Annotated in this window: 99 protein-coding genes, 1 pseudogene and 1 riboswitch (2 of these 101 only partly in view); of the genes and pseudogenes, 40 read left to right on the top strand and 60 right to left on the bottom strand. The window is 58.0% G+C overall.

Annotation, left to right across the window (positions count from 1 at the left end):
* The 5 genes in view from HMPREF9451_RS02080 to HMPREF9451_RS02060 are tightly spaced (at most 1 nt apart) and all read right to left on the bottom strand, a layout consistent with a single transcriptional unit that may run on beyond the window.
* Nucleotides 1-426: the start of a PSP1 domain-containing protein gene (locus HMPREF9451_RS02080; RefSeq protein ID WP_009138642.1), read on the bottom strand. 954 nt of this gene lie to the left of the window's left edge; only the first 426 of its 1,380 coding nucleotides appear in the window; it begins with the start codon at nt 424-426; its stop codon lies beyond the left edge, outside the window.
* Nucleotides 419-1,549 carry a DNA polymerase III subunit gene (locus HMPREF9451_RS02075; RefSeq protein WP_009138641.1) on the bottom strand — a complete coding sequence of 377 codons (1,131 nt, stop codon included), beginning with the start codon at nt 1,547-1,549 and terminating at the stop codon, nt 419-421. Before HMPREF9451_RS02075 ends, HMPREF9451_RS02080 begins: the two co-directional genes overlap by 8 nt.
* The gene (gene tmk / locus HMPREF9451_RS02070; protein WP_009138640.1) at nt 1,549-2,475 is read right to left on the bottom strand and encodes a dTMP kinase; all 927 of its coding nucleotides are present in this window, start codon (nt 2,473-2,475) and stop codon (nt 1,549-1,551) included. The genes HMPREF9451_RS02075 and tmk overlap by 1 nt, the downstream gene beginning before the upstream one ends.
* On the bottom strand, nt 2,465-2,998 hold the full coding sequence (locus HMPREF9451_RS02065; protein ID WP_009138639.1) for a fumarate hydratase C-terminal domain-containing protein: 534 nt from the start codon (nt 2,996-2,998) through the stop codon (nt 2,465-2,467). Before HMPREF9451_RS02065 ends, tmk begins: the two co-directional genes overlap by 11 nt.
* A gap of 1 nt (nt 2,999) precedes the next feature.
* A complete protein-coding gene (locus HMPREF9451_RS02060; RefSeq protein ID WP_009138638.1) occupies nt 3,000-3,890 on the bottom strand; it encodes a fumarate hydratase in 891 nt (296 codons plus the stop codon).
* 231 nt (nt 3,891-4,121) lie between these two features.
* Here HMPREF9451_RS02060 and HMPREF9451_RS09935 point away from each other — a divergent pair, with 231 nt between their 5' ends.
* Nucleotides 4,122-5,453, top strand: a complete 1,332-nt coding sequence (locus HMPREF9451_RS09935; protein ID WP_009138637.1) for a GNAT family N-acetyltransferase — start codon at nt 4,122-4,124, stop codon at nt 5,451-5,453.
* Nucleotides 5,454-5,533: 80 nt separating this feature from the next.
* Here the strand turns inward: HMPREF9451_RS09935 and HMPREF9451_RS02050 are convergent, their stop codons facing one another.
* The 20 genes from HMPREF9451_RS02050 to HMPREF9451_RS01955 form a co-directional block, all read right to left on the bottom strand.
* Nucleotides 5,534-6,202, bottom strand: a complete 669-nt coding sequence (locus HMPREF9451_RS02050) for an N-acetylmannosamine-6-phosphate 2-epimerase (protein WP_009138636.1) — start codon at nt 6,200-6,202, stop codon at nt 5,534-5,536.
* A 3-nt stretch (nt 6,203-6,205) separates the two neighbouring features.
* Nucleotides 6,206-7,180, bottom strand: coding sequence for an ROK family protein (locus HMPREF9451_RS02045; RefSeq protein WP_051000949.1), 975 nt, complete (start codon nt 7,178-7,180; stop codon nt 6,206-6,208).
* 4 nt (nt 7,181-7,184) lie between these two features.
* Nucleotides 7,185-8,105 (bottom strand): dihydrodipicolinate synthase family protein, encoded by a 921-nt coding sequence (locus tag HMPREF9451_RS02040; RefSeq protein WP_009138634.1) that lies wholly within the window; start codon nt 8,103-8,105, stop codon nt 7,185-7,187.
* Nucleotides 8,106-8,259: 154 nt separating this feature from the next.
* Nucleotides 8,260-9,093, bottom strand: a complete 834-nt coding sequence (locus HMPREF9451_RS02035) for an ABC transporter ATP-binding protein (RefSeq protein WP_009138633.1) — start codon at nt 9,091-9,093, stop codon at nt 8,260-8,262.
* Nucleotides 9,093-11,111 carry a dipeptide/oligopeptide/nickel ABC transporter permease/ATP-binding protein gene (locus tag HMPREF9451_RS02030; RefSeq protein ID WP_009138632.1) on the bottom strand — a complete coding sequence of 673 codons (2,019 nt, stop codon included), beginning with the start codon at nt 11,109-11,111 and terminating at the stop codon, nt 9,093-9,095. The genes HMPREF9451_RS02035 and HMPREF9451_RS02030 overlap by 1 nt, the downstream gene beginning before the upstream one ends.
* 4 nt (nt 11,112-11,115) lie before the next feature.
* Entirely contained in the window at nt 11,116-12,072 is a 957-nt protein-coding gene (locus HMPREF9451_RS02025; protein ID WP_009138631.1) for an ABC transporter permease, read from the bottom strand.
* Between the two features lie 213 nt (nt 12,073-12,285).
* Entirely contained in the window at nt 12,286-13,206 is a 921-nt protein-coding gene (locus HMPREF9451_RS02020; RefSeq protein ID WP_009138630.1) for an SGNH/GDSL hydrolase family protein, read from the bottom strand.
* 199 nt (nt 13,207-13,405) lie between these two features.
* On the bottom strand, nt 13,406-14,995 hold the full coding sequence (locus HMPREF9451_RS02015) for an ABC transporter substrate-binding protein (protein WP_009138629.1): 1,590 nt from the start codon (nt 14,993-14,995) through the stop codon (nt 13,406-13,408).
* 474 nt (nt 14,996-15,469) lie between these two features.
* A complete protein-coding gene (gene rplW / locus HMPREF9451_RS02010) occupies nt 15,470-15,751 on the bottom strand; it encodes a 50S ribosomal protein L23 (protein ID WP_009138628.1) in 282 nt (93 codons plus the stop codon).
* Nucleotides 15,751-16,374 carry a 50S ribosomal protein L4 gene (gene rplD, locus HMPREF9451_RS02005; protein ID WP_009138627.1) on the bottom strand — a complete coding sequence of 208 codons (624 nt, stop codon included), beginning with the start codon at nt 16,372-16,374 and terminating at the stop codon, nt 15,751-15,753. The genes rplW and rplD overlap by 1 nt, the downstream gene beginning before the upstream one ends.
* A gap of 28 nt (nt 16,375-16,402) precedes the next feature.
* Nucleotides 16,403-17,038 carry a 50S ribosomal protein L3 gene (gene rplC / locus HMPREF9451_RS02000; RefSeq protein ID WP_009138626.1) on the bottom strand — a complete coding sequence of 212 codons (636 nt, stop codon included), beginning with the start codon at nt 17,036-17,038 and terminating at the stop codon, nt 16,403-16,405.
* 15 nt (nt 17,039-17,053) lie between these two features.
* Nucleotides 17,054-17,368 carry a 30S ribosomal protein S10 gene (rpsJ, locus tag HMPREF9451_RS01995; protein WP_425303982.1) on the bottom strand — a complete coding sequence of 105 codons (315 nt, stop codon included), beginning with the start codon at nt 17,366-17,368 and terminating at the stop codon, nt 17,054-17,056.
* Between the two features lie 25 nt (nt 17,369-17,393).
* Nucleotides 17,394-19,499, bottom strand: a complete 2,106-nt coding sequence (fusA, locus tag HMPREF9451_RS01990; protein ID WP_009138624.1) for an elongation factor G — start codon at nt 19,497-19,499, stop codon at nt 17,394-17,396.
* A gap of 17 nt (nt 19,500-19,516) precedes the next feature.
* Nucleotides 19,517-19,987, bottom strand: a complete 471-nt coding sequence (gene rpsG, locus HMPREF9451_RS01985; RefSeq protein ID WP_009138623.1) for a 30S ribosomal protein S7 — start codon at nt 19,985-19,987, stop codon at nt 19,517-19,519.
* 82 nt (nt 19,988-20,069) lie between these two features.
* Nucleotides 20,070-20,441, bottom strand: coding sequence for a 30S ribosomal protein S12 (gene rpsL, locus HMPREF9451_RS01980; protein WP_009138622.1), 372 nt, complete (start codon nt 20,439-20,441; stop codon nt 20,070-20,072).
* 500 nt (nt 20,442-20,941) lie between these two features.
* Entirely contained in the window at nt 20,942-21,421 is a 480-nt protein-coding gene (locus HMPREF9451_RS01975; RefSeq protein WP_040625957.1) for a universal stress protein, read from the bottom strand.
* A 334-nt stretch (nt 21,422-21,755) separates the two neighbouring features.
* The gene (locus HMPREF9451_RS01970) at nt 21,756-23,024 is read right to left on the bottom strand and encodes a dicarboxylate/amino acid:cation symporter (RefSeq protein ID WP_083851816.1); all 1,269 of its coding nucleotides are present in this window, start codon (nt 23,022-23,024) and stop codon (nt 21,756-21,758) included.
* A 208-nt stretch (nt 23,025-23,232) separates the two neighbouring features.
* The gene (locus tag HMPREF9451_RS01965) at nt 23,233-24,342 is read right to left on the bottom strand and encodes a C39 family peptidase (protein WP_009138619.1); all 1,110 of its coding nucleotides are present in this window, start codon (nt 24,340-24,342) and stop codon (nt 23,233-23,235) included.
* A gap of 20 nt (nt 24,343-24,362) precedes the next feature.
* Complete coding sequence (gene proC, locus HMPREF9451_RS01960; RefSeq protein WP_009138618.1) at nt 24,363-25,154, bottom strand: pyrroline-5-carboxylate reductase; 792 nt, start codon at nt 25,152-25,154, stop codon at nt 24,363-24,365.
* A 386-nt stretch (nt 25,155-25,540) separates the two neighbouring features.
* Nucleotides 25,541-26,479 (bottom strand): manganese-dependent inorganic pyrophosphatase, encoded by a 939-nt coding sequence (locus tag HMPREF9451_RS01955; protein WP_009138617.1) that lies wholly within the window; start codon nt 26,477-26,479, stop codon nt 25,541-25,543.
* Between the two features lie 132 nt (nt 26,480-26,611).
* Here HMPREF9451_RS01955 and sdaAA point away from each other — a divergent pair, with 132 nt between their 5' ends.
* Entirely contained in the window at nt 26,612-28,261 is a 1,650-nt protein-coding gene (sdaAA, locus tag HMPREF9451_RS01950; protein WP_009138616.1) for an L-serine ammonia-lyase, iron-sulfur-dependent, subunit alpha, read from the top strand.
* A gap of 142 nt (nt 28,262-28,403) precedes the next feature.
* Here sdaAA and HMPREF9451_RS01945 read toward each other — a convergent pair whose 3' ends face one another.
* Nucleotides 28,404-29,927 carry a helix-turn-helix transcriptional regulator gene (locus HMPREF9451_RS01945; protein WP_009138615.1) on the bottom strand — a complete coding sequence of 508 codons (1,524 nt, stop codon included), beginning with the start codon at nt 29,925-29,927 and terminating at the stop codon, nt 28,404-28,406.
* A 242-nt stretch (nt 29,928-30,169) separates the two neighbouring features.
* Here HMPREF9451_RS01945 and HMPREF9451_RS01940 point away from each other — a divergent pair, with 242 nt between their 5' ends.
* The gene (locus tag HMPREF9451_RS01940; protein ID WP_009138614.1) at nt 30,170-31,903 is read left to right on the top strand and encodes an FAD-dependent oxidoreductase; all 1,734 of its coding nucleotides are present in this window, start codon (nt 30,170-30,172) and stop codon (nt 31,901-31,903) included.
* A gap of 133 nt (nt 31,904-32,036) precedes the next feature.
* Here HMPREF9451_RS01940 and HMPREF9451_RS01935 read toward each other — a convergent pair whose 3' ends face one another.
* The gene (locus HMPREF9451_RS01935; protein WP_009138613.1) at nt 32,037-34,493 is read right to left on the bottom strand and encodes an ATP-dependent helicase; all 2,457 of its coding nucleotides are present in this window, start codon (nt 34,491-34,493) and stop codon (nt 32,037-32,039) included.
* A gap of 157 nt (nt 34,494-34,650) precedes the next feature.
* Entirely contained in the window at nt 34,651-35,613 is a 963-nt protein-coding gene (locus HMPREF9451_RS01930; protein WP_009138612.1) for an undecaprenyl-diphosphate phosphatase, read from the bottom strand.
* A 342-nt stretch (nt 35,614-35,955) separates the two neighbouring features.
* Between HMPREF9451_RS01930 and guaA (HMPREF9451_RS01920) the strand changes: the two genes are divergently transcribed.
* The 5 genes from guaA (HMPREF9451_RS01920) (at nt 35,956) to HMPREF9451_RS01890 (ending at nt 42,105) form a co-directional block, all read left to right on the top strand.
* Nucleotides 35,956-37,560 (top strand): glutamine-hydrolyzing GMP synthase, encoded by a 1,605-nt coding sequence (guaA, locus tag HMPREF9451_RS01920; protein ID WP_009138611.1) that lies wholly within the window; start codon nt 35,956-35,958, stop codon nt 37,558-37,560.
* A gap of 980 nt (nt 37,561-38,540) precedes the next feature.
* A complete protein-coding gene (locus tag HMPREF9451_RS01910) occupies nt 38,541-38,999 on the top strand; it encodes a VOC family protein (protein WP_006720109.1) in 459 nt (152 codons plus the stop codon).
* 51 nt (nt 39,000-39,050) lie between these two features.
* A complete protein-coding gene (locus HMPREF9451_RS01905) occupies nt 39,051-39,257 on the top strand; it encodes a hypothetical protein (protein ID WP_009138610.1) in 207 nt (68 codons plus the stop codon).
* Between the two features lie 856 nt (nt 39,258-40,113).
* Nucleotides 40,114-40,887 carry an IS3 family transposase gene (locus HMPREF9451_RS01900; RefSeq protein WP_009138609.1) on the top strand — a complete coding sequence of 258 codons (774 nt, stop codon included), beginning with the start codon at nt 40,114-40,116 and terminating at the stop codon, nt 40,885-40,887.
* Between the two features lie 91 nt (nt 40,888-40,978).
* Nucleotides 40,979-42,105 (top strand): IS3 family transposase gene (locus HMPREF9451_RS01890; RefSeq protein ID WP_392391631.1). Its coding sequence is split into 2 segments (ribosomal slippage): nt 40,979-41,237 and nt 41,237-42,105, totalling 1,128 coding nucleotides; the frame shifts between segments, so codons are not numbered across the junction.
* A gap of 136 nt (nt 42,106-42,241) precedes the next feature.
* Here the strand turns inward: HMPREF9451_RS01890 and HMPREF9451_RS01885 are convergent.
* The 5 genes and pseudogenes from HMPREF9451_RS01885 to HMPREF9451_RS10040 all read right to left on the bottom strand — a co-directional run.
* Nucleotides 42,242-43,021, bottom strand: coding sequence for a LuxR C-terminal-related transcriptional regulator (locus tag HMPREF9451_RS01885; protein WP_009138606.1), 780 nt, complete (start codon nt 43,019-43,021; stop codon nt 42,242-42,244).
* 527 nt (nt 43,022-43,548) lie between these two features.
* Nucleotides 43,549-43,776: an IS3 family transposase gene (locus tag HMPREF9451_RS10175; RefSeq protein WP_009138605.1), complete on the bottom strand. Its 228-nt coding sequence runs from the start codon at nt 43,774-43,776 to the stop codon at nt 43,549-43,551.
* Nucleotides 43,758-44,117, bottom strand: a complete 360-nt coding sequence (locus HMPREF9451_RS01875) for a DUF1016 N-terminal domain-containing protein (RefSeq protein WP_040625948.1) — start codon at nt 44,115-44,117, stop codon at nt 43,758-43,760. Before HMPREF9451_RS01875 ends, HMPREF9451_RS10175 begins: the two co-directional genes overlap by 19 nt.
* 465 nt (nt 44,118-44,582) lie before the next feature.
* Entirely contained in the window at nt 44,583-45,617 is a 1,035-nt protein-coding gene (locus HMPREF9451_RS09785; RefSeq protein ID WP_232204084.1) for an IS3 family transposase, read from the bottom strand.
* A pseudogene (locus HMPREF9451_RS10040) lies at nt 45,506-45,745 on the bottom strand (transposase); the annotation flags it as partial. The gene HMPREF9451_RS09785 and the pseudogene HMPREF9451_RS10040, both read right to left, overlap by 112 nt.
* A 489-nt stretch (nt 45,746-46,234) precedes the next feature.
* Between HMPREF9451_RS10040 and HMPREF9451_RS01850 the strand changes: the two are divergent.
* Together HMPREF9451_RS01850 and HMPREF9451_RS01845 are read left to right on the top strand one after the other, a co-directional pair.
* Entirely contained in the window at nt 46,235-49,444 is a 3,210-nt protein-coding gene (locus tag HMPREF9451_RS01850) for a type I restriction endonuclease subunit R, EcoR124 family (RefSeq protein WP_009138601.1), read from the top strand.
* Nucleotides 49,445-49,562: 118 nt separating this feature from the next.
* Complete coding sequence (locus tag HMPREF9451_RS01845) at nt 49,563-50,486, top strand: site-specific integrase (protein ID WP_009138600.1); 924 nt, start codon at nt 49,563-49,565, stop codon at nt 50,484-50,486.
* On the opposite strand, the gene HMPREF9451_RS01840 is transcribed toward HMPREF9451_RS01845, so the two are convergent.
* The gene (locus tag HMPREF9451_RS01840; RefSeq protein ID WP_198001810.1) at nt 50,483-51,007 is read right to left on the bottom strand and encodes a restriction endonuclease subunit S domain-containing protein; all 525 of its coding nucleotides are present in this window, start codon (nt 51,005-51,007) and stop codon (nt 50,483-50,485) included. The genes HMPREF9451_RS01845 and HMPREF9451_RS01840 overlap by 4 nt on opposite strands.
* On the opposite strand from HMPREF9451_RS01840, the gene HMPREF9451_RS09605 reads away from it, so the two are divergent.
* On the top strand, nt 50,990-52,090 hold the full coding sequence (locus HMPREF9451_RS09605; RefSeq protein ID WP_148508462.1) for a restriction endonuclease subunit S: 1,101 nt from the start codon (nt 50,990-50,992) through the stop codon (nt 52,088-52,090). The genes HMPREF9451_RS01840 and HMPREF9451_RS09605 overlap by 18 nt on opposite strands.
* Before the next feature lie 116 nt (nt 52,091-52,206).
* Here the strand turns inward: HMPREF9451_RS09605 and HMPREF9451_RS09925 are convergent, their stop codons facing one another.
* The 5 genes from HMPREF9451_RS09925 to HMPREF9451_RS01810 form a co-directional block, all read right to left on the bottom strand.
* On the bottom strand, nt 52,207-53,442 hold the full coding sequence (locus tag HMPREF9451_RS09925; protein ID WP_009138597.1) for a restriction endonuclease subunit S: 1,236 nt from the start codon (nt 53,440-53,442) through the stop codon (nt 52,207-52,209).
* Nucleotide 53,443: 1 nt separating this feature from the next.
* Nucleotides 53,444-56,203, bottom strand: a complete 2,760-nt coding sequence (locus HMPREF9451_RS01825; protein WP_009138596.1) for a type I restriction-modification system subunit M — start codon at nt 56,201-56,203, stop codon at nt 53,444-53,446.
* Nucleotides 56,204-57,037, bottom strand: a complete 834-nt coding sequence (locus HMPREF9451_RS01820) for a GIY-YIG nuclease family protein (RefSeq protein WP_009138595.1) — start codon at nt 57,035-57,037, stop codon at nt 56,204-56,206.
* Between the two features lie 616 nt (nt 57,038-57,653).
* Nucleotides 57,654-58,040, bottom strand: coding sequence for a hypothetical protein (locus HMPREF9451_RS01815; protein ID WP_009138594.1), 387 nt, complete (start codon nt 58,038-58,040; stop codon nt 57,654-57,656).
* A gap of 115 nt (nt 58,041-58,155) precedes the next feature.
* The gene (locus HMPREF9451_RS01810; RefSeq protein ID WP_009138593.1) at nt 58,156-58,455 is read right to left on the bottom strand and encodes a hypothetical protein; all 300 of its coding nucleotides are present in this window, start codon (nt 58,453-58,455) and stop codon (nt 58,156-58,158) included.
* Between the two features lie 191 nt (nt 58,456-58,646).
* Here HMPREF9451_RS01810 and HMPREF9451_RS01805 point away from each other — a divergent pair, with 191 nt between their 5' ends.
* Both HMPREF9451_RS01805 and HMPREF9451_RS01800 read left to right on the top strand, forming a co-directional pair.
* On the top strand, nt 58,647-59,039 hold the full coding sequence (locus HMPREF9451_RS01805; RefSeq protein WP_009138592.1) for a DUF4079 family protein: 393 nt from the start codon (nt 58,647-58,649) through the stop codon (nt 59,037-59,039).
* A gap of 179 nt (nt 59,040-59,218) precedes the next feature.
* Nucleotides 59,219-59,425, top strand: coding sequence for a prevent-host-death protein (locus HMPREF9451_RS01800; protein WP_009138591.1), 207 nt, complete (start codon nt 59,219-59,221; stop codon nt 59,423-59,425).
* Nucleotides 59,426-59,844: 419 nt separating this feature from the next.
* Here HMPREF9451_RS01800 and HMPREF9451_RS01795 read toward each other — a convergent pair whose 3' ends face one another.
* Both HMPREF9451_RS01795 and HMPREF9451_RS01790 read right to left on the bottom strand, forming a co-directional pair.
* Nucleotides 59,845-60,204 (bottom strand): hypothetical protein, encoded by a 360-nt coding sequence (locus HMPREF9451_RS01795; protein ID WP_009138589.1) that lies wholly within the window; start codon nt 60,202-60,204, stop codon nt 59,845-59,847.
* Nucleotides 60,180-61,262, bottom strand: a complete 1,083-nt coding sequence (locus HMPREF9451_RS01790) for a hypothetical protein (RefSeq protein ID WP_009138588.1) — start codon at nt 61,260-61,262, stop codon at nt 60,180-60,182. Before HMPREF9451_RS01790 ends, HMPREF9451_RS01795 begins: the two co-directional genes overlap by 25 nt.
* Before the next feature lie 357 nt (nt 61,263-61,619).
* Here HMPREF9451_RS01790 and HMPREF9451_RS01785 point away from each other — a divergent pair, with 357 nt between their 5' ends.
* The gene (locus HMPREF9451_RS01785) at nt 61,620-63,053 is read left to right on the top strand and encodes an FAD-dependent oxidoreductase (protein WP_040625936.1); all 1,434 of its coding nucleotides are present in this window, start codon (nt 61,620-61,622) and stop codon (nt 63,051-63,053) included.
* Between the two features lie 347 nt (nt 63,054-63,400).
* On the opposite strand, the gene HMPREF9451_RS01780 is transcribed toward HMPREF9451_RS01785, so the two are convergent.
* Nucleotides 63,401-64,294, bottom strand: coding sequence for a hypothetical protein (locus HMPREF9451_RS01780; protein ID WP_009138586.1), 894 nt, complete (start codon nt 64,292-64,294; stop codon nt 63,401-63,403).
* Between the two features lie 161 nt (nt 64,295-64,455).
* Here HMPREF9451_RS01780 and HMPREF9451_RS01775 point away from each other — a divergent pair, with 161 nt between their 5' ends.
* The 4 genes from HMPREF9451_RS01775 to HMPREF9451_RS01760 all read left to right on the top strand — a co-directional run bounded on the left by HMPREF9451_RS01775 (nt 64,456) and on the right by HMPREF9451_RS01760 (nt 68,225).
* Entirely contained in the window at nt 64,456-65,217 is a 762-nt protein-coding gene (locus HMPREF9451_RS01775) for a metallophosphoesterase (protein ID WP_009138585.1), read from the top strand.
* Nucleotides 65,218-65,322: 105 nt separating this feature from the next.
* Nucleotides 65,323-66,300, top strand: a complete 978-nt coding sequence (gene bsh, locus HMPREF9451_RS01770; protein WP_009138584.1) for a choloylglycine hydrolase — start codon at nt 65,323-65,325, stop codon at nt 66,298-66,300.
* Nucleotides 66,301-66,576: 276 nt separating this feature from the next.
* Nucleotides 66,577-67,158 (top strand): RNA 2',3'-cyclic phosphodiesterase, encoded by a 582-nt coding sequence (gene thpR, locus HMPREF9451_RS01765; protein ID WP_009138583.1) that lies wholly within the window; start codon nt 66,577-66,579, stop codon nt 67,156-67,158.
* An 11-nt stretch (nt 67,159-67,169) separates the two neighbouring features.
* On the top strand, nt 67,170-68,225 hold the full coding sequence (locus HMPREF9451_RS01760) for an alcohol dehydrogenase (protein WP_009138582.1): 1,056 nt from the start codon (nt 67,170-67,172) through the stop codon (nt 68,223-68,225).
* 152 nt (nt 68,226-68,377) lie between these two features.
* Here the strand turns inward: HMPREF9451_RS01760 and HMPREF9451_RS01755 are convergent, their stop codons facing one another.
* On the bottom strand, nt 68,378-70,174 hold the full coding sequence (locus tag HMPREF9451_RS01755; protein ID WP_009138581.1) for a DUF3825 domain-containing protein: 1,797 nt from the start codon (nt 70,172-70,174) through the stop codon (nt 68,378-68,380).
* 521 nt (nt 70,175-70,695) lie between these two features.
* Between HMPREF9451_RS01755 and HMPREF9451_RS09780 the strand changes: the two genes are divergently transcribed.
* A complete protein-coding gene (locus HMPREF9451_RS09780; RefSeq protein ID WP_148508459.1) occupies nt 70,696-71,052 on the top strand; it encodes a hypothetical protein in 357 nt (118 codons plus the stop codon).
* Between the two features lie 38 nt (nt 71,053-71,090).
* Complete coding sequence (locus HMPREF9451_RS01745) at nt 71,091-71,696, top strand: hypothetical protein (RefSeq protein ID WP_148508457.1); 606 nt, start codon at nt 71,091-71,093, stop codon at nt 71,694-71,696.
* Here HMPREF9451_RS01745 and HMPREF9451_RS01740 read toward each other — a convergent pair.
* From HMPREF9451_RS01740 to HMPREF9451_RS01720, 5 genes are all read right to left on the bottom strand, one after another.
* Nucleotides 71,675-72,370, bottom strand: a complete 696-nt coding sequence (locus HMPREF9451_RS01740; RefSeq protein WP_009138578.1) for a hypothetical protein — start codon at nt 72,368-72,370, stop codon at nt 71,675-71,677. The two genes, HMPREF9451_RS01745 and HMPREF9451_RS01740, sit on opposite strands and share 22 nt — an antisense overlap.
* Entirely contained in the window at nt 72,367-73,164 is a 798-nt protein-coding gene (locus HMPREF9451_RS01735) for a TorD/DmsD family molecular chaperone (RefSeq protein WP_009138577.1), read from the bottom strand. The genes HMPREF9451_RS01740 and HMPREF9451_RS01735 overlap by 4 nt, the downstream gene beginning before the upstream one ends.
* Before the next feature lie 79 nt (nt 73,165-73,243).
* Nucleotides 73,244-73,906, bottom strand: coding sequence for a 4Fe-4S dicluster domain-containing protein (locus HMPREF9451_RS01730; RefSeq protein ID WP_009138576.1), 663 nt, complete (start codon nt 73,904-73,906; stop codon nt 73,244-73,246).
* A gap of 16 nt (nt 73,907-73,922) precedes the next feature.
* The gene (locus tag HMPREF9451_RS01725) at nt 73,923-76,418 is read right to left on the bottom strand and encodes a molybdopterin-containing oxidoreductase family protein (protein ID WP_009138575.1); all 2,496 of its coding nucleotides are present in this window, start codon (nt 76,416-76,418) and stop codon (nt 73,923-73,925) included.
* Nucleotides 76,419-76,430: 12 nt separating this feature from the next.
* Nucleotides 76,431-77,213: a DmsC/YnfH family molybdoenzyme membrane anchor subunit gene (locus HMPREF9451_RS01720; protein ID WP_009138574.1), complete on the bottom strand. Its 783-nt coding sequence runs from the start codon at nt 77,211-77,213 to the stop codon at nt 76,431-76,433.
* Nucleotides 77,214-77,551: 338 nt separating this feature from the next.
* On the opposite strand from HMPREF9451_RS01720, the gene nrfD reads away from it, so the two are divergent.
* The 5 genes from nrfD (at nt 77,552) to HMPREF9451_RS01695 (ending at nt 80,894) form a co-directional block, all read left to right on the top strand.
* Nucleotides 77,552-78,421 carry an NrfD/PsrC family molybdoenzyme membrane anchor subunit gene (gene nrfD, locus HMPREF9451_RS01715; RefSeq protein WP_009138573.1) on the top strand — a complete coding sequence of 290 codons (870 nt, stop codon included), beginning with the start codon at nt 77,552-77,554 and terminating at the stop codon, nt 78,419-78,421.
* A gap of 21 nt (nt 78,422-78,442) precedes the next feature.
* Nucleotides 78,443-78,880 (top strand): GntR family transcriptional regulator, encoded by a 438-nt coding sequence (locus HMPREF9451_RS01710; protein WP_009138572.1) that lies wholly within the window; start codon nt 78,443-78,445, stop codon nt 78,878-78,880.
* Nucleotides 78,867-79,811, top strand: a complete 945-nt coding sequence (locus HMPREF9451_RS01705; RefSeq protein ID WP_009138571.1) for a slipin family protein — start codon at nt 78,867-78,869, stop codon at nt 79,809-79,811. Before HMPREF9451_RS01710 ends, HMPREF9451_RS01705 begins: the two co-directional genes overlap by 14 nt.
* A gap of 261 nt (nt 79,812-80,072) precedes the next feature.
* On the top strand, nt 80,073-80,480 hold the full coding sequence (locus HMPREF9451_RS01700) for a hypothetical protein (protein WP_148508455.1): 408 nt from the start codon (nt 80,073-80,075) through the stop codon (nt 80,478-80,480).
* Nucleotides 80,481-80,597: 117 nt separating this feature from the next.
* Nucleotides 80,598-80,894, top strand: a complete 297-nt coding sequence (locus tag HMPREF9451_RS01695) for a CxxCxxCC domain-containing protein (RefSeq protein WP_009138569.1) — start codon at nt 80,598-80,600, stop codon at nt 80,892-80,894.
* Nucleotides 80,895-80,950: 56 nt separating this feature from the next.
* Here the strand turns inward: HMPREF9451_RS01695 and HMPREF9451_RS10035 are convergent, their stop codons facing one another.
* Nucleotides 80,951-82,570, bottom strand: a complete 1,620-nt coding sequence (locus HMPREF9451_RS10035; protein ID WP_232204083.1) for an ATP-binding cassette domain-containing protein — start codon at nt 82,568-82,570, stop codon at nt 80,951-80,953.
* A 65-nt stretch (nt 82,571-82,635) separates the two neighbouring features.
* Nucleotides 82,636-83,472, bottom strand: coding sequence for a molybdate ABC transporter substrate-binding protein (gene modA, locus HMPREF9451_RS01680; protein WP_009138567.1), 837 nt, complete (start codon nt 83,470-83,472; stop codon nt 82,636-82,638).
* A gap of 317 nt (nt 83,473-83,789) precedes the next feature.
* Between modA and HMPREF9451_RS01675 the strand changes: the two genes are divergently transcribed.
* Both HMPREF9451_RS01675 and HMPREF9451_RS01670 read left to right on the top strand, forming a co-directional pair.
* Nucleotides 83,790-84,314, top strand: a complete 525-nt coding sequence (locus HMPREF9451_RS01675) for a GntR family transcriptional regulator (RefSeq protein ID WP_009138566.1) — start codon at nt 83,790-83,792, stop codon at nt 84,312-84,314.
* On the top strand, nt 84,311-85,438 hold the full coding sequence (locus HMPREF9451_RS01670; protein ID WP_009138565.1) for a DUF1648 domain-containing protein: 1,128 nt from the start codon (nt 84,311-84,313) through the stop codon (nt 85,436-85,438). The genes HMPREF9451_RS01675 and HMPREF9451_RS01670 overlap by 4 nt, the downstream gene beginning before the upstream one ends.
* 320 nt (nt 85,439-85,758) lie before the next feature.
* On the opposite strand, the gene HMPREF9451_RS01665 is transcribed toward HMPREF9451_RS01670, so the two are convergent.
* The 3 genes from HMPREF9451_RS01665 to nifS all read right to left on the bottom strand — a co-directional run bounded on the left by HMPREF9451_RS01665 (nt 85,759) and on the right by nifS (nt 88,285).
* Complete coding sequence (locus HMPREF9451_RS01665; RefSeq protein ID WP_009138564.1) at nt 85,759-86,403, bottom strand: cyclase family protein; 645 nt, start codon at nt 86,401-86,403, stop codon at nt 85,759-85,761.
* Nucleotides 86,404-86,551: 148 nt separating this feature from the next.
* A complete protein-coding gene (gene nifU / locus HMPREF9451_RS01660; RefSeq protein ID WP_009138563.1) occupies nt 86,552-86,998 on the bottom strand; it encodes a Fe-S cluster assembly scaffold protein NifU in 447 nt (148 codons plus the stop codon).
* 54 nt (nt 86,999-87,052) lie between these two features.
* Nucleotides 87,053-88,285, bottom strand: coding sequence for a cysteine desulfurase NifS (gene nifS, locus HMPREF9451_RS01655; protein WP_148508454.1), 1,233 nt, complete (start codon nt 88,283-88,285; stop codon nt 87,053-87,055).
* Nucleotides 88,286-88,516: 231 nt separating this feature from the next.
* Here nifS and HMPREF9451_RS01650 point away from each other — a divergent pair, with 231 nt between their 5' ends.
* Together HMPREF9451_RS01650 and cysK are read left to right on the top strand one after the other, a co-directional pair.
* On the top strand, nt 88,517-88,933 hold the full coding sequence (locus HMPREF9451_RS01650; RefSeq protein ID WP_009138561.1) for an RrF2 family transcriptional regulator: 417 nt from the start codon (nt 88,517-88,519) through the stop codon (nt 88,931-88,933).
* Between the two features lie 153 nt (nt 88,934-89,086).
* On the top strand, nt 89,087-90,004 hold the full coding sequence (cysK, locus tag HMPREF9451_RS01645) for a cysteine synthase A (protein WP_009138560.1): 918 nt from the start codon (nt 89,087-89,089) through the stop codon (nt 90,002-90,004).
* Between the two features lie 76 nt (nt 90,005-90,080).
* Here the strand turns inward: cysK and HMPREF9451_RS01640 are convergent, their stop codons facing one another.
* Both HMPREF9451_RS01640 and modD read right to left on the bottom strand, forming a co-directional pair.
* Entirely contained in the window at nt 90,081-91,016 is a 936-nt protein-coding gene (locus tag HMPREF9451_RS01640) for a DegV family protein (RefSeq protein WP_009138559.1), read from the bottom strand.
* 170 nt (nt 91,017-91,186) lie between these two features.
* Nucleotides 91,187-92,086 (bottom strand): ModD protein, encoded by a 900-nt coding sequence (gene modD, locus HMPREF9451_RS01635; RefSeq protein ID WP_009138558.1) that lies wholly within the window; start codon nt 92,084-92,086, stop codon nt 91,187-91,189.
* Between the two features lie 353 nt (nt 92,087-92,439).
* On the opposite strand from modD, the gene HMPREF9451_RS01625 reads away from it, so the two are divergent.
* Nucleotides 92,440-94,122, top strand: coding sequence for a SulP family inorganic anion transporter (locus HMPREF9451_RS01625; protein WP_009138557.1), 1,683 nt, complete (start codon nt 92,440-92,442; stop codon nt 94,120-94,122).
* Here the strand turns inward: HMPREF9451_RS01625 and HMPREF9451_RS01620 are convergent.
* The gene (locus tag HMPREF9451_RS01620) at nt 94,119-97,658 is read right to left on the bottom strand and encodes an ABC transporter ATP-binding protein/permease (protein WP_009138556.1); all 3,540 of its coding nucleotides are present in this window, start codon (nt 97,656-97,658) and stop codon (nt 94,119-94,121) included. The genes HMPREF9451_RS01625 and HMPREF9451_RS01620 overlap by 4 nt on opposite strands.
* A 124-nt stretch (nt 97,659-97,782) precedes the next feature.
* Here HMPREF9451_RS01620 and HMPREF9451_RS01615 point away from each other — a divergent pair, with 124 nt between their 5' ends.
* The 4 genes from HMPREF9451_RS01615 (at nt 97,783) to HMPREF9451_RS01595 (ending at nt 102,804) form a co-directional block, all read left to right on the top strand.
* The gene (locus HMPREF9451_RS01615; protein ID WP_009138555.1) at nt 97,783-98,166 is read left to right on the top strand and encodes a YbaN family protein; all 384 of its coding nucleotides are present in this window, start codon (nt 97,783-97,785) and stop codon (nt 98,164-98,166) included.
* Nucleotides 98,167-98,264: 98 nt separating this feature from the next.
* Nucleotides 98,265-98,930 (top strand): class I SAM-dependent methyltransferase, encoded by a 666-nt coding sequence (locus HMPREF9451_RS01610; RefSeq protein ID WP_009138554.1) that lies wholly within the window; start codon nt 98,265-98,267, stop codon nt 98,928-98,930.
* Nucleotides 98,931-99,711: 781 nt separating this feature from the next.
* Nucleotides 99,712-99,878, top strand: a riboswitch (Lysine riboswitch).
* An 80-nt stretch (nt 99,879-99,958) separates the two neighbouring features.
* A complete protein-coding gene (locus HMPREF9451_RS01600) occupies nt 99,959-101,497 on the top strand; it encodes a Na+/H+ antiporter NhaC family protein (RefSeq protein ID WP_009138553.1) in 1,539 nt (512 codons plus the stop codon).
* Between the two features lie 131 nt (nt 101,498-101,628).
* Nucleotides 101,629-102,804, top strand: a complete 1,176-nt coding sequence (locus HMPREF9451_RS01595; protein ID WP_009138552.1) for a cation diffusion facilitator family transporter — start codon at nt 101,629-101,631, stop codon at nt 102,802-102,804.
* A 146-nt stretch (nt 102,805-102,950) separates the two neighbouring features.
* Here HMPREF9451_RS01595 and HMPREF9451_RS01590 read toward each other — a convergent pair whose 3' ends face one another.
* Nucleotides 102,951-104,903: a fructose-bisphosphatase class III gene (locus HMPREF9451_RS01590; protein WP_009138551.1), complete on the bottom strand. Its 1,953-nt coding sequence runs from the start codon at nt 104,901-104,903 to the stop codon at nt 102,951-102,953.
* A 135-nt stretch (nt 104,904-105,038) separates the two neighbouring features.
* Between HMPREF9451_RS01590 and HMPREF9451_RS01585 the strand changes: the two genes are divergently transcribed.
* From HMPREF9451_RS01585 to HMPREF9451_RS01570, 4 genes are all read left to right on the top strand, one after another.
* Nucleotides 105,039-107,189: a Tex family protein gene (locus HMPREF9451_RS01585; protein WP_009138550.1), complete on the top strand. Its 2,151-nt coding sequence runs from the start codon at nt 105,039-105,041 to the stop codon at nt 107,187-107,189.
* A 121-nt stretch (nt 107,190-107,310) separates the two neighbouring features.
* Nucleotides 107,311-108,573 (top strand): MFS transporter, encoded by a 1,263-nt coding sequence (locus HMPREF9451_RS01580; RefSeq protein ID WP_009138549.1) that lies wholly within the window; start codon nt 107,311-107,313, stop codon nt 108,571-108,573.
* 74 nt (nt 108,574-108,647) lie between these two features.
* Nucleotides 108,648-109,421: a class I SAM-dependent methyltransferase gene (locus tag HMPREF9451_RS01575; protein ID WP_009138548.1), complete on the top strand. Its 774-nt coding sequence runs from the start codon at nt 108,648-108,650 to the stop codon at nt 109,419-109,421.
* 54 nt (nt 109,422-109,475) lie between these two features.
* Nucleotides 109,476-109,793 carry a hypothetical protein gene (locus HMPREF9451_RS01570; protein WP_232204082.1) on the top strand — a complete coding sequence of 106 codons (318 nt, stop codon included), beginning with the start codon at nt 109,476-109,478 and terminating at the stop codon, nt 109,791-109,793.
* A 273-nt stretch (nt 109,794-110,066) separates the two neighbouring features.
* Here HMPREF9451_RS01570 and HMPREF9451_RS01565 read toward each other — a convergent pair whose 3' ends face one another.
* Nucleotides 110,067-111,332 (bottom strand): RidA family protein, encoded by a 1,266-nt coding sequence (locus HMPREF9451_RS01565; RefSeq protein ID WP_009138546.1) that lies wholly within the window; start codon nt 111,330-111,332, stop codon nt 110,067-110,069.
* A gap of 257 nt (nt 111,333-111,589) precedes the next feature.
* Here HMPREF9451_RS01565 and HMPREF9451_RS01560 point away from each other — a divergent pair, with 257 nt between their 5' ends.
* Together HMPREF9451_RS01560 and guaA (HMPREF9451_RS01555) are read left to right on the top strand one after the other, a co-directional pair.
* On the top strand, nt 111,590-112,066 hold the full coding sequence (locus HMPREF9451_RS01560; protein ID WP_009138545.1) for a C-GCAxxG-C-C family protein: 477 nt from the start codon (nt 111,590-111,592) through the stop codon (nt 112,064-112,066).
* A gap of 191 nt (nt 112,067-112,257) precedes the next feature.
* On the top strand, nt 112,258-113,241 hold the full coding sequence (guaA, locus tag HMPREF9451_RS01555; RefSeq protein WP_009138544.1) for a glutamine-hydrolyzing GMP synthase: 984 nt from the start codon (nt 112,258-112,260) through the stop codon (nt 113,239-113,241).
* A gap of 173 nt (nt 113,242-113,414) precedes the next feature.
* Here guaA (HMPREF9451_RS01555) and HMPREF9451_RS01550 read toward each other — a convergent pair whose 3' ends face one another.
* Together HMPREF9451_RS01550 and HMPREF9451_RS01545 are read right to left on the bottom strand one after the other, a co-directional pair.
* Nucleotides 113,415-115,064 (bottom strand): aminotransferase class I/II-fold pyridoxal phosphate-dependent enzyme, encoded by a 1,650-nt coding sequence (locus tag HMPREF9451_RS01550; protein ID WP_009138543.1) that lies wholly within the window; start codon nt 115,062-115,064, stop codon nt 113,415-113,417.
* Nucleotides 115,065-115,195: 131 nt separating this feature from the next.
* On the bottom strand, nt 115,196-115,343 hold the end of the coding sequence (locus HMPREF9451_RS01545; protein ID WP_009138542.1) for an alpha/beta hydrolase. The gene runs 533 nt beyond the window's last position; the window shows 148 of its 681 coding nt (coding positions 534-681); its start codon lies off the right edge, out of view — the gene reads right to left on this strand; its stop codon occupies nt 115,196-115,198.

Raw genomic sequence — 115,343 nt, 5'->3', positions numbered from 1 at the left:
CACGTGAAAGCGCGCCGCCAGAACGCGAACGAGCTCTCTGAAGTCAACGCGGTCTTCCGCTTCAAAGTAGAAGACGGCCTTGTCCCCATCGAAGAGGAACTCGACCGTCACCGGATGCATGTCGAGCTTCTGTTCGGCAACCATCTGCTTGAACACCGGAAGCGCTTCTTCGGCTTTTGCCTGCATTTCCTTCCAGGCAAGCTGGTCTTCGACGGTGGCCTTGCGCTCCACCGGCTTCAGCGCGCACTTCAGGTTCTCGATGGCCTTCTTGTCGACCTCTTTCAGGTCTTCGTCGGCTATACCGTATTCCAGTCCACGTTCGGTGCGTACGATGAGCGCATCGCCCGCACGAAATTCGACCCCGTTTGGATCAAACCACAAAACCTTGGGATTATAGGTAAGCCTGACCGCAGCAACATTAGGCATACAGTTCCTCTCTTATCTCAAAAAGCATAGCTTCGATGCTCACTTGCGGGGAGACATTATACGAGATGGCCTCGTCGGCCGCTTGCACGCGCATCAAAGCACGGCAAACCCGCGCAAGATCGGTGCGCTCTGCGCAATCGCGAAGCGCGTCGAGACAGTCCACGTTTATCACGAGGCGCTCGGCGCCCGAGCAGATCATCTCCACATCCCTCAGCCACGATTTCGCCACGCTCGTCATCTGACGCAAAAGCTCGAAGCTCGCTTGCGACAAAGCGCGTTTATGGCGCGTTTCGAGCGTTTTCAGAGCCGACTTCTGCAAGAACTCCGACCGCTCATCCAAGACGCGCTCCTGTTCTCGACGAACCTGGTCGAGCGGAGCTTTCGATGCGAGAACGATTTCTGCGGCGTAGCCGAGCACGTCAAGGTCGTCGGCGCGAGCAAGCGATGCAAGCGCCTGCGTCATGGTCAGCCGCAACCGAGCACGCTCCTTGGAACGAAGAAAATCCGCCGCCTTGGTGATAGATCCGCCGCACGCCTCGATGGCAATGGAGGCTTCGGGCAGCGTGCATCCCGTGTTTTGAACGAGAATTCCCGCAGCCTCGCTTGCCGGTATATGGCGAAAAGGAACCACCTGACAGCGCGATACGATGGTGGGAAGCACGCTTTCGCGCGTACGGCCGAGCAGGATAAGCACCACATCCGATGGAGGCTCCTCGAGCGTTTTGAGAAACGCGTTTGCGGCGGCGGTCCCCAAAAGATCGACGCGGTCGATGATGTACACCTTGCGCTTCGCCTGGATGGGGGCCAGCAGCGTATCGGCCATGACGTCGCGTATCTGATCGACCACGTAGCCCTGCGCGCCCTCCGGCGCAAGGTAGTGCACGTCGGGATGGGCTTTACGCACGATGTGACGACACGCCTGAGACGTGCAGCCTTCACAATCCGCGCACGGATCGCCTTCGCAGAGGATAGCGCGCGCAAACGCATAGGCGGCCTGGGTTTTGTTCGATCCCGCAGGCCCGCAAAACAGATACGCATGGCTCACGCGGTCGGACGACACGCACGAACGAAGAAACTCGCGCACCTTCGGCTGGCCGATAATGCCGTCGAACGCATCGGACATCAGCGCACCTCCTTATCGGAAAAAGACGCGCAGCCCCCGCCAAAGATGGCTTTTTCGCCTCGGCCTGCGTACGCGTCGAACCGCTTGAAGAACGTCTCGTCGCGAAGAAAGGCCTCGAACGGAAAGAGGTCGCGCAGCTCGCAGAAGACGGCTCGCGCCGTATCCGATATCGCAGAGGCGGATTCGACCGTGCGGACGCGCTGCGAGTCGTTGCGAGACAACGTGGCAAACGCTGCGCGCACGCGCTCGTGAAAACGCGCACTCTCCGATTCGAGGCGGTCGGCCTGGCCGAACTGGACGGCCCTATCAAGGCCGTCTTCAACGCTTGGCGGCACGAGCAAAATCGTGCGGTCGGGACGGACGCCCTGGCATGCGAAGGCGTTCGCCCGATCGATGAAAAGCGCGTCCATGCCGCGCCCACCGCCTTGGTAGGCCACCGTGGAATCGTAGAAGCGATCGCACAGCACGACAGCGCCTCGATCAAGCGACGGGGCGATCACCTCGTGGACTATCTGGGCACGCGCCGCTTCATAGATAAGAAGCTCGCATTCATCGCACATCGCCTTGTTGGAGGGATCGAGCACGATGGAGCGAAGGCTCTCCCCGATCGAAGTGCCACCCGGCTCGCGCAGCCTGACAACCTCTCGCCCCAGGGACTCGAGCACTTCGGCAAGGATCGATATATGCGTGGTCTTTCCCGCCCCTTCGCCTCCTTCGAAGGTGACGAACACGCCGCGATGCACCGGGTCGGACGCGTCCTCGGCGTATTCCCCGTCTTGCCCCTGCTGCTTTGCCGCATTGCATGAACAGCCTGCGCCATGAGCGGAAATATCATTATATACACCGTATAGTTCATGCATGTCCGAGGCTGCCTCCGTAGGCGAAACGGCCGCTTTTCGGAGGCAGCCCGTGGTCTCAGCAGTCATATATGCAGTCTCCTTGAGTATCGATTCCCACGAATACAGGCAGGTCACAAACCTCTATACGGCGTAAAGCTTCCGTACCGAGATCGTCGTAGGCAACAACATGCCCGGCAATGACGCACTGCGCCAGCAATGCCGCCGCGCCACCCGTTGCCACGAAGTACACCGAGCCGGTCTCTTGACAGGCCCGAGCGACCTCGGCGCTTCTCACGCCTTTCCCGATCGTCGCCACAACGCCGGCACGATGCAGACGCGGCGCCGCGAAATCCATGCGAGAGGCCGTGGTGGGACCGACTGCCCCGAACGGACGACCTGCCGCGGCGGGCGAAGGGCCGGCGTAGAAAATAGTCGCGCCATCGAGCCCGTAAGGAAGAGACCCCTGTTCTTCAAGTTCGGCGACCAGGCGGATATGCCCCGCATCGCGCAGCATGAACATCTCGCCGGAAAGCAGGCACGCATCGCCCGCGCGCAGCGTCTTGAGCTCTTCCCTATCGAGCGGCAAAGACAAATTCCTGGGTGTTGCCATCTCACTTCCCTCCCTGCGCGCGAAATGCCAAAGGCTCGCACGTAAGCTCCACCGTCGCACGCCTCATGGCCGAGCAGCCCATGTTGATGGCAAGAGGCAATGCGGCGATATGGCAGGGAGCAGTTTCGACATGGACATCGAGGGCAAGCGTCTTACCGCCGAGCGCCCCAGGACCCATGCCCGTGGCATTCACCATATCGAGCAGTTCTTCTTCGAACGCTGCAATGCGGTCGTCGCCTGAGCGCTTACCCACAGGACGTAGAAGAGCCGTTTTGGCCAAAGACGCCACTTTGTCGAACGTCGAGCCCACGCCCACACCGATCACAAGCGGCGGACAAGCATTCGCCGCCTTCGCGCGCACGCATTCCATAATCTCGCGCACGACGCCCTCCCGCCCCGAACCGGGCGTAAGCATGACCACGCGCGAAGCATTATCGGAACCGCCGCCTTTCAGCAGAACATGCACGCGAGCGCCAGGGGTGTCCACGAAATGAATGTCGGTGAATGCGGGCGTGTTATCGCCGGTGTTGGCGCGGTCGAACAGCGCATCACGTACCACGCTTTTGCGCAAACGCGCCTCCGTATACGCCCGGGCAACGGCCTCGTCGACGTCGGCGAACACGTCGCCTGGCACCGCCACGTCGGGACCGACCTCGAGGCAGACCCATACCGTGCCTGTGTCCTGGCATATGGGCACGCGATCGCGTCGCGCGATATCGGCGTTTTGAAGCAGATGGTCGAGCACGATGGTGCCACGGGTGTCGCCCTCGGCCGTACGGGCCGCTTCGAGGGCCGCGAGCACGTCATTCGGCAGTTCGCACGCTATCCGGGGAATGGCCTCGTACACTACGCGGGCAACATCTTCTTTGGTGATGATTTCGAAAGTATCCATAGCGCAATAGTATAACCCGCTTGCCGCATGCAAACGCCGCCCCTTGCGAAAACCGAACGGTTTTCGCATCACGAGACCGAGACGAAGCAATCGCAAGCGTCAGATATACTATACAGCCCCTGTACTCGACCGAAAGATGCGACGCCGTGGTCAAACAGGGAAATCCCAGGCAGGCGTTTCCCTTCCGAAAAACCGACGTGTGCCATGGCATATAAGAAAGGCGAAAACCCCATGATAGATACCGAACAGTGGAGCGAAACGCTCCTGGAAAAACTCCAAGCGCACTTCGGCGACCATCTCGTGTTTGCGGGAATGCAGGGAAGCCGCGCACGAGGCGAAGCCCGCAATGAGAGCGATATCGACTTCGTCGCCATATTCGATATGCTTGACGCAAGCATAATCAGACAATATCGCGAAATCGTAGCGACAATGGAGCGAAGCGACCTCGCATGCGGATTCGTCGGCAGCCGAGCAGCCCTGGCCGCATGGCCGCGCCACGAGCTGTTCTGGTTCGTCAGCGACACGAAAGCGTTGCATGGATCGCTTCTCGATATCGTCGAAGCGCCGACGAAAAGCGAGGCATGTCAGGCTGCCGCGATCGGCGCAGCGGGCCTCTATCACGCCGCCTGCCACCTTTGCGCGTTCGACTCGATGCAAAACCCCGATCAGAACCACGATGCGACGAAGGCGCTTTTCAAGAACGCGGTCTTCGCCATGCAGGCCCATTGCTTCGCGCAAGGGTCAAACTACCCGCACTCCCGTGCCGAGCTCGAACACATCCTCGAAAGCCGAGGCTGGAACGAAGAGGCGGACATTTTGCGCATCGGATGCGATGAGGAAGCTCTTCGGACATATTCCGTCGACACGCTCTGCGACATGATTATCTCGTGGTCAGAGCGCATCATGGCGACATACGCGGAAAGCCCCCAGGCGCTCATCGTCCGCGAAGAACGCGAAACCGACCGCGAGCAGGTTGAAAAGCTGATTCGCGAGGCCTTCAACAACCATTACGTTCCCGGATGCTTCGAACACTACCTCGTGCGGCTCATGCGCTCCCACGAGGATTTTCTTCCCGAGCTCGACCTCGTCGCTGAAAAGGACGGCGTGATCGTCGGAAGCATCATGTATACGAAAGCGACGCTGACCGACGAATCGGGAAAAGTGAAAAACATCCTCACCTTTGGACCGATCGCAATACACCCGCATCATCAACGAAAAGGATATGGAAAAGCGCTGATGGAGCGTTCGTTCGAACGAGCGCGTGAACTTGGGTACGACACGATCGTCATCCTGGGAAACCCCGCAAACTACGTCAGCAGCGGGTTCGTCAGCTGCAAGAAACACAACGTGCACATGGAAGACGGGAGCTTCCCCGCGGCACTATTGGTCAAAGAGCTCGTCAAGGGAGCCCTCGAAACGAAAGACTGGACTTACCGATACAGCTCCGTCATGGATATCGATGAAACGGAAGCACGGCGCTTCGACGATACGCTGGATCCTCTCGAAAAAAGATGGCAACCGAGCCAGGAGGAATTCTTCATTCTAGAAAATGCCTCCCTATAAACAGAATCGGCCGCAGGCGCAATTGCCTGCGGCCGATTTATCCGATCCTATAGAACAAAAGCCCTAGAGCCCCATCTGCCCTACGACATAGCGTTGCAGAACCAGCCCGTAATGCTCGTAGGATGAGTGATGGCGGTTCCCACGACCACGGCGAATGCGCCGGCATCGAGCGCCTCACGAGCCTGAGCCGGCGTATGCACGCGGCCTTCGCAAAACACCGGCGTATCGCCGGCGACGGCCACTGCTTCGCGCACGAAATCGAGGTCGGGACCCTCCGTCTTCTCGCGGCCGGGCGCATAACCGGCCATGGTGGTGGAAACGATATCCACGCCCGCGGCAACAGCACGATGCACGTCATCCATGCATGCGCAATCGGCCATGACGAGCGTCTCTCCGCGCACGGCCTCCACCGTGTCTTCGAAGGTCGACCCGTCGGGACGCAAACGACCCGTCGCATCGATGGCTACGATATCGGAACCTGCGGCGATGCAGGCGCGTGCATGACGCACGGACGGCGTGATATAGACGCCTTCGTGACCTTCTTTCCACAGGCCGATCACGGGGATTTCTACCCGACCCTTGATGGCCGCGATATCGGAAAGGCCCTGGCAGCGAATAGCGGCTGCGCCGCCCAATTCGGCCGCACGCGCAATCTGGGCCATGGTCTCGGGATGGCGCATAGGTTCTCCCATGTACGCCTGGCAGCTCACAATGAGCTTGCCGCGAAGTTGTTCGATCAAAGGATGCATCTTCTACCCTTTCAAGGAGTCCAGCAGATTTTCCGCAGCACCGACCAAAGGCGCGTTGGAGCCCAAAGCGGCATCGACGATGGGAAGCTTCGACTGCACTTCGGGAGCATGCGAGGCAAAAGCCTCCTGCAGCGCATTGCGCCAAAGAGGGCCCGCCTTCACGACCGACCCCGAAACAACCGCCATCTCGGGGTCGAGCATGTTCACCCAGCCCGCAAGCGCAATGCCCAAAGACCGGCCTGCGTTCGAAATGACTTCGATGGCGGCTTCTTCACCGTCGTTTGCACGAGAAGAAATGTCCGCGCCGCTCAAGGAGCGCCCCGTCAGGGCACGATAACGGGCCTCGATTCCGCTCCCCGATGCAACCGATTCGAGGTTTCCGTCCCCTGCACGCAACGTATTCGGCGTCGCTCCGATCTCGCCCGCGAAACCGTGACAGCCTCGCACGATTCGCCCGTTGACAATAATGCCGCCGCCAAGCCCTGTGCCCGGAGCCATGACAATACACGTCTGCGCGCCGTGCGCCGCGCCCCAGCGAGCCTCGCCGAGCGCATGGGCCTGAACGTCGCCAAGCACGGCCACGGGGAGCCCGAAAGCGTCACGCAGACGCTGCGCCACCGGCTGCCCGGTCCAGCCGGGCATGATTTCATTGGCGTAGGCGATAGATCCGGTCTTCGCATCGACCCTGCCCGCCGTGCCGACACCGATACCTAAGACCTTCAGGCCCAGACGGGCGGAAGCCTCCGTAGCCGCCGCCGCAACGCCGACAATGCTCTCGAGCACCGCCGCGCCGCCGCGAGACGCCTCGGTGGGCACGGATTTATTCCATACGTCCTGCGGCGCAGCGTCCGCCGATTCATAGCGCATGAGTGCACAGGCTATTTTCGTTCCGCCCACATCAACAGAAACCACCGCGAATGGATAGTCATTCGCGGTGGCACATGAGGCGAAAGATGATGTTTTCGCTCCGAGGTCCATAGGCTTACAGCATGCCCTCGCGCTCAAGAACGCGACGAATAGCCTCGACATCCTCGCCCTCGAGCTTCTGGACAGGCTCGCGCATCTGGTTCGTGTTGAACACGCCCATCTGCCACAGAGCAGTCTTGAACGCGCCGACGCCTGCGCCGAAGCCGACCGTGGCCTTGACGACGCGGGTAACGAACATCAGGCGCGCAAGGTGGTCCTGGATTTCGCGGACCTTATCCCAATCGCCCGCCTGATAGGCACGCCACTGCTCGACATAGCTGTGAGGGTCGATGTTCGCAAGGCCGGGAACGGAGCCGTCCGCACCGCACATGTAGGCGCCGTCGACGACGACCTCGTGGCCGGTGAAAATCTGCAGCGGATGGCCGGCGTCCTCGTTTTCAAGGCAGAGCCAGCGGAAGGAGACGTCATCGCCGGAGGAGTCCTTAACGCCCTGGATGACGCCGTCGGTGCCCAGGCGCACGAGCATCGTGGGATCAAGCTTCGTATGAACGCAGACCGGAAGGTCATATGCGAACAGAGGCAGGTCGGTATGCTCGCGAATGGCACGGAAATGACGCTCGGTCTCCTTCGGGCCGCCAAGCGCGTAGAACGGAGCGGTAGCAACGAGCGCGTCAACACCGTAGCCCGTCGCACGCTTCGCCTGGTCGACGACACGCAGGGTTTCCATGTCGATGATGCCCGCGAGAACAGGAACGCGGCCATGAACCATGGCGACGGCCTCCTGCAGCACGTGATAACGCTGAGCATCGGTCAAAAATGCAACCTCACCACTGGAGCCCAGGAAGAACAGGCCGTCGACGCCCGCATCGATCATGCGGTTGATGGAGCGCTCGAGCGCCTCGAGGTCAAGCGTGCGCTCCTCGGTCAGCGGAATGACAACCGGGGGGATAACACCGTGGAAGTTGATGTCTGTCATGAGTGATTACCTCTACTCTTCGGTTTCCATAAACAGCAAGACTATATGCCCCCCTACCCCTATCGTCAAGAACGCTCGAAAAGGTCGCATAAAAAGGCCCGCTGGAAAGCGGGCCTTGATTCGTTCGAAAGCTTCGAAGCGAGACGATACAGGGCTATTTGCCAAGATCGGGATGGAGCAGCGAGGGAGCCGCACCGAGAAGCAGACGGGTGTAGTCGTCTTTGGGGTTCTCGAAAACCTCGGACGCCTTGCCCTGTTCGACCGCCTGGCCACCGTTCATAACGATGATGCGATCGGAAATATAGCGCACGGTCTGGATGTCGTGGCTGATGAACACCATGGACAGACCGAGCTCCTTCTTCAGGTCGGACAGCAGATTGAGGATCTGCGCACGAACCGAAACGTCAAGGGCGCTGGTGGGCTCATCAGCGATGATCGCGTCGGGCTTCAGGGAAAGAGCGCGGGCGATTGCAACGCGCTGGCGCTGACCGCCGGAAAGCTGCCCGGGAAGCGCGCCCAACACGGAGTTGGGCAGACCGACCATCTCAATCAGCTCCTTCACGCGAGCCTCGCGCTCCTGCTTCGTGCCGACCTTGTGAACGTTCATGGGGTCCATAAGCTGGTCATGAACGGACATGCGCGCGTTAAGCGCCGTCGCAGGGTCCTGGAAGACAACGGAGATGACGCGGCCGATGGTCTTGCGCTGATCGGCGGTGCGCTTGGTCACGTCGATGCCCTTGAAATACACGTGACCGGAGGTCGGTGCCTGCAGGCCGCACATGACGTTCGCCGTCGTGGACTTGCCGCAGCCGGATTCGCCTACGATGCCGATGGTCTCGCCGGGCATGAGCTTCAGCGTGAGCCCGTTGACGGCATGCACCTTGTTCGGATGCAGAATGGAACCGGTACGGGTCTTGAAAACAACGTGGATATCGTCCAGGAAGATGATGGGGGTCTGCTCGCCTGCCGCTGCTTTGGTTTCGGTCATTACTGCTCACCTCCATACGGCTTCAGGCCGAGACGCGCCATCTCTTCGTCAGGCAGCTCGGCGTACCAGTGATTCGAATCGCCGTCCTTCTTGAGAATCGGACGAACGTCCGAAACGGCATCGGGATGGCTGGAACGCGGGGTGAAGCGGTCGCCCTTCGGGAAGTCTGCGGGGCTGGGAACCGATCCCGGAACCTGATGCAAACGTCCGCTGCCCGCTTCGATGGACAGAACGGAACCGAGCAGGCCGCGCGTGTACTCGTGGATGGGATTGGTCAGGATGTCGTGAACCGAACCCTGTTCCACGATCTGGCCGGCGTACATGACGGTGATGGAGTTCGCAACCTCGGCAACCAGAGCCAAGTCGTGGCTGACGAAGACCATGGCGAAGCCGAGCTCGGCCTGCAGCTTGTTCAGCAAGTCGACGACCTGCTTCTGAACGGTCACGTCGAGAGCGGTGGTGGGCTCGTCGGCGATGATGACCTTCGGGTCGCGCGTGAGAGCCATAGCGATCAAAACACGCTGGCGCTGACCGCCGGAAAGCTCATGAGGATAGGAGTCGAGCGTGCGCTTCGGATCGAGGCCTACAAGCTCGAGGAGTTCCTCTGCGGTGCGGGTGCCGCCGCGCTTGGTGAGCTGTTTCATCTGAGCGCGGATGAGCATGGACGGGTTCAGGGAAGACAAAGCGTCCTGATAGATCATGGCGATCTCGCGGCCGCGCAGCGTGTTCTTCTCCTTCTCCGTCATGGAGAGCAGGTTCTTGCCGTCGTAGATGATCTCGCCGGAAACCTCGGCCTTGGGGTCGAGCAGGCCCATGATGGTCAGCGACGTGATGGACTTGCCGCAGCCGGACTCGCCGACCAGGCCCATGGTCTGATGGGGGCGGACCTTGAAGCTCACGTTGTCGACGACGTTGACGTCTCCGTGGCGCGGGAACTTGATGCAGAGGTTCTTGACCTCGAGGATGGGCTCCGCATCGGTGTGCGCCTCGAAGCGGTCGGTGCGCTTGTTCTCGACTTCCTTCAGAGCGGCAAGGCGCTGCGCCAAAGACTCGGCCTGGGCCTCATATGCCAGAACGGGGTTGGCGACGAGCTTGTCAGCCTCGCGGTCGCTGTTGAGGTTGGAATCGCTCGGCTTGATGGCGGCCTTAGGGGCAGCTGCCATGGCGTCGGTCATGCCCTCGGAAAGAATGTTCAGGCACAAAACCGTAATCATGATGGCAAGACCCGGGAACAGCGCCTGCCACCAGCGACCGGACAAAACGCCGCCGCGCGCGTCGGCGAGAATATTGCCCCACGTAGGCGTAGGCTCGGGAATGCCCGCGCTGATGAAGGCGAGGGATGCCTCGAAAACGATGGCGTCAGCGACAAGGACGATGGTGAAGACCATGACGGGCGCGATGCAGTTGCGCACGACATGCTTCATCAAAATCCAGGGAGCGCGGGCGCCGGAAACCACGACGGCACGGACGTAATCCTGGTTGTATTCGCTCACGATGTTCGCACGAACGATGCGGGCGATCTGGGGAATGTACAAAAAGCCGATCGCGAAGATGAGCGACGGGATGTTGGTGCCGAACACGACGACGAAGGTTGCAGCCAGCGCGATGCCGGGAAAGGACATAACGACGTCGAGGACGCGCATGATGACTTCAGAGACCCATTTGCGCGAAACAGCGGCAAGAGCGCCGATAATGGAGCCGCATACCAAAGCGAAGGCGGTCGCGCCCAAGCCGATGACGAGCGAATAGCGTGCGCCGTACATCATGCGGGACAAGACGTCGCGGCCCTTATCGTCGGTGCCGAAGATGAACTCGGCATCGGGAGCCTGACGAGCCGTGAAGATTTCCAACGGATCGTGGGGCGCGATAAAGTTCGCAAGCGCCGCGATGAGCACGATAAGGGTAAGGACAATCAAGGAAATGCGAGCGCCGATGCTCATGGCCTTCCAGCGGCGGAAGTGCACCTTGCCCGGGTTCGATTCCATTTTCTCCGTGAGGTTTTTCCTAAGTTGAGCCATACCGCTACACCGTCCTGATTCGCGGATCGATCAGGATATAGAGCATATCCACGATGATGTTGATGATGATGAACGTAAAGGCCACGCACAGAACTACACCCTGCACCAGCATGGTGTAGTTGGACTGGATGCCGGAGATGATGGCCATGCCCATGCCGGGAAGGTTGAAGATGACCTCGATAACGACGGCGCCGCCGATCAGGTATCCGATACGAAGACCCAAAACGGTAACCGGCGTGATGAGCGCGTTGCGCAAGACGTTGCGCGCGACGACAATGCCCTTCGGAATGCCGGCGCCAAGAGCTGTGCGAACGTAGTCTTTGTCAAGCTCCTCGACCATAGAGGTACGGATAACGCGCGTAAGCTGACCGATAACGGGAACGGCGAGAGCGAACGCGGGCATGGCCATACGAGCCATCCATCCGCCGGGATCGGAGGTGAAAGACGGCAGCGGGCCCGAAGCAGGCAGAAGCTGCAGCATGGAGGAGAACAGCAGGATCAACAAGACGGCCAACCAGAAGGAAGGCGTGGCGATAAACGCAATGGAGAAGATGCGGATGACCTGGTCGGGCCATCGATCTCGATACAGTGCGGAAATCACGCCCAGGATGACCGCAAGCACGACCGCGATAATAAGGCCCATAAACGTCAGCTGAAGCGTGACGGGCAAAGCGGATGCAATACGATCGGCAACCGAAGCGCTGTTCGCGCCATAGGTGCCAAGGTCGCCCTGAACCAGGCCGACCATGAAGTTGCCATACTGGACAAGTACGGGATCGTTCAGACCGTGCTCTTCACGGTACTGCTGTACCTGAGCCTCGGAAGCATTTTCACCCAAGACCGAATATGCCTGGTCGATGGGCGAAAGAGCCATGAGGAAGAATACGAGGATAGTAACGCCGATAATCATGATGGGAAGCGCGATCAAGCGCCGTCCGATCAGACGCAGCAAATTGCTCACCTCGACCCCCTTTCTTTCGTTAGACTTACCGTGCGCCAAGGTAGCTCGGTCCGAGCGGAGGAACGCGGGCCGAGCAACCTTGAAAATACGTAACCGAATTATTTTATACGAAGTTGTTAAAAGTTCAAAAAATTTGATAAAGATGCAAGCGTGAACAGGCTATTTCCACAGGTTCGAGAACGCCCCGTCGACCTAACTCTTTTACCCGGTCTCCTAGAAGCCGCTCCCCTCTTCGTTCTCGCACACGAGATACCATGCGTTTCCTGTGGCCTTGGCATAAGCGCAGTCTATGCAGTCATTTTTCTCGCACCAATTGCGCGAACGCAGGGAGAAGCCTTTGTAAGCATCCTCGAGCAATGCCGCCTCGCGCGAGGCAAATCCGCGCTGGGACGCCATAGAGCCGACAGCCATCGCGGCGAGCTGCTTCATACCCGCCTTCGTAGGATGGGTGCCGTCTATCGCATCGTAATCAAGACCGTATGCGGCGAAATCGACCAGGGCGCATCCGTGCTCCGCGGCAGCCGATCGGATGGCATCGTTATACGACTCGAGCGGCACACCCCGAAGTTTCCATGCAAACGTCGGGACGTTTTTCCCCGCAACGCGCCCAGGACAAAGCGTGCAACACCAGACGTCGGCCTCGGGATAGCGTTCGCGAATACGCGAAAGCATAGAAGAATACGCCTTCGCGAAGCCCTCGATAGCCCCTTTCTCTGCACGTCCGGCAACGCGACGCTCGGACTCTTCCCTGCGTGATTGCGCGGGAACCGCCCGTGCACCAGCGGCAGCCTGGGCTTTTGCTCCTCCCCATCCGTAGTCATTGATTCCCATGAACACCACGATTGTATCGGGGGCAAGACCATTGCCGCCCAACGCCTCGACGCGCTCCTGGCTGTCCCCCGCAGGAAAGCCCGCTCCTTCGACCATGCTCCCGGAAAACGAAGCGTTCGAAAGAAGCCGACCGCCAAGAAGATCGATTATGCGCGCCCACCACGTATCGGATACGCTGCACACGCCCGTAGCCGCCTTGCGCTCCCCTTCGTAAAACACATCGTAGCCTTCGGGGTTGCATCCGGCATACGTGCTTATGGAATCACCCATGATGGAAAAAAGCGGCTTGTTCGACGCCCCCATGGCGGCTCCCTTCTTTGTGAGGCGGCGCTCCTCGTGCAAGCGCCAATCGAGTGTAATCGGACTTCCGCCGACGAAGCGGACAGACGCACACGCTCCTCGCCGACAAAAACCGTTCTTCGCAGAGAAAAGGCCCGCCCCACGAATGGGGCGGGCCTTCGTAAAGCACAAACGTGCAATACCCGACGCGTAAGGCGAGAAACTAGGCCTTGGCGCTTGCGCCGAGGAAGACCAGACCGGTGGTTGCGATGGGCTTGAAGCCTTCGATCATGGTCTCCTGGTAGCCGGTGGCAACCTGGCGGTGGAACAGCGGGTACAGCGGAACCTGCTCGGCAAGGATGTCGAAGCACTGGTTCCAGAGGCTCTGCTGGTCCTCACCAGTAGCCTCGCGAGCCTCCTGCATAAGCTCCTGCAGCTGGGTCCACTCTTCGGTGCCCTTCCAGCAAGAACGGCCCTGAGTCCAGATGTTATCGCCGTACCACCAGCTCATGAGCAGGTCGGGGTCATTGCCGAAGCAGGTCGGGTCGCCCGGGGTGAGCATGACGTCGTATGCGAGGGTTGCACCGTCTTCGGGAGCGGCGTACTCGGACCAGTTGATCTTCTGCTCTGCGTTGGTCATCGTGATGCCGACGGCAGCAAGGTCGTTCTGGATCTGAGCGGCAAGGCCCTTAACCCAGTTGTTGTTGGTGACCATGGTGAACTCGAGGTTCTCCACGCCAGCCTCGGCGAGCAAAGCCTTGGCCTTCTCGGGATCGTAGGTGTAGACCACGGAAGCCTCATGGTAGTTCTCATGAGACTTGGGCAGGAAGCCGGTGACGACATCTGCATGGCCGGCCATCTGATTGGAGATGAGCTTCTCCACGTCGATGGCATAGAAGAACGCCTGACGGACGCGAGCGTCGTCGAACGGAGCCTTCTTCGTGTTGAACATCAAGAACGGCTGGTTGAAGCCAGGGATGTACTCGACGGTTGCGCCGGCTGCGGAAAGCTGCTCGGCGTTGGCATCGGGCACGTTCTCCATAACCTGGACGGAAGCTTCCTGCAGAGCGGTGGTACGAGCGGTGTCGTCGAGCAGGATGTTCCAGGACATGGTGTCGGCGGTAGCCTTCATGGAGCCGTTGTAATTCTCGTTGGGAGCGAACTCGATGGTGCCGCCGTCATCGCCGTTGATGGTGACGTACTTCCACGGGCCAGAACCGATGGGCATGGTCTTGAGGTCGTCCTCGGTAGAGGCGGCCGGGAAGACCTTGACGACGCTCAGGCGGCCCTTGAGCAGAGCCTCGAAGGGATACTTCAGCGTGAAGGTGACGGTGGTGTCATCCTTAGCGGCAACAGACTCGATGAACTCGAGGAATGCGCCATAGGTGGCGTCGGCCATGTTCATCTCGAACGCATTGACAACGTCGGCAGCGGTGACGTCGGTGCCGTCAGAGAACTTGGCGCCCTCGCGCAGGGTCACTTCGTACTCGGTGTCAGAAACCTTGACGGGCTCATCGGCAGCAAGAGCGTTGTAGGTTTTGTAGGTATGCAAGTCGAGGTCATAGAGGCCTTCGAAGACATGCCAGGTCGCAGCGAGCATAAGAGCAGAGCTGTTACCAATGGGGTTGCAGTTGGTGCTGGTGTAAGCGCATGCGCCAGTCAGAGCGCCGCCTTCGACAGCTGCGCCCTCGCCGTCAGCAGGAGCCTCTTCGCTGCCGCCGCCGCAACCGTACATACCGAGACCAAGCGTAGCAGCCGCCACGGCGCTACCCGCCACGAAAGTACGGCGGTCAAGAGCAAACTTGTTTTCCATTGTCCTCCCTTTCGACAATTTCTCTTAAGCTCGACACGTTTCACGCCCGAGCAAAAAGTGCTATGGCAACGAATTCTACCGATCCGCATGAAATGCCATAGCATATGCGCCATTCAACTACGGTGAGCGGCACATATGCCAGCAAAAACGGTACCGATATGAGTGCATGATTCATTTTTTCATGTCGTACTAGAATACCTCGAATCACACGAGCGATTCTCCTCGGTTAAGTTTTTGTAACATTTTCTACCCGTATTTACGGTTAGCGGCGTGTTTTGCAGGATGAACGACCAGGCATTATCGAAAGACATCGTCATCCAGTGCCTTAGATGATGGCGAAACGCACCGCGCTTTGCCAAGAAAACACGCCCCCCTCCTCTGATACGAAGTAAAAGAAAAGCCCTGAGGCTGATTGCCTCAGGGCTTAGAAGGCGGAAGAGCGTACGCTCTTCCGCCATGGCAGCGTGGTGACGCTTAGCCGAAGAGCTCGATGGTGTCGCCCTCTTTGAGGGTGACCATGGCCTTCTTCCAGGAGCGAGTGTGACCAAGCTGGTAGCGCACGCGCTTAGGCTTCGGCTTAACGATGAGGGTGTTCACCTTGACGACCTTGACATCGAAGATTGCCTCAACAGCCTGGGCGATCTCGATCTTGTTGGCGTCTTTGGCCACCTCGAACGTAAAGGTGTTCTTAGCCATCATGTCATAGCTATGCTCGGTGATAACCGGGCGAATGATAACCTCGCGGGGATCCTTCATTATGCGAGCACCTCCTCAAGGCGTTCCAGAGCGGCAGCGGTCAGAACCAGAACCTTGTTGTCAACGAGCTCCATGGTGTTGGCCTCGGAGACAGGAATGATGTTGACGCGCTCGATGTTGCGGAAAGACAGGTAGGTGTTCACGTCGTCGTCCGCCACAACGATGGTGGTACGACGATCGCAACCCAGTGCCTTCAGAGCCGCAGCAGCCTGCTTGGTGGAGGGCTTCTCGAAGTTGAAGCCGTCGACCACGATCAGCTGCTCGTCGGCGAGCTTGGCGGACAGAGCGGAACGCATAGCGAGCTTGACCTCTTTGCGATTCACGCGGAAGGCATAGCTGCGGGGATGCGGACCGAAGACGGTGCCGCCGCCGACCCAATGAGGAGCACGAATCGTACCCTGACGAGCACGGCCGGTGCCCTTCTGGCGCCACGGCTTCTTGCCGCCGCCGCGGACTTCGCCGCGGGTCTTGGTGTCGTGAGTGCCCTGACGCATGGCAGCGCGATAGGCACGAACGACCGTGTGCATCACATGCACGTTCGGCTCGATGCCGAACACAGCGGCGTTCAAGTTGGCCTCATTGACCTTCTTGCCGCTGGCATCTTTGATTTCAATCTTTGCCATTATGGTGATCTCCTATAACAAGTAGGTCTTAAGCCATGCGAACGCGGACGATGCCGTTCTTGCCGCCCGGCACAGAACCCTTGACAAGAATCAGGTTCTGCTCGGCGTCGATGCGCACGACCTCAAGGTTCTTGACGGTCACAGTGTCGCAGCCCATATGGCCCGGCATGCGAACGCCCTTGAAGACGCGAGACGGAGTTGCGCACTGACCGATGGAGCCGGGAGCACGATGGAAGTGTGCACCGTGTCCGCCGGGGCCGCCACCAAAGCCGTGACGCTTGATAACGCCCTGGAAGCCCTTACCTTTGGAGATACCGGTAACGTCGACCTTCTTGACCTCGGCGAATGCCTCGACGGTCTGAAGATCGCCAACCTTGTACTCGCCAGCGTTCTCGATGCGGACCTCACGCAGATAGCGGGTAGGCTCAGTGCCCTGCTTGGCAAAATGGCCAGCCATGGGCTTGTTGATCTTGTAGTCGCCGCTCTTGTACTGCTTTACAGCGCCGAAGCCGAGCTGAACAGCCTCGTAACCGTCGGTAGCAGCGGTCTTAACCTGGCAGACCTTGTTAGGCTCGGCAACGATAACGGTGACAGGAACCACGCGGTCGTTCTCGTCGAAGAGCTGGGTCATGCCGATTTTCTTGCCGTAGATAGCGTTGATCATGTTGTCACACACTCCTTACAGCTTGATCTCGATGTCGACGCCCGCAGGAAGGTCGAGACGCATGAGCGAATCAACCGTGTTGGGGGTCGGCTCCAAGATGTCGATCAGGCGCTTATGCGTACGCATCTCGAACTGCTCACGAGAATCCTTGTTCACGTGGGGTCCGCGCACGACGCAATACAGATTGCGCTCGGTGGGCAGGGGGATAGGTCCGGAAACCTTAGCACCGGTCTTCTGGGCGGTGTCGACGATGAGCTTGGTGGACTGATCCACGATCTCATGATCATAGCCCTTCAGGCGGATGCGAATCTTCTGATTAGCCACTTTCATTTCCTCCATGAATTAAAGCCAAGGCTTAAGCGTTGCCGCCGGCTTTGCTGATGATTTCCTCTTGAACACCCTTGGGTACGGGCTCGTAGGAGTCGAACTGCATGGTGTAGGTAGCACGACCCTGCGTACCGCTGCGCAGATCGGTTGCATAACCGAACATGTTGCCCAGAGGAACCTTGGCGCTGATGGATACGGCGTTGCCACGCTGCTCCTGGCCCTGAATCAGGCCGCGGCGGGACGGGATGTCGCCCATGACGAAGCCGACGTAGTCTTCGGGGGTCTCAACCTCAACGGCCATGACCGGCTCGAGGATAACGGGGCTGGACTTGCGCAGAGCCTCTTTAATCGCCATAGAACCGGCAACCTTGAACGCCGCTTCCGAAGAGTCGACGTCGTGGTAAGAACCATCGACGAGCTCGACGCGGACGTCCTCGACGGGATAGCCAGCCAAAACGCCATGCTCGAGCGCATCCTGGATGCCCTTGTCGATCGAGGGGATGTACTCCTTGGGGATAACACCGCCGACAATCTTGTTCTCGAACTCGTAGCCCTTGCCAGCTTCCTGCGGATACATGTTGATAACCGCATGACCATACTGGCCGCGACCGCCGGACTGGCGGACGAACTTGCCCTCGGCGTTCATGACTTCCTTGCCAGGACGCTCGCGATAGGCAACCTGCGGCTTGCCGACGTTCGCCTCGACCTTGAACTCGCGCAGCAGACGGTCGACGATGATCTCCAGATGGAGCTCGCCCATGCCGGCGATGATGGTCTGGCCGGTCTCGTGGTTGGTGGAGACGCGGAAGGTCGGGTCCTCTTCGGCGAGCTTCTGAAGAGCAAGGCTCATCTTGTCCTGCTCAGCCTTGGTCTTGGGCTCGACAGCGATGTCGATAACCGGATCGGCGAATTCCATGGACTCGAGGATAATCGGTGCGCTCTCGTCGCAGAGGGTGTCACCCGTAGAGGTGTCCTTCAGGCCAACGACGGCAACGATATCGCCAGCGGAGCAGACGTCGATGTCGATACGGTTGTTGGAGTGCATCTGCAGCAGACGACCGATGCGCTCTTTCTTGTCCTTGCAAGCATTGCTGACGTAGGAGCCGGACTCCAAGGTGCCAGAGTACACACGCAGGTAGGTCAGCTTGCCGACGAAGGGGTCGGTCATGATCTTGAAGGCGAGAGCGGCAAACGGAGCCTTGGGATCGCTCGGACGCTCTTCTTCCTCGTTGGTGTTGGGGTTGATGCCCTTGATGGCAGCAACGTCCGTCGGAGCGGGCATGTAGTCGACGACAGCGTCGAGAAGCTCCTGAACACCCTTGTTCTTGTAGGAAGAACCGACGAAGACAGGATGAATCTTGCAGGCGATAGTGCCCTTACGCAGAGCGGCCTTGATCTCGTCGACGGTAACCTCTTCGTCCATGAGGACCTTCTCCATGAGGTCGTCGTCGCAGTCAGCAGCGGCGTCGAGGAGTTCCTGATGGCGCAAAGCGGCCTCTTCGGCAAACTCAGCGGGGATCTCGGGGAGCTGCTCGGGATAGGTCATGCCCTTCTCGTCAGCCTTGAAGTCCCATGCGGTCATGTCGACGAGGTCGATGAGACCCCAGAAGTTGTCCTCAGCGCCCATGGGCATCTGAGCGGCGATCGCGGGAGCACCGAGGCGCTCTTTCATGGTGTCGATTGCATGGAAGAAGTCGGCACCGACGCGGTCGTACTTGTTGATGTAGGCGATACGGGGAACGCCGTAGCGGCTTGCCTGACGCCAAACGGTCTCGGACTGGGGCTGAACGCCTGCGACTGCGTCGAAGACTGCGACAGCACCGTCGAGAACGCGAAGGGAACGCTCGACCTCAGCGGTGAAGTCGACGTGGCCCGGGGTGTCGATGATCTGGAGGCGGTACTCGACATCGTCCTTCTTCCAGAAGCACGTGGTAGCAGCGGAGGTGATGGTTACACCGCGCTCCTGCTCCTGAACCATCCAGTCCATGGTGGCAGCGCCCTCATGAACCTCACCGATCTTATGGGTTTTACCCGTGTAGTAGAGAATACGCTCGGTCGTGGTGGTTTTGCCCGCGTCAATGTGGGCCATAATGCCGATGTTACGCGTATTCTGCAAAGCGTTGGATTTAGCCATGGTAGTAAATCCCTTCCCTACCAGCGATAGTGCGAGAACGCACGGTTGGACTCGGCCATCTTGTAGAGGTCCTCACGCTTCTTGACAGAAGCACCAGTGTTCTCGGCGGCATCCATGATTTCGGCAGCAAGACGCTGAGCCATGGTGTGCTCTTTGCGCTTGCGGGAGAAGTCGACGATCCAACGGATGGCGAGCGTGGTGGCACGACGGGGGTTGACTTCCATCGGGACCTGGTAGGTTGCGCCGCCGACACGCTTCGGCTTGACCTCGAGCGTGGGGCGAACGTTGTCCATGGCCTTCTTGAAGACGGACAGGGCGTCCTGCTCGGTCTTCGCGGCAACGATGTCAAATGCACCGTAGACGATGCCTTCTGCGATGGACTTCTTGCCATCGAGGAGGACTTTGTTGATCAGCTGCGTGACCAAACGGTTGTTGTACACGGCGTCCGGCTGAACTTCACGACGGACTGCTGCTGCACGACGCGGCATAATAATGCTCCTTCATGTTCTGTGCGCGCTTCGGGGCGTTTGCCCATTAGGTTTATCTAGAACCCGCGCGGCTTAATCCTACTTATTTGGGGCGCTTTGCGCCGTAGCGGCTACGAGCCTGCATGCGGTTGTTGACTGCTGCGCAGTCGAGAGCCGCACGGATGATCTTGTAGCGAACACCGGGGAGGTCCTTAACACGACCGCCGCGGATGAGCACCATGGAGTGCTCCTGGAGGTTGTGGCCGATACCCGGGATGTACGCGGTAACTTCCATGCCGTTGACCAAACGGACACGAGCGACCTTACGCAGTGCGGAGTTCGGCTTTTTCGGGGTGGTGGTGTACACGCGGGTGCACACGCCACGCTTCTGGGGGTTGCCCTTGAGCGCCGGGGTCTTCTTCTTATCGACCGTCTTGGCGCGGCCCTTGCGGACCAGCTGGTTAATAGTAGGCAAGTTCTTCTCCTTTAATCTTACCTGACGGATTCACGAGCCTGTTTTGACGAGGTTGGCCCTTTCCTCGGATTTGCGCGCCTCCCCTGCTCATTGCTCAACCCTGGAACAGCGGATTCGCGGTCATCCTGCCTTCGGTCACGCAGCATACGCACACGAAAGCATATGCGTCCTTTCAGACGCAGGTTGGAACTTTAGCATCGCACGCATAGGGTGTCAAACGCCACGCGTCCGGGTGTATCTAGACTTCATATTAATCGAAACACCTGGTCACATGTCACTTGTCTAGCGATTTGCATATATGAGACTGCTATTTTCACGAAAAAACTTGCAAAGATATTCTTCATATGCGGTACGTATGAGCTACCTGCAACAAAAACCCCGCCGGCTTCGCGAAGAGCTCCTCTGACATAGCTGCATCCAGAGAAACCCCGCGAAACCGGCGGGCCGTTTTACATCTAAACCCGTTGAGCGATGCACGCGCAAATCCCGGAAAAGACCCGCTACTTCTCGATCAGGACGGGGCATTCCGCATTGCGCAAAACCGCATAGCTCACAGACCCGAGCATGCCGGCGACGGCGTTCAGACCACGACAGCCCATGATGATGAGATCGACGCCGTTATCCCTCGCGAAATCGAGAATAGCTTTGCTGGGCTTGCCTTGACCGACGGCGATGTCGAACCTGGCATTGTCGATAAGAGGCTCGCCGAACTCTTTGACCAGACTCTTCTTAAGGGACCCGCGCTCATAATCAAGATAATCCTGCTGCATGCCAGCCAACTCCTCGGGAGAAACGCGGCGCACTCCTGAAACCGTCTCGGCCGCAAGGAACTGAGTCGATTCGAACTCAGGAACAGGCGACGCGAAAAACGCCGTGACACGTGCCTCGGGGTTTTCGGCCGCAAACTCAAGCGCCGTGAACATAGCGTGTTTCGCCGATTCGGAATGATCGTACGGAACAAGAATACTACTGTACTTCATAGGAGCCCCTTTCAACAATCCTCCCTTGTACGCCTTCATTCTACCAGGTACCTCGTTCGGTTTACGACCAATGCCGCAACGGCGCTGAATGGCTCCTTTGCGGCATTGGCCGTAAGGGCGAAAAGCAACTACGTCGTCATAGCCAACGTTGATCTGGACGATTTTCGCGCCAATGGATGCAGCACTCCCCCTCTTTGACCGCAGGCTCGAAATCGCACGCGACCACTGCATCGGGAAACAGACAAAAAAGGCTGCGACCATTCGTCGCAGCCTCTTCGTTATTGGCATGACGCTCGTTGTGGCAAAGTCCTCACCGCGCGCAGGGAGCCGTGCCCTATTTGGCGCTCAGCTCCGCAGCTTTCTCGCTCTGGTCGTAGCCGATGCCCAGTTTGGTTTCATCGGAGGCGTTGAACAGCTCTACGCGCTCTTCGCTCTCCTCAATGCCCTTCCTGCGGACATAGCCGCTCATGAACAGGGACAAAGCGCCGTCGCCCGTGACGTTGCAGGCGGTGCCGAAGCTATCCTGCAGCGCGAAGATAGTAAGCACCAGTGCCGTGCCCGTGGCGTCGAAGCCGAGCACGCCCGTGATAAGGCCAAGCGATGCCATGACCGTACCGCCGGGAACACCGGGTGCGCCGATAGCGAACACGCCCAGAAGCAGGCAGAACAAAACCATGGTACCCATGCTGGGAATAGCGCCGTAGAGCATCTGGGAGATAGTCATGACGAAGAACACCTCGGTCAAGACCGAGCCGCACAGATGAATGTTGGCGAACAGCGGAATGCCAAAACTCACCATGTCGCGGCGCAGCGGCGGAACGGCCTTATTGGCGCACTGCAGAGCAACAGCAAGCGTTGCGGCAGAAGACATGGTGCCGATGGCCGTCAAGTACGCCGGGCCGTAGTGCCTGATGACCTTCAGCGGGTTCTTGCCCGCATACGCGCCGGCGATTCCGTACAACACGGCGAGCCAGATATAGTGGCCCACGATAACGATGAGCACGACGACCAAAAACACCGGCAACTGCTTGGTGATGGTTCCCTCGTAAGCCAGCGCGCAAAACGTGGTGGCGATGAAGAACGGCAACAGCGGAATGACGATACGCGTGACAATGGAAAGCACGATACGCTGGAACTCGTCAAGCAGGTGTGCGATGGAGTCCGCCTTCGCCCAGACGCAGGCAAGACCCAGAAGCACGGACAGAACGAGTGCGCTCATGACCGGCATGATCTGGGGAATGTCGAGCTGGAAAACAACCTCGGGAAGCTCTTTGAGACCTTCCACCGACGTGACGATCGAGAGATTGGGGATAATCGCATAGCCGGAAAACATCGAGAAGAACGCAGCGCCGATCGAAGAGATATAGGCAAGCAGCACGGCCACGCCGAGAATGCGCGACACGTTTTTTCCGAGTTTGGTGATCGACGGCGCGATGAACCCGATGATGATCAGGGGCACGCAGAACGTGATGAGCTGTCCGAGCACATACTTGATGGTAATCACGACGTTCATGACCGCCTCGTTCGCAACGAGGCCTACAAGAATGCCGATAACGACGGACACCAGCAAGATGAAGGGCAGGCTGGTAAAAATCTTCTTCATATCAGCGGCTTTCCTTCGATTGAGGCTTGCAATATGGTCGAATACTTTACCATGAGAAAGCGTCGCCGCAAGCCCCGATATCGCGAACGTCGCAGGGGGCAGACCGAAGGAGGGTCCACGCCCCCAAGCGCGCACTCGAGCCTCGCCACGTCAACGGCATGCGCCTCGCAATCGCGAAGGCATCCGGAGCGAAAAACCGAAGGACGCCCTACGACTGCGCCTTGAACGCGTACATGGCGATGGACTGATTCGCCAGCACATCGGCATCCCACGTCACCGACGAATTCGCATTGGAATACGGGTCGTGTATCTTGACGGACCCGTCCGAAGCCTCGCCCGTGGCCACGAAGAAATGACCTGCCGTCGTGAAGTCACCCGGACCCACGTTGACGATGACGACGTAGCCGCTCTCCAAATACGTCAGAAGCGACGCTGAACTGGGTGCGAAGAATTCGCATTGCAGACCGAGGCCTGGCGCCATGTCCGTCAGAAACGATCCGATGGTTCCCTCGTCATCCGCCGCATAGCCATTCTGCGTTGCCAGTTCCGCCATATCCGCCGGCGTCTTGTCGGTCTTGCCCGTCAGCCCCATATACACCATGGAAAGAGACGTGGGACAACACCCCGTGCTCCCAAACGGCCCTGCGCAGTATTCGACATATCCCCAGCGTTCGTCCCACTGGAAAAGCAGCGGAACGCTGCCCTTTGAAACCTGTTCCTCGTACGGTTCTCCAGAAGATGCAGGATACGAATCGAGAAGCGACGCCACGAAATCCACCGCGTCGGGTTCTTGAGCCGCAAGCTGCAGTAGCTTCGTCGCACGCTCTTCACCGAAGGCGTCCACATATTGCTGCCTCTTGTTCACAATGAAAACAATGCGAGGATCGGACGCCTGAGCGGTAAGGGAATCAACGTCTTCCTGCGACAAATCGGCAGGAAGAAGCGAAAGGTCAGCCTGCTCGGGCTCGGCAGCGGGCTCTTCGTTTTGCGTAGGCTGGCCGGTATCCGCCTCGATGGAATCGACCGCGTTCTCACGAGCACACGAATGCTCTATCGCATTGACCCCTGCGAACAACGCCACAAGAAAAAGAATGCCCGCAGCTATGACCAACGGACGGGGAATATGAATCACCCGCACATTGGAAGAAGCCGCGCTTGGGCGGACGTTGCGCGCCGAAGACCGGGACGACCCCGCTTTTCGCGCGCCATCCCCGTTGCCCGAAGACGCGTCGGAACGCGCACGACGGCGTTCAAGCCGCTGGCGTGCCGCCTCTCGGGAATCGTCAATGCTATCGTTTTTGGCACGTTTCGACACCATGGTTGTTTCGCCTTTTCGGCCTAGAGGCTTCGCGCCTTGTCCACCGTCGCGATAAGGGCTTCGGTGACAGACGAGCGGAACCCGCACGCCTCAAGCGTGCGCACGCCTTCGATCGTGGTGCCGCCGGGAGAACAGACAGCGTCTTTCAGTGCGCCCGGATGCTGGCCGCTCTCAAGCACCATCTTGCCGGCACCCACCACGGCTTGCGCCGCGAAACGATACGCCTGCGCGCGCGGCATGCCCTCGAGAACGGCTGCGTCGGCCATAGCCTCGATCATCATATACACATACGCGGGAGAGCAGCCCGCGGCCGCGCTTGCGGCATCCATCAAGTGCTCGGGGATGCGTTCGCTCTTTCCGAAGGAATCGACGATCTCAAGCACGAGATCGGCGTCTTCGGCGGAGCAGCCCTTTCCGATAACGACCGAGGTCATGCCCTCTCCCACCGCGGCGGGCGTGTTGGGCATCAGACGCACGACCTTCGCAAGGCCGGAAGCGTCGGAGAGCCAAGCGAGGGTCTTGCCAGGGGCGATGGAAACAAGCACGGTCTCCGAGGAGAAATGAGGAGCCGCCTCCGCAATCACGGATTCGTACATCTGCGGCTTTACCGCCAGAAAGACGACGGATGCCTTGCAGGCTTCGGCGTTATCGAGCGTCACATCGATGCCGAAGCGTTCATGCGCAGCGTCGATGGTGGCCTGCGTGCGAGCCGACGCGATAATCTCGCCCGGAGCGACGATGCCCTTTGCGAGAATGCCCCCGATAATGGCACGCGCCATGTTTCCGCAACCGAGAAAACCAATCTTATGCATTGCGAATCCCTCTCCCTCGCTCGCCGAAGCCTCTCTTCCCTCGAAGCAAACTCGAGCAACAACCGTTTCAATTGGCCTGTAGCATACTATGGCAAACGACGACGAGCGGACTTTTCGCAAAGCAGCGTAGAAATTCCACCGAGCAAACGGCGGTGCAGCAACCACGTCCGGACGCCCTTTTCGCCCCGAGCGCAGCTGCGGCTTCGACGCGCAACACGACGCAAAAACCAGAACGAAGAAAACCCCGACGCGAGCGCCCCATTTCTGGATATCCAGGAAACGAAGCGACTCGACGATCGGGGTCTTCGAGTTTTCAGCAATACGCGCGCAGCCTCTCTCGAGCTACGCGCATCGCCGGAAGGCCTGCGCGAGCGCAGGACGGCCGCTTAGAGAGCCAAAATGGGAGCAGCAACCTGCTTCTTGCGGGAAAGCACACCCGGCATCCAGACGCTTTTGCCCGTGACATCGATGCCGAAAGCCCTGTTCACGAAATCGGTATCGCCCTCGACGATGAACTGGCTGCCCTCAGCGAGAATATCCGTGGCGAAGAAGAGCACGAACTGATAGCCCTTCTCGGCGACAAGCTCTTTGATCGCTGCGCGGATTTCGTCTTCGCGATTGAGCACAGCCTGCAAATCGACGGTTTCGAACTGGCCGATGTAGACCTTGTTGCCGTTGGAGAGCTCGAACTCCTTGGCGTCGGCGTTGACCATCTTGTGGATGGGCAGCTCCGCCGGATTGGAGCGGCATTTGAAGATTTCCATGCCGTATTCGACCGGATCGACGCCCACGTATTCGGCCGTCTTCGCGATGATCGCGCGGTCGAAATCGGTGGTGGTGGGAGACTTCATGATGACGGTGTCGGTCAGCATGGCGCCCAGAAGCAGAGCGGCGATGTTCTTCGGCAGCTCCACGCCCTGAATCTCGAATTCGCGCGCGACCACGGCAGCGCTGGAACCGACGGGCATGACGTTGACGCGAAGCGGCTGCGCAGTCACAAGACCGCCCAGGCGATGATGATCGACGATTTCGACGATTTCAGCATTCTCGATGCCATCAGCAGACTGCAACGCCTCGTTGTGGTCGACCAAAATGACCTTATCGCCCTCGCCGACAGACTCGATCAGGCGAGGGGCCTCGATGCCATGCTCTTCGAGAGCCTTAGCCGTCTCCGGCGGGAAGCCGCCCAGGCGGCACGCCTCGTATACGGCGTCTTCGCCGTTGGCGCGGGCGAGCTCGTTTTTCAGATAGGCGTAGCCGACCGCTGCCGAAATGGCATCGTTATCGGGGTTTTTATGACCGAACACCAGGATGGGCGCTGTCATGGGCGATTCCTCCTTGATTCCTTTGCATTTGCGCTCGTAATTACAACCAGACAGTGTACCATGGCAGCGACGCGCCCGGATCGAACCGTGCGCGAAGCATGCAAAAACCCGTCTCGCTCGGAAGGATGTGCGATGAAAGTTCTCGGCATTCGCGACATCATCGGCCCCATCATGATCGGCCCGTCAAGCAGCCACACCGCAGGCGCACTGCGCATCGCGCTCATGTGCCGCCGCCTTTTGGCAGGCGAACCACGCAAGGCAACCTTCACGCTCTACGGCAGTTTCGCGCACACCTACCGAGGACACGGCACCGACAAGGCCCTCGTGGCCGGCCTGCTTGGCATGGCCACCGACGATCTGCGCATTCGCGAGTCCTTCGACCTGGCGAAAAAAGCCGGGCTCGAGTTCTCCTTCGTGCCCGCTCCCAACGAGCCGTGCGAGCACCCCAACACGGTGGATATCGAAGTGACCGACGAAACCGGATCGATCACCAGCATGCGCGGCGAGAGCATCGGCGGCGGCGCGGCGGTCATCAGCCGCATCAACGGCATCGACGTGCGCTTGAGCGGCGAATACCACAGCATCGTCGTCAAGCAGCGCGACGCGAAAGGCGTGCTCGCCCACATTGCAACATGCTTGAACGTCTTCGACGTCAACATTGCCACTACAAGCCTTTTCCGAGAGCGCAAGGGTGATATCGCCTTCACCATCATGGAGACCGACGACGAAGTGGACGAGTCCATCGCCCGCGCGATCGCCAAGCATCCCGACATCTACGACGTGCGCATCGTCAAAAGCGACCGCGCCACCGACGCCGTGCCGCCGCAGACGACGCAGGCGAGCGCAAGACCGAAAGGGTTCGGCGCGGACCTTTCCCCCAAGGAAGCGGCCGACCTGTTCGAAAAGCTGGACTTCCCGAACGCCGCGGCCATGCTAGCCTACTGCGAGAAAGAGGGGGTCGCGATCAGCGAGGCCACTTGCCGCCGCGAGCGCTGCATGCTAGCGAGCAACGGCATCGCCGTCGACGACACACGCAATTACCTAGCCAAAGCCCTCGAGACTATGCGGGAATCCGCAACCGGACCGCTTTGCGACCCCGTCCGCTCCATGGGAGGCCTGATCGGCGGCGAGGCAGCGGCGCTTTCCGCAATCGAGGAATCCGGCCCGTGCGGCACGCTGCTCGCCCGTGCGACCACCTACGCTATGGCCGTCCTTGAGACCAACGCCTCCATGGGCCGTATCGTAGCCGCGCCCACCGCAGGATCGTCGGGCGTTTTACCGGCCATGCTTCTTGCTTGCCAGGATGTCCACGAGTTCTCCGACGAGCAAATCGTGGACGCGCTGGCGAATGCTGCAGGCATCGGATATCTCATTACACGCAACGCCACCGTCTCCGGCGCCGAAGGCGGCTGCCAGGCGGAAGTGGGCGCAGCAAGCGCCATGGCCGCTTCGGCCGCATGCGAACTGTTCGGCGGTACGCCGCGCCAGTGCTTCGCCGCAGCCTCGAACGCCATTGCCGGCCTTCTGGGCCTGGTGTGCGACCCCATTGCCGGATTGGTGGAGGCGCCCTGTCAGAAGCGCAACGCCACCGGTGTGGCCAATGCGCTCGTATCCGCCCAGATTGCCTTGGCGGGCATAGACAACCTGGTTGATTTCGACCAGACCGTCGATGCCATGTACAAAGTAGGACGCTCGCTTCCCTTCGAGCTGCGCGAAAGCGCGCTTGGCGGACTTGCGGCCGCGCCTTCCGCATGCGCGTTCTGCCAAGGCTGCGCGCATTAGCGCGAAACGGGATGCCGCCGACAGCTTTCGCCCTCGGCGGCATCCCGTTTTTCTGTAGCATTTCCTAACACGCCCCATGCGACAATGCATCGAATCTCAAGCCAAACAGCGTGGTACACGGCTACTTTAATGCGACCATGCATCATCCCTCGAATAAATCGAGAAGCTCCTGCTTGGAATGAACTCCGAGCTTCTGGTAGATATGCTTCACATGGGTTGCAACGGTATTCTTCGACAAAACCAGTTCCTCACGGATATAGGGCTGCGAGCGACCTTTCGCGAGATATCCAAGAACTTCCGACTCCCTTGCAGAAAGACCTTTTTCGGCAGAAAGTTCGGCAACCCTCTTCTCCCGTGCCCTCTCCTCCGTTAGCAACGCGCCCGGATTCTCGTCCTTTCGCACATCATCTTCCTCGTGCAGCGCAATCCGCATCGAGGCAACGTATCCCGTAGGTGCCAAAGCCATAGCCAGCGAAAGCAGGCACACAAGAGCCAGTGACAAGGCCCACATCTCGCAAACGCCCGACAAAATGAAATCTTCTGCTTTCGCACCTGTGAGATTGCCCAGCAAGATGCCCATCTGAATGAACCCTTGACTCACGCCGACAACGAAAGCCGCCGCGAAAGGCCCGCGTCGCGCCATCCCGAGAAAATGCAGCATCACAACCACCTGTAAAACTGCATCAGCGATGGAAATCACAACGGAAAGCACGGTTTCGGGCAGCACTCCGTCAAACGAAGCAGCGGCGATGCCGATCACCATAAGAGGCGACAGCCATCGAAACAGCACCGTCATATCGATACGCGAAGAGAAAAAGATGAACCAGACAGCCAGACAGAGGCCAGATACGGACCCGACAAGCGTCGATACATCGAAGCCATACGCTTCTTGAAAGGCGCTTTCGGGCGAGCCGAGCGCGGAGAAAAATCCGATTACGAAATACGCGACGCATACAAGAAGGCAGAAACGAAGCAGCTCTCCTGTCGTCTTTTTCCTTCCGACGGCTTTCGACCGACCCGCATGCACAGCGGTCGATCCGTACGAAAACAAGCGAACACCGCATGCTTCCGCCCGTTTTTCGCTTCGGCCGCACTCCCCCGAACTGTCCGACGCATCGCCATACGTCAAAACCAGGCACACCGCAGAAAAAATCGGCAAGGCCGAAACCCCGACAACAGCAACGATTCCCTCAATATAAGGAAACACGAACGAGCAAACCAGCATGACGCCCGACGCAGCGGGAATGGCCACCTCGGCCCGTTCAGCATCGATGCGAAAAAGGGCATCGCCCCATAAGACGATTAACAAAGCACTTCCCACACCGGTGGCTATACCCGACAAGACCCCAACGGCCGCCCAGTCGCCCGCCATCGCCGAAGCGAACGTGCCGCACGCCATAAGCGCCGCAGCGATAAAAGGAAGGTTTTTATGATTCGACAGGTCGCGAAAACGAAAAAAGAACCCGAAGGCAAAAAGGCAAAGCGTCACCGACGCCGCAGACGCCAGCCACGATATATCGGCGTTGATGCCGACCCCGAAGCGATCGGGATAAAGAGCCGACGTTTCGAACGAACAGTAGATCCACGCCCAGACAAACCCAATGCCCAAATGACGAAACTTGATCGAATCCCCGATTTTCAGCACGATGTCAGAAAGACTCGTCATTCACCCTCCTTTGCAACAAATGCAATAATGCCGCATTTCCCCAGGTATTTCGCTCACCTATTTCAGGTTAAAAGCCAAAGACCCCGCTTTTCGGCGATGTTTTCATAATCCGGCCGCACCAGGATAGGGCAAGAGGCGGATAAAGCTCCCCTTGAAAAAACGCATGGTGGCGACCTTGCCCCCCTCCCATCGACAAAGCCGTCGCCATGCAATCCACAAGGACACAGGGAAAGGGATCGGTCATGAGCATTCATCAACCGCAAATCGATCGTCGTTCTTTTTTGACGGGAACGGCAGCCACCGTCGGCATCGCAACCATCGCAGGACTGGCGGGTTGCGCCCCTTCGCAGGCAAAGCCTGAAACGAAAGACGCCGGCGAAACCGGTTCGGAAGCAGGCACCGAAACGCCGTCGTGGCTCGGCGCCGCACCCGAGATATCCGATGCCGACTGCGTCGAAACGCTCGATTTCGAAGTGGTTGTCGTCGGCGCGGGAACATCCGGCTATTTTGCCGCAGCAAGCGCGGCCGAAAGCGGCGCCAAAACGCTCCTTATCGAAAAATCGGGACAAGGAAGCAGCATCAGATCGTCAGCCCTCGGTGCAGTCGGGTCGAAGCTGCAGCAGGAACATGGCGTCGATATCGACGTCATGGACATCGTCACCGACATGGACCACTATGCGCTCGGCCAAATCAATGCGCGACTCGTCAGACTCTGGGCCGAGAAATCTGGCGAAGCTATCGACTGGTATACCGACCTGATGAACGAAAGCGGCATGGAGGTTCAACTTGAGTGGAACATGCCCGAAGGAACCCGTTACAAAGAATGGCCCACTGGCCACGGAACCAACGGCGAATATCCGTCCCGCGAAGGCGACGTCGCCGAAATCATCGACGCCTACATCACGTCCTTCGAAGGATGCGAAGAGCGCTTCAATACGCCCATGATCCGCCTCATCGTCGAAAACGGCCGCGTCGTCGGACTCTATGCGGAAAACAGCGACGGCGACCCCATTCGCGTCAACGCCTCGAAAGGCGTGATCGTCGCGACGGGCGGATACGCCTACAACCAAGACATGTATTCGACCCTTCAGCCCGAACGCCTCTCATGCCTGGGAACGTTCGACGCGTTTCCCAATTGCGTCGGAGACGGCATCAAGGCCCTTATGTGGGAAGGAGCGAAACTCGACCCCGTTCACACCTCCCTCACGTTCAATCGATGCCTGCTAACCGCAGAGCAAGAATCCGGCGACCCCTACTCCGTCGGATCGGATTACGGCTATTACTTCTTCAGCTCGCAGCCCTTCCTTCGCGTCGATGCGAACGGCGAGCGATTCCACAACGAAAGCGCTCCTTACGACTTCGTGATGAACGCCATGACGAAATACCCCGAAGGCCAGCGAACCTGGCATCAGGTATGGGACGCGAACTGGCAGGAAAACGTACAACGTTTCCATACGGTGGGCTGCTCCACCATCTGCTATCGCGAAGGCGCCGACCACGATGCTTTCCCGACCATGATGGACGACTGGATCGGACCCGAAATGGAAAGCTTCGTTGAAGCCGGATATATCGTCAAAGCCGATACGCTTGAAGAGCTTGCCGACAAGCTCGGATTCGAAAACGAGAAAAAGAAGGCTTTCCTCGTAACGTGCGAGCGACAGAACGAGAACTTCGACGCACAAGCCGACCCCGATTTCGGCAAAGAGGCATTCCGTCTTTCCGAGCTACGAACCGCACCGTTTTATGCAACCGTAAAATCGTGCGCACTTACCTTGTGCACCCTCGACGGCATTGTCGTGAATGAAAAATGCCAGCCTTATGGTTCAGACGGCAACGTCATCGAAGGAGTACGCGTCGTAGGAAACGATCAAGGCTGCTTCTACGCAGGCACCTACCCCAACCAGGCCGCGGGCCTCAATGCCGGACGATGTGCAACATTCGGACGCATGGTCGGCAAGGAACTCGCCGAAGCCTAGACGGTTGACAGCAGCGGCTTCCTACAAGACGACGAAAACGACAACACGCCAAACCCCGAATCGGCAAGAAAAAAGCCATTCCGAAGCATGACGCAAAAACGGGAGCCCGCATCGACGCGGGCTCCCGTTTCGTTTACAGGTCTATGCGCACAATGGGCGCATAATCCTTGAGCAGCTTTTTCGTCATGCCGTTTTTGGCGAACTTGATGTACAGCAAATCGCCGTCGACTTTGGTCACGCGGCCGCGACCGAACGTCTTATGGTCAACCACATCCCCCACGGCAAAGGTCATCTTTGCTGCAGCTTTCTTACCGGCATTGGGATTGGCTCGACCGAGCACACGTTCGCCCGAACCGTGGGTCGCCTTGCCAAGCGCACGACCCTCGGACCCGCGCGACGACGTGCGCGATGCATTCGACCCCATGAAATCCGCAAACGAAGAACCGCCCGACGATGCACCCGAACGTCCTGCAGAACGAGGCCTGCTGCCGCCCGCGCTGGACTGGCCGAACACGCGGCCGCCACCGGCCTCGGTACCGCTGCCAGAAATGCCGCGACGGCTTCCGCGCTTCTCCCATCCCGTACCCGAGAAGCCCGAACTTCCCAGACCGATGGTCTTGCGCAGCTCGGCAGGAATCTCCGACACGAAACGCGACATGGGATTCGCCGCGGTCTCGCCGAAAATCTGGCGAGCATAGGCGCACGTCAGGTAGAGTTTCTTGCGAGCGCGCGTGATGGCGACGTAGGCCAGGCGGCGCTCTTCTTCCAAGCCAGATTCGTCATGCGAGGAATTCGAATGCGGGAACAACGTCTCTTCCATGCCCGCCACGAACACGCAATCGAACTCGAGGCCTTTAGAAGAGTGGACCGTCATGAGCGTGACGGCCTGGTCGTCTTCGGCAGAGGCCGCATCAAGGTCGGTACGCAGGCGGACCCACTCGATAAAGTCGGCCAGGGAATCAGGCGAGAGCTGACGCACGGCGGCAAGGGCGTCGTCGCGGGCGATCTCCGGCTCGTCTTCCACCTGATGCGTCTGGACGTATTCGTCAACGACGGACAGGAATTCCTTGATGTTCTCGATACGTCCGCGTGCTTCGTCGGTGCCTTCGTTTTCATAGGCCGCAATCATGCCGCTCTTGTCTATGACCGCCTCGATTACCTTGCGCAAATCGCCACCGTAGCTGCGCGCTTCCTCAATCAGGGAGAGGAAACCGCCAAGCGCATTGCGGGCTCGCATCTGCAGATGCTCGTCGGCCAGGCACAGCTCGGCCGCCAGCATGAAGGGCATATTGGTCATGCGCGCCGCTGAATCGATGTATTCGACGGTGGTGCGACCGATGCCTCGGCGCGGGACGTTGATCACGCGCTTGGCGGCAATGTCGTCTGCCGGATTCACCAGCAACGTCAGATACGCCATGACGTCGCGGATTTCGGCACGGTCGAAGAATCGCGTGCCGCCGACGATGCGGTACGGCACGCCCGCGCGCAGCAGCATGTCTTCGATGGAACGGCTCTGCGCGTTGGTGCGGTAGAAGACGGCGATTTCGTCGTAAGGAATGCCCTCGCTTCGCTGATGCTCGATTTCCGCGGCAATCCAACGGCCTTCGTCGCGCTCGTCGGAAGCCATGTAAACGTTGATTTTGTCACCCTCGCCCGCCGCCGTGAACAGCTTCTTTTTCTTTCGGTGCATGTTGTTGGACACCACAGCGTTCGCGGCGGCAAGGATGTTACCCGAGCTGCGGTAGTTCTGCTCGAGCTTCACCGTATGGGCGCTGGGATAGTCGGATTCGAATTCCAGGATGTTGCGGATGTCGGCGCCGCGCCACGAGTAAATGGACTGGTCGTCGTCGCCCACCACCATGATGTTCTTGTGCTTGGCCGCAAGCAGCTTGGTAATGGCGTACTGCGCGTGGTTGGTGTCCTGATACTCATCCACCATGAGGTAGCGGAAACGGTCCTGATACGCCTCGAGCACATCGGGGTGGTCTTTGAGCAGCAGATACGTATACAGCAACAAATCGTCGAAGTCGAACGCGTTAGCTGCCTTCAGGCGCTCCTGCAGGCGCTTGTACACACGGGCGGCAACCTTCGCCGAAGGGTCGTGCGCCTCCTGCTCGAACACGCCCGGAACGATCAGTTCGTTTTTCGCGGTGGATATGCGATTGCGGATGGCGTTGATCGGCCAACGTTTAGGATCGATGTCGAACTCGGCCATGATGTCTTTGACCAGGCGTTTGCTATCGTCGTCATCGTAGATGGTGAAACCCTTGTCGAAGCCCAGCTTCTCGCAATCGGTGCGCAGCATACGCACGCACATGCTGTGGAAGGTAGAGACCCACATGCCGCGCGCCGCAGGACCCACAAGCTTGCCCAGACGCTCGCGCATCTCGGCCGCAGCCTTGTTGGTGAACGTGATGGCAAGAATCTGCCACGGCTGCACGCCCAAATCTCCCAGCATATGTGCAATACGGTATGTGAGCACGCGCGTCTTGCCCGAGCCGGCGCCCGCCAGAACAAGCAGCGGACCCTCGGTGCATAGCACCGCTTCTCGTTGCGCTTCGTTCAGAGAATCTATATCGACGATACCCATGCGATTCGCTCCTCTTGCATGTTGAAAGATCCCACACATTGCCCCGAGGCCGCCCCAGCAGCCTCATCCGGCCGAACAGCGCCAATGCGCCGCGGCAACGGAAGACAAAAAGGCGCGGCCCGAAAGCCACGCCCGAACACACGTTGCTGCGCGATCGCTACGCAGCGATCAGCAGGAAGTAGCCCAGCACCACAACACCGAGGATGATGCGGTAAACGCCGAAGGCAGTGAAGTCGTGCTTTTTCACATAGCCCACCAGGAACTTGATGGCCAGCACCGAAACCACGAATGCCGTGACCAAGCCGATGCCGAAGATCATCCACTCCATGCCGGTATAGGCGAAGCCATGCTTGATGAACTTCAGGACACTCCAGCCGAGCATGATGGGGATGGCCAGGAAGAAGGCAAACTCGGTGGCGATGGTGCGCGACGTACCCACAAGCATAGAACCGATGATGATGGAGCCGGAACGGGACGTGCCGGGAATGATCGCCAGGCTCTGGAAGATACCGATGATGAAGGCCTTGCCGTAAGAAAGCTCATCGAAGGTGTTGACCTTGGCGATGACGCTCGAGGCGTCATATTCCGCCTCCGCATCCGGATCGACCGACACCATGCGCGCCGGCGCGGGATTTTCGCCGTCGGTGCGTGCGTGCTTGCCGCGAGGCTGGCTGGCTTCTGCGATCAGGCGGCGATTGCGCAGCTCGATCGCAATGAAGATGACGCCGTAGACGATCAGGGCGACAGACACCACAATGGCCGCGATGTCTTCGTTGGTCATGATGTGCTCTTCGATCCAATCATCAAGCAGCAGGCCCACGATAGCAGCGGGAATGGAGCCGACGACGACCTTCGCCCAGATGTTCCACGTAGTACGCTTCTGCTCCGCGTTCTTGCGAGGAGAAAACGGGTTGAGCTTGTGGAAGAACAGCAAGATGACGGCGAGGATGGCGCCGAGCTGAATAACGACCAAAAACGTGCTGTAGAACGCCTCCGACACCTCGAGCTTGACGAATTCGTCCAGAAGCATCATGTGACCCGTCGAGGAGATGGGCAGCCATTCGGTGATGCCCTCGACGACACCGAACAAAAACGCTTTCAGCGCTTCAAATAGAACCATGCGTTTCTTCCTTCGTGATCGCGGTTTGACAGCCTGCAAAACCGGCGCAGACATACGAAAGCGGCCTTACGCCGCCATGATTGTGCCGCACCCACCCCAACTGCACCAAGGAAAACGGCCGAAAAACGACGCTTTCACAAGCAAGGCGCAGACGCGCGGAAGCGGAAAGCACGAATGGCACACGCGTCAAACGGCCTGCGAAGACGCCATGTAAACCTCTTGTTAAGAATGAAACGCAAGGTTTGCCAGAGGTGTGTTTTCGCGCTTTTCTATACGCGGCATTTTAGCATATGCGCTATGCTTGCCCCTATATTTCCAGCTCACGACAAAAGGAACAAATACATGAACGAAGCTACGTTTCCTGAGCAAAAGGTTGTCGTTTTAGATTTCGGCGCACAATACGGGCAGCTCATTGCCCGCCGCGTCCGAGACCTGGGCGTGTTTTCGGCTATCGTCCCCTGCGACGTAACGGCCGACGAACTTTCCGCCATGAACCCTTCCGCAATCATCTTGTCCGGCGGCCCTGCCAGCGTGTACGCCGAAGACGCCCCGAAGATCGACCCGGGCGTGCTTGAGCTTGGCATTCCCGTGCTGGGCTTTTGCTACGGCCAGCAGATCATGGCCGTTACGCTGGGCGGTTCGGTGGGCCATACCGAAAAGGGCGAATACGGCCCGGCCGTGATCGTGCGCCAGGGTGAAAGCGCCCTGTATGGCAACACTCCCGCCGAGCAGACCGTATGGATGAGCCACCGCGATGCGGTGAACCGCGTGCCCGAAGGTTTCGTCATCACCGCCGCTACCGACGTGTGCCCCGTGGCCTCCATGGAATGCGCCGATCGCAAACTGTTTGCCACGCAGTTCCATCCCGAGGTGCGCCACAGCGAGTACGGCAACCAGCTGCTGAGCAACTTCCTGTTCAACATCTGCGGCCTTGAGGCCACCTGGACCATGGACTCGATCATCGAGGACTCCGTGGCGGCAATCCGCGAGCAGGTGGGAAGCGACCGCGTGATCTTGGGCCTTTCCGGCGGCGTGGATTCGTCTGTGGTGGCGGCGCTGTGTGCACGTGCCATTGGCAAGCAGCTGACCTGCGTGTTCGTGAACCATGGGCTTTTGCGCAAGAACGAGCCCGAAGAAGTAGAAGAGGTGTTCACCAAGCAGTTCGACGTGGACTTCGTGCACGTGCATGCCGAGGAACGCTACCTGAAGCTGCTCGAGGGCGTGTGCGACCCCGAGGCCAAGCGCAAAATCATCGGTACGCAGTTCTGGAACGAGTTTTTCGCCGTGGCGAAGGAGCTTGAGCAGGACGGCCGTCCGGTGAAGTTCTTGGCACAGGGCACGATTTATCCCGACATCATCGAAAGCGGCGCGCGCAAGACGGGCGGCAAGGCTTCCACCATCAAGAGCCACCACAACCTGATCCCGTTCCCCGAAGGCGTGCATTTCGATCTGATCGAGCCGCTCGACCACTTCTTCAAAGACGAGGTGCGCGCGCTGGGCACAGCACTGGGCCTGCCCGACCATATTGTGCACCGCCAGCCCTTCCCCGGCCCTGGCCTTGCCATCCGCATCATCGGCGCGGTGGATGCCGAGAAGCTTGAGATTCTGAAGAACGCCGACGCGATCGTGCGCGAAGAGCTGGATGCGTACAACCAGAAGCTGTTCGAAGAGACCGGCGAACGCAACAGCGAGCATGCCTGCTGGCAGTACTTCGCCGTGCTGCCCGACATCAAGAGCGTGGGCGTGATGGGCGACGAACGCACCTACGCGCGCCCCGTGATCCTGCGCGCGGTGGAAAGCAGCGACGCCATGACCGCCGACTGGGCGAAACTGCCCTACGACGTGCTGGCGAAGGTGAGCGGCCGCATCGTGGCCGAGGTTCCCGGCGCCAACCGCGTGTGCTACGACATCACGAGCAAGCCGCCGGCCACGATCGAGTGGGAGTAGGCTGACAGGACTCTGACCTGCATTTTTGAGTGCCGCACTGTGCCGTTGAGTTTCGTTCCGTATGAGAGTCACGGCAAAGCCGCCAGCGACGGCAGTGAGTAAATACGATAATCGAGCCTCCGTTCCCGAGTTGGGACGGAGGCTTTTCTTTGCCGTTTTATGCCCTTTCACCTGCGATTTCGCCATTTACTCCCCCGTGTCTCAAGACGGCAAGGCACGGGGCGGTATTCGGAGGAATGGGAGTAAGGATTTATCCCAAGTGAGTAGACGCGCGGTTTTTGTCCCCGAGTGCGAAAGGGGGCCGTTTCGGGGCCCATGAAACTCAAATCGGGTTGCAGCGATTAGAGCCGCTGCTCACCACTTGCAGTAATTCCGCGAAACGGTCAATGGCGGCGAGCGCGTCCTCCTTGTCGATTTCCTTGGACTCTTAGTTCTTTTCGAGCGTTATGCCGTAGCGCCCCTCGCTTCAAATCCGTTTCCTATGGCGACAGCCGTAGCGATCCGCTTTGTCAGAATTGAAGTCGTGGCGTTGACGCGTCTGAGATGAATGCCATCTTGAATGCAAGCAAGGGGCGCGCCATTCCTCGTTCCGCCAGACCTGGTTGTATCGCTTCCAGGCTTTCACCGGGGCCGCGCCCTTCTTTCAGTCCCTGAAGGGCGCGTAGAATACGATGAGATCGTCGTGCAGGTCCGCATACCACCAGCTGCGGAACCTTCCGTTCTCATGGCTGAATATTTGTTCTTCCATCATACGGCAAGTGAACAGCGGTCCTCTGTCCGGCTCTCCGCTCGATTCGTGCTTGCGCCCAACGAGCCAATCCAGCATGTCAGCCCAAGTGCGCTATGCTGCGGGCATCGATTCCGGCATGGTTGCAACCAGCTGGTAGGGTGCAGCCTCCATCAAAGTAACGCCGACGAGGTTTGACCGTTCATTCTGCCCCTTGATAGAATCGGGCAAATAATCCAGGCAGGAGGAAGAAATGATTGGACAGGTTTATCACGTCGGGTTGACTGTCAGCGACTTGGATCGTTCGGTAGCTTTTTACCGCGACATCTTGGGGCTTCGCTACGAGGGCGAGCTGTTGATGGAAGGCGGAGAGACCGAGGCGATGTTCCAACGGGGAAACTGCAGGGCTCGTGTCGCGTACCTGAACGGGTCGGACCAGCTGAATATGCCGCCCGTGGAGCTGATCCAGTTCGTCGGCGACGAGGTTGCCCACAAAGCAGCCGACCTCTTCACCACCTCCATCTCGGAGCTTTGCTTTTACGCCGACGACGCCGACGCGGTGTATCAAAAGCTGATGGAGCAGGGCGTGGAGTGCCTCTCCTCGCCACAGGAGTTCGATTTTCGCCACGATGGCTTTGGCCGCAGCCGTGCTTTCTATTTCCGCGATCCTGATGGGATCATCCTAGAGATCATGCAGCCACTGGACGATTAATAGGCGAACTGCCTCCCATTTCTCGGTGCCTGGGAAATGGGAGGTTTTCTCATGCTCATCGATCTCAGGGTGAAGCACGATGTCGGGGCGTGGGGACATCCCGTCGTTCTATTCGATTCCGGCATGGGCTGCTGGGTTGTCTCGTGCGCCAACAGCCTCCGAATTCTCATCGCTCGCACGAGGCATGAGCCCTATACCCGGGAGGGCGTTCTCGTGCTGGACCTCGCGAGGTGGCTGCTCGGCGAGCAGGTGTTCTGAGCGTCATGCGGGGATATCGCGCGATAGGACACGCGGGGCCGTTCGCGCCCGCACGGGAAACGCCGTCGCCGTATGGGCGGCCAGTCGCATCCGATAGGCCTTTTGTTAAACAGGCCTATCGGATGCGCACGAAGCGATCGCGCCAACAACGAAGCTCCAACCTGCTCGCCAACTCATGGGCAAGCAACCTGAGACTACTCATTTCTCCTACTGGCAATGAAGGCCCGCGACCTGCAGTTTTGCAAACTGCTTGAAAGCCACCCGCGCTGATTCACTTACGGCTGCAGCTGGCGGCTAGCAGGCAAAAGGGTGCTTGAGTTTCAAAACGGGCGTTCTCGGCGCTATCGAGTCTCCAAAGGCGGCCCGCCACACCCTTTGGGACAAAAACAAAAACTCAAAGCCTTGGGTTGAAAAAAGTTTTTGAAGTTGTCCCGATTTTCGACCCCGAAGCCGATGAAACACGACACGGCGTTACCTGACGGCATTCGATTCGAGACGGCACCGAAAACTGGATGCAACTGGAATGACGGGACGTCAGAACCGATGCCATCGAGTGGGAATAGAAACAGTGCGATAACGTATTAGTTTATGAGGTGCTTCTGAGTTTTCAGAGGCACTTTTTTGGTCTATTTTCCTAGATAACACGCAAGCCACCAGAAATGGGCACCTTACAATATTGAATCTCGCAAGGCGTTTAAGTCCCCGAAACGCACTTTTACCTGGCATCATGATGTCGTTTTGATGTCACCGTCCAGGCGATTTATTCAAGTAGTACAAATACATCCTGTTCAATAACACCAGGTAAGGGGATGCGGACAAATAGTTGGACCGAATCGGTTCGGTTAGGAGTTCGCGAATGCCAAGCTACACGGACGAGCAGAAGCGCAGGGCCGTCGATATGGTCGAGGAGTGCGGCGGATCGGTGACGCGCGCGATGCGCAAGCTGGGCTACCCCACGCGCCAAACGCTGTACCACTGGCTGAACCGGCGCGACGCGTCGCACGAGAGAAGGGCCGGCAGGCCTTGGAGCCATTACGACCCCGCCCTGAAGGCGCAGGCCGTCACCTTCGTTCGGTCCGGCATGGCTGGCAAGGACGTGGCGGAGATGCTCGGCGTGTCGAGCGCCGCGCTGGTCTACAATTGGGCCAGAGCCGCAGAAGACCCGAGCCCCGCGGCGGCGGACAGGAGCCCCATAGAACCCATGAGAGATTCCGAGGATAGGGCGTACGACGGCTTCGAGGGGAGCCTCGAGGAGCGCGTGCGCCAGCTCGAGCTCGAGAACGACATCCTGAGGGCGGCGGCGAAGGTTTTAAAAGCCGAGAGCCCCAGCCCGATGACGAACAGGGAGAAGGCCCTGGTCATAAACGAGCTGCGGGCGACGACGGGAAGAAGTTTGAAAGAGCTCACCGGTTCCTTGAGGATATCGAAGAGTTCCTATGAGTACCAGCGCCGGGCGATGTCGAGGCCTGATAAGTATGCTGGGCTGCGGGCGCGCGTGCGCGAGGTGTTCGAGGGCGCGAACGCCTCGCGCGGCTACCGCTACGTCACGCACGCGCTGCGTGCGGGGGACGACCCGGTCGCGGTGTCCGAGAAGGTGGTGCGCCGCATCATGCGCGAGGAGGGCCTTTGATGTGGCTGATGTGGCTGATGTGGCTGATGTGGCTATACTGTTTTGGACGGTTTCATGAGGGACGGAGGGCCCTTTGCGGAAGGAGGCTCCGATGCGCGACCCGAAGCACCCGAGGAAGTTCACCGAGGAGTTCAAGCGCCAGATCGTGGCGCTCTACGACGGCGGGAAGCCCGCCGCCGAGATCATGCGCGAGTACGATCTCGGCAGGTCGACGTTCCGGCGCTGGGTGAAGCTCGTCCACGAGACCGGCTCCACCCGCGCGGCGGACAACCGCACGCCCGAGGAGTCGAGGCTGCTCGAGCTCGAGCGCGAGAACGCGCGACTGCGGATGGAGGTCGATGTTTTAAAACAAGCGGCGCTGATATTCGCACGAAAGTGACGGTGATAGCGGCCAACGCCCGCCGCTACCCGGTATCGGCGCAGTGCAGGATCCTGGGCGTCCCGCGCTCGACCTACTACCACATGCTCGCGCACCCGCCGCGCCCGAAGGCCCCCGACCCGATCGAGCCGGACGTGGTCGGCGCCTTCGAGGCGTCCCGCGGCGGATACGGGGCGAGGAGGCTGAAGATCGTCCTCGCGAGGTCGGGAGTCGTCGCCTCGAGGCGCAGGATATGCCGCATCATGAGGGAGAACGGCCTGGCGAGCGCGTACTCGGGACGCGCCCCGCGGGGAGGCCGCGGGCCCGCGCAGCCGCCTTCCGCGGGGAATGTGCTGGCGAGGAGGTTCGACGGCCACCCCCCGCGCACCCACCTGGCGGCCGACCTCACCTACGTCCGCGCCGGCGGCTCGTGGTGCTACGTCTGCCTCCTGGTCGACCTGTGCAACCGCGAGATAGTCGGCAGCTCGTGCGGGCGGCGCAAGGACGCGCGCCTGGTCAAGGCGGCGTTCTCGAACGTGGACTTCCCGCTAGACGAAGTCGAGATGTTCCACAGCGACGGAGGGTCGGAGTTCTGCAACGCGGAGATCGACGCGCTGCTCTCGGCCTTCGGCATCGAGAGGTCGGTCTCGCGCCCCGGCAACCCCCACGACAACGCAGTGGTCGAGTCGACGAACAGGGTGCTCAAGCGAGAGCTGGTGCGGGGGCGCCCCTTCGCCTCGGAGGAGCATCTGAGGACCGAGCTGTTCGACTGGGTAAACTGGTACAACAACTGCAGGCTGCACTCGACGCTGGGCTACATGACCCCGGTCGGGTTCAGGGAGGCGGGCCTGAGTCTCTGACCGGATCGCCCAAAAAGATGTTGCCACATCAGCCACATCACCGCCACCCGGAAAGACCAGGCGGGACAAGAAAAAGACGGCCGCGCAATCGCGGCCGTCTCATGTCCCAAGCTTGCTTGATGTCCTGCCAGTCTGGCTAGCCCTCGTCTGCCTCGCCAAGGTACTCGCTGTGCCCGACCTTTGCCGCGAGTACTGCGGCTTGGGTGCGGTTGCTCACGTGGAGCTTGTGGATGATGCTCCCGATGGTCTTCTTCACCGTGGGTTCACTCAAGAAGAGGCGCTTGCTGATCTCTGCGTTTGAGAGGCCCTCTTCCAGCAGTGCGAGGACGCGCTTCTCGCGGTTGCCGAGCATCTTGATGCCCTCTGCGATGGCAGACTCCGCGTTTGTCACGTGGGAGTCTCCGAGCAAGGCGCCCTGGAGGATGGTCCCCAGCGAGCCGGAAAAAGCGATGTCGCCGCAGGCCTGTGCCCAGAGGAGGGACCTGAGGCGCGACGAGCTCATCTCGTCGCGCGAGCCGAATCCGCTCGCGCCGGCCCGCAGGGCATCGAGGACGTGGCCGCTCTCTCCCATCGAGGCCAAGACGAAGATGCGCAGATCGGGGTTGAGATCCAGCATCTTCCTCACAGTTGGAGCGCAGCTGACCCCTTTGAACGTCGCACCTATCATGACTGCCTCTGGCTTATACCTCGCGCACGCGGTATAGGTCTCCTCGAGCGTGTGCGCCTTGCCGACGAGCTTGAACTCGCCCCACTCGCGTATGAGAGCGGCGATACCCTCAATGAAGATGAAATCGTCGTCGGCGATTACCACGCGGAACGGCTCAGAGCGCAACGTCATGTGGACATCGTGCAAAAGCTCAGAGGACGGATCTAAATACTCCGCGCCCTCAGGCAAGCCCTTTTCCTCAGAACCCATAGCATTCCCCCGCAATCTCTGCCGACAAGTGCATCAGAAGCTCTCGCCCTGCGCAAGCAACGCGCGGATCCTCTCCTGGAGAGCTTCCGCACGATGGCGGCTTCTGGAAACAGATAAACAGGTACCAGTACCTGCATTTTACCATCCTGCCGCAAGTGCTGGGGTGAACCTTGCTGCCCGCTCGCCGTATTATATTCTTTCGATACCCTTGCTTCACGGGTGATTCTAGCGCGACTCGCATTATAGGGCTTCTGCCGTGCCGCGAAATACCCGGCTATCTGCCGTATTTGCCGATCTGCAAGAGGCAGGCTGTCAGCTGGCAAGCGACGGAAGAAACATCTGAAAGCTGAGCTTCCACGAACAATTGTATTGACAATCGCTCTTATAAAGCGCATCGTGAATACTCCCATTAAGTCGAATATATGTTCCTAATCACTCACGAATCGCAGCACGGGAAGAGAGGTTCCGCCGAAGGCGAGACCGATGAATCCATAGCCTGATTCTGCCCCGTTTTTCGTTGACAGGTCCTACGTCGCCCGCAGGCGGACCCCTTCCATGTACGCCCGCTCGAACTCGTCGGGGCTCATCCACCCGAGCGCGGAGTGGATGCGGGCCCTGTTATAGAAGCACTCTATGTACTCGAATATCTCGATGGCCGCCTCGTCGCGGGTGGCGAGCGTGCGCGCGTGCGCGCACTCGCTCTTGACGATTGTCAATCCCGATAACGACCCATCCGTTATCTTCTCGACAACCAAGAAGATGCCAATTTATAAAGTTCCTGTCGACCAAAGCCTTTTCCATAGAGCTGTGTCAGACCAGAAGACAGCTTTTTGATTGTTTCCAATCCATACTCCGCGCGGCTCTCCCCCTTAAGCTCCTCCTCCGCGATGCGTTTCCCCAAATACCAATTGCGATACACCAACGCCGCATTCACCGAGCGATGCGCCCAACGCTGAGAACTCTCGATGATGAGGCGCGCATCGCCAACAGTATCGTCGGTTTGACGATACTCAACCACGGCAGACGCAGGCAAAGACTGAATGAAAGAATCGGCCCCTTGCCCCGCATCGAACATCGCATTGCCCTCAGATGCCATCGTCCCACGCCCTTCCCGTCAACTGCCCGGAGCCCCGCCCCGAGAACCTCAGTTGCCCTCTGAGCACTTAACGATACCAACCGAGGCAGCACCCGCTCAATAGTCGCATTAGTCCGATTTCGCCCATTTCGACACCTCATTCGTTGGGCCGCGGAGGACGTAAGTAGACCCTGCAGCACGTCGGACACGCGACAAGCTTCAAAGGCGCCGCATAGCGCCGACGGAGCCATGACGGCGGCCGGCAACGAGCTCGACGCCTCGGACAGCCGTCATCGGCACGCCTGCGACAAGGTGCTCCTCGAACGATTCGGCGGCGATGTTGTGTCCAGAAAGGAGGGAGGGGAGAAGAGCACGAGGGTCAAACGGGCAATCGCCCACCAAAAGGGACTGCGGACAAAAAGTTGGACCGCAGGGTCCGGACAAGGTGGAGTGGGAAGGATAAACTGGACTTTCTTTTAAGGATCCTCAAGCGTATTGTCGCTCGTATTCCACTGGAGACATGTAGTCCAGGGTGGAATGCATGCGCACCCTATTGTAATAGAGCTCTATGTACTTGAAGATGTCCTGCTTGGCCTCGTCCCTCGTCCCATAGCTCCTCTCTTTCACCAATTCCCTTTTCAGCGTCTTGAAGAAGGACTCGGCCACCGCGTTGTCCAGCGGCGTGCCGGGCCTCGACGCCGACTGGACGATGCCATGCGAGTCCAGGCATCGCTGGAAGGAACGGGAGGTGTACTGCGCGCCCTGGTCGTCATGGAAGACGAGGCTGCCGTCATCTGGCGGGCCCTCCCTGCCAACCGCCTGCTCTATCGCGTCGATCGCGACCTTCTCGGTGATGCGCTCGGACATCGACCAGCCCACGACCTTGCGGGAGAAGGCGTCTATCACGGCTGCGAGATAGAGCCACCCTTCCCTTGTGGGAATGTAGGTGATGTCGCCCACCCAAAGCCTGTTGCGCTCGCCCACGGTGAAGGCGCGCTCCACCAGGTTCAACCGAGGGTCTCCCGGCTCGACCTTCTTCTGAATGCGGTGTTTTCGGGCCGCGCCCTTTCCTGCGAGCCCGAGCTTCCGCATGATGCGGAGCACGCGCTTCTCGCTCACGACGATGCCGCTTTTTCGCAGTTCGCGGTTGATGCGCCGGTAGCCGTAACGGCCCTTGTGCCGCTCGAAGGCCTCGACGACGAACCCTTCGAGCGCCTCTCGCTCTATCTGGGCGTTTGATTTCTTCCGGCGGAGATGCTCGTAGAAACCGGATTTCGAGACTTTCATCAGCCCGCATGCCTTCTTGATGGGGCCGATCTCGCCCCTATGCTCTTTGAGGAACTCGAACCTCATGCATGGTCTTGACTCAAGAAGGCCCGGAAATTTTTTAGTATCTCGTTCTCGCGCTCGAGCTCCTCGACCTTCTTCTTGAGCTTCGCGATCTCGTAGTCCTTGTTGATTTTCGGAGAGCCGTTCCCGGGGAACGCGTCGTCCCCCATCTCCTCGTATTCGCAGGCCCATCTTCTCAGCGTCGAGTCCTTTATGCCGAGTTCTCCCGACAGGTCTTTGACCGTCATTTCCCCGGACAGGACCACCTTTGCCGCCGAGACCTTGAACTGCTTGTCGTATCGCTTTCTTCTTTGGGTCATCTTGAACACCTTTCGCTCTTAACCTGGTGTCCAATTCATCATACCCACTCCAACCGCTTTTTATTAACCCCGTCCAAGAATTGGGATGCGGTTCACCTGCGCGGGTCGGGGGCATTTTCTTTTTCGGGCAACCGCTTGGACAACCGACATAGGCACTACGCGAGGGGGCAACGAGCGAACGACCATACGTAAAAGCGAAAATAAGCAACACATATTCAGAGCTCACTTGAACAAAATGAAAACCACCGCCATCAGAAAGACCCAACTCATGCACGGCGAAAGCTGGGGCACGCAAAAGACCGGCTTGTTTCCTCGATCAGTCGACCAAAACGCCTATCCGCCAATCGCGGCCGCCGCCAGGGAATTTCATGCTATCCAGCCATTAACCCCTAACGCACAAAACGCACTGCCCACTCGTTCCCGTAGCATATAATTGCATGTAAAGGTATTCGCGTAATTTCTCAGTATTTAACCACAGACAGGATTGCCATGATTTTCGACAAAGAAGCCCCGTTTGAAGAGGCGGTCATCGCCGTGTTGAAACAGCACGGCTGGGATGATGCGGAAGGGGTGCTTCGCTACCCCACAGAGCAGGACCTCATCGACAACTGGGCGAAAATCCTATTTCAAAACAACGCTGGCATCGACCGCCTGAACGGATGCCCCCTTACGCAAGGCGAAATGGCTCAAATCGTCGAACAAATCGAAACCCTCAAAACCCCCCTTGCCCTCAACGGCTTCATTAATGGCAAAACCGTTGCCATAACCCGAGACAACCCAGACGACAAGCTGCACCTGGGCAAGGAAGTCAGCCTCAAAATCTACAACCGTCAAGAAATCGCCGCAGGTCAGAGCCGCTATCAAATAGCACAGCAACCGGTCTACCCCGCCAAAAACAAGATTCAGAACGATCGCCGGGGGGATTTATGCCTGCTTATCAACGGGATGCCGGTCATACATATCGAACTCAAGCGCAGCGGCATTCCCGTAAGCCAAGCAACAGGACAGATTGAAAAGTACGCCCACGAAGGCGTGTTTACGGGATTATTCCGCTTGGTGCAAATTTTCGTAGGAATGACACCCGACGAGGCGCGCTATTTCGCCAACCCTGGATCAGGGACCTTCAACCCCAACTTCTTCTTCCACTGGGAAGACTTCAATAACGAACCAGTGTGCGCAGGCAACAAACTCGGAGCCGACGAATGGAAACGGTTTACCTCCACATTGCTCTCTATACCCATGGCTCATCAACTCATCGGCTTCTACACCGTAGCAGACAGCTCCGATGGATGCCTTAAGGTCATGCGCAGCTATCAATACTATGCCGCCGCTGCTATATCTGACAAAGTTCGCAGATGCAAATGGGACGACCGCCCCAAAAGCAACACTCCAGGACGTCCAGGCGGCTACGTGTGGCACACCACAGGAAGCGGCAAGACGATGACAAGCTTTAAATCAGCTCAGCTTATCGCCGATTCTCACGACGCCGACAAAGTCGTATTCCTCATGGACCGCATTGAGCTTGGCACTCAATCGCTTTCCGAATATCGCGCCTTCGCTGATGATGCCGACGACGTACAAGGCACCGAAAACACCGCCGTGCTCAAGGCAAAGCTCGCAAGCGACGACCCCAAGAACCGCCTCATCGTCACATCAATTCAGAAGATGAGCAACATCAAAGGAGAAGGAAGCGGAATCTCCCAGGCGGAGCTTGACCGTCTCACCTCGAAAAGAGTCGTATTTATCATCGACGAATGTCATCGCTCAACCTTCGGCGATATGCTTCAGGACATACGCCGAGCATTCCCCAATGCCCTATTTTTTGGATTCACAGGCACGCCCATTCTCGACGAGAATCAAAAGAAAGGCTCCACCACCGCTATGGTGTTCGGCGATTGTCTGCACCGCTACAGCATCGCAGACGGGATACGCGACGGCAATGTGCTCGGCTTCGACCCGTACATGATAACAACCTTCGATGATAGGGACGTGCGAGAGGCCATAGCGCTTGAACAGGCAAAAGCATCATGCATTGCTGAGATTATAGCCGACAAACAAAAAAGGAAAGTTTTTTACTACTACATGGACACTTCGAAGGTGCCAATGGGCCCGATGGTCGACGGTGCCGGCAATCGCATCAAAGGCATCGAGGACTTTCTCACTCGAAACCAATACTGGCCAAACACGCCCCATCATGAAAAAGTCATCGAGGATATCGTACGGTGTTTCCCTGTGCTTTCCCATGGCAACAAATTCCACGCCATCCTCGCCACCAGTTCGATTCCTGAAGCCATCGACTACTATCGCGCCTTCAAACAAACCGCTCCGCAAATGAAGATAACGGCATTGTTCGATCCAAGCATTGACAACGCTGCAGGATCAACGGTAAAAGAGGACGCCCTTGTCGAACTCATAAGCGACTATAACGAAGCATACGACCAGGAATTCACCATTCCTACATGGGGCGCCATGAAGAAAGACATCTCGGCACGCCTTTCGCACAAAAAGCCCTATGCCAACATCGATTCCGACCGCGAAGCGCGCATTGACCTGCTCATCGTAGTAGACCAAATGCTTACCGGCTTCGACTCGAAATGGCTCAATACGCTCTACTTGGACAAAGTTATCGACTACGAAAGCATCATCCAAGCATTCAGCCGCACAAATCGCCTTTTCGGCCCCGACAAGCCGTTCGGTACAATCCGCTACTACCGCCGCCCCCATACGATGAAGGGCTACATCGAAGCAGCAGTTAAACTGTACTCAGGCGACCGACCTCTCGATATGTTCGTTCAAAAACTCCCGGACAACATCGCCCTGATGGACGCACGGCTGCAAGAGATCATCATGGTCTTCGAAGCCGCAGGCGTAAGCGACCTCTCTCGACTTCCCTCCTCCCAGGAAGCCCGTCGAAAGTTCGCCAAGGAATTCGTCGAACTCAACGAATTCCTTGAGGCGGCAAAAGTCCAGGGATTCACCTGGGAACAGGACACCTACGAATTCGAAGCGGAACCCCAAGAAGGCGAAGAACGCGGCGAGAGCATCTACGTGCAACCCATCATAGATGAACACACCTATCTCATCCTTGTGCAGCGTTATAAAGAGCTTTTTTCGGGTAGCAGCAGCGATGGCTCCAACGAAGCCCCTGATGCGCCCTACGAACTCGACGGACACATTACCGAAATAGACACTGGATTAATCGACAGCGACTATATGAACGCAAACTTCGTTAAGTGGCTCAAATGCCTCGAGCACGACGACGAGAACCCGATTGCCGCCGCAGGAGAAGAACTGCATCGTTCGTTCGCCAGCTTGAGCCAGGACGACCAACGTTTCGCCGAACTGTTCCTGCACGATGTCGAACGCGGCGATATTGCTTTGGAAGAAGGTGTCACGCTAAGAGACTACATTACGTCATATGCCCACAGGGCGAAAAACGCTCAGGTCGAAAGGGTCGTCGACGCTCTTGGCGTAGACGGAAAACTGCTCACGACCATGATCGGGCTCAGCCTGACAGAAGCAAACATCAACGAGTTCGGCCGCTTCGACGACCTTAAGGACTCGTTGGATAAAACACGAGCAAAATCCTTCTTCGAAGAGAAGGAAGGAAAGACGCTGCCGCCGTTCAAAGTAAACACGCGAGCTGCCGCCCTACTAAAGCGTTTTGTCTTAGAAGGAGGCTTCGATATCGACTATTGATAAAAAACCAATCAAGGAGGATGGTTGCTTTTGCAAGCCCAATGTGACCGTCTGACTGTTAGAATTTCTGGTTCTCCCTCATCAGCGTGAGCCGCCTCACATAATGAAGGAGAACCAGATGGCAACAATTACCGAGGAATCCCTCTTTTGCGACTACTACTCGCAATGGATCAGCGTCTACAAAGAGGGCGCCATTCGAGAAGTCACGATGGGCAAATACAGGCTCACACAATCGTGGCTTTCCAAGCTTGTCCCAGAACTCAAAATGAAAGACCTCGACAGGACGTCGTACCAACAGCTCATAAATGGCTATGCGGAACACCATGAAAGACAAACGACCATGGATTTCCACCATCAGCTCAAAGGGGCGATCCTCGATGCCGTAGACGAAGGCCTCATACCGCGCGATCCGACACGTAAGGCGATTATCAAGGGAAAGCAACCTCGCGCGAAGAAGATCAAATACCTCAATCAATTCGAACTGCACGCAATGCTAGGCGACCTTGACCTTTCAAGCGAGCCAAGCTGGGATTGGCTCATTCTTATCGTCGCCAAAACAGGGTTACGCTTCTCCGAGGCGTTAGGACTCACCCCCGACGACTTCGATTTCGCCCATCAAACACTGTCCGTCAACAAAACATGGGACTACAAGAACGGAGGCGGATTCGTCCCGACAAAGAACGCCTCATCCGTAAGAAAAGTGCAACTCGACTGGCAGCTCATCATGCAATTATCGGGGCTATTGAAAAACCTGCCCCCGAATGAGCCCATCTTCGCCAAGGGCAAAGTCTACAATTCAACAGCAAATAACGTTTTGGCCCGGCATTGCAAAAACGTCGGTGTACCCATCATATCCGTCCATGGGCTGAGGCACACCCATGCTTCATTGCTCTTGTTCGCTGGCGTCTCCATTGCCAGCGTATCCAGAAGACTCGGACACGCCAGCATGACCACCACCCAGGAAACCTATCTTCATGTTATCCAGGAGCTCGAAAACAAGGATATCGACATAGTCATGAGAGCACTGTCGACCCTTATCTAACCCATATCAGTCAACCACGGCTCACGCTGATGAAGGGTGATGAGGGAGTCGAGGGCTATGAAATATCTGCCAATCTTTGCTTGTTCCGTTATCGAAGCGGGCATCGTTAGTTCTGTTTCGAAAAAATCATCCGGGGCAATATTCAGCAAGCCGTGGTTTCTCGCACCTTCCGCTGCAATCATCTGAACAGACCTGTGCCAGCGGTTAGTCTCATAGTATGCAACTAAAAAATCAGGGTCGGCTTCATCGATTGCAAAGCAAATATACAACGTGGATAAGCAGCCCTTTTCGTATTTTGTTAAACGCTTCACCGCTCCCCAGGGATTGTCGCTTGAGGTGCTTTTGTTGTACGCAAATTCACCCCTCTCAAGAAGGTAATAGCCACTCATATCCCGACTCGCAACCTGATTATTAAAAAAAATACGCTGATCAATTAGCCCATACTGCGCAGAAATAGTCAAAGGCAAGTTCGACTGATTTTTATCATTCTTTCGAGTGACGCGATGGGTAAGATTCCCCAACTTACGCTGTTCCCAAGTGGGCATTTTAGTCTCGCTACTGCATCTTGGGAACAGCGTAAGTTCTCGGAATTGTACGTCGTCAACAATGAGCGTAACGAGGACCGTGCGCTTGGATACGACGCAACGCTCTCTATTGCAACGATGGCCTACAACGGTGGCAATGGTGCTGCAGACAGCTCCTTGGGTACATACAAGGTTGTTCGTATAGGCGACATTGCGTTTGAGGGACATGCAAACAAAGAGCATGCTTATGGGAGATTTGTTCTTAACGACGCAGGTGACGGGCTTGTATCCCCACGATTTTCATGCTTGCGACCAATAGTAGAGCAACGATATAGCTTCTGGAAATACCATATTCCACGTGAATCGACGATGCGCCCAGTACTGATTAACGCCACGAAAAGCGGCACAATGATGAACGAGCTCGTTCCTGCAGATTTGATGCAGGAATCGATTTTGGCTCCAGACATTGCGGAGCAAGAATCGATTGGCTCCTTTTTTAGGCGGCTCGACTCCCTCATCACCCTTCATCAGTGTAAGCGCAGACAATATACGACCAGCAAGGCTTTCATTTGGGAACAGCGTAAGTTGCGTGAGAATTGCACTTTTGCAAAAGGCAGAGGCTATTCTAAGGCCGATATTAGGAAGTCTGGTACTCCGCTAATACTCTACGGACGTTTGTATACTCAGTACCAATCAAGAATCGATATCGTAGATACATATGCAGATACGCAGGATGATTCGGTGCTCTCAAAGGGAGCCGAGGTGATTGTTCCTGCCTCAGGGGAAACCGCCGAAGATATTGCCGTTGCTGCATCAGTGCGCTCATCGGGTATTTTGCTTGGCGGCGATTTAAATGTAATCACCCCAGGCGCTGGAATCGATCCTGATTTTCTAGCGCTCGAAATTACCTACGGAGAAGCCCATAACAAGCTCGCTAAGTGCGCTCAGGGGAAATCGGTCGTTCATATCCATAACGAAGATATCGCCGACGTTGATTTCGTTTGCCCCGAGCTTGCCGAACAACGAGCGATCGCAACGATGATTCATAACATTGATTCCCTCATCACCCTTCATCAGTGACAGCAACAGATGACGCATACGCTGCTAGTCCTCGTTGATTTAGCAAAACAAATCGCCGATTCGAGCATCTCGAATCGGCGATTTGAACGTTAAATGACACGCTTTGAACAGAAATATTAAACAAACATCCTGTCCAGAAGCGATTTCTTGATATTCTTCAGCAATTCCAACTTACGCTGATGAAGGGTGATGAGGGAGTCGAGACAATCGAAAGCAACACCAATCGCAGATTGCTCCGCCAGTGCCGGATAGCTAACCAGGGTATTTTCAAGTGTCGCTTTTGATATGGAAATAACCTTAATCCCCTGCATTAACGGGAAAAGCTGGTTGCGATACGCAGGGCAATTAAGGTAATGCCCCAAATATCCAGAAGCAAAGAAAAATCGAGGATGAGCCGCGATCGTATGTAGTCCGGATATCACGGGTTCGGTTGGAAGTTCCTGCAGTTCAACGCATTTTCCTGCTGTATTATCTTCCGCTGTATCCGCAAAGGCAACATCGCCTTGACGAAGCGCCGAACTGACATACTTTGCAAACACGGCGTCGTCACCGATAAAAGGCAGGCTAGTCGAATTGCCATTCAGGCAATCGCCAAATTTAGTAAGAATGTCACCGTAATGAATGCAGCGAGCAAACCCTCCCTCGACATTCAGTTCGGCACGCGAAAGCGTATTGCTCTTTAAGAAATCAAAGCATTCCCCCAACTCACGCTGTTCCCAAGGGTCAGTGAAGCCCTCGAAGCGAATTTCGGGATAAAGCTCGCCTGGCTTTGGAAACATCTTGTCAAGCATTGATTTTTTTAGCTTTTGAAGCTTCTCGTACTTACGCTGATGAAGGGTGATAAGGGAGTCAATGCGTGAAAAAGTCGTCCCGATTTGTCGCTGTTCTCCCAAGCTTTGCGGCAACGAGAACTCTGCTTCCCCCACGAGCTGCCAATCTGCACGGGGCATCTTACTGCCGGTCGACACATTAGCTACTTTTTGAAATGCGACACTTTGAATAAGCCTGTAGAGAAATGAACTATCAACTTCTAACGCCTGAAGAACCCACCAATCGCCTACAGCAGTACCAGAAAATGCAGGTAGCAGCCAGTTATTGAGATACGGGCGAAGCTTGCCATACAGGACGTCTCCAGGATCGAATCGAATACCCGATTTGTGATTTCCTTTGGATTTCAAATCCTTATTAAGACGGCCTTCGCTGGAGACAACATCCTCATACTCAACTTGAGGCAACTTGTCATCATCAGAAAATGAAGTTCGGCGCATTGCAACATTTGAAAACTTACGCTGTTCCCAAGGGTCAGTGAAACCCTCGAAGCGAATTCGCGGCACATTTTCGTTTTCCACCATGTTATTCACCTCCCAAGAGCTTTCGTAGCTCAGTGACGCCCGCCATATCGAATTCATTACCCGTAAGCTGGCCCAACATGAGCGCAAGCTCGCTTTCCGCCTCATTTATCTGACTACACACATCAGAATAGGTTGTGTCGTATTTCGCATTTAGCGCAACCACCTTGGAAACAAATCCGTCAATTACCGCGTCAGGAAGATTAAGCAGCTCGGCATAGAGAGGGTCAATCCACTTGGCGGCAAGCAAATCATTGCATTCAACATCAGAAAGCCCCTCTATAGTCGTCTTGCATTTTTGCTCAAGTGCAGCCTTATCGGCTTTAAGTTTTTTCTTCAAGGAAGACTCTTCATCGAGCAATTCCCTCGCTTTTTCAAGAATATGCTCGAAGCTGCCCTCGGGGAACCCTACTTGCACCCTCAGTTTCTCTATATAGCCAGCAACCTTAGCTTTTCCATACGTACCGTCTTTGTTCTGGTCCATTTCCGTCCAAGCAACACCTGGATGGCCTTCAACGTAATCCAGCTTTTCCGCTTTTGTCGCCTTGTTCTCAAGCAGCCTTAAATATTGATTGAGCGCCTGAATCTCGGGCGAGATGATCAGCCTAGCCTCGTTTTTCAGAATCGCCTTTACTTCCTTCGCAACGAACGCATCGTTAGAGTCGTTAATCGCTGGCGAGTCAAGCTGCTCAGCATCAAGCCCCTCTATCAATTCCGTATAGGAGGAAGAAATTTCGGCAAGACGTTTCTCTCCGGCTTGAATACCCGAAACCTCATCCCGCAGCAATTGCTCTTCTACCAAACGGAATGACAAGACATGCCCCATCCATCCATCCTGGACCTCCATGTCTTTACCGTTTTTCTTTTTAACGACCATATTCGGGTCAACCTTGCGCACGGCATCGAAGCCCTCGGTCTGAATCATTTCCAAATCGCTAGAAATACCTGTCCACGCGTCATCGAGAGCCTGATAGGCATCGTACCCGTCAACAAGCGCAACATCAGAAAGGGCATCACCTAGCAATGCGGCAATCGACTCTTCCTCGGCCACGGAATCAACTTCGTTCGCACCATCGACAAGGCGACGGCGGAGCTCAGCCGGCAGATGGCTTACAGTGTCCTCATAATGCTCGCAATAAGCGCGAACGTCAGCGTTCTCTTTAACCGCCGAAGCAACATCTTCCACCATTGGCACAAGATACGAACTATTAGCATCCTGATACAGTTGGTCTTTAAGGCTCGGCCACACCCTCCAATAAGCATCAAGAGCATCGACCTCCGTCTTCGGCACGCCTCCAAACATGGTGGCATACACGTCCCAACTCTCGACCGCCTCCGACGAGTCAACATAACGCGGAATATTCAAGTTGTAGTCGTTGGCACGAATTTCTTCGATAGGCACCAGACGGCTGAATTTTTCCACCGTGGCATTCGTAGTTACGGCATCAACAATGCGCTTGATGTCGCTCGCGCGTAGCTTATTATTCTTGCCCTCCTTGGCAAAGTGCTTCGACGCATCGACCACCAGCACATCGCTGGAATCTCGCTGTTTGCGCAAAACCATGACAATAGTGGGAATGCCAGTGCCAAAGAAAATATTCGCAGGAAGCCCAATGATGGCTTGGATATGGCGGTTCTCGACGAGATTCTTGCGAATTGCACCCTCCTCACCCCCGCGGAACAGCACGCCATGCGGAAGCACGATGCACATGATGCCATCGGGGCGCAAGTGGTAAAGATCGTGCAGCAAAAATGCGTAGTCGGCCTTCGACTTGGGCGCCACACCAAACCTAAATCGCGGATCGAGTTCCTTGTCTTCCGAATCCCAACTTTGAGAATAGGGCGGGTTGGATACCACGGCGTCCACGAACAGCGGATCATATGTCTCGTCCTTATTTTCATCCGTATCGAACCAAGGCCAGTCATCTTCAAGCGTGTCGCCATTGCGAGCGACGATATTGTCGGGAAGAATACCGCGCATCACCAGATTCATACGCGTGAGATTGTAGGTATTCTCCTTCAGCTCCTGCGCATAGTACTTAATGGAATCGGGATCACCACTGCGACGCGCCACAGCCTTACCGATGTTGATAAGCAACGAGCCAGACCCGCTCGTGGGGTCGTAAATCGTTATATTTTCACGTCCAGCCAGATGCCACGATACGATCTCCGACATAAGCATCGAAACCTCGTGCGGAGTATAGAACTCACCCGCCTTTTTACCCGCGTTGGCAGCAAAATTACTAATGAGATATTCGTAAATGAACCCGAGGACGTCGTAATCTTGTCGGCCATCCATCGGAATATCCTTGATGAGGTAGATAAGGTCGCGGGCTGCTTTGGTCTGGTTACGAGCATCGGTGCCAAGCTTGGAAAGACCCGTCTGCAACGTGTCGAAAATGCCGTCAAAAACGCGCTTACGACCTGGGTCGATATTGCGGCTAAATGCGGAAAGCGCATCGCGAACGTCGGAAATCTCGAAATCGGACCCCTTGCTAATCCATGTCGAGAACAAATTATCGTACGAAATGAAATAGCCGCATTCGCCCTTGACGAACTCAACCGTCTCCTCGTCGTCTTCGATAAGACTGGGTAGGTCTTCCTCGGCAAAGTCACGCGCCTTCAAACGAGCAACTTCGGTTTCGGAAAGGAATTTATAGAAAATGAAACCCAGGATATAGTCCTTGTATTCGTTGGCCTCAATTTTGGAACGCATCTTGTTAGCGGACTCCCAAATCTTCGCCGCCAATTGCTGCTTGTTCATTTAATTCTCCTCGCTTCTATAGACCTGATCGAGAGTGCAACCCGCATCGTTGACCCATTCCGTCCAGCCATTCTGGCTGCCACCGAGTACGAATACCGCCGCAGCACTGGGGGTGGGAAATTCCAAATCCTCCGCAAGCTCAACGATGCCAGACAACCCACCAAAAAGCTCATTGCGCAACGTGGTAACAGCCGCATTTTTTTGGATAGGCCTCGACATATCAACATTCGAACCGGCAAGCACCGTGAAATGACCGGTATCTTTACTGTAACGCCCTGTTCCGCATACCCCATTCTTCTTCGTATGGAAAATGGCAGCCGAAGACACGGGCCCTTGGTCGACCCTATTTAAATCGTATCCCAAAGCCGCCATCCTAAAGAGAATCTTGTCATGGAGCCGCTCGACGGATTCTTCTTTATACGGATCCATATACGGCTTGGGAGTCACCAAATTATCAGTCTCATAGGAACCATGGGTGCGCACATAGTCGATGGCCTTCGCCTCGAGAACGTCCAGGGCATCCTTGCTGATGTTTTGGTCGTCATCAAGAAACATGACAGCCTTATTCCAAAACTCTTTCCTCGTTTTATGCGCCTCAAGACGCGCTATTCCTTGGGTTGTCTGTCCCGCATAGACACGGCTTACGTTGCCATGATCCTCGTCAAGCAGATAATAAATTCCGCGGGACGGGATATTCGGTAGAAATTTTGCCTCGCTGAGGTCATCCCTCGGAACAACAACGGTCACGAGAGACTCACCTTCAACGCGACAAATGCGAATTCGATTGGGCTGCGCATCGATGAGCTGGATGGTGAGGGTTTTGACCCGAATCACGCCACGTTCCTTTCCCTGCAAATTTTATAGCTACGCACGAAGGCAGAAAGCCAGCACCGACTTCTCCGTCCTTGCATAAACGCTCTCGCTCTCCAGCGACATATCTTCAAGACGAAACGATTATTACGCCGACAACGCCGTTCCGTCAAAGAACTGATTCGGCCTCGAACAGAATAGCATCAGCCAGATATCGCTGCGTCCGTCACAATCCCAATGGGTCGTGCGAGCAAGCATCTCCACAGAGCGTTACCGCAGACATGCTTGGCCTAAAAGGAAAAGCTTTGCGTTCGGCGCGTCATGACACAAGCGCCAAGATAACATCAAATCGATATTGCCGAATTCAGGGCATGCAGCCTCGAATAGGCCCCATCACACAAACACTTGGTAGCGCCGGGCAGAAAAACGTTAGGAGTAGTGGACCATTCATCGAGATTGAAATCCGCACCGCATCGGTCGCACATTAATTCAGCGCTTTAGGAGCAAAGGCATCCACAACCAACCCCTATTAAGACTCGATTCCATATACGAAACATTCCTTTTCTCCTGAAGCCAACAAACAGCGTTTCACTAACCTTTACCAAAAGCCTTTCCGCCCCCACGCATTCCGACGGGTGCTTTATTTGAAATACCAGACCTCCGCAGGAAACGCCCCGTCCAGCTGGATTCTCAGTGCGATCCTGAAGATAAGGGGCCACGCCTGGACGTCCACCCCACCGCTGCCTATGTCGGATGCGTTCGAGCAGTTCGTCACCTTTAGGGACCCCTCGACGAGCATCTTCCCGTAATCGACGTTTTCGGCAGACCCTATGGGGACGCCGTCCGGGTAGCGCTTCGTCCTCTTCGGAGCGTATGCGGACGCAATCGGCCGCAGCTCGACGTATATCTCGCCGTCCTCGCACGGGTCGTTATCCGCCCTGTTCAAATTCGTGCACCCGTACGCATAGACGGCGCTCTCCCCGTCGCTGAGGACAAGGCGGGCCGCGCCTCCGTATCCTAGGCTCATAGGAGTCTTCCTTTCTCGGCATCCCACGAAATACCAATCAACGAAATCGAAGCCCGGTATTTTCGACCGACGCCCCACCCCGCCCTGCCGCCGGCGCAACCGCACGGCGTCCGCGTTAGAACCAATGGTCGTACATACGCCGCAGGAAGTCTTTCGTCAGAGGATACTCGTCCGATTCGGGAAGGACCGAGTCGATTTCGCAACGGGGGCAAAGCGCCGTGTCGCCGCCTTCGTCTTCAATCCACTCCTCTATCTCTTGCGGGTCGAATATCGCCAGGCAGTAAAAGCATCCGCACCTGTCAACGTGTTGTAGCGCCTCCCTGTTGCGAATACACCTCGAATGAGTATCCAGAACCATCTGGTCAACGGCATCTTTTCTTGCCTGATGCTCGGATTCAAGAAACCGACTGAACATAGCCACCTCCAAAATTCCCCACAATCAATTCGCAGCACGCAATCCTCGCCCGCCGACCGCCCAAAATATCCGCTCGCCAAATAAAGTTTCCTTTGGTTAACTATCACATCGACCAATTTCCTATCACGCAGCGCAGTCGCGCGCCACACCGCCGTCGCGCCATGCCGCCAAGAACGAAACGGAGCATCGCCATGACCGTCGTCCTCGCTATCGAAATCGCTTGCGCCCTCGCAGCCTGCGGAGCCCTGCTCGCCCTCATGGCGCAAGCCGTCCGCCTGAACCGCAAGAGCAAGGAACAACCCGCCGACCGGCTCGAACGCTTGCATCGGCGCCATCGCTCCATCGGCTTCGTCCTGCTTGCCGCCGGAATCGTTCACAGCATCTCAGCAACCATCTATGCGTCAGGCGCCCGCACGGAAACGTACGTCATGGGCTGGGCTTCCATCGTCTTGTTCGCGCTTTCCGGCATCTGCATGGCGCCGCCTGTCCGAGCGCGCCTCCCCCATGCGGCAGGTACGCACGTCTTTCTCTTCGCACTGGGTTTCGCTCTTTTCATCGGCCACGCCGTCATGGGAAGGCTATAGCCGAATTCAGGCCGTCGCCGGACAGGCTCCCCTCGATATCGTAAGGCAATTACCGCTTGATTTTCCCGCAAGGGTTCGTCATTCTCACCTGCCGCCATGAATTTGACAGTGGCCTATTATATAGCCCTAATTTTGCCCATATTAAAAGGAGACGCAGCAACCAGAAGACAGGAGAAACCATGCCTGCACTGACCATGGCCCTCGCAGAGGCCAAGAACAACTTCTCGCGCGTCGCCGCCAAAATCAACAGGACGACCGTTCTCAAGAACAACAAGCCCTGGGTAGTCATACAACCGGCCACAACACCAGCTGCCACGGACGTCGTCGACGTAGCAATCGACTTCATGGGCGAATATGCCAATGTCTTTGCCGAGCTTGCAAAATAAGCGAACCGACGATTACCCGCGAAGCCGTCCTCGCAATCCATTCCGAAGCAATAGCAAGATTCGACAGAATCGATGGAGTGCGCGACGAGTTCCTCTCTACAATGCCCGGCGTAGCTGATGGAACCGTAAATTACGACGAGTGGTGGAGTGGGTGCGAGGCGTAGTACAGTAGAGCAGCACCGTTACACGCCTCACTGTCAGTTGCCGGATGAGCGATTTGAAATCAACCTTCGTAGCTTTCGTCAAGCACTCCCTGCGCAATTCGACACTACCCCTCGCGCTATGCGTTCCTTTGTTCACGTCGTTCGCGCCAGAACCGCCCATGCCCATCCTTTCATCTTGCAGGCACAAGCGCCATGCCCCTCCTGGTCGACAGACATTGGCTCCACCACCACATCCCGTGAGGTAATCGAACTCCCTCAGCGACAATTATGCGAGCCACCCGCCTCTTCAGACACGGCAACTTCAATCTGCTCAATCGCATCGATCATCTCTTGCCGACCGCGCACCACTAGGCTGAGGATCTCCGCCTCCCGCGATGAAAGCCCGTATCTCCGAATGGCCTCTTCGCATTGACGAGCAAAATAGAGCGTTTCTGCTCGCGGGTAAGTAATCGAAGGATTAAGACGGCCTCGCTCCATAATGTTGCCGCGGTCGAACACGAGCACCACAGCAAGCACCAGCGAACACGCAACGGCAAAAATCGATGGCGCAAAATCCGCATCGCCGAAACCAGCAGAGCTCATAAAAGCCATTATCCCCATGGCAAGCACAGGCATAAACTCTCCAATGCCCTATACCACCCGAAAACAGCACCCGCCCTTACTTTGCATTGATGGCAAGCATCGGCCACCGCCACAAAGCAGAAAAGGTCAAAGCAGGTAAAACCAGCAGACACCAAGGCCACACCAGCACCACGCGAATTATCAAAGGCGGCAACAAGAAGAAGGCCGATCATGACAAGCGGCAGTACCAGCTTAATAACATAACGATTGGAGATAACGCTTTCCGAAAAACATGACGCCACGAACAATCCGCCAATACCGACAAGAGACGCAATGGCCACGAACGACCCCGCAAGCACAACCGACGTCGCGGATTGAGCCTCAAGAATCATCACCCATGTCACAATGCCAAACAAGGAAAACACCAGCAGCACGCGCCATATCAGCAAGACGAACTTCCTCGCAAGGCCAACCCCTTCGTTGGCATCCAGCACTTCGCCCCGATTGCCTCGCCCGACAACAAGAGCCAGAATCATAGACGCAGGAAGCATCAGGGCGAACAGCGCGCATCGAAAAACACCTTCGGTAGCGCCCACTAGGAGGTAAGCCAGCGACGCAACGACAAAAGCGGCCAATGCCCTACGCGCCAACGCCGCAGGCTCAAGGTCGCTAAAAAGCATGCCCCATGCAACGACGACGAAGGCAGCGCAGACCCTCGTTATCCCCTTATAAGCCAGCATCGCCTCCAACGGACCGACAATACCGAGACTCCAGAACGCCCACGAACAAACGATTGAGCCGCCAGCAACAAAAGCAGCAATAACGGCAATGAAGAAAAAATGCCGCCACCGAGAAAGCAAGACCGCAATGAGGACATAGCTCGCGGCGTTGCATAAAGACGAGGTGAGCGTCGACACCCCGAGGGTTCCCGCACCATCGCCTTCGGCGATGAGCGTCGATCCATAGATATCCGTCAGATTCCATGCATAGAAGGCAGCAAGGCCCAGCACGTACATGAGGGCGGTTCTATCGAGGAAAACCCCTGATAAACCGTGTATTACTTTTTGGTAGACGCCTTCGCCACAACTTTTGGCCATTTTGTCAGATGACATGACCCCTCCCATTCGATAGCTTTCCCCATGCCCGCTGCAACGGGCCGGTGGTCGGAGGGACGCGCCCGCAAGAAATACCTTTCAGCAGTATAGCGCACGCCTCTATAACCGCTCGAGGGAGACCAAGCAAAGGAGAGGGTCATGAAAGAAAGTCTTTCACGCAGAAGTTTTATCGGTCTTGGATGTCTCGGTGCAACAGCAGCAGCTGCATCGTTAGCTGGCTGCGCTCCTAAGTCCACGGACGCAACAGGTTCATCAACTGAGGCTTCATCCGCAGGCGCCGAAGCCTCAGAGAAGAGCGAGACGCTCCTGCCCAATGCCGCAAACCTCGAGTTTTTCCCACCCGCGGAAAGTGAAGTGGCTTACATAGCCGATCCCATCACCGACGAAGAGGTGGTCGAAACGCTCTCCTGCGACGTTGTAATATGCGGCGCGGGCATGTCCGGCGTAGCTGCAGCCGCCTCAGCAAGCGAGAACGGCCTTTCTACCATCGTGCTCGAAAAGGGCTCTTCCTTCGCAGCTCGTGGTACTGAGGTAGGTGCCTTCGGCGACCGTGCCCACGCCGCAAGCGACATCGTCCTCGACGCTCAAGCGTTCATGAGCGACGGGCTCTCGACGGCCCATTTTCGATGCGATCGCTTCGTATGGCAGCGCTGGTGCGAGCGTTCGGGAGAAGCTCTTGATTGGGCCATGGACACCGTCGGGGATAAGTGCGGCGCCTTTACCGCCAAAAGCGGCAATAGCGAGTTCTGCGGCGTTACCACCTGGGGATCTGGCGTGCGCGTTGAAAACGGCATCCCCTCGCTCGTGGAGGAACTCCTCAAAAGCGCCGAAAACCACGGTGCCGACATCCGCTTCAGCACCCCCGCCGTGCAGCTCATTCAGCAAGACGGCAAGATAAAAGGCGTGTACGCAAAAGGCAGCGAAGGCATTATCAAAATTGAAGCCTCGCAAGGCGTGGTGTTGGCCACAGGCGGCTACGAATTCAACTGGGACATGCTCACCCAGCGCATCCGTCCTCGTGACCTGGCTGTCTACGCCTGGACCAACCCTACGACCACCAATACGGGCGACGGTATCCTCATGGGCCTAGCCGCCGGCGCCGCAGAAGACGACTGGCCCCATATCCTGATGAACGACCCTGCAGGCGCCAAGACCGGCACCCGAGCCAACGGCGCCATGCTCGCCTTCCTTCGCGTTAACGAAAATGGTCAGCGTTTCGTGAACGAAAACCTCTCCTTCGAATACATGTCCAACGCGATCATGTACCAGCCTGGCGCCCACGACTTCGTGCTGCTCTCTGGCACCGATATTCTTGCTTCGCTGGAAAAAGCAAAAGGAGGAGCTCCTTGGACCCCTGAAGACATGTACGACTCGATTAAAGACGTGCTTGTCCAAGCCGACTCCCTAGACGAGCTGGCCAAAACCTGTGGCATCAATGCCGAAAATCTCTCTGCCACCGTCGCCCGCTATAACGAGCTGTGCGAAGCTGGCGAAGATACCGACTTCGGCAAAAAGACCAATGACCTCATCCCGCTCTCCGAAGGCCCATATTACGCGATCGAGGAAAGCGGGGCCTGCCTCGTAACCGTCAACGGTCTGCGCATCAATGCCGATTCCCAAGTGCTCACCCAGGAGGGCAGCGTCATCGAGGGGCTTTACGCCGTCGGCAATGCCTCAGGAAGCATGTTCAACGGCACCTACCCCCACCATATGAGCGCCATCAGCCACGGCCGCTGCCTCACTTTCGGCTACCTTGTTGGCCGCCGTTTGGCAGGACTGGAAGATTAGCAACCCTCGAACAAGGGCTGCTCCTCCGAGCTCCTTGCGTAAACAAACCCCTCCCTGCGCGCTCCTCTCATGAGGAGCGCGTTTGCATATCGAGATAAAATAGGCACTTGATCCGACTACTAAGCGCAAACGACCCATGCTTTAATTACCACCCCAATGCGCACACTAGACCGAAACCGAATCCGACGCGACCGCGTACGAGCTGAAAGAGAAAACATCAGCAGGGACCGCCCGTGCAGCCTTCTGATAGCTGAGTCGCCCTCCTCACCCGAAAGAACAACCTCCGCTCTTCGATAATGGGCCCGCATGCCCGCCATCGAATAATTCCGCCCCCATCTTGCAGGCGCTTAGTCAGCCTTCATTACGCTTACTGAATCGCTCTTCATCGCCTCGAAGTTCTCCCGGCTCTTCTCCAAGTCGAGCCTGTGCCGCGCCAGGGGGTGGTAGTCGCCGATTACCCACACGTCGAATTCTTCAAGGTAGAAGGCACCGTGAGTCTTGTTGGCATAGGCCACGCATCCACGGCTTCGGCTCTCTGGAATTCCAAAGTGCCCCACGAGCCCTTCGTACAGGTCCGCCTGAACGAAGACATACCCTAGCTCTTTCCCAGCACCGACTTTGTGTTTGTCCCTCGAGTAGTCTTTCATCCAGCGCACAAGGCCCAAAAAGCGATCGGCTTTCTCTGTCTCGTTCATCTTTTTATAGCAGGATGACTCAAGCGAAAACCCCACCGCGCCGGACTCCGAAGGATAGCGGAGGTTAGCAAGGAAAACGCGCTCAAGGAAGGCATCGTCGTCGGAGAAAACGTCGACGGCGGGCGAAACCAGGCTGCATAGGCTTCGGAAATGGTTTCTATACCGTGCGCACCGCCCCTTATAGCCCCCGTCCCGGCCGTCTTTGCAACAAACCTCTATGTGGCGCTTCTTCCTCGCTTCATCGCAAAGGCAGGTCCACCATTCGTGGTTATAGGCCACATTAAGAGAGTCGTAAGGAACCCCGTATCCCGCCTCCCCGATGCTCCCATCTTCCGGAAACATCCTGGTGACATCGTCGGCACCTGCCTTTCCCGGCTCTTTGAGGATGATGGCAATTCCCGCCGGCTCGCCCGGAACATGGGAGATCCCCATGGTCTTGAGGTCAACGTCAGACGCCTCCCCCTCTCGGCCGGCAGGCGGCCACCAATAGAGAAACGAATTCCCCCGATCGTCTTTCACAAGCCTGTCATTTTCGCAACACGGCATGCGGCCTCCTTTCGGCTTGCGGCAAATACTCTGCTGTATCTTGATAGAGTGTATCCGAATTACCCCGCACGACAGCCGCGCAAACAGCACCGGCTCCACACCGCAAGCAAGAACGCCATGCACTACAATAACCGCCACAAACCCCAGGCGATAGGAGCACCATGACCATCTACGCCATGAGCGACATCCACGGTTTCATCGGGTCCTTCGAAGAGGCCCTCGCACACGTCAACCTGGACGACGGCGCGTCGAGGCTCGTCCTGCTGGGCGACTACTGCGACCGTGGACCTTCAAGCCTTGACGTCTACCACCGCATCATGGGCCTCCAGGAAGAATTTCCCGGCCAGGTCATTGCCCTGCGCGGCAACCACGAGGAGATGCTGTTGGAATACATCGGCATGGCGTCTGCAGACCTTGGTTTCACGCAAGGATGGATGCTCGCAGACACAGGCCTTGCCACCGCGCAAAGCTTCCTGAGCAAAGACGAGTTCGCCGAGGTGAAGCACCTACTTTCACGCAGAAAATTCGAAGAAGCCTACCTGCTTACGGTCGAATATATGAAAAGAAGCCACGCCGACGTCATACGCTGGATTCGCAACCTTCCCTACTATTACGAAACGGAATTCGGCCAGGTGTTCTGCCACGCAGGAATAGACGAGGACGCGGGCGACCTATGGCGCATCGGAACCCCCGAGGAATACTTCACGTCCATGTCGCCGTACTACAAAGGCAAGCGCTTCGAGCTCGACGTCATCGCCGGCCACATCAGCACGGAATTCGTCTCTGAGATTCCCGGCTACCACGACATCTGGTTCGACGGCGCATCCCATTACTATATCGACGGTCAGACGGTCGCAACCGGACGCATCCCCGTTCTGCAGTACGACGAATCCACCGGCACATACTCGGGACCGGGGTTATAGCCGCGCCAAGAAAACAGCACGGTAGCGACTCTTCGTCGACGCTTCTGTCGCGCTGCGAACATGCCACAATCGACAGCAAGAGCCCCGGCCGAAAAGGAGACCGTCATGTGCACAGCCGTAAGATTCACCGATGAAAACGGAGGCCTGTTCTTCGGGCGCAACCTGGATTGGATGGAATCCTACGGCGAGAAAATCCTGGCAACCCCGCGCGGCTTCGCCTACGACTACGCATTGGGCGCAACGCATAGCGAACAGCCTTACGCCGTCGTGGGCGTGGGGTGCATCATGGACAGCAAACCGATGTATTTCGACTGCGCCAACGAAGCAGGCCTCGCCGTGGCGGGTCTCAACTTCCCACGCTGCGGAGCATTTCCGCACGAGCCCGTTGAAGGAAAATGCAGCGTGGCCACATTCGAATTCCCCTTGTGGGTAGCACGCAATTTCGCCTCGACCGACGAAGTTGAACACGCGCTTGCCGACACGCAAATCGTCTCGCTCGTGCAGCCGGGACAGCCCGAATCGCTGCCGCACTGGCTCATCGCCGACAGCACGCGCAGCATCGTAGTCGAAAGCACCAAGGCCGGTCTTCACGTCTACGAGAACCGCGCCGATGTGCTGGCAAACTCGCCCGAGCTACCGTGGCACATCGCCAATCTGGACAACTATCTGCACACAAGCAACGAAAGCCCGCGACCAAGCAGCTGGGGTGCGCAAGAACTGCGCGCATGGGGCATCGGGGCCGGCATGCAAGGCATACCGGGCGACCCCTCCTCGCCTTCGCGTTTCGTGCGCGCGGCCTACGCCAACGCCCACCATCCCGCCAAAACGACAGAGCGCGAAAACGTAGCACGTCTTTTCCGAACCCTCGCATCCGTGCAAATAACGGAAGGCACGGCAAAATCGGCCGAGGGACATTTCGAGAAAACCATTTTCACCAGCGGATTCTCCAGCTCAACGAACACCTACTACGCCAATACCTACGACGATTTCGAAATCCGCGCTTTCCCGTTCGAGAGCTTTGACCTAGACGGCAGGGAATTGCAAACGCGCGCGCTGTACCGAGGCGAAGAAGAGGTGCGCTAGCTGCAGCAAAAGCGCCATCTTGCACGAAAACCAAAGTTCGTTATCGAATTTTGTACGAAACGTACCAAACGACGATGTCGACCACAGATTGCGCTCAAAGATAATCTACATTCTCTATTGTTTTGCGTATTAAATTACCGCTCTACCGCGCTATTGGCCGCCACTATCAGGGTCGATCGATACGTTTCGTACATTTTGCGAGTTTCGCGACGCAGTTTGGTGCAAGATAAAGCTTCTCGGCCGCAAATCGGAAGAATCTTGACCCGAAAGACAGACATGAGACTTTTTATCGCCCTTGAAATACCGCCAATCATGCAAGACGAAATATCGGACCTCGTAAGGCCACTGCGCGCATTCATGCCCGGGCGATTTACCCCGCGCGAGAACCGCCATGTCACCCTGGCCTTCCTAGGAAACGTGCCAGCGTCTGCGCTACCCGACGTGGAAGAGGCGATCGATAAATCGGCCGCAGGTGTGAGGGATATCACCCTGCTGCCCAATAGGCTAGGAAAATTCGGACGAAGCAGCGACGCCACGTTCTGGCTCGGACTCGCCGAAGACCCCAACCTGGCAAATCTTGCAGAGTGTCTGCGCGAAGAGCTGCGCACGCGCGGCATCTCCTTCGACGACAAGCCTTTCCTCGCGCATATAACCCTTGCACGGCGAGCACGCATCCCCAAAGGAGACCTTCCGCCGCTACCCTTCCCCGGTCCAACGCGCGCAACGCACATCGCGCTGTTCAAAAGCACTCTTTCGAGCGAAGGCGCATCGTATGAGGAACTATACGGGGTCGACCTCGAACCTGCACGTCAAAGCCCACAAGCCGCACCCGAACAAAACTACCCATCCCCACAATAAAGGAGAACAGCATGAAAGCCCTGGTACATGACGGACATGGAAACATCGCCATTGAGCGGCGCCCCGAACCCGAGGTTCTCGAACCGGGCGACGCGATCGTGCGGGTCTCGCTCTCGACCATCTGCACCAGCGATTTGCACATCATCCACGGCGCCGTGCCGCGGGCCTTGCCGAATACCGTCTTGGGGCACGAATTCGTGGGCGTAATCGAACAGGTGGGCGAAAGCGTAACGAAACTGGCTCCCGGCGACCGCGTGGCCGTAAGCTGCGAGACGTTTTGCGGCGAATGCTTTTACTGCAAACGCGGCTGGGTGAACAACTGCGTACAAGGCGGATGGGAGCTGGGCTGTCGCATAGACGGTTGCCAAGCGGAGTTCGTGCGCGTCCCCTTTGCCGAACAAACTTGCAGCATCATTCCTGACAACGTGGCGGATGAAGATGCGCTCTTCTTGGGAGACATCGTAGCAACGGGTCAATGGAGCGCCGAAATCGCCGAGCTCGAGCCCGGCTGCACCGTGGCCGTAATCGGCGCGGGACCGGTAGGGCTTGCCACCATGATGTGCGCAAAACTCGCCGAACCCGAGCACATCATCGCGATCGACATCGACGCGAAACGTCTAGCTCTGGCCAAAGAACGTGGTTTGGCCGACGAAACGATCGACGCGAGCCAAATGGACCTCGCCGCCGTCGAGGCCGCCGTGCGCAGTTTGACGGAAGGCCGAGGCGCCGATGCCGTGGTGGAGGCCGCCGGCGGATCGAACACCTTCGAAATGGCCTGGCGCATCGCCCGTCCCAACGCCGTAGTGGTTATTGCCGCTATGTACGAAGGGCCGCAAACTCTCCCCCTGCATGAGATGTACGGCAAAAATCTCGTGTTCAAAACAGGAGGAGTAGACGCAAACAACCTGGACAAGACCATGTCGCTCGTCAAAGACGGCCGCATCGACACAAGTTGTCTCGTCTCGAAACGCTACCCTCTCAACGACATTCTGGAGGCATACCGCGCCTTCGAAGCGCGCGAGGACGATTGTTTGAAAATGATCATCACGCCATGGAAGAAAAGATAGGTCTAAGAGAGACGGCGGCGGGCCGAGGGGCGCATTGCGCCCCTCCCCGCGCAATCGACACATGCCGAACGGACGAAACGTATCAAACCGTCATGCCTGATTAGCTTTCGAGCAACGCTGCCTCGTTGCCGATCGCCCGAAGCAACCGTTTTCTAGCCCTCCTCTTCATCCGAGACGCGCAACGATGTATTGAGCCAATCGCTATCGGGCCTGCAGATAAGCCTTGCATTGTTATAGGCCATCTTCATGGTCAGAATCGTCTGCCCTATATAGGCCCCGGATTCCATCAGCTCCACCACAAGGGCGACATCGGGCTGGTCGTTTTCGGTAAGATCAAGCGGAAGCAGCAAGCTCATGGTGTTCTTCGTTGGATAAAACGCCGGCACGGCAGTCTTGAAATTCCATTCGACCCTCTTCTGAGCGAGCTCAATCGCGTCATCAAGCCTGTTTATCAGTCGGCGTTTTATCCTCACGTTCGATTCCACAGCATCACGCAGTTCGTCGTACGCGCCCCTCCTCGAACTTTCATCCTGAGCGTTCACGGCCCTTGAAAGCGCTTCTATGGCATCGTCCGCCCCACGAAGCTCTTCGGCCAGGAAAGCCTCAGGCAAGCGGTCGATGTTGTCGAGAAGAATATGATCCACGTCTCTTTGGAGAGTCCTATTCCCGTCGAAAAGCAGGTCTTCTTTCTTCTCGAAGTATGCAGCCCTCTGCGGAAGAGGATCGAAGGATGCGACCAGCTTCTTGCCCCACATCTTCGAGCCCGCCTTGCAAAACGCTTCGAAGCGCCAGGGCTGCTCCATGTTCGAAGGCGAGAAGCAGGCATAGATCGCCTCGTACGTCGGATCGACGAGCCCGGTATTGAAGGCGGCAATCCCTTTCTCCTCGTCCTCCAGCACTTTTCCTTCGGACTGAAGTCGGTAAAACGTGTAGGTGAGGTAGCTTTTCAGAATAGAGTATTCCTTCGGCTCGCCATCTCGCTCGAAGCCCCATTTCTCATCAAGAGCGAACTCGGACAGATTCTCGACGAGGGCATCCATGTTGCCAAGGTACGCCCAATCCGTAAGCGCCCGTCCAGCGCGCACTTTCTGGCGAGGGAAATCGTCCACGAAGCAAACATGCCACGGCATGACGCCCGGACGGTCGGCCTCCCTATCACGCTTCAGAGACACCTCCACCAGCGTTTCTTTATCGTCCCTTAGAATACTTACCGGAAAGATGACCTTTCCTTCGTAATAGCGAAGAACCCTGTTCGACAACGCGAACTTCCAATCGCGGTCCAGCAGGGCCAAAACGTCTATGTCGTCCTTTGCGCATTCGGCAATTTTCTCGCTCCACCTTTGAGCCACCCAGGCAAATGAAGAAAGGCTGTCGGCAAAAGATTCGAGCTCTTCGACGACGCTTTGAGGCACCGGGCCAACGAGATAATCCTCCGATTCCTGCATGGCTTCAAAACCGCGCTCGAACAACGGCGGCAGCGAACTTTTCGCATACGGAGCCTTCGGACCCTCATCCGAAGCATCGCCTTCGATGTCACGACGCAACTTCATATGCTCGACAACGGGAACGTAGGACAGAAACCATGGAAGGGCTCCCTCCTGCAAGTTTTGAGCAATCGAAACCTCTACGGCCTCTCCGTTCGCCATTTCAATATGCGTCGGAAAACTGATGGTCCTTTCGTTGTGCATGCGCAAAACGCCCCGTTCGTACGCCTCTTTCCAGTCCGCACTCACGAGAGCGACGAAATCCAGTCCCGGGCCATACAGGCTCGAAAGCTTGGATTTGGTGGAATAGGGAACGAAGACGAAGCTAGTCAAATCGTCCGAAAGAGCCTCGATAAGCTCTGCGGGAACAGGCGAATCCTGGTATTTCGAAGAATCAGCGGCCCTTCTGATAACCAACCGATCCTCGCTGCTCAAGATTGTTTCTTCCTGCATGATTTCTTCCATCAACCGTTCCTTTCAATAGCATGCTCGGCGGATCGAACGTCGTGCTGCGGGTCGAGCGCCGACCATCGTCTATCGGCAGCCGGCTCTTCGCAAGCGCCCACCCCGCCTCAGCAAGCGCCGGCTTCTTCCCATACGCGCCGGTCGCCTCCCTCGTTTCAGTATATACGCCGTTTTCAAGAACCCCGGCAAAGAGACCGGAGATGCATGCAGCCAGCAGCAGGACGCACAGCCAGCAAGCGAGACGAAGCCTTCAGCAGGACACGCGGCTGGCAAGCGAGATAGAGCCGGCCGCAGGACACGCGACCGACAGTGGACTCTGCGGCCTTCGGCCTTGCGCGAATTTGACAAACACCCCTCAAGAAACGCACCGCAATCTCGCCTTCGTCTTACGCCCTCCTGACACGAACACGCCATGATTTGTAGCCGATATAGTTCCGTTCGACGCAATACGCCGACAGACCGAAGGAGAGACAATGGGCCGGATCGCCCGTACGGCCAATTCCACAAGCAGGAGGGGCTTCGTGAAAATAGCCATCGCCGAAGTTGGCGCGGCGTATCTCGCGGGCAATATGAGCAGAGCATGGGTAAGCGAGGAAAAACCGCCACGAAGAGACGCATGCGAAAATCGTCGCGGCGCGCGGGCAGCTCAAGGCCGCAGGCGCCGATACGAAATTCTTCGTCATCAACGGCAACCACGACGTCGACGATTCAAACGGCCTCGACTTCTCCAGCGGCGCAGCCGTCCAGGCCAGCTTGCCAACCCCGCCTCGGCCATGCCTGCGGTAGACGCGCTGGTGGATTCCGCGCTCAATTATGCCGTCGACGGGCAGAGCCGCACGGTGCTGGGCTTTGCCGGCTACGCACACCGACCCATCTGATGGGCAACGAGACATGCAAAGTATGGGCCAAAGGCACCATGACAAAGACGACTGGAGACGAGAGGAGCGCGGAAGGCCTGCTCATGGAAGTGCTGCATGCGACAGGCGACACGACCCAAGACGACTTGACCGCCCTTTTGGAAATCGTGCCGGTTGATGTCTCCCCACTTACCATGAAGACGAATCCCCGCTTCACGACCGCGCTCGCCTACAACATGCTGAAATCCATGCTGAAAGACGGCGGAGGCCTCGTGAGCCTGGTCGCCGATGAGAACTCGGGCGACCTCATCCCCGACGTTCCCGCCCTTTCCAACTTCTCCTACGGTGCTCTGTGTGCCTTGAGCCACGATTCCGACGAAGCGAACAACCACGCTTTCGTGCGTTCGATCCACGCCAAGAACGCCCAGCGCAACTCGGCGAAATCCTCTGCAAAGAATATGCCGAAAACCGACGAAATTAAATATGCGCTTGCCGACACGCAAATCGTCTCGCTCGCACAGCCAGGGCAGCCCAAGTCGTTGCTGCAGCGGACAATCGCCAACGGACACCATCGTGCCGCTTCCGCCGTGAAGGTAAGCCGCGCCTTCCCGCTTGAAAGCTTAGAGGTGGACGGGGACGCGCTTCAGGCCCGACCGCTACGCTGAGCGCGGTCGGCCACGGCGCGCGCGATACGCAACGCGGCATACGCCGCAAACACCGTCGTATACACGACAACGCCTTGCAAGGCGGCGATGCCCCCGCCGAGCGCACTCGGCAAAAGCATCGCGAGCACATGCGCGTACGAGGCGCCGTAAAACACATAGGCGAGCTTTTGCACCCTGGTCCACGCAGCCGCCGCCATGCGCGCCTTCACGCGAGAGAGGGACGTGACTCCCAGCACCGCCGTCAGCACCGCAAGCACAACGGCCAGCAGCAAGCCGGCGACGACAAACGGATTGGAGAAGCCGACGGTGAAAGCCCGCGGCACATATGAAGCGGCGTATGCGACCATATGCCCGCAGATCATAAGACATGCGGCGATGGAAAGCTCGGCCCGCGCCGCGCCCAGGCGCAAACGGGCCTTCGAACCGCGCGGAAACACGCCAACGAACATGACCACCGTGAACAGCGCCATGGCAAGCGTGCCCTTCTGCATGAGCAAGAAGGCTATTTCACGCAGCCCCTGAGGCAGCATGCCCGCAGCACCGGCCCAATACATCGCCATCAGGACGACCGCCGGCACGTAGCATACCCAAGGATTCTTTCTGATGGCAGGGCCGGCGAACACCGCGAAGAGCACCGTGCATGCCAGAGAGCACGCGAAAATAGCCGGCATCATTCGTCCGCCTCCCCGCAGTCGACGCAGGAACGCCTGGCGGAAGCCGAAGCGGCGCAAGAGGAGCCATTGCCGGACGCTGTGCAGGAAACCGAAGCGCCGGCATTGCATGAAAGCGCGCGAAGCTCCGCAAGGTAGCGAACGCCCAGGCGGGCGAATGCGCGATACACGGCGAAATCCGCCAACTCTTCCGTAGCAGCCATGAAATCAGGTATCCAGGGAAGCGCATGATCGGTCGCAAAGCGGACAAGGCGTCCGAGATGCGCGCTGCGGGCGTCTTCGTCCCCTACGCGCAGCGCCTCGCCCTCGGCGGCATGCAGGTATGCCAGAAAATCCAGTTCGCGAAACACGCTGTCGCCCGGCTCCTGGTGCTCTTTCACGGGAGCGACCCCCGCCTCGTGCATGGAGCGTTCGACCGCGAGCGCAATCTGGCTGCGAAAAAGGCTGGGCACGCCGCTCGCCCCTGCGGCGCGATGGCGAAAACAGCTCTCGTACGGCCACACCGGCACCTTCGAGCCGGGCGCGAGATACAGGCGGCTGTATTCGCGGCGCATCGTAGCGCAATCGGTGCCTTCGGCATGAAACGCCTCGTCGCAAAAGGCGAGCAAAGCCTCGTCGGCCTCGGACACGCGCCCGCATACGTCTAGAATGCACGCGCGCCAGTCCGAAAGAAAAGAACCGTCCTTAAGCGCAGCGGCCAGTTCGGGCGTCGGGAACTGAAATGCCGCCGAGCACAGCGACGCCAAATCGGCCAGGCCTACGGCGCGATGCAGTTCGCGATCGATGCTATCTCCCATATCAATATCTCCTTACGCGTCCGCGAAAACCGCAGGGCCCGCGAACGGGCCCTGCGACATCAGAGGATAAACGTCGTGATTACTCCAGGTAGAAGACGTTCGGGGCCGTACCCTCGCCCTCACGCAGCTTGCGATACGTGCGGCCTTCGATGGCCTTGCTGACGTCGGACTCGGGGTCGTCGAGATCGCCCCAGAAGCGGGCGCCCGCCAGACACAGCTGCATGCATGCGGGAACCTCGCCGCGGTCGATCAGATTGTGGCAGAACGTACACTTCTCCACGGTGCCGGCCTCGTGAGTGGGAGCGTCGGCCTCGCCGACGACGACATCGAGGTAGTACTCGGGCTCTCCTTCGACGAAGGAACGGACGTTGTCGTACGGACAAGCCATGATGCAGGCGCGACAGCCGATGCACAGGGAGTTGTCGACCCACACGATGCCGTCTTCGCGCTTCTTCGTCGCACCCGTCGGGCATACGGCCAGACAGGACGGATTGTCGCAGTGCTGGCACTGGACCGGCAGGAAGCTCAGCGTGCAGTTGGGCCATTCGCCGCCCGCGCTGTCATTGGCGATGGCTCCGTGGACGACGGCGGTGCCGAAGGTGTCGGGATCGGTGTCGGTCTTGGTGTACACCGTGTTGTAGGTAATCGCCTTCGGCAGGTTGTTAGCGATCTTGCACGCGGTCGCGCACGCCTGGCAGCCGACGCAGCGGTTCAGGTCGATAGCCATTCCATATCGAGTCATGTGTATCACCTATTCCTTACAGCTTTTCGACGGCGACGGCCTGGTCGAAGTAGCACTGGTTCCTGCTGACCTGGTTGTAATCGTTGAAGGAGATGGTCGCGAAGTCGCCATCGATATGCTCGCGCGTCAAGAAGCTGCGCGGACATGCGATGGTAGTGGGCTGCTGACCCGCGCTGATGACGGCGACGACCGTCATCGTGCCGCGGTCGTTGTACAGGCGAACCGTGTCGCCTTCGACGATGCCCAGCTTAGCCGCGTCATCCGGGTTGAAGCGGGCTATCGGCTGCTTCTCGAACTCCTTCATGTAGTCGACATCCCACCACTGGGTGTGGTTGCGCGTGCGCATGTGCTCCGCGAGAACCGTGAAGGGATACTTCTCGCGGATCGGGGCGTCGAGATTCGCCTCGCGCGCAGGCTCCCAGTACAGCATGAGATGCTCTTTGCTCTCGTCGATCTCCTGGCCGAGATCGTAGTCGGGAACGATCTTCTCCTGCCAGAAACGGGCGCGTCCGTTGGGGAACGGGAACTTGCCGCCCTCGCATGCAATCACGGGAAGCTGATGGTTGCGGGCGACCTTGGTCTCACGCAGGGTATCGTAGGTGATGCCCTCCTTCTTGGCGACGGGGCTGTCGAGCCACAGGTTGATGTAGTCCTTCGCGTCGAAATCGAAGAAGTCGCCATAGCCCATCGCGGTGCCCAGAGCCTTGTAAATCTCGAAGTCGGGCTTGCTCTCGTAGAGGGGCTCGGCCGCCTTCTCGTTGTAGACGAGGTAGGGCATGTTGTACGCGCGGACGCGGAGGTCTTCGGTCTCGAACCAATGGCACGCGGGCAGCAGGATGTCCGCATACAGGGCCGTGTCGTTCATGGTCATCTCCTGGACCACCAGGAAATCGACCTCGCTGAGCATCTTCTTCGTCTCGTTCTGCTCGGTCTGGTTCGACACGATGTTGGTGCAGGAGCAGTACAGGGACTTCAGCGGGAAGGGCTTGCCGACGAGCTCCTGGTTATGCACGATGTCGTACATAGCGGTCCAGTTGAGATTGCGGCCGGGCCCCATGGGCTTTTCGCCCTTGTTGCTAGGCTGGTTGACGCAGCCCGCCGCGTTGCTGACGCCGAACTGGCCGCCGCCGGAGCCGAGGCCTGCACCCTCTTTGCCGAAGTTACCGGTCAAAAGCATGAGGGCGAAGATGCACTCGTAGGTGTAGATGCCGTTGAAGTAGTGGTTCAGACCCTGGTTCATGCACGTGGTGACGGGACCCTCCTGACCGTACATGCGAGCGAGGGTCTTGATGTCCTCGACGGAGACGCCGCTGATTTCGGACGCCTTCTCGACGGTCCATTCGTTGATGCGGTCGACCAGCATGCTGTAGACAGTGCGGACCTTGAAGCCCTCCACCTCTTCAGGCACGCCCTCGAGCGCAGGCTTGGCCGCCTGCGGGGCGGGCACGGCAGACTGGGTCTCTTCGTCCCACACGATCTCAGGATCGATGACGGTCGGCTTGCCGGTGCGCGGGTTGACCGGGCCTTCTTCGGGAGCGATGCCAAGATCGCTGCGACGCAGGAAAGTGTTGTCCTCCTTGACCAGCAAGGGGGCGTCGGTGTGGGCGCGGACGAACTCGGTATCCTGCCAGCCGTTGTCGAAGACTTCGCGCAGAATGCCGAGCGCCATGGCGCCGTCGGTGCCGGGATGCACGGGGAGGAACCAGTCGGACTTGGACGCGTTCGTGTTGTACTGGATGTCGATACAGGTCAACTTCGCGCCGGCTTCCTTCGCATCCAGATAGAAGCGGATCATCTGCTTGCAGGAAACGGTGGGGTTGGTGCCCCATATGACAACGTGGTTGGCCTTCGCCCACTGGCTGGGGTCGCTCATGGCGGAGCCGGGACCGAACATCTTCATCATACGGTCCTGGAACGCGATGTCGCGGTCGGGCAGAACGCTGCAAGCCCCCATGACGGTCTGAAGATGCTGGAACACGGAGCCGTCGGCGGTACCGCCGCCAAGCAGGCCGGTGTTACCGGAGCCCAGGAAGAACGCGATGGATTCCGGGCCGAACTCTTCGCGGTAGCCCTTCCATTTGTCGGTGATCTCCTTGATTGCCTCGTCCCAGGTAATGCGCTCGAACTTGCCCTCGCCGCGCTCGCCCACGCGACGCATGGGGTACTTCAGACGCTCGGCGCTGTACACGCGGGCGGGATGGGAAAGACCCTTAGGGCAGATGCGGTTGTAGCGGCGCTCCTCGGCGATGTCGCCTGCGGTGGTGCGCACGATCTGACCGTCGCGCACATGAACGTTCAGGTAGCAGCCCTGGACGCACTGGGAGCGGCACGCGCCGGAGAAAATCTGCTCCTGGCCGGCCTTGGACGCGTCGACGGCGGGCTCGAGGCCTTCGTTTCCGGCAGAGCATCCGGTCAAAGCGCCGGCGGCACCGAGAACCGCCGCGCCCTTGATGAAGGAGCGGCGAGAGAAACCGCGCTGACCGGCGGCGTTGGAGATTGCGTTATCAGTCATTCTTTTCCCCTCCTAGAGTACGCATGCCGCATAGAATGCGTAGCGTGCGATAGCGACGGCCACAAACAGAGCCGCGAAGCAGCCCCATGCGGAAATCTGGTCGGACACCTTGCCCATGCGAGCCGCGAAGGCAATACCGGCCGCTGCAAGAGCGACCACGGCGGCAACGACGAACGGAACGACGCTCAGGCCGGCGCCGGAGAACTGGAAGCCCTCGACGGCGATCGCCAGAGCCGCGACAAGAGCAGATACGGCCTCGGCCAGCAAGAAGTTGGAGGACTTTCCAAGACGGTCCTCGCAATCTTTGGCGACCAGGTAGTCAAACAGGGCAACCATCGTGACGCCCATGGCGATATCGCCCAGGATGAAGAACGGGAACGTCGCAAACGAAGACCAGGCGGGAATGGCCAGGGAAACGAAATAGGCATTTCCCATGACCGCCGTGAGGACGACGCCGAAAATCGCGCCCGCGATGCGAAGCGCGCGCGGGGTGGAGCCCTTCACCTTGAGAAGGATGGTGTCGGCCAAAAGCACGATGCCGAACGCCATGGACCAATACGCCTCCTGAGCAATCATGGCGGACGGGTGGGTCAGCGCAATGAACATGCGCTCGGGACGGCCTAGGTGCAACGGCAGGCCGATCAGGCCGACGCCCAGAAGCACCATGCACGCCAGCGGGAACAGCCAGGCGCGCTTCGAATCCTTCCCTGCCGGGAAGAAGGCGTTCACCGCATAGGCGCCGGCAGCCAAGCCCGCCAATGTGGTGAAGCAGAACAACGGAAACTCAGAAATCATTGCAACACCTCGTTATCGAGTCTCATGTCGAACCGGCGTTTGAACGTCGCAAGCCGCCGTTCGACGTTTCCCCTTCACGCGAACCGATCGAATTCGCGCCCTTAGCACGACACCGCCGTTCACAGCTGTCCTCCCACGGCATCGTTCATTGGTGAAATAGTAAAGTGATTCACTATGTCAGTCAATATGTCGCCTCGAAAGAAAAGCAACGGCATTTACGGAACGGGCCGCTTCGTTCGCACGCCCGTTCCTCGCCGCGAAGACGCGCCGGCGCCTGCAGTCGGCATTTGTGGAATAATGAAGGGCGAATCGCGATCGGAACCTATCTTGAGGCATGCATGTACGGACCACTTGTTATAACCTATCTGTTCCTTGGAGGTGCGGCAGCAGGCGCGCTTTTCGTCGCATCTATCTGGAGCCTTGCAGCAAGGCGATCGGAAAGGCTGCAAAACCCGCTTTTCGCCGCAGCGTTTGATACCATGCGAAAGCACGTGTACGCGGCAGGGTTCATCATGCTCGCCTTCGCCATGGCGTGCTTGCTCTGGGACCTGGGGTCACCGCAGCGGGCGCTGCTCGTGTTCTTGCGCCCCCACCCCACGGTTCTCACCTTCGGAGCCTTCACGCTCTCGGTCGAGGCGGGCGTCACCGCCGTCCTGGCAAGCTCAAGCCTGCTTGGAAAACCCCGTCTGCCGAAGGGGCTTTTCACGACGCTCGAGGCGCTCTGCTGCCTCGGCGCGCTTGCTACCATGGGATACACCGGCGTCTTTCTTTTCGAAAGCGGCATGCCCGCATGGAGCACGTGGACGCTTGTGGCGTTGTTCGTGTTCTCGTCGCTTTCCGCCGGCATCTCGACGGTGCTGCTGATTGACTGGGTGGCGCAGGGCCGTGCACGCCTGCTTAAGGCGGCCAAGCCTCTGCAAAAGGCCCACCTTGCCTGCCTTGCCGGCGAGGGGGCATTTTTCACGCTGTTCATGCTGCACGTATTCGACGACCCGTCCGCTACGGCGGCGAAGAGTCTGATTATGCAGCAGGACATGACGGCGACGATCGCCCTGGGAGTCGTCGGCTTCGGAATGGCCGTCCCGGCGGCGCTCGAAGCCTACTCCCTCACGCGCGCCGAATGCAGGACTATCCCGGCGGCGGACGCTGCCTGCCTCTTGGGATGCTTCATCCTGCGCGCCGTCGTCGTAGCTTGCGGAATACGTTGATACACATGAAAAGGTGAACGAGTGACCAGCCCCGATACTATCCTCTTTCGCGTCGACGAGACGTCGGACCTGCCCATATGGGCGCAGCTGCGCAACCGCATGGCCTACCTGATCCGCACCGGACACTTTCAGGCGGGCGAGCAGCTGCCCAGCGTGAGAAGCCTTGCGGCCGATGCCAAGATCAACTACAACACCGTGACGAAAGCCTACCGAGACCTGGAGCTTTCCGGCCTGATCGCATCCATCCGCGGGCGCGGCATGTTCGTCCAGAAAAACGTCTCGATCCAAGACGAGGAAGAAAGCGCCATCGACGCGCTCCTGGAGAGCTGTATACGCCAATACCGCTCCAAAGGCATGACGTACAAGGAAGTGCATGCCCACGTGGCGCGCATGATAGACGACATGGAATCCAAAGCATACGAGGCGGAGGAAGAAAGGCAGTCTTATGGAACCGTCTAGCAAGAAGAAGGGATCCGCGCCGGGCTCTCGAGCGGCCAATTCCCGTTACTCGGAAATCGAGTCCATCAATTCGCCGCGCACGCGCCACGTCGACGACAACACGGGCACCGTGTTCTCGGCCTTCGTCTTCGCCGTCTCTTTCGTGACGGCGACGGCCCTTGCCGCCCTTTTCGTCGGAGGGGTGGACATCTGGACGCTGTGCTTCGGGTTCTTCATGGCCGTGCTGGCCGCGTCGTCGGTCCATGTGGCAACCCAGTGGGAGCGCGTCATCGTGCTGCGCCTGGGAACGTTCAAGCGCGTCGAGGGGCCCGGGCTGTATTTCACGATTCCCTTCGTAGAGCGAGCCGTTCTGCGTGCCGACATGAGAACCATGCTGACAGGCTTCGGCGCCGAAGAAACCTTAACGAGCGACCTGGTTCCCGTGGACGTGGATGCCGCCGTTTTCTGGATGGTATGGGATCCTGAAAAAGCCTGCATGGAGGTCGAGAACTACTACGACGCCGTATCCATGGCGGCCCAGACGGCGTTGCGCGACGCCATAGGTCGCAAAAGCATCTCGGACATCACGGTGCACCGCGACAAACTTGACCAGGAATTGCGCGACAAGATAGAAGAGAAGGCGGGCCCCTGGGGCATCTCCATCATCTCCGTCGAAATTCGCGACATCGTCATTCCCAAAGAACTCCAACGCGACATGGCCGCTGCGGCCAAGGCCGAGCGCGAAAAAGACGCCCGCATCATCTTGGCGGAAGTGGAGAAAGACGTCGCGGCCATGCTTCTGGAAGCAACCGAGATCTACCGCGAAGACGACATGGCCTTCGAACTGCGCTCCATGCACCTTCTCAACGAAGGAGTCAAGGAATCCAACGGGACCCTCGTCATACCGAGCGCTTATTCCGAAGGCTTCAAGCCCTCCCGCCCCGCGCGCTAAACCGCACGCCTTGCGGTCCTACTGCAGGCAGGACCGCGCCGCGCAGGCTGTGCCCTCTCCGTTTCGGAAGCGCGACGACTTGTACGGTGGTGTATCCTTGAAGTGCCCTGCGAGGCTCGCGACCCAAAACACGCAAGCGCCGCAAGATGCCAGGCCCCGCATCGACCGAGGCCATCCGACGCAGGAACGCCGTCCCCGCGTCGGACGAACCGCGAAAGAACGATTCTGTTGACGGAATATCTCGAAATAAAGCGTATGCTCGTGCGAAACCTCATCATCGGTGCCGTCGTGGGAATAGCAATCGGCGGCTGCATGGCCTTCATGCTCCTCAGCCCCTCTATCGACGGAAGCTACATCAGCTATCTGGTCGAGCAAGGCTACACGCAAGATGAGGCCGCCATGGCGGCCAGCGCGTCTTCGGTCCTGCTTTTCGTCGTGAGCTTTTTATGGGCCCTCTTCCTGCCTCTGAGCTACCATGCCCTCAAATGTGCCAGGGACCGCCTCCTTGACGGATGGATCGTAAGCTGCCTGATCGTCATCGTCGTCCAAGTCATTCTTTTCGGCATCGCCTTGTCCCTCGGCTACATTATCGGCCCTGTCTACCTTGTGTACTGCCTTGTTCGCATGGCGATCCTGAAAAAGCGCGCTAAGAAAGCCGCTCTTCGCTGACCTTGCATAGCAAAGCCGCTGATTTCGCACCGGCAGTCGGGACCGCGCCATAATGGCGCGCGGCTTCATACGCCGCCCGATGCCGCACCGACCCCTCCTTTTTTCCGAAAGAGAGCCATGCTTCCGCCCTGGACCATCATTGCCCGCTATTTGAAATACCGCCCGATATGGGACGACCTGTGCGACCAATGCGGGCGCTGCTGTTTCATGCGCGAAGTAGACGAGGACGGCGACGTGATCATAGACTACGCCGCGCCCTGCGAGTTTTTGGACGTGGAAACGCGCCGTTGCTCCATATACAAAAACCGATTCGACACCTGTACGCAATGTAACCGCGTCACCTTGCGCCATGCCTTGTTCGCAGACCATCTTCCCGAAGGGTGCGCCTATGCACGCCTCTTCCGCGAGCGCTGACCGCCTGGCAAACATCCGCATCCCAACACCCATGAGTCCTCAGCGTCGCGTCGGCATTACTCCATCCCCAAGAAGAAGCGCACGTCTTCATCGGATTCGTTTTCGAACAGGTCTTTGGCGGGACGAACAACGCGCAGGCGGCCATCAATCACGATGCCTACCCTGTCGGCAAGCGTTTGAGCCTCGTTGAAGTCATGCGTCACCAACACGATGGTGCAATCGAAGCGCTCGTGTATACGCCGAAACGTTTCGTACATGCGCTTTTTCGTAGCGGGATCGAGCGCCGAAAACGGCTCGTCCATCAGCATGATGCCCGGCTTGAGTACAAGCGCTCGCGCCAGCGCGACACGCTGCGATTCCCCGCCGCTGATAACGCCCGGGTACCTATCCGCAATATGGGAGATGCCAAAGAGCTCGAGCATCTCCCCCACGCGCTCGTGGACCTCCGACGCGGCGCATCCGTTCATACGCAATCCGTACGCAATATTGTCGTAAACGCTCATATGGGAAAACAGCGCGTAATCCTGATACACGATGCCCAGGTGGCGCTGCTGCACGGGAAGCGTTTCCACGTCTTTGCCGTCAAGCAGGATGCGGCCTTCGCTTAAAGGAAACGCGCCCGCAATCGACTCCATGAGCACCGTCTTGCCCGAGCCGGTGGAGCCTAGAATCGCGAAAACCTCACGCGGCTCAATGGAAAGTTCTTCTACGTTCAGCTGAAAAGACCCACGGCGCACCATCAGACCTTCGACGCGAACGCTCCCTGGCGCATTGCCCTGCATCCATCCCGAAGGGCGGCGCGAGAGAAGCCTCTGCACAAGCTTCGACCCGCCAAAGCGATTGGCAAAACCGTGCCTCGCCTTCTGGAGGAAGCCCTCTTTCGCGCGTTTGGAGTTCGCACTCGTCGATGCAGCGACACGCGAAGCGGCAGCAGGTCTGTTCAGCACGTTCGAAATCACCAGCGTTGCCGCCGAAAGCAGCAGCATGATCATGGCCGTCGCCATGGCTATATCATTGTTGCCCGTGGAAATGCTCAGGTAGATACTGCCTGGCAGCGTTTCGGTTTTCATGCGCGTCACGCCCACAAGCATCAATGTGGCGCCGAACTCTCCCATACCGCGCGCCCACGTAAGCACGAACGTGGAGATGATCGAATTGCGACATTGCGGCACAATGATGGTGCGAAACACGTCGAACGGCATGGCGCCGAGCGTCTTCGCCACGAATTCCATACGTGGATTTACATCGGCAAACACCGTGCGCACCATACGAATGGCAAACGGCAAGTTGACAATGAGCTGCGCGAACACGATGCCGACAGGCTCGAACACCACCGCGAATCCGCACTCACGCAGCGCTTTGCCAAACGGCGAGGAAAAAATAAGAAGCAGCGCAAACCCCAGCAAGATATACGGCAATGAAAGCGTCAACTCCATCAAGACTTCCGCAACGCGCTTGAAAGGCATGTTCACATGCGAAAGCGCGTAAGCCGTCGGCAGCGCGAGCGCAAGGCACAGCACCGTTGAAACAGTGGAAGTCACCACACTCATGCGCAGCGAAAAAAGCACCTCTTCGGAGGTGGCCGCTTCCCCGAAATGCGCAATGCCGCCAATGACAATGGCGGCAATGGCGCTGCCGATAAACAGCAGCGCCATCGTTGCAACCACCACGGTCACGCCAGAGAAAAAGTCTCCTTTGCGGCCGTGGTGCTTAAACGGGTCTTTTCCTTGCGAGCGCAAGATTACTCGACCTTTTCGTACCCGAATTCAGCCCAGATGTCCCAGGCGGCGTCAGTCTGCAAGAACTCATTGAACGCAGCAACCGCGTCGGCATCGGCAGCGCAAGTCAGCTGCGCGGCGGGAACGGTCTTAATGAAGCCGTCCAGATCGGAGGTGTCCACAACCACAGCTCCTTCGTCTTTGACGTTTTCTTTCCACACGATGCCCGCATCGCCTTCGCCGTTGGCAAGGGCGGTTGCAATTTGAGGCGCGGTGGTCGTGGTGGTGAGCACGTCGTTTGCCATCATGGTTTCCCACAGACCGTTCTCGGTCAGGGCCTTCTTGGCAATTTTGCCGATGGGCGTAGATTCGGGATCTCCCACCAGGACCTTTTCTGCATTGGCGAGGTCGGCCAGCCCCGTAATCCCCTTCGGATTGTCCGCAGGCACGGCAAGCACGGGAATATGCTTCACCAAGTCGACGCTCGACGCCACGTAGTCGGCTACCGGATTGAGCTCCTCGGCAGAACCAGCGACGAAGAAATCGCCCTGCTCGGTAGTGGTTATCTGCGTCTGGATCTGCGCCGCATTGGCGAAGGTCACGTTCATAGCGCAGCCCGTCTCCGCCTCGAAGGCATCGGCAATTTTTTGGAACGGATCGGTCATACCAGCGCCGCAATATATATTGAGCTCGTGGCCTTCGAGCGCTTTCGTCTCAGCCTGCGGCTGAGCAGCTTCTTGCGTTTCCTCAGACGCACCGCCCGAACAACCCGCCAGTATGCCGCCCGTAAGCGCCGCGCACAGTGCAAACGCGCAGGCGATTGCAAAACCGCGCCTCGTCATCCAATCTCTCCCAATCATCGCAAACCCCCTTTTGCGCAAGCGGACGATTATCGAAACCCCATCCGACGTTCCGTCCTCATTTATCCTGTAATGAGGATAATACAGGTAATTATCCTTGCTTGGCAATAATAGAAGCGGTTACGTTGCCGAATCAAACTCCAGGGCCCCTCGTCCACAGCCTGCGATCCTCTGCCTCCATCTCGCAGGCTGCGGTTCCCGATTTGCTGGCAGCTGCTCCCGTCCACCGCTTGCGTCACATACAACTTTGTTCTATGTGTTCTATAACAAATATGGTATTATGCAATTGTTATATTAGACATAGAACAGGAGGTAGCATGATCATCCGCATAGACCAAGCGTCGCCGGACCCCGTCTATCAGCAAATTCGAGACCAGATCGTCGCATCCATCGCACACGGCGAACTGCTTCCCGCCGACAGACTGCCCAGCGTGCGCACCCTCGCAAGCGACTTAGGGGTCAACCTGCACACCGTGAACAAAGCCTACGCCGTCTTGCGAGACGAAGGCTACCTCGTCATGCGCGGCCGTTCTGGAGCGGTCATTGCCGATTTCCGACATGCCGCAACACCCGAACGCATTGCGGCAAATGCGGAGAAGCTCGAGGAAAGCCTCCGGCAGCTCGCTTTGGAGCATCGTGCCCAAGGAGGTACCGAGCAAACATTTCTCGAGGCGGCGCAGGCTCAGGCGAAACGCGTATTCGCAGGACAGAGCCCAGATGGAGCAAAGCGCGACGTACGCGTGCTCGGCCTTGACGAAAAAGACCGCCCGCTCACGAAAAAGCCCGCCGGCAAACCCGGCACGCTGAATGCAACACCCGCCGCGAAAGGAGCCCACTCATGACGATAGCCATCGCAACCATAGGCATGCTAAGCGCCACAACGCTTGCCACGGGGCTCCTGTTTGCCTTTACGCCCTACCTCATGCGCCGCAACGAATGCTTCGCGGTAACCGTACCCGCTTCCGCTCAGAGCAATCCGCGCCTTGTTGCCCTCAAGAAGCAATATACCCTGGTCATGAGCGTCCTCACGGCAATCGCAACCGTCGCCTCCTTAGCGGCCGGTGCGCTTCTTGTCTCAGGACGGGACGCAGCGGGCATAACGCTTCTTTGCGCTGCCCTTTTCGTTCCCCTTATTGCATCGTTTGCCCTGATGCTGCGCAATCGCAAGAAGGTGGCCGAGCTTAAGCGCACCGAAGGCTGGCAGGCACAGCACCAGCACGCAACCGCCCTCGCCGCCGAGCAAGACCTGCCGAAAGCTCTACCTCTGACCTGGAATCTTCTCTACATTCCCGTCATCTTGGCAACAATAGCCCTCGGGCTTGCGCTCTACCCTTCCATGCCCGACATGCTTCCCATGCACGCCGATTTCGCAGGAAACGTGAACGAGTACGTTCCTAAGACCATCGGCAGCGCCATCGGGTTTCCCGTACTAATTGAAGCCTTCTTGGCCGCCTGCATGATGCTTTCCCACTGGATGATTCTGCGTTCGAAGCGACATGCAGACCCGAACGCACCCGCCACGTCGGCGCTCGCCTATGGACTTTTCGCCCGGGCAGAAAGCGCATTTTTGCTGGTGGCCGGCATTCTCATTAGCGCTGGCATAGGCGTTGTGTTCCTGCTTTCTTCAGCAGGATTCATGAAACTTGGCCAAGCAGCCGCCCTCATCATTATCCTGTGCATCCCCATCGTCATTGGAAGCATCGCGCTGTCGGTGATTTACGGACAGGCGGGATCACGCGTCTTCAAGAGAATGCAAGCCAGCGATGAGCTTCTGACGGATGACGACGAACATTGGAAGCTCGGCATCTTTTACTTCAACAAGGAAGACGCCAGCGTCTTTCTGCCCAAGCGCTTCGGCGTCGGCTGGACGATAAATTTCTCCCGACCTGCCGCATGGGCCGTCGTGATTGGATTCGCGGCGATTACCGCAGCCTTCCTCGTGGCCGTTTTCACGCTCGTGGAATAAACCCGCATTTGACACGGCGCCTGACGACGAACGGCGTGCGATGTATCCGACGTGCGGCAAAATCCACCAGGCAATTCGACAACGAGAGCCTCTTCTTTTCCCTCAAGTTGTTTTTCGCCTTCTTTTTCTCAAGTTTCGGGCGGTTTGTATCATCGGAAAAACCACCCTATCCTCTTCAGCTTGACGATAATCTACATATAATGCTCAAATGTTGATTATCGTCGGCAAGGGGAAGGGAACGAGCGCGAGTAGCAAGCCGCCATTGATACAAACCGCGGATAACTTGAGTTTCAGGACGCGATAAGCCCATACGCCACCGATTAGCAAAACCACGCGACGGCCCTTACAGGAGAGCCATCTCCGTCTTTCAGCGGCAGGGGGAAGCAGCTGAAATCAAACAACCCCCTGCCGCACGCATCAAGATTCGTCAGGTTCTCTATATTCACGATTGCACGATGTGCAAAAAGCCTCTTATGCCTGGTGAGATTTTCGTCGGCTATAGGGTCGAGTCCAATGACGTCGAAGCCGATGCCTTTGTAGTCGCCCGCAAGAATGAAGTCGAGCACTTCGTCGTCTATACAGGGGTATTCGCCGAAGTACTCGAGGCTTCCCCAGTATTGATCCCAGCCCGTATTGAACAGAAGGAAATCGGCCTCTTCGGCCGCGTCTCCGCACGCACGCACGTGCTCCATAGTGATAAACTCGCCTTCGCCCAGACCGCGGCAATCAACAACCACCGCCTTGCCTATGAACTGGCTCGCGGGAAATTCATCGAGCGTCATGCCGTTGGCGAACAGGTGCGCCGGCGGGTCCATATGCGTTCCCGTATGAGTGAACATCTGCAGACACGTTTCTTTGAAGCCGTCCGCGTCATAGGTGCTCCCTGGCAGAAACTTCGGCGTTTCCGTTCCCGGATATACGGGCATATCCTCTTTAATCACGTGAGTAAGATCGACGACCCTCATGACGAATCCCCCTTTCGAGCGTTCGTAACTGCTGCACCGACTATACCACGCACACAAGACATGGATATATGCCTCGTCTTGCAACCGTCGCGCCTTGCTCAACCCCTTGGCCTGCGCAGCACGACGTTTCAATCGGAATGCTCGCCCTTTACGCGTGATGCTCTCCCTCCAGCTCGGACACATCGTGCACGGGAGGCTCGAGCCCCTCGATCGCGATGCCATTCTTCTCGGCATAATCCCAAAGCGCCGCATAAATGGCTTCTTCGGCAAGAAGCGAGCAGTGCATCTTCACTGGAGGAAGGCCGTCGAGCGCTTCGGCCACGGCTTTGTTGGTAACGGCCAGAGCGTCCTGGATGTTCTTGCCCTTGACCAGCATGGTCGCCATGGAGCTTGTCGCAATTGCAGCGCCGCAGCCGAACGTCTTGAACTTCGCATCGCGGATCACCTGGTTTTCGTCGATGTCCAGATACACGCGCATGATGTCGCCGCATACGGCATTGCCCACCGTTCCGCAGCCGCTAGCATCTTCAATCTCGCCCACATTGCGCGGGTTCAGGGAATGGTCGATCACCTTGTCGGAATAATTCATTGCCATGGTATTTTCTCCTGTCGAAATCCTGTATGAAACGAAACTCGATACGCGCAGACCCTATGCTGCGCCCGCCCTGCCAATTACGGCGTCTTCGTCGCGATCGATTATGGATCCGATCTCGCCGCGTTCGTAATCGGCGTACAGCGGGCTCATGGAGCGCAGGGTCTCGACCGTCTTCGCCAGCTTGTCCACCGCATCGTCAAGCTGCTCGGAGGTCGTTTCCCTGCCGAGCGTCATCCTTACCGACCCGTGCGCAATCTCATGTGGAAGCCCGATCGCCAAAAGAACGTGGCTCGGATCGAGAGAGCCACTCGTGCATGCAGAGCCCGAAGACACGCATACCCCGCGCATGGCCATCTGGAGAATGATTCCTTCGCCCTCGATGAATTCGAAGCTCACATTGATATTGTTCGCAAGCCTGCGCTCGGCGCTGCCGTTGAGGCGCACATGGGGAATCTCGTTGAGAATCCTTTCGATCGCACGGTCGCGCAGCGCCTCCTGACGCTCGTGTTCAGACGCACGCTCCTCCCACGCAAGCTGAGCCGCCTTGCCGAAGCCAACGATTCCCGGCACGTTCTCCGTCGCCGCGCGCTTGCCGCGCTCCTGCTGTCCGCCATCAATCAGGTTCTCGATCTTCACCCCTTTGCGAACGTACAAAAACCCGACGCCTTTCGGCCCGTACAGCTTATGGGCGCTTGCGCTCATAAGGTCGACGCCCAAATCCTTCACGCGAATGTCTTCGTGGCAATACGCCTGCACAGCGTCGGTATGGAACAGTACGCCATGCTCGCGGGCGATGCGGGCAAGCTCGGCAATGGGTTGGATGGTGCCGATTTCGTTGTTGGCGTACATGATGGAGGCAAGAACGGTATCGGGACGAATGGCCTTTTCAAACGCGACGGGATCGACCAGGCCGAATTCATCGACGGGAAGATAGGTGACCTCAAAGCCCTCTTTCTCAAGAGCCTGGCATGTATGAAGCACGGCATGATGCTCGATAGCGCTCGTGATAATATGCCTGCCCTTGCCAGCCGCCGCTCGAGCCGCGCCCTTCACGGCCCAGTTGTCGGCCTCGGAGCCTGACGCCGTGAAATAGATTTCTGCGTCTTTCGCTCCGATCGTGTCGGCGATGATTTCTCTGGCCTCGGAGACCACATCGGCGGCATCCTGCCCCAAATCGTAAATCGAAGAAGGGTTGCCATACTGCTCGCAAAAATACGGCTTCATGGCTTCGAAGACTTCCGGACGAACGCGCGTCGTCGCCGCGTTGTCGAGATATACACCCTGCATTGTTACCTCCAGATTAAATCCTAGTAATTTAATAGGCTTTATCCTAAGTTCGTCTTGTTCAATGTCAAGTACATCGCTAGACTTTTTAAAAGAACGCAACAGGGCGGCAACATTTGCACCCTGCATGCAGGCGGAAAGACAATCGCGACAGCGCAAAAGCGATTCGTGCGAAAACACCTCTCCCGCAAGCATGGATGCAGATGAAACGCTACGCACAGAAACAGGAAGAACATGAGGATCGCAACGAAAACACGCTACGCGCTTCGCTTCATGATCGATTTGGCCGAACACGAATCCGAAGGCCGCATACCCATGAAAAAAATCGCCGAGCGTCAGCTCATCTCGAAGAAGTACCTGGAGCAGGTTGTCGCCCCTCTGTCGGAGGCAGGGCTTATCACCGTCACCCGCGGAGCGACGGGCGGCTATGCAATCGCCCGCCCCGCCCGTGAGATAACCTTAGACGAAATCGTCCAGGCAACCGAGGGAGATCTGTATCTGCTCGATTGCCTCGAAGGATCGTTCGACTGCCCCTTGAGCATGCGATGTAGCACCCAGCGCGTTTGGAAGGGCCTGGAACACGCCGTGACATCCTACCTGCGCGGCATCACCCTCGAAGACGCGCTGGACCTTGAACCAAGCGTCGACTAACGGCTCCCGTACGCAACGGCGGCGCGCAATAGCGCATTGCTCGCCACAAGACGATGCCGCAAGACGGCGCATCGCGCTGCGGCCGCACGCACAGCACGCTGCGGACGCACGTCGTGCATCGGATTTCGCATACGAACCCAGGAAGGCATTCCCATGATTTATTCCAGCATCGACCAGCTTGTCGGAAACACCCCTCTTCTCGACGTCACGAACGCATTCGGCACCAAGGGCCGCATCCTTGCGAAGGTGGAATACTTCAACCCCATCGGGTCGGTAAAAGACCGTATCGCCGTCGCCATGCTCAACGATGCCGAAGAAAAATGCCTGGTCAGACCAGGAGCAACCATCGTCGAGCCCACCAGCGGCAACACCGGCATCGCGCTTGCCGCCTTCGCCGCCGCACGCGGATACCGCATGATCCTCACCATGCCCGAAACCATGTCCATCGAACGACGCAAGCTCGCGCAGGCCTACGGCGCCACAATCGTGTTGACACCTGGCGCAGACGGCATGAAGGGAGCCATCGCGAAAGCGCATCAGATTGCCGAAGAAACTCCGGGGTCTTTCATTCCCTCCCAGTTCACAAACCCCGCCAACCCCGCCGTTCACGAGCGCACCACCGGCCCCGAAATCTGGCGCGACACCGAGGGCAAGGTAGACGCTCTGGTCGCCGGCGTAGGAACGGGCGGCACGCTTTCGGGCACGGGAAGGTTCCTGAGAAAACAGAATCCCGACGTTCGCATCGTCGCCGTCGAGCCCGCCGCCTCTCCCGTTCTCTCCCGCGGAGAATCCGGCCCCCACAAGATCCAGGGCATCGGCGCCGGATTCGTCCCCGACACGCTTGATACCGAGCTGTTCGATGAAGTGATCGCCGTCGAAAACGACGACGCCTTCGCCTACAGCAGGAAGGTCAGCGCGCTCGGCCTGCTCGTCGGCATCTCCTCGGGCGCGGCGCTCAAGGCCGCATCCGAGCTTGCCTCGCGCCCCGAGTTCGAAGGAAAGAACATAGTCGTGGTTTTGCCCGACACCGGTGAGCGCTATCTTTCCACTCCGCTGTTCGACCAACAATAAACCCTGCGCAAACGCAGCAAGGCCCGCCGCCGATTACCGCATCGACGACGGGCCTTGCCTTGAAGCGACGCGAACGCTACAGCGCAGCCGCGCCCAAACGCTCGATTCCCGCATCCGACGAAACGACTTCGGGAAATACGGATGTGAACTTGTCAGCCATGGGCTTGTCGCACTCGTATGCAATGCCCACGGCAGGACCCACATGCACGCCGATAACTGGGCTCGCAGGAACCACGGCCACATCTCGGCCGATGAGCGGGCGGATTACGTCGCGCGCCCATTCCTCAGCGGGCTGTTTCGACCCGATATAGTGCACGGCAATATTCCTCAGGCCATGTTCCTCCATATCCTGCCTGAGGATTCCCACCATCTTATCCATGGCCTTTTTCTGCGTACGAACCTTCGCGTACGTCGACGCCACGCCATCTTTCACGGTAAGAATGGGCGAGATGCGCAAAGCGTTTCCAAGCAGCGCCGACGCTCTGCCGATTCGGCCGCCCTTTTCAAGGAAACGAAGCGACTCGGGGGCGAAAATGAAACGGGTGCTCCGCACGCGCTCGCACACATGCTGGGCGCATTCGTGCAGGCCCATGCCCGATGCCGCCGCCTTGGCCGCAGAGACAACCGGCCACCCCAGCTCCATGCAGTTGGTAAGGCTGTCTACGACGGCAAAGCGGAATGACGCATGTCTCTCCACAGCGCCTTTCGCGGCGCGTACGACGCTTTCGAACGTGCCCGACATCTTGCTGCTCAGAAACACGCCCAAAACGTCGTCCCCCGCTTTGGCCGCGTCCTCGAAGACGCGTTCGATTTCCGACAAAGCAGGCTGGCTTGAGGTGGGAATGTTATCCGCCATTTCGTAAATGTCCGCATAGAATTCGTCGAGGTCCATGCTGCTTTCCTTGTACTCTTTTCCGTCATGGTTGACGAAAAGGCTGAAAAGCTCGATGCCGTGCTCCTCCCTCAAAGAACGGGGAATCGACGAAGTGGAGTCGGTTATCACGCGGATCATGCGGCTTGCACCTCTCTGAAAAATCGCAGGTTTTTACAAAACGACGGAATATGGAGAACAGTCTTCCCGTTCTGTGTATTCTCGCAAACCACAGTGTATCGACTTGGGCCGATTTGTGAACGGTGTCGCAGCATTTGTTTTGTCCCCGACACCAAGCGTGCGCATGCGTCCTATTCCGCCATGCGCATACGCACGCTCATATCGATGGGCTTTGCGGTATACGGCGCCGTGGTGGCAAGGCCGTCTACGCCCGTTGCGGCATAGTCGGCGGCGTTACCGGGATTGATTCCCCCTGCCCCGATAATGGTCAGGCGAGGATCGATCGAACGCAGCTCTTTCACTAATTCGGAAAGCTCTTGGACGGAAAGCTTGTCTACTTGGACCCCATCCACGCCAGTCCACGGAATAGCGCCTTCCGATTTCGCGCAGGCTCGGGCGCTTTCGGCGTTCACGCGCGCAAGCGCTATCGCACGCTGGGCGTCAACTTCCACGAAAAGCTTTTTCTCTACGCAACGCGGACGGATGGACGGCAACTGCTCGACGAAGGCGTCGAACCCGCCGAAAAACGTGAGGTGATGGTCGAACACCAGCACGGTCTCGGAAAGGCCGAGTCTGTGCGGATACGCCCCGCCGGCAACAACCGCCTCGATGAGCAGATCTTTCACGCCCGGCATGCTTTTGCGCGTGGTCAGCACTTCGCACGCGGGGTTGACCCCATGCACTGCGTCCACCATGGCTCGCGTCTTCGTGGCCACGGCCGAAAGATGGTCGAATACGTTCAGGCACACCTTCCAAGCCTGATGCAGCTGGGCGGCGGATCCGCGCACCGTCATGAAAGACTGCCCCGCCTCGAGGCGATCTCCCGAGCACGCCTCTTTCGCCACTTCGCATCCGAGCTTGGCCGCAATGCGCTCAGCGACCTCGACGCCCGCAAGCACGCACGTCTCACGCGTGAAATATTCCATCTCTCCGAACTCGTCCCCTATCCCAAGCACATGGCTCGTCAAATCGAGGTACGGAACGTCCTCGGCGATGATTCGGTCGATTCGTTCGTCGGACAAGGTAACCATGGCCGTCCGCCTTTCTTCGCTCTTTCCGCCTCATGTCGAACCATTGTACGTTCTTTCGAGTCGCAGCGCAGCATTGCGCACGAGAGACGACGAGCGCCAAGCGCTCTGCCCGAGTTCTCCCGGGTCGTGCGTGTCTTTGTCGTGAATACCTACTTTCCAAAAGGCTCTATCACTGCACAGGCGTACAATGTTGCACTTCCGCGTCTCGAAATCTATCGAATATCGTCTCGCAATCGCAACAACCGAACACATGAACGCCTTCCCGCATGCGTGCCGGAAGGGCTTTGCCGTTTTCGCCGATGCCGCGAAAAGGCTTCGCCATCGCGTTTTGAACCACACGGCAAAGGAGTCCCATGCAGCAACGCGACAAAATCAAGCCGATTCTGTTCAGCGTCATCAAGCACACGCCCAAAGACGAGCTGAAACGTCAGATTCCCAAAGACATCGTGTCGGGCATCATGGTCGCCATCGTGGCACTGCCGCTTTCCATCGCGTTGGGTATCGCTTCGGGCGTCGGGCCCGAGCAGGGTCTCTACACCGCCATCGTGGCCGGCTTCGTCATTGCACTGTTCGGCGGAAGCCGTGTGAACGTATCGGGCCCCACTGCCGCCTTCGCCGCCATCGTGGCCGGCATCGTGGCAACCGACGGGCTCGAAGGGCTTGTGGCCGCCACCATCATCGCCGGCGTGCTGCTCGTGCTCATGGGCCTGTTCAAGCTGGGCGCCATCATCCGCTTCATCCCCTACACCATCACCACCGGATTCACCGCCGGTATTGCCGTGACGCTGCTCATAGGCCAGCTTAAAGACCTGCTGGGGCTTTCGTTTCCCGAAGGAACCCCCACGGTGGACACCGCTGACAAGCTTTCGGCGATCGCTGCAAACGCAGGAACCTTCAACGTCGAAGCACTCGTCGTAGGCGTCGTATGCCTGGTCATCCTGTTCGGCTGGCCGCACATCAACGAGCGCATCCCCAGCTCGCTTGTCGCCCTTGTGGCGGGAATCGCCCTGGTCAACGGCCTCGACATGAACGTCAACACCATCGGCGACCTCTACGCCGTCAACGCCGGCGTCCCTGAATTCCACATCCCCGTGCTCAGCGTAGATCTGTTCCGTGAACAGCTGGCCAACGGCATCACCATTGCCATCCTGGCGGCAATCGAGTCCTTGCTCTCCTGCGTCGTGGCGGATTCTATGATCAGCTCCCACCACCGCTGCAACATGGAGCTCGTGGCCCAGGGCGCAGGCAATATCGCATCGGCCCTGTTCGGAGGCATTCCCGCCACCGGCGCCATCGCGCGTACCGCCGCCAACGTGAAAAACGGCGGGCGCACGCCCATCGCCGGCATGACGCATGCGCTGGTGCTCCTGGCGGTGCTCGCGTTCCTCATGCCATACGCCGCCTACATTCCCATGCCCACCATCGCCGCCATCCTGCTGCATGTTGCCTACAACATGTCCGGCTGGCGCAACTTCGTCCATCTGTGCAAGACGGCATCGCACGGCGCAGTCGCCACGCTGCTGGTCACTTTCGCCTTGACCGTGATTGTGGACTTGGTGGCCGCCATCGCCGTAGGAATGCTGATCACCGTGGTTCTGTTCATGAAGATGGTGAGCGAAGAGACCGAGGTCAGAGGCTGGAAGTATTATTGCGACGAAAACTCCGAGGTCACACACCTGCGCGAGCTGCCCAAGAGCGTGCGCGTGTACGAGATCAACGGCCCGATGTTCTTCGGCATGACCGACCAGATCGCCGATATTTCGGTCAAGGAGTTCACGAAGTACCTGATCATCCGCATGCGCGGCGTGCCTTCGCTTGATTCGTCGGGCATGAACGCGCTTGAGAACCTCTACGGCTATTGCCACGAAAACGGCGTGAGCCTGATCTTTTCCCACGCCAACGAGCAGCCCATGAAAACTATGCGCCGCGCCGGCTTCGTGGACCTGGTGGGCGAAAACCACTTCCGCGCCAACATCGATGACGCCATCGCTTTCGCCCGCGAGCTCCTCGACAAGGAAAAGCAGGCGAAGTCCTAGCGCTCGAGCATGTAGCATTCGTCTGCCAAAGACGACGTGGAGGCGCGGTGGCTCACGAGCACCATGATCTTGCCTTCACGATGGCAATGAAGGGCGTTGAGCACCCGGGCTTCGCTCAGGCTGTCGAGATTCGACGTCGGTTCGTCCAGCAGCACGAAAGGCGCATCGTGCAAAAAGACGCGCGCCAAGCCGATGCGCTGGCGCTCGCCGCTCGAAAGCGCAGACCCTAGCTCCCCCGCTTGCGTATCGAGCCCGTCCGGAAGGCGCGCTATAAGCTCGTCGATGTCGGCCTTGCGGCACGCTTCGAGAATCTCCTCATCCGTCGCACCCGGCTTGACCAGGGCGATGTTATCGCGAAGCGTTCCTGCGAACAAATGCGTATCTTGCGTCATATAGGACTGCGTGGCGCGCAGCGAGCTCGTGTTCACCCGCTTTACGTCCTGCCCGTTTATCGCCACGAAGCCCTGCTTCGGATCCCAAAATCTCATCAGCAATTTGCACAGCGTCGACTTGCCCGTGCCGCTTCGGCCGCGAATCTGAACGATGCTGCCCGGCGCCACGCGCATCGTCACGTTCTCGAACACCGGCTTTTCGCCATACCCGAACGTAACATTGTTCGTCTGGGCGCCATGGAAGCCATTCAGCACAACGCCGTCGCGCACTTCCTCGGTCTGAGGGGCCTCGTCGACAAGCCCTATCACACGCTCGCCCGACGCCAGCGTCTGCTGCAGCGTGGTTCCTAGCCTCGAAACGGCGATGAACGGCCCAAACCCCGACATCAGAAGCGCCTGGGCAATCATGAACTGCGGCGCATCGATCGCGCCTGCGGCAAGAAGGGCACATCCGACCAGGGCGCATGCCACATCCCCCCCGATAACCAGCACGTCGGTCATCGCATCGCTCACGGCGCTCCTCATGCGCAGCTTCACGCTGATCGCACGCAATGCGTCCATGCGCGCATCCAGCATTTCGGCGCGCGACGCCTGGCATCCGTATTGGATCGTCTCGTTAATCCCTCGCAGGCTTTCAAGCATGAAGGCGTTCATAGATCCGACGGAATCGCGTTGCTCGCGGCCCAGCCTCGAACACAGGCGAGACCCCGCAAAAGGAACGACCAGAGCTATTGCCGCATAAAGCGCCACCGCGAGCACGGCGAGCCACAGCGACTGGAGTCCAAGCGCAACCGCCATCCCTGCGGCCATCACCGCTGCTATCAGAACGGGAGAGACGGTATGTGCGTAGAACACCTCAAGCAGCTCGATATCCGCAGTGACGAGCGACATCAGATCGCCCTTGTCTCGTCCTTCGAGTTTCGCCGGGGCAAGGCGGCGAAGCGCCGCGAACACCTTGTCGCGAATAAGCGCCAACAGCTTGAAGGCGATGTAGTGGTTGCAGATCTGCTCGCCGTAATGAAGCGGGCCGCGCAAAAGCGATGCGACGGCTATGCCTGCCGCAAGCGCAGGAAAGACCGTATCGACCCCGGCGAACGCAAGGCCCATGCCCCATGCGCCTATGACCGTGCCGAGCATCGAGGCAACGAACCCCGCCACGCCAAGCAGCACCGCCAAAGCCATGAACGGAGCAAGAGGCGCGATAAGCCCGATTATGCGAGAAACGACGCCCAAAGCCGACATGCCGCGGGCGTTCTCCTTCGCCGCCGAAGAACAGGAAGCACACGCTTCGAGATTCGGCTCACGGTGCACGGGCGCTTCACAGTCCAACTCGCGGTGCACGGGCGCATCGTCGCAAAAGGGCACGTCACCAACGCCCTTGTCCTGAGCAAAGCGCTCGAGCTCGCGCTGCTGCTCAACCATACGGCGATACACGCCGCCCTCTTCCATGAGCTGCATATGAGGGCCATGCTGCACAACGCGGCCGTCCTGCATCACATAAATCGCATCGGCCCGTTCCACGCTGCTCAAACGGTGGGAGATCATCACGACCGTCTTCCCGCGCTCGGCCAGGTCATAAATTACCCGAAGAATGGCGGCCTCGCTTTGCGCGTCAATGCTCGAAGTCACTTCGTCGAACACGTAGATTTCCGCATCGTGGAGCAAGGCGCGCGCCAGGCAGATGCGCTGGCGCTGGCCGCCCGAAAGATTAGACGCGCCCTCGGCCACGTGCATGTCGAGGCCGCCTTTCGCCTGCACGAAATCCCAAGCGCCCACCTCAACAAGAACCCGCCTGGCCTCTTCGTCGGAAGCGTGCGGATTGCCCATGAGCAGGTTATCCCGAAGCGTGCCTTTGAACAGCACGCCATCGAACTCGACCGAAGTGAGCGTTTGCGCCAAGGAAGCGCGATCGGCCTTTTGAAGCGGCACGTCGCACACCTGAACGTCTCCTTCGAAACGGGCGTTGCGGCCGGCGAGCACGCCCGCAAGCGTGGATTTGCCCGATCCGCTTTCTCCCACAACGGCGACAAGCTGCCCCGCCTTGACGCGAAAATCCACGCTGTCGAGAATCTTGCGCGTACCGTCGTAGGAATACGAGAGCTTTTCGCAGCGGATTTGGGGCGTACGCCCTGCAAGGCTTACGCCTCCTTCTTCGGGCTCTTCGATTCCCAGCAGATCGAACATCCTGTCCGCCGCCGCCATGCCGTTCATGGCTGTGTGGAAAAGAGACCCGAGGGCGCGCATGGGCAGGAAGAACTCGGCAGAAAGGAATACGATGGAGAACGCGGCGGCAAAACTCAAATTACCATGGAGGAACTGGTGCAACGCCAGGCATATGCCCACCGCCGCGCCGCCGTATGCCAGCACGTCCATGATCGTGATGGAGTTCAACTGCAGGCGAAGCACGCGCATCGTTGCGCGGCGAAAGCCCTCGGCCTGTTCGTTCATCAGCTCATGACGAGCTTCGTCAGCCTGATAGATTTTGAGCGTGGTAAGGCCCTGGATATTCTCGAGGAAGCTTCCGCCCAGATCAAGATAACTCCCCCAGTAGCTTCGCATGACCCGTTTCGCCATTTTCTGAAACATCACTATAGAGACGGGAATAAGAGGCACGCACACGAGCAGCGCAAGCGCGGCAGAAAAAGAAAAAGGCGCGAGAAAGACAAACAGCGTAAGAGGCGCAAGAAGCGCATAGAAAAACTGCGGGAGGTACGAGCCGAAATACACCTCGAGCTGTTCGACCCCTTCGACGCCTATCTGCACGACCTGGCTGCTCGCGACGTGCTCCGTGTACGAGGGCCCCATTTTGACGAGCTTGTCGTACACCTTGCCGCGGATGAGCTTTTTCGCCCTGCCGGAAACCTCGGCGCCCACACGCTGTGCAGCGATGGAGGTCGCGACGCGAACGACGATGCTCGCGACGCACAGGAAAAGAAGGGTTTGACCGGACAGCCCAAGCCCAGCCAGAACATCGGGGGCGGCCGAGGGGATAACGTAGGCTTCCGCCAAAGCTTGCTGGATAAACAATCCAAGGGATACGAAAACCACGATATTGGCCACGAGGGCAAGCCATTTCAAGCCGACGATAGCGGCAATCATGCGCCCCGATCCATCCACGAGCGCAAGCAGTCGTTTGTCGAACATCGATCTCCTTAAAACGGTATTGACGAATAACGGCATCAAAGTTAGCTTAGTGTAACATATTATTACCATGGGCTAACTTTTAAGAAAACAAACCAGAACTTGTCGTCTATTCGAAAGGAATCGAATGAAACGAGCGAAAAGCTGCGGCTTGATCACCCTCGGATGCGCCCGCCTCTCGCTGAGCACGATAGGTCTTGTCCTGCCGGTGCTTCCTACCGTTCCCCTTTACCTCGCAACGCTCTTCTGCTTTGCACGCGGCTCCAACCGCTTGCATCGCTGGTTCCAGAAAACAAGTCTGCATCGCAAGCACCTCGAGCCGTTCGTCAGAACAAAAGCCCTCACGCTTAGAAACAAACTCGCGGTTATGACAAGCCTCACCCTGTTCATGGGAACAGGCTGCTTCATGATGCAAGGCCTTCTTGCCGCCCAACTCGTCCTCGCCGCCGTCTGGGCGTTCCATATCTGGTACTTCACCGTGCGCATCAAAACGCTGGCAGCAAACCGCTAGCCCCGAACAGCCCCCTTGCCATGACTTTTGAAGGCCGGACGGCTACACTGGTGGCCGCAACAAAGACCGAACGGGAAAGAGGGTCGCAAACGCCAGCCATGCATAATCGAACCACCTCTTCAAAACGCCTCGACATCTCCAACAAAGACCAGCTTTTCGCCGCGGACAAGCAGCGAGACATCGCCCTGTGCGGCCGCTCGCTCGCCGAGCCCGGAACGACGCGCTTTTCAAGGCAAGGCGCCCACGACCCCACCCCAACTCCGTATTTCATCTTGGAGAGCCTCTTTTCCGACCTGGAATTCTTCGACGATTCGCACCTTCTCGACGTCGGATGCGGCACGGGGCGCGTCCTGTCGTTCTTCGTTCAATCAGGCCTTCCCGGGAAAGCCACGGGCATAGAGCTCGACCCCGATATCGCCGAATACGCTCGCGCCTGGACCCGACGCTTCGAAAACGTCGACGTGCTTTGCGGCAATGCGCTCGAAATGCCGCTTGCCGCCTTCACGCACGTGTATCTTTTCAACCCCTTCGACACCAACGTGCTCATGCAGTTCATCATGAAAATCGAGGCGGAAGCACGCCGGTCGCTCACGCTTGTCCACATGTCCGACAACGGAGAGACCTATTCCTATATTGGAAGAAGCGGCTGGAGTCTCCTTCGCCAGGGCGAATTTCAGTCGTACCGAACCGCCACGGGGCGTTCGTTTCACGTCTATGACTGCCCGCAGCATTTCTCCATCTGGCGGTTCGACCCCGAAGCGTAACCGAACCGAGCATCGCCTTGCCCCGATAGAAATCGCCCCGCAACGCAAGCCCTCGAAAGAAGCGAGAATCCTCGGCGCAGCAGCGGTGCGCCATGCGCGAAAAAACGCTCGTCAACAAAGGCGCGCACGCCCATGCGCGTTGGCAGCACGCCTATCCATGCCGCCAATACACCCACATGCCCGCACGTGCTATCGGCGCGCCCGCCGCCCATGCGCGCCGCGCTATCGCGCCCGCACACGCCATCAACGTGTCCATGCACGCTATCGACACGTCCATCCACACCATCGACGCCCATGCATGCAATCGACACGTGCCCCACACGTGTACCACGCCGTTATCTCGCTCGCACACACTATCGATACGCCCCATCCATGCTATTTAAGCAGTTTTTGACAGCCCGTTTGCCACTTTCTACGAAATAGTATGGATTTCGCCGAGCACTCAGAAAGACAGTGCTGGCGAGTCTAAGAAACCCCTGGTCACAGGCTTGCTACTGCAACGAACGCTCCTCGCTTCGAGCTTGACCCATACTATTTCGTCGTTACGTGCATTTGCCGTGTCAAAAACGCACGAAATAGCATGGATTGGATGCGCGCAAGGCTCGGTACCCGGGGATTGTCAGAGCTCGACGGCGCACGGTCGCCGGGGCCGCCAGGACCCGGAGCTTCCAGAAGTCGCCGGAATCGCCGGGAGTCTGGAGCTCTCCGGGGTCGCTAGGCGCGCCCAAAGCGACCGCTCGCGCGTTTTTGAGCAACTGCACGAAAAATCTGATATTATACGCGACCAGGTAGAGGTGCGCCTTTCATCAGTAACCTTGCATCCATGCTGAGGCAAGCGCAAGGCGAAAGGGAACGGCGCCGAAGGACGGCCGAAGCCTCACCGGTCGATCCTGGGGCGCAGCGAAACACGCTGCGCACTGTCGCACAACGCGGAGAGCTGCCATGGTCGAGAGCCAACGCACGCCTAAAAAGGCTTGCTTTTTTTGACGCCCAACCATGTCCCAAGCTTGATGCAGAAAGGAACGGACGTGGAATTCGTCAACTCAGCCTGGGCTCTCGCTCCGGCAATCATCGCCATCGTCTTGGCGCTCGTCACCAAAGAAGTGTACGTATCTTTGTTCGTCGGCATCGTCATGGGCGCCCTGCTCGTCGCAGGATTCAATCCCGTGACCACGCTCGATACCATTGTCGGCGAGGGACTCGTGCCCGCCGTCGCCGATAACGCCGGCATCTTCATCTTCCTTGTCGTGCTTGGCATGCTCGTCGCCTTGGTCAACACAGCCGGCGGCGCCGCGGCGTTCGGCCGCTGGGCAGGCACCCATGTGAAATCTCGCGTCGGCGTGCAGATTTCCGCCTTCATCCTGGGCTGCCTCATCTTCGTGGACGACTACTTCAACTGCCTGACCGTAGGCTCCGTCATGCGCCCGCTTACCGACAGCAAGAACGTCTCCCGCGCAAAGCTCGCTTTCATTATTGACGCAACCGCTGCACCCATCTGCATGATTGCACCGGTCTCTTCCTGGGCTGCCGCCGTTTCCGGCGTTGCGCAAGACCTTGGCGTCAACGGCATCGAGCTGTTCATCCAGGCCATTCCGTTTAACTTCTATTCGCTGCTCATGATCGTCTTCGTGATCGGCCTCATCTTCCTGAACTTCGACTATGGCCCGATGGCGAAAGCTGAACTCGAAGCCTATCGCGACGGTAGGCTCGGCTCCCTCGAGGAAGAAAAACCCGTCGGCAATCCGAAGGCAAGCTTGTGGGATATGCTGCTTCCCATCCTTGTGCTGATCGTCTGCTGCATCGGCGCTATGCTTTACGTGGGCGGCTTCTTCGGCGGCGACGCCAACGGCAACGTCATCGAGGCCTTCGGCAACACCGACGCCTTCGCGGCTCTTCCGTGGGGTTCCCTGATTGCCGTCACCTTCACCTTCCTGTACCTGATCGCCCGTCGCGTGCTCAACCTGAAGACCGCTTCCGAGGCGTTCGTTGCAGGCTTCAACGCCATGGTTCCCGCCATTTTGGTGCTCACCTTCGCCGTCACCCTGAAAAACATGACGTCGCTTCTGGGCGCCGACGTGTTCGTCGCCGGCTTGGTCGAAGGAGCCGCTCCGGGGCTGTTCAACCTACTGCCCGCCGTCATCTTCCTAGTTGCCGTCTTCCTGGGCTTTTCCACGGGTACCAGCTGGGGTACCTTCGGCATCCTGATTCCCATCGTGATGCCGATTTTCGCCAACGACCCCACCCTGCTGATCATCGGCATCTCCGCATGCTTGGCAGGCGCTGTCGCAGGCGACCACTGCTCGCCCATTTCCGACACCACGGTCATGTCGTCCGCTGGCGCGAACATGCTCCATGTCGAGCACGTCTCCACGCAGCTGCCCTACGTCATCACTATGGCTTGCGTCTCTTTCGTGATGTTCGTCATTGCAGGCTTCGTGCAGAACGCCTTCATCTGCCTACCGCTTGGCGCCGCGCTCACCATAGGCGTGCTGATCGTTTTGAAGAAGAAAATCGGAAAAAGCGTCAAAGACCTCGAGCCTTTCAACAAAGAAGCGGCCGAAGCCTAGAACATAGCCTATCCACCACTGAATCGACCGAAGCGACCCGTCACTGCGCAGGTCGCTTCGTTTATGTACGCGCACGGCACCACGCGAATTGGGCTATAGTGTGATAATTCACTTGAAACAAAGAGGTTCTCATGACCGAATGGCTCGTTAGAAAATTCGTCAAAAACCACGATGACGTGGAAAACCCCCGTGTCCGCACGGCATATGGTACGTTCGCAAGCATTGTCTGCATCGTGTGCAACATCGTCCTTTGCGCGGCAAAAGGCACCATAGGAGCCGTCGCGGGGTCGGTGGCGATCGTGGCCGACGCGCTCAACAACCTCTCCGACGCATCGAGCAACATCATCTCGCTTCTCGGCTTCAAGCTCGCTAGCAAGCCGGCGGATGCCGAGCACCCCTACGGCCACGGACGCTTCGAGTATCTCTCGGGCCTTGCCGTCGCCGTGCTCATCCTCATCATCGGCGTAGAGCTTGTTCGCTCCTCGTTCGAGAAGATACTCTCGCCCGAACCCGTTGAATTCAGCATCGCCATCGTGGCGGTTCTTGCACTTTCCATCCTCGTGAAACTTTGGATGGCCCTGTTCAACAAACGCATCGGCGCGCGAATCAACTCAAGCACGCTCATGGCCACCGCCGCCGACTCGCGCAACGACGTCATAGCGACCGCCGCCGTGCTCGCCGCCACCCTTGCCTCCGAATTCCTCGGCATCAACCTCGACGGCTGGGCGGGCCTCGCCGTAGGCGCCTTCATTATCTACAGCGGCGCCGAACTTGTCCGCGATACGATAGACCCCCTGCTCGGAAAAGCTCCCGACCCCGAATTCGTCCAGCATATCTACCGCAAGATAACCAGCTATCCCGGAGTGCTCGACACGCACGACCTCATCGTCCACGATTACGGTCCCGGCCGACGCTTCGCAAGCGCCCACGTGGAGATGGCCGCCGAAATGGACCCGCTCAAAAGCCACGACATCATCGACAACATAGAAGAGGCGTTTCGCGAAGAGGAAAACATCCTTCTCGTCTTGCATTACGACCCCATCGTCACATCGGATGAGGCCGTCGGCAATCTGCGCAGATGGATCATGGAAAACATCCGACGCATAGACCCGCGCCTAATCATCCACGACCTGCGCATCGTTCCCGGCCCTACGCATACCAACGTCATCTTCGACGTGCTCAGACCGCCCGGCCTCGCCCTCGGCAACGAAGAGCTCGTGCGCCGCGTATCCGAAATCGTGCAAGAGCGCGAGCCGCACGCCGTTTGTAAGATAACCGTGGACGACAGCTTCGCATCGTCGAAATAAAGAGCGGGGTGCGGCTCATCGAGAACCGCACCCCCGCCTGAGAAACCGTTCAAACGAACGGCGCCCATTCGCATTCGCTGCCTATCTCTCCTCGCCTTCACGCGACAAGAAGGTTTGCGGCATCGGCAAAACCACCTCTACGACAGCTATTCCTTCTCGGCTATTTCTCCATGGCGATAGGCTTCAAGCAGCGCACCCAAATCGGCAATTTGGGCTTTAAGCTCTTTGCCCTTGTCGGTATCGGCGACTAGCGTGCGCTTCTTCATGCTTTCGACCACGCGCGTAGAAGAGAATATGTCGAGCTCTTTCGCCACGGCAGCCTTCGTCGACTCCAACGGCTCGTGCGCCGCCAGGATGATGTCGTAGGAATTGGAAATGAGCGTGTATCCCGCAATACCCGTGGTGGGCTGATAGGCTTTCGAGAAGCCGCCGTCGATGGTCAGCACGCGCCCGCCGCACTTCACCGGGTCTTCGCCGTCTTTCACCTTCACCGGCACATGACCGCATATGATGCGCGACGTTTTGGGGTCGAGCCCGAAATCCTCGAAAATGCCCGCCATCACGGCTTCATCGTTCAAGAACGTATAAAACGGATTCTTCACCTCTTTGCGAGCAGCTTTGTCGGCGATCAGATACAGCTCGAACGTCGCCATCTTGCTCTTCGCAAACAACGGAGATCCCTGGCCAAGCCACATGTACCACATGAGGTCTCGTCCGCGTTTGCGCATTTCGGGATTGGAATCGAAAAATCCCGCGCGCACATAGCGCTCCATGACGTCGTAAAGCGCACGGCCCTTGTATTTCTCTCCAAAGACCTCCGTCTCCATGAGGGACCCGTCAGCGTTAAGCGGCACGCACGCATGGAAAAGCAGGTTGCCGTTGTGAACCTTGTACAGACTTCCCGCCTCAAGGAAGAACCGCATATGGCGCTGGAGCTTTTCGCAGTTCACGAACGCCTGCTCAAGGCGCTGCATGACCTCCTCCTCTTCGGGGGTCAAGCGATACGGGTCGTCCGGGTCGACCGTGGGAAACACAGTGTCGGTCAGTTCGTATTCAATGCCGTCGACAACAACCGTGCCTTTGTCAAAATCGATTTTGTGCAAAAGCTTGCGGTCTTCAAGCCCGAATCCGGGGTTTTCATCAATAAGCTGCGCCTCCACTTTGAACTGGATGATGGCCATGGCTTTCTGGATTTTGACGTTGAGCTCCGTCTCCTGCGCGGAAAGGCCGGGGTTGCCCTTCAGACCGAACGCCACACAGGGGTCGTCCGCGTAAGCGGTCTGCGCGAACGATGCAAGCGGCAGGATGTTAATGCCGTAGGCGTCCTCGAGAATGGAGAGGTTGCCGTATCGCGCGCAATTGCGAACCACATGGGCAATACAGCCGCGCTGGCCGAGAGACGCGCCCATCCAGACGATGTCGTGGTTGCCCCATTGGATATCGAGCGAATGATAGTCCATGAGCGTATCCATGATGGTATGCGGATACGGGCCGCGGTCGTAGATGTCGCCGACAATGTGCAGATGGTCGATCACCAGGCGCTGGATTAAAAGACAGAGTGCTTCGATGAGGGCAGCGCCGCGATTCGTCCCGATCACCGCATGGATGATGGCCGCGTAATAGGCCTGCTTGTCCACGCCGTAGCGGTCTTCGGTCATCAGCTCTTCAATGATGTAGGCGAAATCCTCAGGAAGTGCGCGGCGAACCTTCGACCGCGTGTACTTCTGGGCGGAGCGCTTGCAGACAGACACCAGTTGGGGAAGCACAGTCGCAAACCATTTCTCATGGTCTTCCACCTGGGACAACACCAGCTCCATGCGCTCGCGAGGATAATAGATTAGCGAGGCCAGCGAGCGCTTCTCCTCCGCGCTCAGCGTATCGCCGAATACGTCCTCTATTTTCAGGCGAATAGAGCCCGACCCGTTGCGGAGAATGTGCGAGAAGGCTTCGTATTCCCCATGGATGTCGGAAGCGAAAAACTCGGTTCCCTTTGGAAGATTCAGCACGGCGCTTAGATTGATGATTTCCGCCGACGCCTTCGCGGCAGAGGGAAACGATCGGGAAAGAAGCTCTAAATACCGCTTTTCCGCTGTATCCATTGCGCATCTCCTTCAGCTCGGATAGAACACGTTCTATTCTATGGTACCGCCGTATAGGCAACGTCGCCCGAGACGCTGCCAAGCGGCGCATGCAAAAGCCAAACGGCGCAGGCACCAAGAGAAGCCGGAGCATATATGCTGGACATCAACCGCACCATCGCGCAGGAGCTTTCCGTCTCCCCCGCACAGATCGAATCTGTCATCAAGCTGATAGACGAAGGCAGCACCATTCCCTTCATAGCCCGATACCGCAAAGAGGCCACAGGAGGCCTGGACGATACGCAGCTTCGAACCCTCGAAGAACGCCTGACGTACCTTCGCAACCTGGAAGCGCGCAAGGCCGAAATCCTCAACTCCATTGAAGAGCAGGGAAAGCTCACCGATGAGCTGCGTGCATCCATCGAAGGCGCCACCGTTATGCAGCGCGTGGAAGACTTGTACAAGCCTTTCAAGAAGAAGCGAGCGACCCGCGCATCGAAAGCGCGCGAAGCGGGGCTCGAACCATTGGCCGACCTCATTCTCACTCAAGCGCGAACAGGGAAAAGCGCTCTTGAAACGGCCGCCGCATTCGTCGATGCCGAAGGGGGGTTCGCCACGGCCGAAGCGGCCCTGCAAGGTGCCAAGGATATCGTGGCCGAAGTCATCGCGGACGACGCAGAACATACCGCCGCGCTGCGCGCCTTCACGAAAAAGACCGCAACGATGGCCGTGGAAGCCACCGACGGCGAGGAAAAGAGCGTCTACGAACCCTACTACGATTTTTCCGAGTCCGCGCAGCGCATACCGAACCATCGCGTGCTCGCCATCAACCGAGGCGAAAAGGAAGGCAAGCTTCGCGTTCGCGTGCGCACGGACCAAGATGCCGCGATTGACCAACTGGGCCGTCGCATCGTCCGACACAACGGGGTCTTCGCCGAGGCTCTCGACGAGGCAATCGCGGACAGCTACAAACGCCTCATAGCTCCTTCGCTCGAACGCGAGCTGCGCAGCGAGCTTACCGAACGGGCGCAAGCCGACGCCATACGCGTCTTCGCCAAAAACACCGAGAGCCTTCTTCAGCAGCGCCCCGTGAAAGGCGCGCGCATCATCGCGCTCGACCCCGGATACCGCACGGGCTGCAAAGTGGCCGTACTCGACGAGTTCGGCAAGCTGCTCGATTACACCACGGTCTATCCCACCCCTCCGCGCCGTGACATCGAAGGGACGAAGAGAACGCTCGACTCCCTGGTCAAACGCCACCGCATCAACACCATCGTCATCGGCAACGGCACAGCAAGCCGCGAAACCGAGGAGGTAGTGTCGGGATTCATCGCGCAATCGTCCGCCGAGCTGCGCTACACCATCGTGAACGAAGCGGGGGCATCGGTGTATTCCGCGTCCAAGCTCGCCAGCGAAGAATACCCCGACCTCGACGTAACCACGCGCGGAGCCATGAGCCTGGGGCGCCGTCTGCAAGACCCCCTGGCCGAACTGGTGAAAATTCCACCCCAGTCGATCGGCGTGGGACAATACCAGCACGACCTGAACCAGGCGGAGCTCGGTCGTGCGCTCGGCGATGTGGTGGAGCGCGTCGTGAACCGCGTCGGAGTTGATCTGAACACCGCAAGTGCAAGCCTGCTCGGCTACGTTTCAGGCATCTCGCCCGCCGTCGCGAAAAACATCGTCGTCTACCGCGAGGAAAACGGCGCCTTCACCGATCGCAAGCAGTTGAAGAACGTCCCCAAGCTCGGGCCTAAGGCGTTCCTCAATTGCGCAGGATTCCTCCGCATCTCGGACGGCGCCAACCCTCTTGACGCCACAAGCGTCCATCCCGAAAGCTACGCAATCGCAACCGAGCTGCTCAAGCGCGCAGGCGTCAAACCCTCCGCTCTCTCCGCAGGAGGCGTCCCGGATATCGCCAAGCGCATCGGAAACGTTGCAACCTTGGCGGATGAACTCGGATGCGGCGTCCCCACCCTACGCGATATCGTCGCCGAACTCGAAAAGCCCGGCCGCGATCCGCGCGATGATGCACCCGAGGTCGTGTTCAGCAAATCGGTAACGAGCCTCGACGACCTGAACGTCGGCATGGAGCTGACGGGCACCGTGCGCAACGTGGTCGATTTCGGCGCCTTCGTCGATATCGGCGTGAAGCAGGACGGCTTGGTGCACATATCCAAGCTGTCGGATCGCTTCGTCAAGCATCCGAGCGAAGTCGTTTCCGTCGGCGACACCGTTACCGTCTGGATCGAGAAAATCGACAAAGAGCGGGGCAAGATATCGCTCTCTATGGTGAAGGAAAAATAACCGCTACAGGGCCGCTTCGCGCAATCGAGGCGGCCCTGCCCCGATGGGAGACGGCTGCCCGCATTGACAAACGCCACGAATCCTCTCAAGATGCGTAATAACCGAGGGGAAGGTGGCAACTATGGCTGCACAGGGGAAGCACCATCGTTTCATCTACATCGCCACGGCTTTCGTGGCGCTGCTTTTTATGGGCCTCATCTACGCATGGTCTCTTTTCGTAGAGCCTATCGAGACCGATTTCGGCTGGGAGCGAGCCCAGACATCGCTCATTTTCACACTCTCCATGATTTCCTTCAGCGTAGGCATGGTCGTTGCCGGCATCATCGAGCAACGCTTCAGCCCTCGCATCGTCATGGTGGCAACGGCGATTATCATCGCCGGCGGATTCATCGCCGCCGCGCAAACCACCACGCTGCTCTGGATTTACATCACCTACGGCATCATCGTCGGCTTCGGCGTGGGCGTCGGCACCGATTGCGTCATGAGCGTCGCCGTCAAATGGTATCCGGACAAGCAGGGCATCGCATCGGGCGGCATGCTCATGGGCTTCGGCATGGGCGCCATGCTTTTGAGCCCCCTGGTCACGGTTCTTCTCGGCAAGCTCTCGTGGCAAACCACGTTTTTGATTCTAGGCGTCGTTTTCGGCGTTGTCATGCTCGCCGTCGCACTCATCGTGAAGCTGCCTCCTGCCGAATTCGCAGCAAGCGTGCAGAGCGCATCGAACGCCACGCAGCCCCATGAGCAGAAGCGCGATTACTCCGCCGTCGAGATGATCAAGACCCGTTCGTTCCAGCTGGCGTTTCTTTGGCTGATTCTCGTGAGCAGCGGAGGCCTCGGCCTTATCAGCCAGGCGGTTCCTGCCGCCGAGGAAGTGCTCTCCGCAACGGGAATGGACGCCGCCGCAAGCGCCATGATGGCAACGGCGGCCATGGGCGGCATCTCCCTGTGCAACGGATTCGGACGTCTGCTCTGCGGACTTGTGTGGGACAAATTCGGCTACCGCATCTCGTTTCTGTGGATATCCATCGGCTTCGCGCTTTCCATGCTTCTGTGCGGCGTGGCCGTCATGCTCAGCAGCTTCCCGCTTATTGTGGCAGGGTTCATGCTCCTCGGTCTTGTGTACGGCGGCAACATGGCCTCCATGGCCGTTATCAGCAGCAGCTTCTTCGGCCCGAAGTATTTCGGCATCAACTACGCCGTCGCAACGCTGCAGATGATCGCATCGGCCTCGGCGGGCCCGCTGGTGCTTGCCACGCTTCAAACCTCGACAGGCTCTTACGGCCCCGCATTCTGGGCGTTTTTGGCCGTAGCCGCAGCAGCGCTTGCGCTTTCGTTCGCCATCAAGCCACCCCAAGAGACAAGCGAACAGTCAGCGCAATCTTAAGCGAGGGCGTTTCGTCTCGTTCTCTTCGCCCCGCTGTCTTTATAATGGGAGAACCGAATCGTTAGGAGCCCATTATGAATGTGACCGTCTTCGCCGCGCGCGAACAAGACCGCCCGCAAGCCGCAGCGTTGGCCAAACGTCTCGATGCAGAACTGACGGTCAACGAGGCGGAGGCGTTGCAGGCTCCCTTGGCGCTGCGCATTGGCGAAGAAGGTCTTTCCCTCGTTGGAGACGGCATGGTTTTGCGCGCCGATTTCGTCTCCATGCTGCCCCGTCTGCGCCCCGGCAAGCTACAGGGCGAGATGCTGGTTCGCGCGGCGAAGCTCAAAGGCGCTCCTTCCCCAAAGGCGTTCGATGCCACAGCGGGCTTCGGAGAGGACTCTTTGCTTTTTGCCGCGGCAGGATTCGACGTCACGCTGTACGAGAACGATCCCGTTATAGCTGCGCTTCTGCAGGATGCTCTCGAGCGAGCAAAGACGCACCCCGAACTTGCCAGCATCGTGAAGCGAATGCATTTTCACGAAGGAGACAGCATCGGCGCGTTGAAGCGCATGGCCGAGGCTGATTCGGCTGACGAAATGCCCGACATCGTATACCTCGACCCTATGTTTCCCGCAAGAAGCAAAAGCGCCGCCGTGAAAAAGAAATTCCAGCTGCTCCATCATCTCGAGCGCCCATGCAGCAATCAGGAAGAAATCCTTGAAGCGGCCTTGAGCGTACATCCGCGCAAAGTGATTGTGAAAAGACCCATCAAAGGGCCGCATCTCGCCGATAGAAAGCCGAGCTATTCCCTTGCCGGAAAAGCTGTTCGCTATGATTGCATCGTCCCTCCGCCGCAGACTGATTAACCTTCGCGGAGAACAAGAAGAACAAGGCGCCGCAGCCGCCATGGAAGAACCCCGTTGAAGAAAGCGAGCATTATCGTGGGAAGCAAAAAGCGTTCCGCCTGGGCTAAGGAGACTGCCGAATTCAAAGCAAGCCTTGGCGGCATGGATGACATCTTCGCACGCGAAGAGCAACGTAATGCCCGTCGATCGCAAGAAAAAGAAGCGGCGCTGCGTAAAAAAGCGTGCGAGTCAAAGAACCGCTACGCTTCTCGTTACGAAGCGCTCGATGCCATCGCCTCATGCGCGGAGCACGGCACCACAGGACTGCAATGCTATCGATGCCCGCACTGCAACGGATGGCATCTTACCTCGCATCCGCATGAAGAGCAGTAACTTTACGTTGTATAGAAATATATTGAACTGGCATTTTTCTCAATCACAGAAAAACGGAGTCGTCTTCAGAATCGTCGTTGGCGGAAGTTTTCCCTTTTTCGGGTTCATGCCGAAAAAACTTTGCAAAGCAGGGGCATCAAACGCCCCATTCTCACGGCATAAAAAAAATGGAACGGGTCGAAACCCGTTCCATTTCATCGTGCGACCATGTACGGGCAGCGCTCTTCTATTCCTGGAAGGTGCGCATGCCGGCATGAAAACGCCGTTGCCGCATTAAGCGATCGGCGGGGTGCCTTCGAAGTTGCCGAAGATGGCGTCGATCTGGATGGCTGCGCCCATGGGGAGGTTCGCAACGCCGACGACACGACGAGCAGGGGCTCCCTCGGGGAAGAACTGAGCATAGACCTCGTTGACAGCGTCCATGTCAGCCATGTCCTTCACGAAGATGTTGACCTTGACGGCGTCTTCCATCACATGGTCAACGCTCTCGATGATGGCCTTGATGTTCTTGAGGCACTGCTCGGTCTCGGCCTTCACGCCGCCCTCGACCAGAGCGCCCGTTGCGGGATCGATGCCGAGCTGAGCGGAGATATTGTTGTAGTGAGAGAATGCAACGGTCTGGGAAGACAGCGCATCCTTAGGAGCATTCGCGATGTTGTTCGCCTCGACAATCAGACCGTGACGGTCCTCGACAGCCTGCGGAGGCGTGCCGTCGCCGTGAGAGCACACAGCCTCGATCTGAACGAGCGCATGCATGGGCAGGTCTGCAACCTCAACCACGGTACGAGCCGGGAGGTAGTTGACCGCGCGAGCAATGCCCGAATCGGGGAAGAAGCGCTTGTAGATCTCGTTCATGGCCTCAACGTCGCCGAGGTCCTTCAAGAAGACGTTGACCTTGACGATGTCATCGAAAGGAACGTCCATAGCGGTGAGGACAGCCTTGATGTTCTTGAGGCACTGAGCGGTCTGCTCCTGGACGCCACCCATGACGACCTGGTTGCTTACGGGGTCGATCGGCAGCTGCGCCGTGATGTTGTTGTAGTGGGAGAATGCCACAGACTGGCTGGACATCGCATCGAACGGAGCATTGTGGGTGTTGTTGACGTACTTGAGCAAGTCGCCAGCCTGGGGCTCGTTCGGAATGGTGCCTTCGCCGTTGGTGAGGAGAGCCTCGACCTGGACGAGCGCGCCCATGGGCAGATCGTTGACGGCAACGACGGTGCGGGTGGGCACGTAGGTGGTGAAGAAGGACTTGTAAGCCTTCTCGACAACGTCAAGATCCATGATGTCTTTGACGAAGATGGTGATGCGAACGACGTCGTTCAGGTTGTGACCGATGCTCGCAACGATTTCCTTGATGTTGCGGAAGCACTGATCAGCCTGCTCCTTGACGCCGCCCGCGACGATTGCGCCAGTCTTAGGATCGACAGGCAGCTGAGCCGAGAGGTTGTTGTAATGAGAGAACGCTACGGTCTGAGAGCACATCGGGCACTTCGGCGCCTTCTCAGTGTTCCTGGCCAATACCACGTTATCGCCCATGGCAATACCCTTTCTGTTGACACCCTTCAATAAGGTTGCGGAGAAAACTTTCCCCTTGTTTTCTCGCAAGCGCATTAGACTTTACCCCATAGAATTTGTCAATTGATTTTTCACGAATTTGGTTGTGAAAGCTATGAATCAAGCCTTCACGCCGCGCCAGCAACCGCTCGCCTGAAACGTCAGCGATCGCCCAGGCGGGCTATGAGCGTCCAGCCGCCTGGGCTATGATTCATCCAAGGCATTCGAAAGGAGACCCCATGACACAGACCGACCCTGCTTTCGACAAGACATCCTGGACCGAGGAGGCGTTCGACCGAAAGGCCCTCGCCGACCGTGCGCTTGCAATGCACAGCCGCAATTTCAACTGCGCCCAATGCGTCGCCTGCACGCTCGCTCCGTTCGTCGGAGCCGATGAAGACCTTATCTTCCGCGCCACCGAAGCGCTCGGCGGCGGCATGGGAGGCTTCACGGAAACGTGCGGTGCCATCTCCGGCGGAGAGGTCATCATAGGGCTTGCATGCAGCAACGGCTCAAACGACCCCACCAGCAAGCAGGACACGTACGTATGGGCCCGCAAACTCGTCGAAAACTTCCGCACCCGCGTCGGATCGACCATCTGCGAGGAAATCAAGAATGTCGAAGGCGAGGCTCCTCTTCGCGGATGCGACCTCTGCATTCTCGACGGCCTCGAGATGACGATCGACATTCTGATCGAGATCGGCAAGGAAGCGTAGCCTCTTCGGCCGCCATTGCGCACAACGTATGGATATCGTTGCATTTCCCTTCGGTTTCTTCGCTACCCTCGTCATGCAGTCGGTACAATACGCACATACTATTGAGCTGCGCTGCCAAACCGCTCGCAGCGCTCGCAAAAGACGACGCAGCGTGCACCACGCATGCGTTCATAACACCGAAAGGAGCTCGGATGGATCCGAACAAGCGTCCCGAAGACATGGAGCGCATCACCACGCCCGAACTTGCCCAGGCTTTCATCAATGAGAAGGTCGAAGAGGTCCGCGCCCAGGTTGGCGACAAAAACGTACTTTTGGCACTTTCCGGCGGCGTTGACTCCTCCGTAGTCGCGGCGCTGCTCATCAAGGCCATCGGCAAGCAGCTCATCTGCGTCCACGTGAACCACGGCCTTATGCGCAAGGGCGAAAGCGAACAGGTTGTAGACGTCTTCAAGAACCAGCTCGACGCCAACCTCGTCTACGTCGACGCCACCGATCGCTTCCTCAACCTGCTCGACGGCGTGGCCGAACCCGAGGCCAAGCGCAAGATCATCGGCGCCGAGTTCATCCGCGTGTTCGAAGAGGAAGCCCGCAAGGTCGGAGACAGCGTCAGCTTCCTCGCACAGGGCACCATCTATCCCGACATCCTCGAGTCCGACGGCGTGAAGGCACACCACAACGTAGGCGGCCTGCCTGACGACCTGCAGTTCGAACTCTGCGAACCCGTCAAGCTGCTCTTCAAAGACGAAGTGCGCGTCATCGGCCGCGAGCTCGGCCTGCCCGAGAACATGGTCGAGCGCCAGCCTTTCCCGGGTCCCGGTCTGGGTGTTCGCTGCCTCGGCGCCATCACCCGCGATCGCCTGGAGGCCCTGCGTGAGGCCGACGCCATCCTGCGCGAGGAGTTTGCCAATGCCGGCCTTGAGGGCAAGGTGTGGCAGTACTTCGTCTCCGTGCCGGACTTCCGCGTCACCGGCGTGAAGGACGACAAGCGCCTCTACGAGTGGCCGGCGTTTATCCGCGCGGTCAACACCGTGGACGCCATGACCGCCAAGGTGCCTGAGCTTGATTGGACGCTTCTCAAGAAGATTGGCGACCGTATTGCCTCCGAAGTCGATGGCATCTGCCGCGTTCTGTACGACCTTACCCCGAAGCCCTGCGGCACCATCGAGTTCGAGTAACGCCGCATAGAACGACGAACCGAAACCCCGCTGCAATAAAGCGCCTCCCATTCCTTGAACACGAGAAATGGGAGGCTTTTTTACAGCCGAGCCGCCGCATACGAAACGAACAGCTCAATACACATCAAAGAGACAATGCCCGACGGCACAGTATTCGACAGCAAGCAGAAGTACTACCGATGGTAATGCTCCAGGAAATCTCCCAGCTCTTCCATAGCCTGGGATAGCACCTCTATGCGCGGCAGATACACAATGCGGAAATGATCGGGCTTATGCCAGTTGAAACCACCGCCGCGCGTGATCAGAATCTTCTTCTGATGAAGCAGGTCGAGCGCGAATTGTTCATCGTCGGTAATGCCGAATTTCTTCACGTCAAGCTTGGGGAAGATGTAAAACGCCGCCTTGGGCTTCACTACCGAGACGCCCTCCATGTTGCACAACGCCTCATATACGAAATTGCGCTGTTCGTACACGCGCCCGCCTGGAACGACGTAATCCTTAACGCTCTGATGCCCGCCAAGCGCCGTCTGAACGATCGACTGCGCAGGAACATTGGAGCACAGGCGCATGTTGGAAAGCATGTTGACGCCCAGCATAAAACCCTCGATGCATTTCTTCTCACCCGAAAAAATCATCCACCCGATGCGATAGCCCGCGATCATGTGCGATTTCGAAAGCCCGCTGAACGTCACGCACGGCAGGTCGGGAGCAAGTTCTGCAATGGAGACGTGCTCGACACCGTCCATGCACAAACGGTCATAAATTTCGTCGGAGAAAATAATGAGCTGGTGTCTACGCGCCACTTCGACGATTTCCTGCAACACTTCGCGCGGATACACCGCACCCGTAGGGTTGTTCGGGTTGATGATGACGATAGCCTTGGTACGCGGTGTGACCTTGCTCTCGATATCGGCAATATCGGGATACCATTCAGCCTCTTCGTCGCAGATATAATGCACAGGTGTGCCGCCCGAAAGCGTGACGCATGCCGTCCAGAGAGGATAGTCGGGCGAAGGAATGAGAACCTCGTCCCCGCTATCGAGCAGAGCCTGCATGGAGAGGTTGATCAGCTCCGACACGCCGTTTCCCGTGTAGATGTCGTCCATGCCGACGTTGGGGATATGCTTAATCTGGGCATACTGCATGATGGCCTTACGTGCAGAGAACAGGCCGCGCGAATCGGAGTAGCCTTCGCATTCGGGAAGCTGCTGACGCATGTCCTGCACCACCTCGAACGGCGTGCGGAACCCGAAGGGGGCGGGATTACCGATGTTCAATTTGAGAATATGCTGGCCATTGCCTTCCATGCGGGCGGCCTCGTCAGCCACCGGACCGCGCACGTCGTACAAAACGTTGTCGAGCTTGGATGATTTCTTGAACTCACGCATACCCATGACGGTACTCCTCTGATCGATTGTACGCAATACGGCTTCCTGCAAATGTATCCCATCAGACGACGGCGACGAAGACGGGATGGCGTCGGATGGGCGTTTCCGCAAATCAGACTCGGCAGAAAGAGCGTCTGACGCTGCATTCGTGCAAACGTGCGTCTCCTGCCCTTGAGCGACAACACCTTGCGAACGTCCGGCCGTTTCCTGCTCCCCTACTCCACCGAGCAGCCAGTCCCGATCGACGCCAAGAACAAGAGCTAAGACGTCCAGCACATCTTTACGCGGAATGGTTTTTCCTGAGACATATTGACTGACCTGAGATTTCCCAAGTTTCTTACCTTGGTTTTCGGCAAGACGAATCAAATCGGCCTGCTTGATGCCTGCCGACTCCATAGACTGTTTGAGCCTATCCGAAAATGAACCGTTTGGCATAGAAGCCTCCTTGAGAGTTCAATTTCAATAACAGGTTCAATTCTATGCCACCTAAGTTCAATTTCTCAAGATATACATTGAACTCTATATTTTTCGTCGGAGAGCGGCACGAATAAGGCCGTACGCTGGAATCAACCCTGTCGAAGAGCCCAGGCTATCCCCTTGGCCGTCCTCTCCTGAACATCTTGGAAGTGATTCCCAGGGTTCATGTCGAGCCTGGCAAGCACACCGCGGTTGCGGCACAATTCAAGAATATCCTGCGTGTTGCTCTGAACGTTG

It is taken from the genome of Slackia piriformis YIT 12062 (assembly GCF_000296445.1).
Classification (GTDB): Bacteria; Actinomycetota; Coriobacteriia; order Coriobacteriales; family Eggerthellaceae; genus Slackia; species Slackia piriformis.
Note: the sequence above shows the minus strand (reverse complement) of the source record. Positions and strands in the feature narration are given on the sequence as shown.

Coding starts and splice junctions, on each gene's coding strand:
- HMPREF9451_RS02075 (WP_009138641.1), bottom strand. CDS start 1,549: ATGTCCGATGCGTTCGACGGCATTATCGGCCAGCCGAAGGTGCGCGAG.
- tmk (WP_009138640.1), bottom strand. CDS start 2,475: ATGACTGCTGAGACCACGGGCTGCCTCCGAAAAGCGGCCGTTTCGCCT.
- HMPREF9451_RS02065 (WP_009138639.1), bottom strand. CDS start 2,998: ATGGCAACACCCAGGAATTTGTCTTTGCCGCTCGATAGGGAAGAGCTC.
- HMPREF9451_RS02060 (WP_009138638.1), bottom strand. CDS start 3,890: ATGGATACTTTCGAAATCATCACCAAAGAAGATGTTGCCCGCGTAGTG.
- HMPREF9451_RS09935 (WP_009138637.1), top strand. CDS start 4,122: ATGATAGATACCGAACAGTGGAGCGAAACGCTCCTGGAAAAACTCCAA.
- HMPREF9451_RS02050 (WP_009138636.1), bottom strand. CDS start 6,202: ATGCATCCTTTGATCGAACAACTTCGCGGCAAGCTCATTGTGAGCTGC.
- HMPREF9451_RS02045 (WP_051000949.1), bottom strand. CDS start 7,180: ATGGACCTCGGAGCGAAAACATCATCTTTCGCCTCATGTGCCACCGCG.
- HMPREF9451_RS02040 (WP_009138634.1), bottom strand. CDS start 8,105: ATGACAGACATCAACTTCCACGGTGTTATCCCCCCGGTTGTCATTCCG.
- HMPREF9451_RS02035 (WP_009138633.1), bottom strand. CDS start 9,093: ATGACCGAAACCAAAGCAGCGGCAGGCGAGCAGACCCCCATCATCTTC.
- HMPREF9451_RS02030 (WP_009138632.1), bottom strand. CDS start 11,111: ATGGCTCAACTTAGGAAAAACCTCACGGAGAAAATGGAATCGAACCCG.
- HMPREF9451_RS02020 (WP_009138630.1), bottom strand. CDS start 13,206: ATGGGGGCGTCGAACAAGCCGCTTTTTTCCATCATGGGTGATTCCATA.
- HMPREF9451_RS02015 (WP_009138629.1), bottom strand. CDS start 14,995: ATGGAAAACAAGTTTGCTCTTGACCGCCGTACTTTCGTGGCGGGTAGC.
- rplW (WP_009138628.1), bottom strand. CDS start 15,751: ATGAAGGATCCCCGCGAGGTTATCATTCGCCCGGTTATCACCGAGCAT.
- rplD (WP_009138627.1), bottom strand. CDS start 16,374: ATGGCAAAGATTGAAATCAAAGATGCCAGCGGCAAGAAGGTCAATGAG.
- rplC (WP_009138626.1), bottom strand. CDS start 17,038: ATGATCAACGCTATCTACGGCAAGAAAATCGGCATGACCCAGCTCTTC.
- rpsJ (WP_425303982.1), bottom strand. CDS start 17,368: ATGAAAGTGGCTAATCAGAAGATTCGCATCCGCCTGAAGGGCTATGAT.
- fusA (WP_009138624.1), bottom strand. CDS start 19,499: ATGGCTAAATCCAACGCTTTGCAGAATACGCGTAACATCGGCATTATG.
- rpsG (WP_009138623.1), bottom strand. CDS start 19,987: ATGCCGCGTCGTGCAGCAGCAGTCCGTCGTGAAGTTCAGCCGGACGCC.
- HMPREF9451_RS01975 (WP_040625957.1), bottom strand. CDS start 21,421: ATGAAGTACAGTAGTATTCTTGTTCCGTACGATCATTCCGAATCGGCG.
- HMPREF9451_RS01970 (WP_083851816.1), bottom strand. CDS start 23,024: ATGAAGAAGATTTTTACCAGCCTGCCCTTCATCTTGCTGGTGTCCGTC.
- HMPREF9451_RS01965 (WP_009138619.1), bottom strand. CDS start 24,342: ATGGTGTCGAAACGTGCCAAAAACGATAGCATTGACGATTCCCGAGAG.
- proC (WP_009138618.1), bottom strand. CDS start 25,154: ATGCATAAGATTGGTTTTCTCGGTTGCGGAAACATGGCGCGTGCCATT.
- HMPREF9451_RS01955 (WP_009138617.1), bottom strand. CDS start 26,479: ATGACAGCGCCCATCCTGGTGTTCGGTCATAAAAACCCCGATAACGAT.
- sdaAA (WP_009138616.1), top strand. CDS start 26,612: ATGAAAGTTCTCGGCATTCGCGACATCATCGGCCCCATCATGATCGGC.
- HMPREF9451_RS01945 (WP_009138615.1), bottom strand. CDS start 29,927: ATGACGAGTCTTTCTGACATCGTGCTGAAAATCGGGGATTCGATCAAG.
- HMPREF9451_RS01940 (WP_009138614.1), top strand. CDS start 30,170: ATGAGCATTCATCAACCGCAAATCGATCGTCGTTCTTTTTTGACGGGA.
- HMPREF9451_RS01935 (WP_009138613.1), bottom strand. CDS start 34,493: ATGGGTATCGTCGATATAGATTCTCTGAACGAAGCGCAACGAGAAGCG.
- HMPREF9451_RS01930 (WP_009138612.1), bottom strand. CDS start 35,613: ATGGTTCTATTTGAAGCGCTGAAAGCGTTTTTGTTCGGTGTCGTCGAG.
- guaA (WP_009138611.1), top strand. CDS start 35,956: ATGAACGAAGCTACGTTTCCTGAGCAAAAGGTTGTCGTTTTAGATTTC.
- HMPREF9451_RS01910 (WP_006720109.1), top strand. CDS start 38,541: ATGATTGGACAGGTTTATCACGTCGGGTTGACTGTCAGCGACTTGGAT.
- HMPREF9451_RS01905 (WP_009138610.1), top strand. CDS start 39,051: ATGCTCATCGATCTCAGGGTGAAGCACGATGTCGGGGCGTGGGGACAT.
- HMPREF9451_RS01900 (WP_009138609.1), top strand. CDS start 40,114: ATGCCAAGCTACACGGACGAGCAGAAGCGCAGGGCCGTCGATATGGTC.
- HMPREF9451_RS01885 (WP_009138606.1), bottom strand. CDS start 43,021: ATGGGTTCTGAGGAAAAGGGCTTGCCTGAGGGCGCGGAGTATTTAGAT.
- HMPREF9451_RS01875 (WP_040625948.1), bottom strand. CDS start 44,117: ATGGCATCTGAGGGCAATGCGATGTTCGATGCGGGGCAAGGGGCCGAT.
- HMPREF9451_RS09785 (WP_232204084.1), bottom strand. CDS start 45,617: ATGGGCCTGCGAATACGAGGAGATGGGGGACGACGCGTTCCCCGGGAA.
- HMPREF9451_RS01850 (WP_009138601.1), top strand. CDS start 46,235: ATGATTTTCGACAAAGAAGCCCCGTTTGAAGAGGCGGTCATCGCCGTG.
- HMPREF9451_RS01845 (WP_009138600.1), top strand. CDS start 49,563: ATGGCAACAATTACCGAGGAATCCCTCTTTTGCGACTACTACTCGCAA.
- HMPREF9451_RS09605 (WP_148508462.1), top strand. CDS start 50,990: ATGGGTAAGATTCCCCAACTTACGCTGTTCCCAAGTGGGCATTTTAGT.
- HMPREF9451_RS09925 (WP_009138597.1), bottom strand. CDS start 53,442: ATGGTGGAAAACGAAAATGTGCCGCGAATTCGCTTCGAGGGTTTCACT.
- HMPREF9451_RS01825 (WP_009138596.1), bottom strand. CDS start 56,203: ATGAACAAGCAGCAATTGGCGGCGAAGATTTGGGAGTCCGCTAACAAG.
- HMPREF9451_RS01815 (WP_009138594.1), bottom strand. CDS start 58,040: ATGAGCCTAGGATACGGAGGCGCGGCCCGCCTTGTCCTCAGCGACGGG.
- HMPREF9451_RS01810 (WP_009138593.1), bottom strand. CDS start 58,455: ATGTTCAGTCGGTTTCTTGAATCCGAGCATCAGGCAAGAAAAGATGCC.
- HMPREF9451_RS01805 (WP_009138592.1), top strand. CDS start 58,647: ATGACCGTCGTCCTCGCTATCGAAATCGCTTGCGCCCTCGCAGCCTGC.
- HMPREF9451_RS01800 (WP_009138591.1), top strand. CDS start 59,219: ATGCCTGCACTGACCATGGCCCTCGCAGAGGCCAAGAACAACTTCTCG.
- HMPREF9451_RS01795 (WP_009138589.1), bottom strand. CDS start 60,204: ATGCCTGTGCTTGCCATGGGGATAATGGCTTTTATGAGCTCTGCTGGT.
- HMPREF9451_RS01790 (WP_009138588.1), bottom strand. CDS start 61,262: ATGTCATCTGACAAAATGGCCAAAAGTTGTGGCGAAGGCGTCTACCAA.
- HMPREF9451_RS01780 (WP_009138586.1), bottom strand. CDS start 64,294: ATGCCGTGTTGCGAAAATGACAGGCTTGTGAAAGACGATCGGGGGAAT.
- HMPREF9451_RS01775 (WP_009138585.1), top strand. CDS start 64,456: ATGACCATCTACGCCATGAGCGACATCCACGGTTTCATCGGGTCCTTC.
- bsh (WP_009138584.1), top strand. CDS start 65,323: ATGTGCACAGCCGTAAGATTCACCGATGAAAACGGAGGCCTGTTCTTC.
- thpR (WP_009138583.1), top strand. CDS start 66,577: ATGAGACTTTTTATCGCCCTTGAAATACCGCCAATCATGCAAGACGAA.
- HMPREF9451_RS01760 (WP_009138582.1), top strand. CDS start 67,170: ATGAAAGCCCTGGTACATGACGGACATGGAAACATCGCCATTGAGCGG.
- HMPREF9451_RS01755 (WP_009138581.1), bottom strand. CDS start 70,174: ATGGAAGAAATCATGCAGGAAGAAACAATCTTGAGCAGCGAGGATCGG.
- HMPREF9451_RS01745 (WP_148508457.1), top strand. CDS start 71,091: ATGACAAAGACGACTGGAGACGAGAGGAGCGCGGAAGGCCTGCTCATG.
- HMPREF9451_RS01740 (WP_009138578.1), bottom strand. CDS start 72,370: ATGATGCCGGCTATTTTCGCGTGCTCTCTGGCATGCACGGTGCTCTTC.
- HMPREF9451_RS01735 (WP_009138577.1), bottom strand. CDS start 73,164: ATGGGAGATAGCATCGATCGCGAACTGCATCGCGCCGTAGGCCTGGCC.
- HMPREF9451_RS01730 (WP_009138576.1), bottom strand. CDS start 73,906: ATGACTCGATATGGAATGGCTATCGACCTGAACCGCTGCGTCGGCTGC.
- HMPREF9451_RS01725 (WP_009138575.1), bottom strand. CDS start 76,418: ATGACTGATAACGCAATCTCCAACGCCGCCGGTCAGCGCGGTTTCTCT.
- HMPREF9451_RS01720 (WP_009138574.1), bottom strand. CDS start 77,213: ATGATTTCTGAGTTTCCGTTGTTCTGCTTCACCACATTGGCGGGCTTG.
- nrfD (WP_009138573.1), top strand. CDS start 77,552: ATGTACGGACCACTTGTTATAACCTATCTGTTCCTTGGAGGTGCGGCA.
- HMPREF9451_RS01705 (WP_009138571.1), top strand. CDS start 78,867: ATGGAACCGTCTAGCAAGAAGAAGGGATCCGCGCCGGGCTCTCGAGCG.
- HMPREF9451_RS01695 (WP_009138569.1), top strand. CDS start 80,598: ATGCTTCCGCCCTGGACCATCATTGCCCGCTATTTGAAATACCGCCCG.
- modA (WP_009138567.1), bottom strand. CDS start 83,472: ATGATTGGGAGAGATTGGATGACGAGGCGCGGTTTTGCAATCGCCTGC.
- HMPREF9451_RS01675 (WP_009138566.1), top strand. CDS start 83,790: ATGATCATCCGCATAGACCAAGCGTCGCCGGACCCCGTCTATCAGCAA.
- HMPREF9451_RS01670 (WP_009138565.1), top strand. CDS start 84,311: ATGACGATAGCCATCGCAACCATAGGCATGCTAAGCGCCACAACGCTT.
- HMPREF9451_RS01665 (WP_009138564.1), bottom strand. CDS start 86,403: ATGAGGGTCGTCGATCTTACTCACGTGATTAAAGAGGATATGCCCGTA.
- nifU (WP_009138563.1), bottom strand. CDS start 86,998: ATGGCAATGAATTATTCCGACAAGGTGATCGACCATTCCCTGAACCCG.
- nifS (WP_148508454.1), bottom strand. CDS start 88,285: ATGCAGGGTGTATATCTCGACAACGCGGCGACGACGCGCGTTCGTCCG.
- HMPREF9451_RS01650 (WP_009138561.1), top strand. CDS start 88,517: ATGAGGATCGCAACGAAAACACGCTACGCGCTTCGCTTCATGATCGAT.
- cysK (WP_009138560.1), top strand. CDS start 89,087: ATGATTTATTCCAGCATCGACCAGCTTGTCGGAAACACCCCTCTTCTC.
- HMPREF9451_RS01640 (WP_009138559.1), bottom strand. CDS start 91,016: ATGATCCGCGTGATAACCGACTCCACTTCGTCGATTCCCCGTTCTTTG.
- modD (WP_009138558.1), bottom strand. CDS start 92,086: ATGGTTACCTTGTCCGACGAACGAATCGACCGAATCATCGCCGAGGAC.
- HMPREF9451_RS01625 (WP_009138557.1), top strand. CDS start 92,440: ATGCAGCAACGCGACAAAATCAAGCCGATTCTGTTCAGCGTCATCAAG.
- HMPREF9451_RS01620 (WP_009138556.1), bottom strand. CDS start 97,658: ATGTTCGACAAACGACTGCTTGCGCTCGTGGATGGATCGGGGCGCATG.
- HMPREF9451_RS01615 (WP_009138555.1), top strand. CDS start 97,783: ATGAAACGAGCGAAAAGCTGCGGCTTGATCACCCTCGGATGCGCCCGC.
- HMPREF9451_RS01610 (WP_009138554.1), top strand. CDS start 98,265: ATGCATAATCGAACCACCTCTTCAAAACGCCTCGACATCTCCAACAAA.
- HMPREF9451_RS01595 (WP_009138552.1), top strand. CDS start 101,629: ATGACCGAATGGCTCGTTAGAAAATTCGTCAAAAACCACGATGACGTG.
- HMPREF9451_RS01590 (WP_009138551.1), bottom strand. CDS start 104,903: ATGGATACAGCGGAAAAGCGGTATTTAGAGCTTCTTTCCCGATCGTTT.
- HMPREF9451_RS01585 (WP_009138550.1), top strand. CDS start 105,039: ATGCTGGACATCAACCGCACCATCGCGCAGGAGCTTTCCGTCTCCCCC.
- HMPREF9451_RS01580 (WP_009138549.1), top strand. CDS start 107,311: ATGGCTGCACAGGGGAAGCACCATCGTTTCATCTACATCGCCACGGCT.
- HMPREF9451_RS01575 (WP_009138548.1), top strand. CDS start 108,648: ATGAATGTGACCGTCTTCGCCGCGCGCGAACAAGACCGCCCGCAAGCC.
- HMPREF9451_RS01565 (WP_009138546.1), bottom strand. CDS start 111,332: ATGGGCGATAACGTGGTATTGGCCAGGAACACTGAGAAGGCGCCGAAG.
- HMPREF9451_RS01560 (WP_009138545.1), top strand. CDS start 111,590: ATGACACAGACCGACCCTGCTTTCGACAAGACATCCTGGACCGAGGAG.
- guaA (WP_009138544.1), top strand. CDS start 112,258: ATGGATCCGAACAAGCGTCCCGAAGACATGGAGCGCATCACCACGCCC.
- HMPREF9451_RS01550 (WP_009138543.1), bottom strand. CDS start 115,064: ATGCCAAACGGTTCATTTTCGGATAGGCTCAAACAGTCTATGGAGTCG.